General features: G+C 59.2%; 93 protein-coding genes and 2 pseudogenes (2 of these 95 cut by a window edge). 37 read left to right on the top strand and 58 right to left on the bottom strand.

Translation table 11 applies throughout. The features are described 5' to 3' along the window. On the bottom strand, positions 1-531 hold the 5' portion of the coding sequence (gene adk / locus ACZZ0G_RS17570) for an adenylate kinase (protein ID WP_463556970.1). It extends 120 nt beyond the left edge of the window; 531 of the gene's 651 nt are visible here — the first part of the coding sequence; it begins with the start codon at positions 529-531; its stop codon lies beyond the left edge, outside the window. 300 nt (positions 532-831) lie between these two features. Next, a complete protein-coding gene (gene ppc / locus ACZZ0G_RS17565; RefSeq protein ID WP_463556969.1) occupies positions 832-3462 on the bottom strand; it encodes a phosphoenolpyruvate carboxylase in 2631 nt (876 codons plus the stop codon). 213 nt (positions 3463-3675) lie between these two features. On the opposite strand from ppc, the gene ACZZ0G_RS17560 reads away from it, so the two are divergent. The 3 genes from ACZZ0G_RS17560 (at position 3676) to ACZZ0G_RS17550 (ending at position 5647) form a co-directional block, all read left to right on the top strand. Further along, positions 3676-4020, top strand: coding sequence for a hypothetical protein (locus ACZZ0G_RS17560; RefSeq protein ID WP_016983304.1), 345 nt, complete (start codon positions 3676-3678; stop codon positions 4018-4020). A gap of 378 nt (positions 4021-4398) precedes the next feature. Then, positions 4399-4803: a DUF4398 domain-containing protein gene (locus ACZZ0G_RS17555; protein WP_034154861.1), complete on the top strand. Its 405-nt coding sequence runs from the start codon at positions 4399-4401 to the stop codon at positions 4801-4803. Positions 4804-4858: 55 nt separating this feature from the next. Then, positions 4859-5647 carry a lipotoxin F family OmpA-related protein LptF gene (locus tag ACZZ0G_RS17550; RefSeq protein ID WP_038357819.1) on the top strand — a complete coding sequence of 263 codons (789 nt, stop codon included), beginning with the start codon at positions 4859-4861 and terminating at the stop codon, positions 5645-5647. A gap of 574 nt (positions 5648-6221) precedes the next feature. Here ACZZ0G_RS17550 and ACZZ0G_RS17545 read toward each other — a convergent pair. The 14 genes from ACZZ0G_RS17545 to ACZZ0G_RS17480 form a co-directional block, all read right to left on the bottom strand. Next, positions 6222-6551, bottom strand: a complete 330-nt coding sequence (locus ACZZ0G_RS17545) for a hypothetical protein (RefSeq protein WP_034154859.1) — start codon at positions 6549-6551, stop codon at positions 6222-6224. After that, entirely contained in the window at positions 6548-7453 is a 906-nt protein-coding gene (locus ACZZ0G_RS17540) for an alpha/beta hydrolase (RefSeq protein ID WP_463556968.1), read from the bottom strand. Before ACZZ0G_RS17540 ends, ACZZ0G_RS17545 begins: the two co-directional genes overlap by 4 nt. Before the next feature lie 147 nt (positions 7454-7600). Continuing rightward, on the bottom strand, positions 7601-8851 hold the full coding sequence (locus ACZZ0G_RS17535; RefSeq protein WP_463558866.1) for a flavohemoglobin expression-modulating QEGLA motif protein: 1251 nt from the start codon (positions 8849-8851) through the stop codon (positions 7601-7603). 60 nt (positions 8852-8911) lie between these two features. Beyond that, positions 8912-9466, bottom strand: coding sequence for a hypothetical protein (locus ACZZ0G_RS17530; protein ID WP_134174860.1), 555 nt, complete (start codon positions 9464-9466; stop codon positions 8912-8914). A 150-nt stretch (positions 9467-9616) separates the two neighbouring features. Beyond that, positions 9617-10330, bottom strand: a complete 714-nt coding sequence (locus tag ACZZ0G_RS17525; RefSeq protein WP_034154855.1) for a TetR/AcrR family transcriptional regulator — start codon at positions 10328-10330, stop codon at positions 9617-9619. 105 nt (positions 10331-10435) lie between these two features. Next, on the bottom strand, positions 10436-11938 hold the full coding sequence (lysS, locus tag ACZZ0G_RS17520) for a lysine--tRNA ligase (RefSeq protein ID WP_016983551.1): 1503 nt from the start codon (positions 11936-11938) through the stop codon (positions 10436-10438). 114 nt (positions 11939-12052) lie between these two features. Next, a protein-coding gene (prfB, locus tag ACZZ0G_RS17515; protein WP_099758102.1) for a peptide chain release factor 2 occupies positions 12053-13148 on the bottom strand; the annotation gives its coding sequence in 2 pieces (ribosomal slippage) (positions 12053-13075 and positions 13077-13148; 1095 coding nt in all). Between the two features lie 324 nt (positions 13149-13472). Next, positions 13473-14474 (bottom strand): diguanylate cyclase domain-containing protein, encoded by a 1002-nt coding sequence (locus ACZZ0G_RS17510; RefSeq protein ID WP_463556967.1) that lies wholly within the window; start codon positions 14472-14474, stop codon positions 13473-13475. 48 nt (positions 14475-14522) lie between these two features. Then, entirely contained in the window at positions 14523-15533 is a 1011-nt protein-coding gene (gene cheB, locus ACZZ0G_RS17505) for a chemotaxis-specific protein-glutamate methyltransferase CheB (RefSeq protein ID WP_463556966.1), read from the bottom strand. Then, positions 15530-17815, bottom strand: coding sequence for a response regulator (locus ACZZ0G_RS17500; protein WP_463556965.1), 2286 nt, complete (start codon positions 17813-17815; stop codon positions 15530-15532). Before ACZZ0G_RS17500 ends, cheB begins: the two co-directional genes overlap by 4 nt. Further along, the gene (locus ACZZ0G_RS17495; protein ID WP_463556964.1) at positions 17812-18495 is read right to left on the bottom strand and encodes a chemotaxis protein CheW; all 684 of its coding nucleotides are present in this window, start codon (positions 18493-18495) and stop codon (positions 17812-17814) included. Before ACZZ0G_RS17495 ends, ACZZ0G_RS17500 begins: the two co-directional genes overlap by 4 nt. Then, positions 18492-19763 (bottom strand): CheR family methyltransferase, encoded by a 1272-nt coding sequence (locus ACZZ0G_RS17490; protein ID WP_463556963.1) that lies wholly within the window; start codon positions 19761-19763, stop codon positions 18492-18494. The genes ACZZ0G_RS17495 and ACZZ0G_RS17490 overlap by 4 nt, the downstream gene beginning before the upstream one ends. Continuing rightward, the gene (locus tag ACZZ0G_RS17485; protein ID WP_463556962.1) at positions 19760-20296 is read right to left on the bottom strand and encodes a chemotaxis protein CheW; all 537 of its coding nucleotides are present in this window, start codon (positions 20294-20296) and stop codon (positions 19760-19762) included. Before ACZZ0G_RS17485 ends, ACZZ0G_RS17490 begins: the two co-directional genes overlap by 4 nt. Further along, entirely contained in the window at positions 20296-21918 is a 1623-nt protein-coding gene (locus ACZZ0G_RS17480) for a methyl-accepting chemotaxis protein (RefSeq protein WP_463556961.1), read from the bottom strand. Before ACZZ0G_RS17480 ends, ACZZ0G_RS17485 begins: the two co-directional genes overlap by 1 nt. 313 nt (positions 21919-22231) lie before the next feature. On the opposite strand from ACZZ0G_RS17480, the gene ACZZ0G_RS17475 reads away from it, so the two are divergent. Together ACZZ0G_RS17475 and ACZZ0G_RS17470 are read left to right on the top strand one after the other, a co-directional pair. Continuing rightward, the gene (locus ACZZ0G_RS17475; RefSeq protein ID WP_463556960.1) at positions 22232-27034 is read left to right on the top strand and encodes an RHS repeat-associated core domain-containing protein; all 4803 of its coding nucleotides are present in this window, start codon (positions 22232-22234) and stop codon (positions 27032-27034) included. Beyond that, the gene (locus ACZZ0G_RS17470; RefSeq protein WP_463556959.1) at positions 27031-27417 is read left to right on the top strand and encodes a hypothetical protein; all 387 of its coding nucleotides are present in this window, start codon (positions 27031-27033) and stop codon (positions 27415-27417) included. The genes ACZZ0G_RS17475 and ACZZ0G_RS17470 overlap by 4 nt, the downstream gene beginning before the upstream one ends. A 308-nt stretch (positions 27418-27725) precedes the next feature. On the opposite strand, the gene ACZZ0G_RS17465 is transcribed toward ACZZ0G_RS17470, so the two are convergent. Continuing rightward, the gene (locus tag ACZZ0G_RS17465; protein WP_463556958.1) at positions 27726-28448 is read right to left on the bottom strand and encodes a tellurite resistance TerB family protein; all 723 of its coding nucleotides are present in this window, start codon (positions 28446-28448) and stop codon (positions 27726-27728) included. Positions 28449-28625: 177 nt separating this feature from the next. Here ACZZ0G_RS17465 and ACZZ0G_RS17460 point away from each other — a divergent pair, with 177 nt between their 5' ends. The 8 genes from ACZZ0G_RS17460 (at position 28626) to ACZZ0G_RS17425 (ending at position 38744) form a co-directional block, all read left to right on the top strand. Further along, positions 28626-29540 carry a LysR family transcriptional regulator gene (locus ACZZ0G_RS17460; RefSeq protein WP_007949637.1) on the top strand — a complete coding sequence of 305 codons (915 nt, stop codon included), beginning with the start codon at positions 28626-28628 and terminating at the stop codon, positions 29538-29540. Positions 29541-29671: 131 nt separating this feature from the next. Beyond that, positions 29672-31129, top strand: a complete 1458-nt coding sequence (locus tag ACZZ0G_RS17455; protein WP_463556957.1) for a gamma-aminobutyraldehyde dehydrogenase — start codon at positions 29672-29674, stop codon at positions 31127-31129. A gap of 112 nt (positions 31130-31241) precedes the next feature. Next, on the top strand, positions 31242-32393 hold the full coding sequence (gene ydcS / locus ACZZ0G_RS17450) for a putative ABC transporter substrate-binding protein YdcS (RefSeq protein ID WP_008081593.1): 1152 nt from the start codon (positions 31242-31244) through the stop codon (positions 32391-32393). 278 nt (positions 32394-32671) lie between these two features. After that, entirely contained in the window at positions 32672-33709 is a 1038-nt protein-coding gene (locus ACZZ0G_RS17445) for an ABC transporter ATP-binding protein (protein ID WP_463556956.1), read from the top strand. A gap of 16 nt (positions 33710-33725) precedes the next feature. Further along, entirely contained in the window at positions 33726-34646 is a 921-nt protein-coding gene (locus tag ACZZ0G_RS17440) for an ABC transporter permease (RefSeq protein ID WP_400754107.1), read from the top strand. After that, complete coding sequence (locus ACZZ0G_RS17435) at positions 34636-35445, top strand: ABC transporter permease (RefSeq protein ID WP_158955870.1); 810 nt, start codon at positions 34636-34638, stop codon at positions 35443-35445. Before ACZZ0G_RS17440 ends, ACZZ0G_RS17435 begins: the two co-directional genes overlap by 11 nt. 168 nt (positions 35446-35613) lie before the next feature. Then, positions 35614-37038 (top strand): gamma-aminobutyraldehyde dehydrogenase, encoded by a 1425-nt coding sequence (locus tag ACZZ0G_RS17430; RefSeq protein WP_463556954.1) that lies wholly within the window; start codon positions 35614-35616, stop codon positions 37036-37038. Between the two features lie 221 nt (positions 37039-37259). Then, positions 37260-38744 carry an APC family permease gene (locus ACZZ0G_RS17425; protein ID WP_201227821.1) on the top strand — a complete coding sequence of 495 codons (1485 nt, stop codon included), beginning with the start codon at positions 37260-37262 and terminating at the stop codon, positions 38742-38744. Positions 38745-38802: 58 nt separating this feature from the next. Here ACZZ0G_RS17425 and ACZZ0G_RS17420 read toward each other — a convergent pair whose 3' ends face one another. From ACZZ0G_RS17420 to ACZZ0G_RS17410, 3 genes are all read right to left on the bottom strand, one after another. After that, positions 38803-39360 carry a hypothetical protein gene (locus ACZZ0G_RS17420; protein ID WP_463556953.1) on the bottom strand — a complete coding sequence of 186 codons (558 nt, stop codon included), beginning with the start codon at positions 39358-39360 and terminating at the stop codon, positions 38803-38805. Between the two features lie 423 nt (positions 39361-39783). Continuing rightward, positions 39784-40422, bottom strand: a complete 639-nt coding sequence (locus tag ACZZ0G_RS17415; protein ID WP_463556952.1) for an RloB family protein — start codon at positions 40420-40422, stop codon at positions 39784-39786. Then, positions 40419-41672, bottom strand: a complete 1254-nt coding sequence (locus ACZZ0G_RS17410; RefSeq protein ID WP_463558865.1) for an AAA family ATPase — start codon at positions 41670-41672, stop codon at positions 40419-40421. Before ACZZ0G_RS17410 ends, ACZZ0G_RS17415 begins: the two co-directional genes overlap by 4 nt. A gap of 442 nt (positions 41673-42114) precedes the next feature. On the opposite strand from ACZZ0G_RS17410, the gene ACZZ0G_RS17405 reads away from it, so the two are divergent. After that, on the top strand, positions 42115-42621 hold the full coding sequence (locus tag ACZZ0G_RS17405; RefSeq protein WP_463556951.1) for a BRO-N domain-containing protein: 507 nt from the start codon (positions 42115-42117) through the stop codon (positions 42619-42621). A 49-nt stretch (positions 42622-42670) separates the two neighbouring features. Here ACZZ0G_RS17405 and ACZZ0G_RS17400 read toward each other — a convergent pair whose 3' ends face one another. After that, positions 42671-42856, bottom strand: coding sequence for a hypothetical protein (locus ACZZ0G_RS17400; RefSeq protein WP_007908956.1), 186 nt, complete (start codon positions 42854-42856; stop codon positions 42671-42673). Positions 42857-43255: 399 nt separating this feature from the next. On the opposite strand from ACZZ0G_RS17400, the gene ACZZ0G_RS17395 reads away from it, so the two are divergent. Then, entirely contained in the window at positions 43256-44884 is a 1629-nt protein-coding gene (locus tag ACZZ0G_RS17395; RefSeq protein WP_034154835.1) for a glucan biosynthesis protein D, read from the top strand. Positions 44885-45085: 201 nt separating this feature from the next. Here the strand turns inward: ACZZ0G_RS17395 and ACZZ0G_RS17390 are convergent, their stop codons facing one another. The 3 genes from ACZZ0G_RS17390 to ACZZ0G_RS17380 all read right to left on the bottom strand — a co-directional run bounded on the left by ACZZ0G_RS17390 (position 45086) and on the right by ACZZ0G_RS17380 (position 48785). Next, positions 45086-46192: an NADH:flavin oxidoreductase/NADH oxidase gene (locus tag ACZZ0G_RS17390; protein WP_137219481.1), complete on the bottom strand. Its 1107-nt coding sequence runs from the start codon at positions 46190-46192 to the stop codon at positions 45086-45088. A 285-nt stretch (positions 46193-46477) separates the two neighbouring features. Next, on the bottom strand, positions 46478-48187 hold the full coding sequence (recJ, locus tag ACZZ0G_RS17385; protein WP_463556950.1) for a single-stranded-DNA-specific exonuclease RecJ: 1710 nt from the start codon (positions 48185-48187) through the stop codon (positions 46478-46480). A 55-nt stretch (positions 48188-48242) separates the two neighbouring features. Further along, on the bottom strand, positions 48243-48785 hold the full coding sequence (locus ACZZ0G_RS17380; protein WP_007908961.1) for a YaeQ family protein: 543 nt from the start codon (positions 48783-48785) through the stop codon (positions 48243-48245). 146 nt (positions 48786-48931) lie between these two features. Here ACZZ0G_RS17380 and ACZZ0G_RS17375 point away from each other — a divergent pair, with 146 nt between their 5' ends. Next, on the top strand, positions 48932-50131 hold the full coding sequence (locus tag ACZZ0G_RS17375) for a CaiB/BaiF CoA transferase family protein (RefSeq protein ID WP_463556949.1): 1200 nt from the start codon (positions 48932-48934) through the stop codon (positions 50129-50131). Next, on the top strand, positions 50088-51038 hold the full coding sequence (locus ACZZ0G_RS17370) for a TIGR02285 family protein (protein ID WP_463556948.1): 951 nt from the start codon (positions 50088-50090) through the stop codon (positions 51036-51038). Before ACZZ0G_RS17375 ends, ACZZ0G_RS17370 begins: the two co-directional genes overlap by 44 nt. A gap of 176 nt (positions 51039-51214) precedes the next feature. Here ACZZ0G_RS17370 and ACZZ0G_RS17365 read toward each other — a convergent pair whose 3' ends face one another. The 7 genes from ACZZ0G_RS17365 to xerD form a co-directional block, all read right to left on the bottom strand. Continuing rightward, the gene (locus ACZZ0G_RS17365) at positions 51215-51496 is read right to left on the bottom strand and encodes a DUF3509 domain-containing protein (protein WP_463556947.1); all 282 of its coding nucleotides are present in this window, start codon (positions 51494-51496) and stop codon (positions 51215-51217) included. 164 nt (positions 51497-51660) lie between these two features. Continuing rightward, entirely contained in the window at positions 51661-52068 is a 408-nt protein-coding gene (locus ACZZ0G_RS17360; RefSeq protein ID WP_463556946.1) for a response regulator, read from the bottom strand. A 116-nt stretch (positions 52069-52184) separates the two neighbouring features. Beyond that, complete coding sequence (locus tag ACZZ0G_RS17355; RefSeq protein ID WP_463556945.1) at positions 52185-53558, bottom strand: transporter substrate-binding domain-containing protein; 1374 nt, start codon at positions 53556-53558, stop codon at positions 52185-52187. 120 nt (positions 53559-53678) lie between these two features. Next, a complete protein-coding gene (thrC, locus tag ACZZ0G_RS17350) occupies positions 53679-55088 on the bottom strand; it encodes a threonine synthase (RefSeq protein ID WP_463556944.1) in 1410 nt (469 codons plus the stop codon). Positions 55089-55193: 105 nt separating this feature from the next. After that, positions 55194-56498, bottom strand: coding sequence for a homoserine dehydrogenase (locus ACZZ0G_RS17345; RefSeq protein ID WP_463397555.1), 1305 nt, complete (start codon positions 56496-56498; stop codon positions 55194-55196). 131 nt (positions 56499-56629) lie between these two features. Beyond that, on the bottom strand, positions 56630-57361 hold the full coding sequence (dsbC, locus tag ACZZ0G_RS17340; protein ID WP_053117452.1) for a bifunctional protein-disulfide isomerase/oxidoreductase DsbC: 732 nt from the start codon (positions 57359-57361) through the stop codon (positions 56630-56632). A 255-nt stretch (positions 57362-57616) separates the two neighbouring features. Continuing rightward, complete coding sequence (gene xerD / locus ACZZ0G_RS17335) at positions 57617-58513, bottom strand: site-specific tyrosine recombinase XerD (RefSeq protein ID WP_463556943.1); 897 nt, start codon at positions 58511-58513, stop codon at positions 57617-57619. A 107-nt stretch (positions 58514-58620) separates the two neighbouring features. Between xerD and ACZZ0G_RS17330 the strand changes: the two genes are divergently transcribed. Further along, positions 58621-60429, top strand: coding sequence for a cation:proton antiporter (locus ACZZ0G_RS17330; RefSeq protein ID WP_463556942.1), 1809 nt, complete (start codon positions 58621-58623; stop codon positions 60427-60429). A gap of 93 nt (positions 60430-60522) precedes the next feature. On the opposite strand, the gene ACZZ0G_RS17325 is transcribed toward ACZZ0G_RS17330, so the two are convergent. The 6 genes from ACZZ0G_RS17325 to ffh form a co-directional block, all read right to left on the bottom strand. Next, on the bottom strand, positions 60523-60936 hold the full coding sequence (locus ACZZ0G_RS17325) for an acyl-CoA thioesterase (protein ID WP_463556941.1): 414 nt from the start codon (positions 60934-60936) through the stop codon (positions 60523-60525). A 145-nt stretch (positions 60937-61081) separates the two neighbouring features. Beyond that, the gene (gene rplS, locus ACZZ0G_RS17320) at positions 61082-61432 is read right to left on the bottom strand and encodes a 50S ribosomal protein L19 (RefSeq protein ID WP_003175895.1); all 351 of its coding nucleotides are present in this window, start codon (positions 61430-61432) and stop codon (positions 61082-61084) included. A 45-nt stretch (positions 61433-61477) separates the two neighbouring features. After that, positions 61478-62230: a tRNA (guanosine(37)-N1)-methyltransferase TrmD gene (gene trmD, locus ACZZ0G_RS17315; RefSeq protein ID WP_008081628.1), complete on the bottom strand. Its 753-nt coding sequence runs from the start codon at positions 62228-62230 to the stop codon at positions 61478-61480. 2 nt (positions 62231-62232) lie between these two features. Then, positions 62233-62769: a ribosome maturation factor RimM gene (rimM, locus tag ACZZ0G_RS17310; protein ID WP_463556940.1), complete on the bottom strand. Its 537-nt coding sequence runs from the start codon at positions 62767-62769 to the stop codon at positions 62233-62235. Positions 62770-62774: 5 nt separating this feature from the next. Further along, positions 62775-63026: a 30S ribosomal protein S16 gene (gene rpsP / locus ACZZ0G_RS17305; RefSeq protein ID WP_003185073.1), complete on the bottom strand. Its 252-nt coding sequence runs from the start codon at positions 63024-63026 to the stop codon at positions 62775-62777. 311 nt (positions 63027-63337) lie between these two features. After that, positions 63338-64714 (bottom strand): signal recognition particle protein, encoded by a 1377-nt coding sequence (gene ffh / locus ACZZ0G_RS17300; protein WP_007908988.1) that lies wholly within the window; start codon positions 64712-64714, stop codon positions 63338-63340. Positions 64715-64924: 210 nt separating this feature from the next. On the opposite strand from ffh, the gene ACZZ0G_RS17295 reads away from it, so the two are divergent. The 3 genes from ACZZ0G_RS17295 to ACZZ0G_RS17285 all read left to right on the top strand — a co-directional run bounded on the left by ACZZ0G_RS17295 (position 64925) and on the right by ACZZ0G_RS17285 (position 68523). After that, the gene (locus tag ACZZ0G_RS17295; protein WP_034154823.1) at positions 64925-65737 is read left to right on the top strand and encodes a cytochrome C assembly family protein; all 813 of its coding nucleotides are present in this window, start codon (positions 64925-64927) and stop codon (positions 65735-65737) included. Positions 65738-65749: 12 nt separating this feature from the next. Further along, positions 65750-66991, top strand: a complete 1242-nt coding sequence (locus tag ACZZ0G_RS17290; RefSeq protein WP_463556939.1) for a transporter associated domain-containing protein — start codon at positions 65750-65752, stop codon at positions 66989-66991. 215 nt (positions 66992-67206) lie between these two features. Further along, entirely contained in the window at positions 67207-68523 is a 1317-nt protein-coding gene (locus ACZZ0G_RS17285) for an MFS transporter (RefSeq protein WP_103306392.1), read from the top strand. Positions 68524-68643: 120 nt separating this feature from the next. Here the strand turns inward: ACZZ0G_RS17285 and purT are convergent, their stop codons facing one another. The 5 genes from purT to ACZZ0G_RS17260 form a co-directional block, all read right to left on the bottom strand. Beyond that, entirely contained in the window at positions 68644-69825 is a 1182-nt protein-coding gene (purT, locus tag ACZZ0G_RS17280; protein WP_463556938.1) for a formate-dependent phosphoribosylglycinamide formyltransferase, read from the bottom strand. A gap of 100 nt (positions 69826-69925) precedes the next feature. Further along, the gene (locus ACZZ0G_RS17275) at positions 69926-70393 is read right to left on the bottom strand and encodes a preQ0 transporter (protein ID WP_463556937.1); all 468 of its coding nucleotides are present in this window, start codon (positions 70391-70393) and stop codon (positions 69926-69928) included. Between the two features lie 228 nt (positions 70394-70621). Next, positions 70622-70831, bottom strand: a complete 210-nt coding sequence (locus ACZZ0G_RS17270; RefSeq protein WP_463556936.1) for a DUF1289 domain-containing protein — start codon at positions 70829-70831, stop codon at positions 70622-70624. Next, positions 70828-71352 carry a gamma carbonic anhydrase family protein gene (locus ACZZ0G_RS17265; RefSeq protein ID WP_463556935.1) on the bottom strand — a complete coding sequence of 175 codons (525 nt, stop codon included), beginning with the start codon at positions 71350-71352 and terminating at the stop codon, positions 70828-70830. Before ACZZ0G_RS17265 ends, ACZZ0G_RS17270 begins: the two co-directional genes overlap by 4 nt. A gap of 47 nt (positions 71353-71399) precedes the next feature. Then, positions 71400-71999 (bottom strand): CoA pyrophosphatase, encoded by a 600-nt coding sequence (locus ACZZ0G_RS17260; RefSeq protein ID WP_463556934.1) that lies wholly within the window; start codon positions 71997-71999, stop codon positions 71400-71402. 147 nt (positions 72000-72146) lie between these two features. Here ACZZ0G_RS17260 and ACZZ0G_RS17255 point away from each other — a divergent pair, with 147 nt between their 5' ends. The 7 genes from ACZZ0G_RS17255 to nagE all read left to right on the top strand — a co-directional run bounded on the left by ACZZ0G_RS17255 (position 72147) and on the right by nagE (position 80698). Next, a complete protein-coding gene (locus tag ACZZ0G_RS17255; protein WP_463397561.1) occupies positions 72147-72698 on the top strand; it encodes an NUDIX hydrolase in 552 nt (183 codons plus the stop codon). 48 nt (positions 72699-72746) lie between these two features. Further along, the gene (locus tag ACZZ0G_RS17250) at positions 72747-73262 is read left to right on the top strand and encodes a L,D-transpeptidase family protein (RefSeq protein WP_463556933.1); all 516 of its coding nucleotides are present in this window, start codon (positions 72747-72749) and stop codon (positions 73260-73262) included. Between the two features lie 283 nt (positions 73263-73545). Continuing rightward, entirely contained in the window at positions 73546-74277 is a 732-nt protein-coding gene (locus tag ACZZ0G_RS17245; RefSeq protein ID WP_463556932.1) for a GntR family transcriptional regulator, read from the top strand. A gap of 24 nt (positions 74278-74301) precedes the next feature. After that, positions 74302-75408 carry an N-acetylglucosamine-6-phosphate deacetylase gene (nagA, locus tag ACZZ0G_RS17240; RefSeq protein ID WP_463556931.1) on the top strand — a complete coding sequence of 369 codons (1107 nt, stop codon included), beginning with the start codon at positions 74302-74304 and terminating at the stop codon, positions 75406-75408. After that, positions 75389-76411, top strand: coding sequence for an SIS domain-containing protein (locus tag ACZZ0G_RS17235; protein WP_463556930.1), 1023 nt, complete (start codon positions 75389-75391; stop codon positions 76409-76411). The genes nagA and ACZZ0G_RS17235 overlap by 20 nt, the downstream gene beginning before the upstream one ends. A gap of 34 nt (positions 76412-76445) precedes the next feature. Continuing rightward, positions 76446-78959 carry a phosphoenolpyruvate--protein phosphotransferase gene (gene ptsP, locus ACZZ0G_RS17230; protein ID WP_463556929.1) on the top strand — a complete coding sequence of 838 codons (2514 nt, stop codon included), beginning with the start codon at positions 76446-76448 and terminating at the stop codon, positions 78957-78959. Positions 78960-78982: 23 nt separating this feature from the next. Continuing rightward, positions 78983-80698 carry an N-acetylglucosamine-specific PTS transporter subunit IIBC gene (gene nagE / locus ACZZ0G_RS17225; RefSeq protein WP_463556928.1) on the top strand — a complete coding sequence of 572 codons (1716 nt, stop codon included), beginning with the start codon at positions 78983-78985 and terminating at the stop codon, positions 80696-80698. A 357-nt stretch (positions 80699-81055) separates the two neighbouring features. On the opposite strand, the gene ACZZ0G_RS17220 is transcribed toward nagE, so the two are convergent. Further along, a complete protein-coding gene (locus ACZZ0G_RS17220) occupies positions 81056-81418 on the bottom strand; it encodes a DUF6124 family protein (protein WP_463556927.1) in 363 nt (120 codons plus the stop codon). A gap of 1072 nt (positions 81419-82490) precedes the next feature. Between ACZZ0G_RS17220 and ACZZ0G_RS17215 the strand changes: the two genes are divergently transcribed. Continuing rightward, the gene (locus ACZZ0G_RS17215) at positions 82491-88229 is read left to right on the top strand and encodes a membrane-targeted effector domain-containing toxin (RefSeq protein ID WP_463556926.1); all 5739 of its coding nucleotides are present in this window, start codon (positions 82491-82493) and stop codon (positions 88227-88229) included. Between the two features lie 68 nt (positions 88230-88297). Here the strand turns inward: ACZZ0G_RS17215 and ACZZ0G_RS17210 are convergent, their stop codons facing one another. Both ACZZ0G_RS17210 and purL read right to left on the bottom strand, forming a co-directional pair. Further along, the gene (locus tag ACZZ0G_RS17210) at positions 88298-88609 is read right to left on the bottom strand and encodes a YqfO family protein (RefSeq protein ID WP_038357700.1); all 312 of its coding nucleotides are present in this window, start codon (positions 88607-88609) and stop codon (positions 88298-88300) included. 5 nt (positions 88610-88614) lie between these two features. Then, positions 88615-92511 carry a phosphoribosylformylglycinamidine synthase gene (purL, locus tag ACZZ0G_RS17205; protein WP_463556925.1) on the bottom strand — a complete coding sequence of 1299 codons (3897 nt, stop codon included), beginning with the start codon at positions 92509-92511 and terminating at the stop codon, positions 88615-88617. A gap of 285 nt (positions 92512-92796) precedes the next feature. Between purL and mltF the strand changes: the two genes are divergently transcribed. Continuing rightward, positions 92797-94257, top strand: coding sequence for a membrane-bound lytic murein transglycosylase MltF (gene mltF / locus ACZZ0G_RS17200; protein ID WP_463397570.1), 1461 nt, complete (start codon positions 92797-92799; stop codon positions 94255-94257). An 84-nt stretch (positions 94258-94341) separates the two neighbouring features. Here the strand turns inward: mltF and pdxJ are convergent, their stop codons facing one another. The 8 genes from pdxJ to lptF form a co-directional block, all read right to left on the bottom strand. Further along, a complete protein-coding gene (gene pdxJ, locus ACZZ0G_RS17195) occupies positions 94342-95088 on the bottom strand; it encodes a pyridoxine 5'-phosphate synthase (RefSeq protein WP_463556924.1) in 747 nt (248 codons plus the stop codon). A 39-nt stretch (positions 95089-95127) separates the two neighbouring features. Beyond that, complete coding sequence (recO, locus tag ACZZ0G_RS17190) at positions 95128-95817, bottom strand: DNA repair protein RecO (protein ID WP_463556923.1); 690 nt, start codon at positions 95815-95817, stop codon at positions 95128-95130. A 167-nt stretch (positions 95818-95984) separates the two neighbouring features. Then, positions 95985-96887 (bottom strand): GTPase Era, encoded by a 903-nt coding sequence (gene era / locus ACZZ0G_RS17185; protein ID WP_016771562.1) that lies wholly within the window; start codon positions 96885-96887, stop codon positions 95985-95987. Next, on the bottom strand, positions 96880-97569 hold the full coding sequence (gene rnc, locus ACZZ0G_RS17180) for a ribonuclease III (RefSeq protein ID WP_016986099.1): 690 nt from the start codon (positions 97567-97569) through the stop codon (positions 96880-96882). Before rnc ends, era begins: the two co-directional genes overlap by 8 nt. 169 nt (positions 97570-97738) lie before the next feature. After that, positions 97739-98593, bottom strand: a complete 855-nt coding sequence (lepB, locus tag ACZZ0G_RS17175) for a signal peptidase I (RefSeq protein WP_463556922.1) — start codon at positions 98591-98593, stop codon at positions 97739-97741. Between the two features lie 5 nt (positions 98594-98598). After that, on the bottom strand, positions 98599-100398 hold the full coding sequence (lepA, locus tag ACZZ0G_RS17170) for a translation elongation factor 4 (protein ID WP_463556921.1): 1800 nt from the start codon (positions 100396-100398) through the stop codon (positions 98599-98601). A gap of 172 nt (positions 100399-100570) precedes the next feature. Then, positions 100571-101632, bottom strand: a complete 1062-nt coding sequence (lptG, locus tag ACZZ0G_RS17165; protein WP_034154799.1) for an LPS export ABC transporter permease LptG — start codon at positions 101630-101632, stop codon at positions 100571-100573. Beyond that, the gene (gene lptF, locus ACZZ0G_RS17160) at positions 101625-102746 is read right to left on the bottom strand and encodes an LPS export ABC transporter permease LptF (RefSeq protein ID WP_463556920.1); all 1122 of its coding nucleotides are present in this window, start codon (positions 102744-102746) and stop codon (positions 101625-101627) included. The genes lptG and lptF overlap by 8 nt, the downstream gene beginning before the upstream one ends. A gap of 576 nt (positions 102747-103322) precedes the next feature. Between lptF and ACZZ0G_RS17155 the strand changes: the two genes are divergently transcribed. Genes ACZZ0G_RS17155 through ACZZ0G_RS17145 form a run of 3 tightly spaced genes read left to right on the top strand, consistent with a single transcriptional unit; the run spans position 103323 to position 105703 of the window. Next, the gene (locus tag ACZZ0G_RS17155; RefSeq protein ID WP_463556919.1) at positions 103323-104813 is read left to right on the top strand and encodes a leucyl aminopeptidase; all 1491 of its coding nucleotides are present in this window, start codon (positions 103323-103325) and stop codon (positions 104811-104813) included. 57 nt (positions 104814-104870) lie between these two features. Further along, positions 104871-105299, top strand: a complete 429-nt coding sequence (locus tag ACZZ0G_RS17150; RefSeq protein WP_007909049.1) for a DNA polymerase III subunit chi — start codon at positions 104871-104873, stop codon at positions 105297-105299. An 8-nt stretch (positions 105300-105307) separates the two neighbouring features. Then, positions 105308-105703 (top strand): DNA polymerase III subunit chi, encoded by a 396-nt coding sequence (locus ACZZ0G_RS17145; RefSeq protein WP_463556918.1) that lies wholly within the window; start codon positions 105308-105310, stop codon positions 105701-105703. A gap of 56 nt (positions 105704-105759) precedes the next feature. On the opposite strand, the gene ACZZ0G_RS17140 is transcribed toward ACZZ0G_RS17145, so the two are convergent. The 3 genes and pseudogenes from ACZZ0G_RS17140 to ACZZ0G_RS17130 all read right to left on the bottom strand — a co-directional run. Continuing rightward, positions 105760-106590, bottom strand: a complete 831-nt coding sequence (locus tag ACZZ0G_RS17140; protein WP_463558920.1) for a hypothetical protein — start codon at positions 106588-106590, stop codon at positions 105760-105762. 111 nt (positions 106591-106701) lie between these two features. Then, positions 106702-106755, bottom strand: a pseudogene (locus tag ACZZ0G_RS17135) (hypothetical protein); the annotation flags it as partial. Between the two features lie 548 nt (positions 106756-107303). Further along, a pseudogene (locus ACZZ0G_RS17130) lies at positions 107304-107564 on the bottom strand (hypothetical protein); the annotation flags it as partial. 1291 nt (positions 107565-108855) lie between these two features. Between ACZZ0G_RS17130 and ACZZ0G_RS17125 the strand changes: the two are divergent. Both ACZZ0G_RS17125 and rlmF read left to right on the top strand, forming a co-directional pair. Next, positions 108856-111702, top strand: a complete 2847-nt coding sequence (locus ACZZ0G_RS17125; RefSeq protein ID WP_463556917.1) for a valine--tRNA ligase — start codon at positions 108856-108858, stop codon at positions 111700-111702. Between the two features lie 233 nt (positions 111703-111935). Further along, positions 111936-112955 carry a 23S rRNA (adenine(1618)-N(6))-methyltransferase RlmF gene (rlmF, locus tag ACZZ0G_RS17120; RefSeq protein ID WP_463556915.1) on the top strand — a complete coding sequence of 340 codons (1020 nt, stop codon included), beginning with the start codon at positions 111936-111938 and terminating at the stop codon, positions 112953-112955. 210 nt (positions 112956-113165) lie between these two features. Here the strand turns inward: rlmF and ACZZ0G_RS17115 are convergent, their stop codons facing one another. Further along, entirely contained in the window at positions 113166-113447 is a 282-nt protein-coding gene (locus ACZZ0G_RS17115; protein WP_003221909.1) for an HU family DNA-binding protein, read from the bottom strand. Positions 113448-113842: 395 nt separating this feature from the next. On the opposite strand from ACZZ0G_RS17115, the gene yejK reads away from it, so the two are divergent. Then, positions 113843-114847, top strand: coding sequence for a nucleoid-associated protein YejK (gene yejK, locus ACZZ0G_RS17110; RefSeq protein WP_016984999.1), 1005 nt, complete (start codon positions 113843-113845; stop codon positions 114845-114847). Further along, entirely contained in the window at positions 114847-115197 is a 351-nt protein-coding gene (locus ACZZ0G_RS17105) for a glutaredoxin family protein (protein ID WP_463556914.1), read from the top strand. Before yejK ends, ACZZ0G_RS17105 begins: the two co-directional genes overlap by 1 nt. An 83-nt stretch (positions 115198-115280) precedes the next feature. Here ACZZ0G_RS17105 and ACZZ0G_RS17100 read toward each other — a convergent pair whose 3' ends face one another. Next, positions 115281-115343, bottom strand: the final stretch of a protein-coding gene (locus tag ACZZ0G_RS17100; protein WP_463556913.1) for a glutathione S-transferase family protein. The gene runs 873 nt beyond the window's last position; only the last 63 of its 936 coding nucleotides appear in the window; its start codon lies off the right edge, out of view — the gene reads right to left on this strand; the stop codon is at positions 115281-115283.

Genomic DNA, 115343 nt, shown 5'->3' with positions numbered 1-115343 from the left:
CGGCTTGGTCTGCGAGTGGTAGACCGACAGGCGATGACGCACGGTTTCTTCGGTGTCGTCCTTGCGCTGTACCAGCTCTTCGCCGGTGATGTCGTCTTTGCCAGCGATTTTCGGCGGGTTGTAGACGATGTGGTAAACGCGGCCGCTGGCTTCGTGAACACGACGACCGGCGATGCGTTGAACGATTTCTTCGTCTTCAACAGCGATTTCAACCACAGCGTCCAGCTCGACGCCGGCAGTGACCAAAGCTTCAGCCTGCGGAATGGTGCGCGGGAAGCCGTCGAACAGGAAACCGTTGGCGCAATCTGGCTGAGCGATACGGTCCTTGACCAGTGCGATGATCAGGTCATCCGACACCAGGCCGCCGGCATCCATGATGCTCTTGGCTTGAACGCCCAGTGGAGTACCGGCCTTGACCGCTGCACGCAGCATGTCGCCGGTGGAAATTTGTGGAATGCCGAATTTTTCGGTGATGAACTTAGCCTGAGTACCTTTACCGGCCCCGGGAGCTCCCAGCAGAATGACGCGCATTAGATGTGCTCCTCAATTTTTTTATAAAAAGCTTTTACAAAACAAAGGATTCGCCGCTTGGGACGAATCCTGAAAATACGGGTCGTGGCCGCACAAACGGCCAAAGGCTGATCAAGATACACAGCAGGCTGCGCCCACACAAGACGCCAAAAGTCGGAGAAACCGACGCCCCCCGCGACCTTGCGACGCGGTAACCCAAGTCGCAACCCCATCATTAACTGTCGCCTGGCGGCACTTTCGCCCGTCAGGCAAAGCGGCATCCGGCATATGCTCCGGGAGCCGCGTGCCCAGACAAAAACCTTAGCCGGTATTTCGCAAACCGGCGGCAATCCCCGCCACAGACACCAGCAACGCCTGTTCCACCGGGCTGCCCTGCTCGACATCCTGTTGCCGCGAGCGGGCCAGCAACTCGGCCTGCAATAGATGTAGCGGGTCGAGGTAGGTGTTGCGCAGACGGATGAATTCCAGGGTGTCCGGACTATGTGCCAGCAGCTGCGACTGCCCGGTCAAGCCGAGCACCACGGTGCACGCCTGCGACAATAGGTCGCGTAACTGCGCGCCCAACGGCAGCAGATCCGGCTCGACCAGACGTTGATCGTAGGACAGCGCGATATCCGCGTCAGCCTTGGCCAAGACCATTTCCAGCATATCGATACGGGTGCGGAAGAACGGCCACTGCTCGCGCATCTGCCCGAGCAGTTCGCCTTCGCCGCGTTCCAGCGCCTTGCTCAGCGCCGATTCCCAGCCGAGCCACGCCGGCAGCATCAGCCGCGTTTGCGTCCAGCCGAAGATCCACGGAATCGCCCGCAGGCTTTCGATGCCACCAGCACGGCGTTTGGCCGGACGACTGCCGAGCGGCAAACGTCCTAACTCCTGCTCCGGGGTGGACTGGCGGAAGTACTCGACAAACTGCGGATTTTCTCGCACCACCTGACGGTAAGCACTGACACCATCGGCCGCCAATTCGTCCATCAGATGGCGCCATTCAGGCGTCGGTGGCGGTGGTGGCAGCAACGTCGCTTCAAGCACCGCCGCCAGATACAGATTGAGGTTTTGCTCGGCGATGTCCGGCAGGCCGAATTTGAATCGAATCATTTCGCCCTGCTCAGTGGTACGGAAACGCCCCGCCACCGAACCCGGTGGCTGCGACAGAATCGCCGCATGCGCCGGACCGCCGCCACGACCCACGGTGCCGCCGCGACCATGGAAAAGGAGCAGTTCGACTTGCTGCTCGCGGCATATTTCCACCAAGCGTTCCTGCGCGCGATATTGCGCCCAGGCCGCTGCCGTGGTGCCGGCGTCCTTGGCCGAATCGGAATAGCCGATCATCACTTCCTGCGGGCCTTGCAGCCGCGCGCGGTAACCCGGTAGCAGCAACAAACGCTCCATCACTGGCCCGGCGTTGTCGAGGTCGGCGAGGGTTTCGAACAGCGGCACCACGCGCATCGGCCGCAGCACGCCGGACTCTTTGAGCAGCAGTTGCACGGCGAGCACATCGGAAGCCGCGCCGGCCATGGAAATCACATAGGAACCCAGCGAAGCGCCCGGTGCCGCAGCGATTTCCTTGCAGGTGTTGAGCACTTCGGCGGTGTCGGCCGACGGTTTGAAATGTGCCGGCAGCAGTGGCCGGCGATTGCTTAGTTCGCGGGTCAGGAAGGTAATGCGCTGTTCTTCGTCCCAGTCTTCGTAGCGACCGAGGCCAAGGTAATCGGTGATTTCGGTCATCGCCGAACTGTGGTGCGACGAGTCTTGGCGCACATCGAGGCGAACGAGGAACAGGCCAAAAGTCACCGCACGACGCAGACAATCAAGCAACGGTCCATCGGCGATCACACCCATGCCGCATTCGTGCAGCGAGTTGAAACACAGCTCCAGCGGATCGAGCAGATCGCGGTTGTTGTGCAACACATCGGCCGGCGCCGGGGTTGGCGCGGTCAGTGCGGCGTGCGCCCAATTGCGTGTGGCGCGCAGGCGTTCGCGCAATTGTTTGAGCACGGCCCGGTACGGCTCGGCGCTGTCGCCCGCCTTGGCTTTGAGCGCATCGCTGGCCTGCTGCATCGACAGTTCGGCCGCCAGGTGATCGACATCACGCAGGTACAGATCGGCAGCCATCCAGCGCGCCAGCAGCAAGACTTCGCGGGTCACCGCAGCGGTGACGTTGGGGTTGCCGTCACGGTCGCCGCCCATCCACGACGCGAAGCGAATCGGTGCCGCTTCCAGCGGCAAACGCAGGCCGGTCGCTTCATGCAACGCCTTGTCGGCCTTGCGCATATGGTTGGGGATCGCTTGCCACAGCGAATGCTCGATCACCGCGAAACCCCATTTGGCTTCGTCGACCGGCGTCGGTCGCGTGCGGCGGATTTCTTCGGTGTGCCAGGCTTCGGCGATCAGCCGTTGCAGGGTGTTTTGAATCTGTTCGCGTTCGGCACTGGTCAGGTCGCGATGGTCCTGCGCAGCGAGTTGCCCGGCGATCGCGTCGTACTTCTGGATCAGCGTGCGCCGCGCCACTTCGGTCGGGTGCGCAGTCAGTACCAGTTCGATTTCCAGCCGCGCCAATTGCCGGGCAAGCGATTCGGCGCTGTGGCCTTCGTTGCGCAAACGCGCGAGCAATTCCGGCAGCACACGGGACTCGAACGGCGCCGGCTGCGACTCTTCGCGCCGATGGATCAACTGATACTGCTCGGCGATGTTCGCCAGATTGAGAAACTGGTTGAACGCCCGCGCCACCGGGAGCAATTCATCTTCGCTCAATTGATTGAGGCTGGCGCTCAGTTCGGCGTCCATCGAGCCTCGGCGGTCGGCCTTGGCGCCTTTGCGAATCTGCTCGATCTTGTCGAGGAAAGCCTCGCCGTACTGGTCTCGAATCGTATTGCCCAACAGCTCTCCGAGCAGGTGAACGTCTTCGCGCAAGCGTGCATCAATATCGGTCATCAGCAATTCCCCAGCAGTAATCCGGACGGCTTAGAAACGAGTGCATGACCTAGAGAGTGCCGCTCTACGCCGCTTCTTACAAGCATCCGACCAAGGGACGTTAAACCTTGTGGGCGAAAGCTAGTCTCAACAGTAAGCCGTACAACGGCTTGCCGCCGGCGCTGCCGGACACTCACCCAGGCCTGCCATGAGCAGGCGCGAAATGAGGTCATCATGAAAATTCGTGAACTCGCCCAGCATTGGGAAGAAAACGCCAAGGGTCGCCTGACCGACACTGGCTACACGATTCACCTGGACGTTGAAGCCGCTGCGCGTCTGGCAGCGATTGCCGAGATGTACCCCAAACGGCATGCCGAAGAACTGCTCGGCGAACTGATTGGCGCAGCCCTTGAAGAGTTTGAAGCGAGCCTGCCGTATGTGAAGGGTTCGACGGTGGTGGCGACGGATGAGGAAGGTGATCCGTTGTATGAGGATGTCGGGCCTACGCCGCGTTTTCTGGCGCTGTCGCGGCGGCATTTGCATGACCTGTCTGCTGTTGAAGGCAAGCAAAAACACTGACACAACCTAGTCAAAAACTGTGGGAGCGAGCCTGCTCGCGAAAGCGGTATATCAGTCGACATTGATGGTGACTGGCACACCGCTTTCGCGAGCAGGCTCGCTCCCACATTGACTGTATTTTTGGCTAAAAAATCGAGGTGTTTCCGGTATTAGAAACACACGCGCGTACCGCTCCACCCCGTCAAAGTTCCCGCTCTAGAGCCTTGTCCATTCGGTCAAAAATTATTTTGGCGATAGGCCATCTTTTCTGAACTTTTGAAAAACGCCTCCGGTCGGAACCAGTAACCACGCCTGGAACGAGCGTTTCAAAAACGCCTTTCACACGACGCTTTCGGCTCCTCGACCAGGATGGATTCAGATGTATTCAGGAGATGCCTAATGGAGTTGAAGACCATGAAAAACCAAACCTCGTTTACCCACCTGCGCGGTCTGAAACTGGCGGCTCTGGCCATCGGCACCAGCTTCGTACTGGCCGGTTGCGCCGGTAACCCACCGACCGAGCAATACGCCGTGACCCAGTCGGCTGTGAACAGCGCAGTCAGCGCCGGCGGTACCGAGTTCGCTGCCGTTGAGATGAAGCAAGCGCAGGACAAACTGAAACAAGCCGAAATCGCCATGCACGACAAGAAGTATGACGAAGCGCGCACCCTGTCCGAGCAAGCCGAGTGGGACGCTCGCGTCGCCGAACGCAAGGCTCAGGCCGCTAAAGCCGAACAAGCCGTGAAGGATTCCCAGAAAGGTGTTCAGGAACTGCGTCAGGAAAGCCAGCGCACCGTGCAATAAGCGCGCATCCCGACCGCAAAGCTGAATCTCTTACCGATAGAAAGGACGACAAATTATGCGTAAGCAACTGATGATCCCCGCTCTCCTCGCCGCAAGCGTTGCTCTGGCTGCCTGCTCCACCCCGCCTAACCCGAACCTGGAACAGGCGCGCACCAACTACGCCGGCCTGCAAGCCAACCCGCAGGCAAGCAAAGTCGCCGCGCTGGAAACCAAAGACGCCAGCGATTACCTGGACAAGGCCGACAAGGCTTATCTGGACAAGCAGGACGCGGCCAAGGTTGACCAACTGGCCTACCTGACCAACCAGCGCGTGGAAGTGGCCAAGCAGACCATCGCCCTGCGCACCGCTGAAAACAATCTGAAGAACGCTGCAGCCCAACGTGCCCAGGCACGTCTGGATGCTCGCGATCAGCAGATCAAACAGCTGCAGGACAGCCTGAACGCCAAGCAGACCGATCGCGGTACGCTGGTGACCTTCGGTGATGTGCTGTTCGCCACTGACCGTGCTGACCTGAAGTCCAGCGGTCTGGTCAACATCAACAAACTGGCGCAGTTCCTCCAGGAAAACCCGGATCGCAAAGTGATCGTCGAGGGTTACACCGACAGCACTGGTACCGCCAGCCACAACCAGTCGCTGTCCGAGCGTCGCGCCAACTCCGTGCGCACTGCACTGGTGAAAATGGGCGTTGATCCAGCGCGCATCGTCACTCAAGGCTACGGCAAGGAATACCCGGTTGCCGAGAACGGCAGCGTATCTGGCCGTGCGATGAACCGTCGTGTGGAAGTGACCATTTCCAACGACAACCAGCCGGTGATGCCACGTTCGGCTGTTAGCTCGAACTAAGCGCACTGCTGTAACGCAAAAGCCCCGCCTGACTCAGTCAGGCGGGGCTTTTTGTGGGGGATGAAATCGCGGCCCCTCACCCCAGCCCTCTCCCGAGGGAGAGGGAGCCGATTTGTGGTGCTTTCAGAATTTGCGTTCGACACGATGGATCAGGCGGGGCTTTTTTGTGGGGGCTGAAATCGCGACCCCTCACCCCAGCCCTCTCCCGAGGGAGAGGGCGCCGATTTGTGGTGCTTTCAGAACTTGCGTTCGACACGATGGATCAGGCTGGGATTTTTTGTGGGGGCTGAAATCGCAGCCCCCTCACCCCAGCCCTCTCCCGAGGGAGAGGGAGCCGATTTGTGGTGCTTTCAGAATTTGTGTTCGACACGATGGATCAGGCTGGGATTTTTTGTGGGGGCTGAAATCGCAGCCCCCTCACCCCAGCCCTCTCCCGAGGGAGAGGGAGCCGATTTGTGGTGCTTTCAGAATTTGTGTTCGACACGATGGATCAGGTCGGCGTATAGCGAAAGACACCTCGGTCAGTCCCCTCTCCCTCTGGGAGAGGGTTAGGGTGAGGGCTGAACCTGCAGAATCACTGCTCCAGCTTCTGCGGAGTTTCTTCCCCCATGCAACGTACGGCTTTCTTCTGGGCGTTGATCAGCACACCGGTCAAACCTTTCTGCTCGGTATCAAACAACACCAACACCCCATCGATGCACTGCGCCACCTGCGGCGCCGGGTCCAACGAGACTTTGTAATCTTCGCCGGGAACGGTCTTGAGCATGGTGAACTCGTTGAGCAGCAACGCATCCTCGGGTTTGGCGAAGTGCAGGTAGCCGTAGTACCACAGCGCCCCGACGGTGCCGAGGATGCTGCAGATACCGGTGATGATCAGCGGGATGGCGTTGCGTTCTTCAGTCATTGCGGACTCTCATCTTCAGAATTCGGGGGTTGCGGGTAATTGGGGATTTCGCCGAGGCGGCGCAGTCCGTTGAAATGCTCGGGATCGTCGAGATAGCGCAGCATCACCTGACGCCACACCGGGTCGCCGAACGTCTGCACATGACCGCCCCGGGTCAGTTGCAGCACGCGCGGGGGCGGCGCAGCCTGATACAAACGGATGCCATTGGAAAGCGGCACCAGCGGATCGTCGAGGCTGTGGAAGATCAGCTTCGGCACGCCGTTGAGTTGCGGCATCGAATTGATCGCGCTGTCGCCGTCCGGCACCAACCACGACAGCGGCACCTGAAATGGCCAGGTCAGCCACGAGGTGCTCAGCGCATACTGGCCGACGCTGCGGTAACTGGCGGGTACACCGTCGAGCACCAAAGCCTTGAGCTGCTTTTGTCTTTCAGGATGTTGTACCAGCCAATGCACCGCCATCGAACCGCCGAGGCTTTGGCCGAGCAACACCAATGGCTTGCCTTTGACTTCCGGCGCCTTGTCGAGCCAGGCGAACGCGGCGTCGATGTCCTGATAGATCGCCGGCAAACTCGGCTCGCCCTCGGACAAGCCATAACCGCGATAGTCCACCAGCAGCACTTGATAGCCATTTTTCGGCAGCCACCAACTGCCACCGAGGTGCATCGGCAGATTGCCGCCGTTGCCGTGCAGGTGCAGGACGGTGCCCTTGACCTCTACGCCGGGTTTGGCCGGCAGCCACCAGGCGTTGAGCTTCAAGCCATCCGCCGTCACCAGCGTGACGGTGCGGTATTCGAGTTTGGCTTTTTCCGGGGTGAAGATCTGGCCCGGTTCGGGGTAGAACAACAGAGAGCTACAACCGCTGAGGGTCAGGAGCAGGCAGAAAATGCCGAGGATTCTCATCCGGTGAAACCTCGCAAAAATTCAGGTTCAGATCGTTCCCACGCTCTGCGTGGGAATACATCCCGTGACGCTCTGCGTCATAGTGGACGCGGAGCGTCCATGGCGGCATTCCCACGCGGAGCGTGGGAACGATCGGTCTGTAGTGGGTTAGAGGATGTTGGAGTAATCCGCCTCGATCCGGTCCAGGCTCAGGTGATTGAGGAAGTTGGAGAAGCACATCCACGCCGACAACGCATTCAAATCACGGAACTGGTCCGGCAGATACTTCGGCGGTACCACCAACCCTTCATCCACCAACTGACGCAGCGTTCGCATGTCTTCCAGCGTGGTCTTGCCACAAAACAACAGCGGAATCTGCTCAAGCTTGCCCTTACGCACGGCCAACTGAATGTAGTTGTAAACCATGATAAAGCCCTTGAGGTAGGACAAGTCTTTGGTGAATGGCAGACCGTTCGGTGTCGATCCACGGAAAACGCGACTGGCGTTGCCGTAGCTTTCCGCCATTTCGAATCCCTGCTCACGGAAGAACTCGAAGATCTGCAGGAAATCAGCGCCCTCCTCGACCATGTGAATCGCGCGGGTGCGATTGGTCAGCTTGCGCAGACGGCTTGGGTAGGAAGCGAAGGTGATGATCTCCATCAGGATCGCCAGGCCTTCCTGGGTCACCGTCGACGACGGCGGGCCCTTGGACAGGAAGGTGCAGATCGGCTGGTTCAAGCCGTTGAGCGTAGTGCCGACGTGTACCAGGCCTTCGTGAACTTCCAACGCACGCACGTCGCGATCGTTGAACATCGCGTCGGTGCGGATCTTGATGTAGTCGGCGCCTGCCGCTGCGTCGGCAACGATACCGTCGGACTCGAACACGCGGATGGTTTCCTCGGCCTCGCCGAACACTTTGTTCAGACGGGTCTGCAGCAAGTGCACCGCGTCTTTGGCGGTGAGAATTTTCGGCTCGTCCTTGAGGTCGCCACGGCCATCAATGTTGTTCAGGTAGTCGGACATCATCAGGCCGAGGTCGGCCAGCGTTGGGTCACCGGCGTGGAATGCATCGGAGGCGGCGCCGTACAGTTCCTGCGAAATCAGACCGAAATCCTCGGTGCCACGCGCTTCAAGCATGCGCACCACCATGCGGTATTCCTTGCACATACGGCGCATGATCTGCCCGACCGGGTTGAATTGGCCGAGCTGGCGGGTGATGTCACGCTCGATGTTCTGGAATTCCAGTTTGACCTTGCTCGAATCGAAACTCAGTGGCCGATTGAGGTAGTAGTCACGATCCACCGCCGGCATTTCCTTGCCTTTGGCCTTGAGGAAGCCCTTGCGAATGCTCTCGTCCCACTTGACCGCGTCGAGTACGCGGATCGGCGTCTGCGCCAGCACAATGCGGTCGGACAACATGCGTATCGTCTGCTGGTAATCGTCCACCCGAAACTCCTGTAGAAAACCTGACGTAATGAATTATTGGGCGCGGGCCTGACGCTGGTAGCGCACAGCTTCAACGAAGACATCGGAATTGGCCGGATCGTCGAGGTAAGCAAAGACCTTGTCGAGGTTGCTGTCGACGTGCACGCCGTCGCCATCGTCGGTCTGGAAGGCCTGACCGTCGAGGGCTTTTTGCTTGATCGCTTGATTGATCTGTTCGAGATCGAGGTTGTAGACCACCAGTTCGTGTTTGTCGGTGAGTTCGAAACCGGCGATGGTGAAATGGCCACCGTACTGCGCCGGGACTTTCGCCGACAGATACCAGCGGTTGCCATGGCGCGACACCGTGAACGGATAGGCTTCGCGTTCGCGGGGCTTGGCCTTGAAGTACGTGACAGCCTGATAGCGGTCGTTGCCCAGGCGCGTCAGCTCAAGGTTCATCGGTTCGCCCCAGGCATTGGTGCTCGACCATTTGCCGAGCAGGCCCTTGGGCGCCGGATCACTGGCGGTCAGCGGTTCCTTGAAGGTCACCAGACAACCACTGAGCAGCAGGAACGACAAGGCGATCAGCACGCCACGCCAGGCTTTCATTCAATACTCCCTATGAATCTGAAACACCTTCCACTGTAGGAGCTGCCGAAGGCTGCGATCTTTTGATCTTGATCTCTAAAAGCAAGATCAAAAGATCGCAGCCTTCGGCAGCTCCTACACTGGGATCGGCGTCACGCGGCAACGATTGCGTTACACCGACGCGAGCACCAGGTGCATGTAACGCGTCAGAATGCCGAGCATGTCCTCTTCGGCCAAAGGCTCGGCGTCGTTGAGCAGGCCTTGATATTCCATCCGTCCGATAATCGCCGTCAACACCTTGGCATCCTGTTGCGGTTCGCGCGAGCCCAACACCTGGAACAACTGGCAGGTGCCCTGCAGCAGAATCTGCTGGTGCGAGCGCACCAGAATCGCCAGACGCGGGTTGAGCAGCGCTTCCTGGCGGAACGCCTGCTCGGCCATCAAATGCTCGCGGCGGTTAACCAATTGCCGATGCACGTAGTCGGCCATCAAGCGCGCAATGTCGTCGGCAAGTTGCGAGCGCGATTCGGGACTGCCGTCGCCGCTGACCACCATCTCACGCAGCAAGCCTTCATTGTTGACCCACAACTTGGCCATGTACGCCGCGCTGCGCTCGACGTATTGGGCGAAGGTATCGGTCAGCAGGTCATCGATGTCCTTGAAGTAATAGGTGGTCGCCGACAGCGGCACACCAGCCTCGGCAGCCACTGCGCGGTGACGCACGGCGCGCACGCCATCACGCACGACAATACGCATCGCTGCGTCGAGAATGTCCTGTCGACGCTGCTCACTGCCCTGTCGGCTGGCCTTGCGACCCTGGTACTGAACGCTTTCAGCGACCGCAGTGGCGATACCCGCTGCACCTTCTTGAGCTATTGCACCCATCACGACAGAACTTCCTCTGCTATTGCAAAATTAACCAATTGATACATTTGTACCAGACAGGCAATAAAAAGCCGCCTGTTTTAGGCGGCTTTTTAACTGAAACGTTTACGCTTGCGGTCGCATGTGCGGGAACAGGATCACATCGCGGATCGACGGTGAATTGGTCAACAACATCACCAGACGATCGATGCCGATGCCTTCACCGGCCGTTGGCGGCATGCCGTACTCCAGCGCGCGAACGAAGTCGGCGTCGTAGTGCATGGCTTCGTCGTCGCCGGCGTCCTTGTCGGCCACCTGCGCCATGAAGCGCTCGGCCTGGTCTTCCGCGTCGTTCAACTCGGAGTAGGCGTTGGCGATTTCACGGCCACCGATGAACAGCTCGAAGCGGTCGGTGACGTTCGGGTTGTCGTCGTTGCGGCGGGCCAGCGGCGACACTTCGAACGGGTACTGAGTAATGAAGTGCGGCTGCTCCAGCTTGTGCTCGACCAGTTCTTCGAAAATCATCACCTGCAGCTTGCCCAGACCTTCGAAGCCCAGCACCTTGGCGCCGGCCTTCTTGGCGATGGCGCGAGCCTTGTCGATGTCATTCAGATCATCGGCGGTCAGCTCAGGGTTGTACTTGAGGATCGAGTCGAACACCGACAGACGCACGAACGGCTCGCCGAAATGGAACACCTTGTCGCCGTACGGCACGTCGGTGCTGCCCAGAACCAACTGCGCCAGTTCACGGAACAGTTCTTCGGTCAGGTCCATGTTGTCTTCGTAGTCGGCGTACGCCTGGTAGAACTCCAACATGGTGAATTCAGGGTTGTGACGCGTCGAAACGCCTTCGTTACGGAAGTTGCGGTTGATCTCGAAAACCTTTTCAAAGCCACCGACCACCAGACGCTTGAGGTACAGCTCCGGGGCGATACGCAGGAACATTTCCATGTCCAGCGCGTTGTGGTGGGTTTCGAACGGCTTGGCCGCAGCGCCGCCCGGAATGGTCTGCAGCATCGGCGTTTCGACTTCGAGGAAGTCGCGCTTCATCAGGAAGCTGCGGATGTGCGCGATCACTTGCGAACGTACGCGGAAGGTCTGACGCACTTCTTCGTTGACGATCAGGTCAACGTAGCGCTGGCGGTAGCGCTGTTCGGTGTCGGTCAGGCCGTGGTGCTTGTCCGGCAGCGGACGCAGCGATTTGGTCAGCAGACGCACGCTGGTCATTTCAACGTACAGGTCGCCCTTGCCGGAACGCGCCAGGGTGCCTTCAGCGGCAATGATGTCGCCCATGTCCCAGGTTTTCACCGCGGCCAGGGTGTCTTCCGACAGGGTCTTGCGGTTGACGTAGACCTGGATGCGACCGGTCATGTCCTGGATCACCATGAACGAGCCACGGTTGAGCATGATGCGACCGGCAACCTTGACCGGGATTGCAGCCTCTGCCAGCTCTTCCTTGGTCTTGTCCGCGTATTTCTTCTGCAGATCTTCGCAGTAGTTTTCGCGGCGGAAGTCGTTCGGGAAGGCGTTGCCCTTGGCGCGCTCGGCAGCCAGCTTTTCCTTGCGCAGGGCGATCAGGGAGTTTTCTTCCTGTTGCAGGGCTTGCGGGTCGAGTTGTTGGTCGCTCATGTCTTTAGATATTCCATCAGGTTCGTTGCCCCCGGACCTTGCGGCCCGGGGATCGCCAGCAGGGCTGGCTCCTACAGGGATCGTGCTGAATCAGCCGATGCTGTATTGCGTCTTTTACAGCCCGGATTTCAGGCTGGCTTCCAGGTATTCGTCGATATCACCGTCGAGTACCTTGTCGCAGTCGCTGCGTTCGATGTTGGTGCGCAGATCCTTGATCCGCGACGCATCGAGCACGTACGAGCGAATCTGGTGACCCCAGCCAATGTCGGACTTGGTGTCTTCCAGCGCTTGCGACGCGGCGTTGCGTTTCTGCATTTCCTGCTCGTACAACTTGGCCCGCAGCATTTTCATGGCGGTGTCCTTGTTGGCGTGCTGGGAACGTTCGTTCTGGCAGCTGACCACGGTGTTGGTCGGTACGTGGGTGATACGTACGGCCGAGTCGGTGGTGTTTACGTGCTGACCACCGGCACCGGAGGAACGATAGGTGTCGATCCGCAGGTCTGCCGGGTTGATTTCGATTTCGACCTTGTCGTCGATCTCTGGCGAGACGAAAACCGCGGAGAACGAGGTGTGGCGACGGTTACCGGAGTCGAACGGGCTCTTGCGCACCAGACGGTGTACGCCGATCTCGGTCCGCAGCCAGCCAAAGGCGTATTCGCCCTTGATGTGCACGGTCGCACCTTTGATACCGGCGACTTCACCGGCCGACAGTTCCATGATGGTCGCATCGAAACCGCGCTTGTCCGCCCAGCGCAGGTACATGCGCAACAGGATGTTGGCCCAGTCCTGGGCTTCGGTGCCGCCGGAACCGGCCTGGATGTCCAGGTAGGCGTTGTTCGGGTCCATTTCATGGCTGAACATGCGGCGGAATTCCAGCTTGGCCAGATTTTCCTCGAGACGGGCCAGCTCGGCGACGACATCGCCCACTGCGCCTTCGTCGTTTTCTTCGACGGCCATGTCCAGCAGGTCGCGGCAATCGGCCAGGCCGCCGTTCAGTTCGTCGAGAGTGTCGACGATCTGCGCCAGCGCAGCGCGCTCGCGGCCCAGTTCCTGGGCGTATTCAGGTTTGTTCCAGACGCTCGGATCTTCAAGCTCGCGATTGACTTCAGTCAGACGCTCATGCTTTTGATCGTAGTCAAAGATACCCCCGAATAGTTTCGGAGCGCTCGGACAGGTCCTTGATGGTGTTCAGGATCGGGTTGATTTCCATGACGGGCAGCACTCGTTGGCGAACTTTTGAAAGCCGGCGAGTATAACGTAATCAGGCTGTCACGGCAGCCCGTCTGGCGGGTGTGGGGATCATTAAAGCCTTTGCCCTCACCCTAACCCTCTCCCAGAGGTAGAGGGGACCGATTGGGGGATATTCGGGAGGTACGCCGACGTGAAGGGGCTTTGCTGAATCCGGAAGTGCCAAGCTTACAGATCCATAATCGCCGAGGTCTTTCAGGTCGATGTAGGACCAAAGACACCTCGGTCGGCCCCCTCTCCCTCCGGGAGAGGGCTGGGCGGGCGGCGTTCCGATGAGCGTAAGCGTTTACTCGATCCCGACCTGATTACGCCCATTGTTCTTGGCCAGATACAACCCACGATCCGCCGCCGAAATCAGCAACCGGCAATCGCTACCCGCCTGCGGCACCATCGTCGCCAGACCAATACTGATGGTCAGACTCGCGCCCTCCCCCGGGGTGTTGTGCGGAATCTTCAGCGAAGCCACGGTCTGGCGCAGTTTCTCCGCGACCAGCCGCGCGCCGCCCGGCGAGGTGTTCGGCAATACCAACGCAAACTCTTCACCGCCATAACGTGCCGGCAAGTCCGAAGGTCGTGCGCTGGCGTCGCGGATCGCCGTGGCGACCTTGCGCAGTGCCTCGTCGCCTTCAACGTGGCCGAAGCTGTCGTTGTACGGCTTGAAGTAATCAACGTCGATCATCAGCAACGACAACTGGCTCTGGTCACGCAGCGAGCGGCGCCACTCCAGTTCCAGGTATTCGTCAAAGTGCCGGCGATTGGACAGCCCCGTCAGACCATCGGAATTCATCAGGCGTTGCAGCACCAGGTTGGTGTCGAGCAATTGCTGTTGGCTGACCCGCAGCGCGCGGTACGCCGCATCCCGCTGCAGCAACGTCATGTACGAGCGCGAGTGATAGCGGATGCGCGCAACCAGTTCGATGGTGTCCGGCAGTTTCACCAGATAGTCGTTGGCTCCGGCCGAAAACGCCGCGCTCTTGATCAGCGGGTCTTCCTTGGTCGACAGGACGATGATCGGAATGTCTTTGGTCGCCGGGTGGTTGCGGTATTCGCGCACCAGACTGAGGCCATCGAGGCCGGGCATCACCAAGTCCTGCAGAATCACCGTCGGTTTGATCCGCACCGCTTGCGCAATGGCCTGATGCGGATCGGAGCAGAAGTGGAAGTCGATGTTCTCTTCGTTCGACAGCCCACGGCGCACGGCTTCGCCGATCATCGCCTGATCGTCCACCAACAACACCATGGCGGCGTTTTCGTCGGTTTTAATGTCGTCGATCTGTAAGTCATTCATGGGCGGTCACCTGAGTACTGCGGGGGTCAGGATTGCGGATAAACCTGTTCATGTGGGAAAAACCTCCAGCAATCGTGACGCTATCTTTTCCAGTGGACGGATTTCAACGGCGGCATCAATGGCCGCCGCGGCCTTGGGCATGCCGTACACCGCACTGCTTTGCTGATCCTGCGCGATGGTCAGATAACCCTGTTGGCGCATGAGCTTAAGCCCTTGCGCCCCATCGCGTCCCATCCCGGTCAATAAAACCCCGACCGCGTCGCCATTCCAATAACTGGCGACGCTCTCGAAAAACACATCGATGGAAGGCCGATAGATTTCGTTGACCGGCTCGGCGGTGTAGGCCAGCGTGCCGTTTTTCAATAAGCGAATATGGTGATTGGTGCCGGCCAGCAACACGGCGCCGGCCTGCGGCGGTTCGCCTTCGCGGGCCAGACGCACATCGAGGCCGCTGGCGCTGGCCAGCCATTCGGCCATGCCGGCAGCAAAGACCTGATCGACATGCTGCACCAGCACAATCGCCGCCGAAAAGTCCTTGGGCAGGCCTTTGAGCAAGACTTCCAGCGCCGCCGGCCCACCGGCGGATGAGCCGATCGCCACCAGCCGCTGACATGAAGCGGAGCTGCGCTGAGCCGTCGGCGCCGGGCGCGAGCGTTGCGGCTTATCACCGATCAGCCAGCCAATATTGAGGATCTTGCGCAACAAAGGCGCTGCCGCTTCCCGAGCATCACCGACGCCGAGGGCCGGGGTATCGACCACGTCCAGCGCGCCGTGCCCCATGGCTTCGAAGACTCGGTGCACGTTCTGTTGGCGGTCAACGGTCACGATAACGATGGCGCACGGGCTTTCGGCCATGATCCGGCGAGTGGCTTCGACACCGTCCATCACCGGCATGATCAGATCCATCAGGATCAGATCCGGCGTGTTTTCGGCGCACAGTTGCACCGCCTCGGCGCCGTTGCGGGCGACCCAGACCACCTGATGCGCCGGCTCGAAGGCCAGCGCACGGCGTAGCGCCTCCACCGCCATGGGCATGTCGTTGACGATTGCGATCTTCATGCCCGCGCTCCTCCGATGAGCTCGACCACTGCGTCGAGCAGGGCGTCGTCATGAAAACTGGCTTTGGCTAAATAGTAGTCCGCCCCGGCATCCAGGCCACGGCGACGATCCTCTTCCCGATCCTTGTACGACACGACCATCACCGGCAGCGATTGCAGGCGGTTGTCGCGGCGCAACAGCGTGACCAGTTCGATGCCATCCATGCGTGGCATGTCGATGTCGGTGATCAGCAAATCGAAATCCTCCGAACGCAGCGCATTCCAACCGTCCATGCCGTCCACCGCCACCGCGACGTCGTAACCGCGATTGAGCAGCAGCTTGCGTTGCAGCTCGCGCACGGTCAGCGAGTCATCGACCACCAGCACTCGCTTGCGCGCTGCCTCGGCGGCCTGATTGCCATGACGGGCGATACGCTCAAGGCGCCCGGTATTGAGCAGTTTGTCAACCGAACGCAGCATGTCTTCAACGTCGACGATCAACACCACCGAACCGTCGTCGAGCAATGCACCGGCGGAGATGTCCTGCACTTTGCCCAGCCGCTCGTCCAGTGGCAACACCACCAGCGTGCGCTCGCCAACGAAACGCTCCACGGCAACGCCATAAACCGCATCACGCTCGCGAATCACCACGACTTTAAGGGTTTCGCCACTGTTCTGACTGGCCGGGCGGTTAAGCAACTGGCTGGCCGCAACCAGCCCGACGTGCTGGCCTTCGTGCCAGAAATGCTGACGGCCCTCGACCTGCACAATGTCTTCCGGTGCCAGATCGCACATGCGCTCGATGTGCGCCAGCGGGAAGGCGTACGCCTCTTCACCGACCTCTACCACCAGACTGCGCACCACCGACAAGGTCAACGGCACTTCCAGATGAAAGCGACTGCCCTCGCCCGCCGTCTGCTCCAGCACCACCGCACCGCGCAACTGGCGCACCATGTGCTGAACGGCATCGAGGCCGACGCCCCGCCCGGACACTTCGGTGACCGTATCGCGCAGGCTGAAACCGGGAAGGAACAGGAACGTCAGCAGTTCTTCTTCACTCAATTGCGCAGCGGTTTCGGCTGGGGATAACTGCCGCTCGACGATGCTGCGGCGGACCTTCTCCAGGTCAACGCCATTGCCGTCATCGCTTAATTCCAGCACCAGCAGACCGGCCTGATGCGAGGCGCGCAGGCGGATCAAGCCTTCTTCCGGTTTACCCTTGAGCAGTCGTTGTTCCGGGGGTTCGATGCCGTGATCGACCGCGTTGCGCAGCAAATGCGTCAGCGGTGCTTCGAGTTTCTCCAGCACGTCGCGATCGACCTGGGTTTTCTCGCCTTCGATCTCCAGGCGCACCTGTTTGCCCAAGCTGCGGCCCAGATCGCGGACCATCCTCACTTGACCGGTCAACACATCAGCAAATGGCCGCATGCGACAGGCCAACGCGGTGTCGTAGAGCACTTGTGCGCGTTGGCTGGCCTGCCAGGCGAACTCGTCGAGTTCGGCGTTTTTCTCGCTCAGCAGTTGTTGGGACTCGGCCAGCAGACGCCGCGCATCCTCCAAGGCCTCCAGCGCCTCCAGACTCAGCGCGTGTTCCTTGAGGTGCACGTTAAGGTTTTCCAACGCGCGCAGACCGTTGTTCTGCATGCGTTTGAGACGCTGCATGGTCGCCAGATGCGGCTTGAGGCGCTGGGTTTCCACCAGCGATTTGCTCGACAGATCGAGCAGGCTGTTCAGGCGCTCGGCGGTAACGCGCAAGACGCGTTCGCCACCTTCGGTGGTGCGTTTGCTTTTGCGGGATGCCGGTTCTGGCGTCTCACTTGCAACGTCGATGATGGGCGCTGGCGGCGTCGGCTCGACTCGCGGAGCCTCCAGTTGCAATTCGGCCATGACTGGTGCTGCAACGGCAGGCGGGGACGCTGGATCGAGCAACTGCGCCATCAACGCCACATACGCTTCGATGTCAGTCGGTTGCGGAGCATTCGTCGGCGTCGCAATGCGCATCAGCAAATCGGTGCCCTGCAACAACGCATCGATGTGCTCGGGACGCAGCAGCAAGCGCCCTTCCTGCGCGCTGACCAGGCAATCTTCCATCACGTGAGCAACGCTGACGCCGCTGTCGATGCCGACGATTCGCGCCGCACCTTTGAGCGAGTGCGCCGCACGCATGCACGATTCCAGTTGATCGGCCTGAGTCGGGTTGCGCTCGAGCGCCAATAGCCCGGCACTGAGTACTTGGGTCTGCGCTTCGGCTTCAAGGCTGAACAGCTCCAGCAGCGAGGCGTCGCGCATTTGCTCGGGGGTCATGTAAGGCTCCGGGTCACGGCGGACAGCAGCTGTTCTTCATCCAGCCAACGAAGGCTGCGACCCCGATATTGCAGAACACCACGGGTGTATTTGGCACTGGCTTGCGCCCCGGACTGCGAGGCGGCGTCGAGAATGCGCTCGTCGATGGCATGAATGCCGTCAACCTCATCAACCGGCACCACCACCGGCCCGCCATGGGCAGCGATGATCAACATGCGCGGCATGATGCGCGCGCCGGTGGCTGGCGCCGAGTTGCCATCCAGATCGAGCAGTTCGACCAGCGACATGCACGCCACCAGTGCGCCGCGCACATTCGCCACGCCGAGCAAAGCCCGCGAGCGCTGGTGCGGCAACGAGTGAATCGCCTGCAACGGCGCGACTTCAACGAGGCTGCGCGTCGCCAGCCCCAGCCATTCTTCGCCGAGACGGAACATCAGCAGCGAGCGGGTTTTCACATCGCTTTCCACGGTGATCGCTACCGGATCGCGCTCGTCTTGCTGCAAGGCGTAACGGTCGAGCAGACGCGTGGCGGCCGCGGAGTACACCGAGCAATTGCGGCAATGAATGTGGTCTTCAAGCAGCGGACAGGACTTGTCGCCATGGATGCCGATGCGGTTCCAGCAATCGTCGATGGCCCGGGCGTCTTCGTGGGTGACGTTCAAGGTGTCGGACGGGATCATCGTTTACGCTCACTGTCGGCGGTGCGGCCGCTGCGGGCGGCGCGCTCCTGCAATCGTCTGGCACCCGCCGTGTCGCCCTGGGCCTGCAACAACGCGGCCAGGTGCATCAACGCTTCGGGATGTTGCGGTTCGAGGTACAAAGCCTTGCGATAGAAACCCTGAGCTTCAAGGGTCAGGCCGGCGACATCGCTGAGCAGGCCAAGCCAGTAAAACACCTGAGCCACCGGTTCGTGGCTGCGCAAATACTGTTCGCAGGCGGCGCGAGCTTCGGCACTTTTGCCTTCGTTGGCCAGTGCGGCGATGCTGGCCAGCAACGTCGCCGCGTCCGGGTTCGCGCTTTTGCTGGCGATCGGCAGTGACGTTACGGCGGCAAACGGTCGATTGCGCACCGGCGCTGGCGGCGTGCTGCGTGGCGGTTGGCTGACTGGCACCACGATCGGTTTCGGCGTCGGCAGCGGTTCGGGGTGCGGATCGCTGTGGCGGCTGAACGCAAAGGATTGCGGGATACCGATCGAGCGCATGCCCAAACGCCCGAGCAGACTGCCTTCTGCCGGGCCTATAAACAGAACGCCATCGAAGTGCGTCAGGCGCTTGAGCACCTCGAACACCAGTTTTTGCGTCGGCTGATCGAAATAGATCAACAGATTGCGGCAGAACACGAAGTCGAACGCCGGCTCACTGGCCAACAGCGTCGGATCAAGCACATTGCCGACCTGCAAACGCACTTGCTCACGCACATCGTCATTGACTCGTTGGCCTTCCTGCTCAGCCGTGAAATGCCGGTCACGAAAGTCCAGATCCTGGCCGCGAAACGAATTCTTGCCGTACAGCGCGCGCCGGGCCTTATCCACTGACAGCGGGCTGACGTCCATGCCATCGACCTTGAACTGATGCGGTTTAAGCCCGGCATCGAGCAAAGCCATGGCAATCGAATAGGGTTCTTCGCCGGTGGAACACGGCAGGCTGAGGATGCGCAGCGCGCGCATGTTATTCAGTTCGGCGAGGCGATTGCGCGCCAGTTTGCCGAGTGTGGCGAAGGATTCCGGATAACGGAAAAACCACGTTTCCGGGACAATCACCGCTTCGATCAATGCTTGTTGTTCATCTCGCGAACCTTGCAGCAACTGCCAATATTCATCGGCATGCGCCGCTTGCGAGAGTGTCGTGCGCTGGCGCACGGCGCGCTCGATGATCGCTGGCCCAACCGACGTCACATCGAGGCCGATGCGTTCCTTGAGAAAGTCGAAAAAGCGCTGATCGCTGCTCATGGCTGCGCCTCAAGCTGCGCCGGATTCAGCGGCGGATCGGGGAACAGCAAAGTGCGCACGGCGTCATCGAGCAAGTCATTGACCCGTACCCATTGCACCAAGCCCTGCGCATCTTCGCGCACCGGGCCGAGGTAAGGCGCCTCGCGGTTATCGAGGCCATAAGGCTGAAACTCTTGCGGATGGCAACGCAGGGTGTCGGTGGCCTGCTCAAGAATCAGTCCAAGCCATTGCACCGATTGCGATGCGTCGGGCTGGTAATTCACCAACACCAGCCGCGTGCTGGTGCGCGCCTCGGCGGGATGGCCGAAGGTCAATGCGCTGAGGTCGATCACCGGCACCACCGCGCCGCGATAGGCAAACACCCCGGCGACCCACTGCGGCGCCCGCGCGATCGGCTTCAACGGCAGGCGCGGCAGCACTTCCGCGACTTCGGTGGCACGCAAGGCGTAGCGTTCGCTGCCGATGCGAAACAGCAGGAACAACGCCGGCTTCGCCACTGGCGCCGCGCTGCGTTTGGCGATGATGTCGCTCATCAGACTTTGAATCGCGAAACGCCGCTGCGCAGCCCGACGGCCACCTGGCTCAGTTCGTCAATGGCAAAACTGGCCTGACGCAACGACTCGACGGTCTGACTGCTGGCATCGCCCAACTGCACCAGCGCGTGGTTGATCTGCTCGGCGCCGGTGGCCTGGGCCTGCATGCCCTCGTTGACCATCAACACCCGTGGCGCCAACGCTTGCACCTGATGGATGATCTGCGACAGCTGCTCGCCGACCTGCTGCACTTCGGACATGCCACGGCGCACCTCTTCGGAGAACTTGTCCATGCCCATGACACCGGCAGACACCGCCGACTGGATCTCGCGAACCATTTGTTCGATGTCGTAAGTGGCGACTGCGGTCTGATCCGCCAGACGCCGCACTTCAGTGGCGACCACAGCAAAACCGCGACCGTATTCACCGGCCTTCTCGGCTTCGATCGCCGCGTTGAGCGACAACAGGTTGGTCTGGTCGGCGACCTTGACGATGGTCACCACCACTTGGTTAATGTTGCCGGCCTTCTCGTTAAGGATCGCCAGTTTCGCGTTGACCAGATCGGCCGCGCCCATCACCGAGTGCATGGTGTCTTCCATGCGCGCCAGACCTTGCTGGCCAGAGCCGGCCAGCACCGAGGCCTGATCGGCGGCGGTGGACACTTCGGTCATGGTGCGCACCAAGTCGCGCGACGTGGCCGCAATCTCACGGGAGGTAGCGCCGATCTCGGTAGTGGTGGCCGCGGTTTCGGTGGCAGTGGCTTGCTGTTGTTTGGAGGTGGCGGCGATCTCGGTCACCGAGGTGGTCACCTGCACCGAGGAGCGCTGAGCCTGGGACACCAGCGAGGTGAGCTCGGTCATCATGTCGTTGAAGCCGGTTTCGACGGCGCCGAACTCATCCTTGCGCTCAAGGTTCAGACGCGAACTGAGGTCGCCGGTGCGCATGATTTCAAGGATTTCCACGATGCGGTTCATCGGCGCCATAATCGCGCGCATCAGCAACAGACCGCACAGGCCGGCGGCCAGCACGGCAACCAGCAGGGAGATGAACATGCTGACTTTGGCCGCTGCTACCGCGTCGTCAATATTGGCCATGGCCTGATCGGCGACTTTCTTGTTTTCGCCGATGATGTCGTTGAGCTTCATCCGCCCGGAATACCAGGCAGGCGTGAGCTTTTCGTGGAACATCTTCACCGCATCCGCTTCCAGACTGCGCTTGCGCAGGTCAAGCACGGCATCCTGAATCTGTATGTAGGCGTCGTGGTACTTCTCGAACGCGGCGAACTCGAGACGATCCTCGTCGGTGGCCATGGTTTTGCGGTAGTTGGCCATCTGCTCCTGCAACCGTGCCTCGAACGCTTTGTAGTCTGCCGCGTCCTCGCTGGAAATCCCCTCGCCTTCCTTGAGCCCGAGCAGTTCCTGAGTCTGCAGATAACTGTCGACCCACGCGCCACGAATCATCGAGCTGTAATAGACGCCGGGAATCGCGTCATCACGCACGCTGTTTTCACTGGCTTCAATTTTCAACAGTCGCGAATACGAGACGACGACCATCAGCAACATGATGGCGATAATCACCGCAAAGCTCGCCAAAATGCGTTGGCGCAACGTCCAGTTCTTCACAGTGATTCCTCGTGCCTAGGTCGAAATGCGGGGAGTATAGCCGAGGGCGGTGTTTCATTTATAAGACGCTTTATCAGGGTTCAACCCTATACAAATGCCATCGTAGAAGCTCTGAAACTTTTTGCTACAGGAAAAACGCAGATGGCATGAATAGCCACTGGAAAGTTCAGCAGCGTTTTGTCAGGTTACAGGCGTTCTCAAGCGGGTAACCAAAACGACAGGAACGTCGCTTGGTTAGCAGATAAGCACGCTTGATGAGCTTCGCCGGCTTCCCGGGATTGGGGCTGGCTCACTCAAGGAAAGAGGTGACCAGATGAATCCGTTCGTTACTGCAATTTTCGAAAAGCAGCCGGATCCCAAGATAATTATCGGTGAATTCAAAAACTGCCTGGCGGACTACAAGTCCGCAGTCAAAAAATTGCCAGCACTGGACGTTGAGCAAAAATTCAAAGTCGGTGACGAACTTCATCTTTCGACGCCACTTGACATCAAAGACCAGCCGAAGCACTTCGCCACTTGCCCCAAGAGCGGCAAACTCACCCTGATCCACAGCTTCGAATCCGCCCGATTCGTACCGATTGGCAACACACCTGTGCTGCTGGAACCGGTGGACGCTAACAACAAGATCATCGGCAAATCGACCCAAGTCCGGATTGGCCCGAGTGGTATCAAAGAAGTACCGAATCTCCTGCCCGCCCAACGCTACCGGATTACGTTTTTCCCCTCCACCGGCAAAGATGACACTGAGCGTCTGTTCCAGTCCTACGATGTCGTCATCAATGACGTGAGCCTCTGGCTGGAGAGCGAATGGAAAGAATTCAGATTTCTTTGGCAAGAGCACACCAACGCATCCTTGCCCGAGCGTGTGGCCAAACTGTTGCTGGCTGAGATTAGCGGGTTCTGGGGCTTCGTCATGAGCATCTGGGACGATCTCAAGGATCTCGTCGATCTGGTGAGCAATCCGCTCGAAAACTATGAGAAGCTGAAAAAATTCTTCACCGACGACAGCATCAAGCGCATTTATGACGCAGCGACTGAAGCGCACCGAATAGCCATACTGATTGCCTGCGACGAGCCGCTGCTCTGGATCTACATTTCTGCTATGTGGGCCTGGGCGTCCATGCTGCCTCCCAAAACCCGAACGGAAGTGCTGGCCAGATTAAAAACAGAAATTTTATACGTCGTCCTGAGCATCATTTTCTCCGCAGGTCTCGGTGTCGCATTACGGGCCAGCGCAAAGGCCGTTACCGTTACGCTGAAAGCAGACAAAGCACTCAAGCTGATTGAAAAGCTGACCGCGAACCTGGTGGCCATTAGTCGCAAGCACTTCGGAACCCATGCGCAGGCGTACACGCCGGTAGCTTTGAGTGGGACGACGCTCGCCAGTACCGGCACCAAGGCAACAAGCAACGTTACCGCCCACGTGCCGGCACAAATAGCCTCCCCCATGAAACCGCCAGCACCCGCCGCGGGGGGAGAAGTCATACCCGACTCGCAGATTCACGCACGGCGTAAAACCCGCAGCGATACGCGCGTGGAACAACAGGAAAAGATCGATAACGCACCTGAGCAATCCAGAAACGCGGCGGATCAGCCCACACAGCGCGTTGAAAAAACCTGCGCCAAAGATGACCCTGTCTCGATGGTCACCGGCGAAGAATTGCTCACCCTGACTGACGGCGAACTCGCAGGCTCGTTAGCCCTGGAGTGGACCCGCCTCTACCGTACCAGTGCGGTTGAAATCGACAGTCGTCTGGGCCATGGCTGGAGCCACTCGCTTTCACACCGGCTGGACATCGACGATAAAGGCGTCGTCTGGACTGACCATGAAAACCGTCAAACCCACTTCCCCATGCCGACTGAACAACGGCCGGCGATCAGCAATAGTCTGGCGCAAGCGGCCATTTTCCTGGGGGATGCGCCGGGCGAACTCATTCTGACCCAGGCCGGGTCGAACACACGCTTCTACCATTTCCGCGCAGGGCGACTGACAGCCCTCAGCGATGCCTATGAAAATCGCCTGCACCTCAGCTATGACTTTGTCGGTCGTATTCAGCGCATCGACAATGGCGCGGGGAGCTGCCTACTGCTGCGATATAACGATCGTCACATGGTGGCGGTCGACCGACAGCAACTACGTGCCGAGTACAACGATCGCGGTGAGCGTCAGGAACCTTGGCTAACCCTTCAGACGCTGGTCAACTACAGCTACAACGACCACAGTCAGCTAGTCTGCGCGACCAATGCGGCAGGTGAGGCCGAACATTATCGATACAACGAACAACACGTCATTGTGGAACGGCAATTAGCCGGCGGAGCCCGTTTTTTCTGGGAGTGGGAACTTGAAGGAAAACTGTCCCGCTGCGTTCGCCACTGGGCCAACTATTCGCAGCTGGAAGCGCGGTACGAATGGGATGACAAAGGCTCTGTCACCGCATACAACTCGGACGGCAGCACCCAGGTTTACCTGCATGACAAAAATGCACGCTTGCTTAGCGAGACAGCTCCGGATGGCGGCGAAACGCAGAACGCTTATGACGATCAAGGTCGCCTGGTCGCCATAAAAGATCCAATGGGCGGGATCACCGAGTATCAGTACAACAACGCCGGGCGCTTGATGGCGGTGTTCCCGCCAGAAGGAGAGCCGACTTATTACAACTACTTCAACGGCCAACTCACTCACGTGCGCAGAGGCATGGCTCGCTGGAAATACGAGCGCAACCGTCAGGGTGATATCACCCTGCAAATCGATCCCGACAACAACGAAACCCACTACAGCTACAACCCACAGGGTCGATTGCTGGAAATTCGTCATCCCGATGGCAGCCTTCATCAGTTGGGCTGGAACAATCTCGGCCAGTTGCTGGAAGAACGCCTGCCGGACGGAGGTCAACGCAAATATCGCTACGATGCACTCGGCCGGCAAATCACCCGACAGGACGAATTTGGCGCGATCACCCATTACCAATGGGACGCTGTCGATCGCCTGACCCAGATCACTCTGCCGGGCGGCGCCACCCGGGCCTTCAGTTACAACCCTTACGGTCGCGTCACCGCTGAACGGGATGAACTTGGGCGGATCACCCGTTACGAATACGCTGATAACCTGCATCTCGTCAGCCGCCGGATCAATCCTGACGGCAGCCAACTGCGTTATCGCTACGACAACGCGGGCCTGCTGCTCACCGAAATCGAAAACGAGCACGGCGAGCACTACCACCTCGATTACTTCGCCAATGGCTTGATCCAGCAGGAAACCGGTTTCGATGGCCGTCGGACCGCGTATGAATATGATCTCAATGGCCAACTGCTGAAGAAAACCGAATTCGGAGACGACGGCAGCGACCTGGTCACCGAGTATCAGCGCGACGCCGCCGGACGATTGTTGGTAAAAATCCTGCCCGACGGCGATGAAATCCACTACGGCTACGATGCCCTCGGGCGCTTGGTAAATGTCGATGACGGAAACTGGCCGCTCGCCTACGAATACGACGAGCAGGATCGTCTGATCACTGAGCACCAAGGCTGGGGCACCACGCGTTATGAGTACAACAGCGTCGGCCAACTGAGCCATTGCCGTCTCCCCGACGGCAGCAAGCTTGATTACCGCCATCTGCCCGGCGGGCGTCTGAGCAGCATTGACCTCAACGGTTCACGCCTGACAGCTCACCAATTCAGCGCCGGTCGAGAACAGCGACGCCAACAGGGTTTGCTGCTCAGCCAATACCAATACGACGAACAGGGCCGCCTGCAAGCACATAGCGTCAGCCAGCGGGATAAAAACCTGGTTCAACGTCGTTATAACTACGCGGCGAACGGTAACCTCGTGGGTGTCGACGACAGCCGCAAAGGCAACCGCAGTTATCATTACGATCCGCTCGATCGTCTCCTCAGCGTCCGTGGTGCGATGCCGGAAAGCTTCGCCCATGACCCGGCGGGCAATCTCCTCGGCCAGAACGATCTGCCCGTGGCCAACCTCGCCAATGTCAAAGGCAACCGCTTGCTCATGCAAGGCGACCGCCACTACGACTACGACGCTTACGGTAATTTGAGCCGTGAACGTCGCGGTGCTGGCCAGAAGCTGGTCACCGAATACCGTTACGACTGCCAACAACGGTTGATCAGCGTCAGCCTGCCGGACGGCAGAATCGCTAGCTACAAATACGACGCCTTTGGCCGCCGCATCGAAAAAACCGTCGACGGACAAATCACAGAATTTCTCTGGCAAGGCGAACGCCTCATCGCTGAAAGCGCCGACAATCGATACCGCAGCTACATCTATGAGCCCGGCAGCTTCCGCCCATTGGCGATGCTCGATGGTGAAGGCCCACTTAAGGCCACACCGTTTTACTACCAACTCGACCACCTCGGCACGCCACAGGAACTGACTGATTACAGCGGCGAGATCATGTGGTCGGCCAAATACCGCGCTTACGGCAACCTTGCCACACTGGACGTCGCCGAAATCGACAACCCACTCCGTTTCCAAGGTCAGTATTTCGATACCGAAACCGGACTGCATTACAACCGACACCGTTACTACAATCCGGGGACAGGACGGTTCTTGACGCCGGATCCGATCAAGCTTGCGGGCGGGTTGAACAACTACCGTTACGTGCCTAACCCTACGGGGTGGGTGGATCCGTTGGGGTTGAGTTGTTGCCCAGCAAATGGCGATGGCCCAGGAAACCCAAAAGCCCCCACAGAAAACTCAAGAGTCGATACCAAAGAACCGTCTGCACCGGATGTAGACTGGTCAAGTCCTAGTGTTAAAAGAGCCTCGGCTCAGCTAGATCAAGGTGCCAAGGATGTCACCGTAAACAGTCGAGCGGAAGCTGAAGAACTATTCAGAGGAAAGTATGTCGGCCAAGGATATAGAAACGCCGAGGAATTCAACTCGGTTACAGCCAAGGATTACTTTCAAACACCTCAAGGCAAAGAATCTTACTACCATTGGGACGACATCCCCGTATCGAACGTTGAAACCCGAAAAGTTCATATGGTAAACCACAGCCCTACCGACCCGCATGCAGCGATGCCGCATTTACAACTGCACCCAAAAGACGGAAAAGTAATCCGGATTTATTGGCCAAACCAATTTGAAGGTCAAAAATGACAGCACAGATTAAAATACCCCGTAGCGTGTGGTATGGACTCGATGGAGCGAGTTACGACAACATCGCTCAAGAGCTAATATCTGACGACCCATCACTTAGAAAATGGACTTCAATATATGCCATTTACAAGTATCAATTTTCAGACAGCCCGCACCAATACTACGACTTTATCCACAAATCAAAAAACTCCAGGTACGCACTCATAATATTCACCATACCTATTGAAAAAATTGAAACAAGTGACGGTGTAGATGATCGCGATATAACCTTATTAGAGATCACAACCATGGAATCTGAGGAGGAAATCAACAAACACCTTGAAAAATTGAAAATCAATCCGGAGTTATTTACACCACCGTGGCGGTGTGAATATCCGCTTTGAATGCCACGGGCGGATCCTAATCTGAAATCCGGGCTGTCGCTGGGTGCCCTTTATTCCCGCCAGTGACGGCCCGAAAGGCCCTGACATTGGCTACTAGACACTTGGCAAACGAGATTGGCGGAGGTGCTGCTCGCGGGCACATCATGCTGGACTTTGTGCCAGTCACGACCCAGGAAATAACGGCGACCAAGCGGCAGACCTGTATCTAAACTTGCAGAATAACCTTCGCTAGGGACGTTATTAAAAGTTGCCCCCGTAAATGTAAAAAACCGCAGCAAAATACTGCGGTTTCTTTCTAAAACGCAGCCTTAAACAGTAGCCAACCGCACCTGCTTCTCCAACTCCACCTTCAACCCCGGCTCCAGCTTCAACTGCCGCGCCAGTTCATCCAGATAGCTCTTCTCCATGAAGTTCTCCTCATCCACCAGCATCACACTGGCGATGTACATCTCGGCGGCCATCTCCGGAGTACTCGCGGCGCGGGCGACATCGGTCGGGTCGAGGGGTTTGTTGAGTTCGGCGTGAAGCCAGTGTTGCAGTTCCTGGTCGTTGTCGAGTTTGGTGAATTCGCCTTCGATCAGTTCGCGTTCGCGGTCATCAATATGACCGTCGGCCTTGGCGGCGGCGACCAGTGCCTTGAGAATCGCCTGGCTGTGTTGCTCGGCTTGCGCCGGTGGGAGGCGATCCAGAGTTTGCGGCTCGCTTTGTGGGGCGGTGCCTTTTTGCGCGTTGTAGTTGCCATACGCCTTGTAAGCCAGCACGCCCAGCGCCGCGAGGCCACCATAAATCGCGACTTTACCGCCGACCTTGCGCACTTTCTTGTTACCGAGCAACAAGCCCATCGCGCCAGCCGCCAGCGCTCCACCGCCCGCGCCTGACAGCAGACTGCCTAGACCGCCGGAGCCAGAAGCGCCGCCAAGCAAACCGCCCAAGCCGCCGGCAGCCGGTTTGTTCTGCGTGCCGCCAGCCTTGTTCTGCAACAGATCCTGGCCGGACTTGAGCAGTTGATCGAGCAATCCACGGGTGTTCATGTTCCGCCTCCAAAACAGGGGTTATCCGGATCTATAAGGCCTCCAGCCTAGTTCGAAAGTGCCCCTGCCCTGCTTGCGAGTGTGCTTCCAGATGTTGCTTGCCCCGCAGCGGCCCTTCGCGAAAATAGATATACACTCAGGCCAATCTATAAAAGCCGCCCACTGGGTACCCTCTTCATGATGACCCTGCGTCAGATTCGTCACTTCATCGCCGTGGCCGAGACCGGCTCGATCTCCGCCGCTGCGCAAACCGCATTCATTTCCCAATCGACCCTGACTCTGGCGATCCAGCAACTGGAAGAGGAAATCGGCGTCAGCCTGTTCAGCCGCCATGCCAAGGGCATGACCCTTACGCATCAGGGGCATCAATTTCTGCGCCAGGCGCATCTGATTCTCGCGACCGTGGACAACGCCAAACGCAGCCTGCAGCAGAGTACCGATCAGGTCGCCGGGCAGTTGATCGTCGGCGTTACCAGTCTGGTGGCCGGTTACTATCTGGCGGATTTGCTCACCCGATTCCAGCGCGCCTACCCCAACGTCGAGATCCGCGTGATGGAGGACGAACGCCCCTACATCGAACATTTGCTGGTCAGCGGCGAGATCGACGTCGGCGTATTGATCCTCTCCAACCTCGAAGATCGCCACGCCTTGCAGACTGAAGTACTGACCCACTCACCGCACCGTTTGTGGCTGCCAGCCCAGCATCCACTGCTGGAACACGACAGCATCAATCTCGCCGACGTCGCCCGCGAGCCGCTGATTCAACTCAACGTCGATGAAATGGATCGCAACGCCCAGCGTTTCTGGCGCGGTTCCGGGCTGCAACCGAAGATCACTCTGAGAACCGCGTCCACTGAGGCCGTGCGAAGCCTGGTCGCTGCCGGATTGGGCGTGTCGATCCAGCCGGACATGACCTATCGCCCATGGTCACTGGAGGGCGACATCATCGAAGCGCGCCCGATCGCCGACCTCAACCAGACCCTCGACGTCGGTCTGGCCTGGCGCCGAGGCACCGCGCGCCCGGCGCTGGTCGATCCATTTCTCACCGTCGCCCGCGAGCAACCCCACGGCGGGCGCAAGCCATCTATTTAATCGAACGCTGCCTTCAGTATTTAGAATTTGTCGACCTCGGAGCCGCGCACTAGTCTTGCTGCATCTATAAGACGGTCGGCTCCCGGTTTCAGGGAGCAACAATGGCCACACAAGAAAAGAGATCGCGGAAAATGGCTGGCGCGCAAACCCCGATGTGTACCGCGTTGTTGATCGATGGCGAATTGGTCGCCGGGGAAGGTTTTGTCGAGCCGATTCTCAACCCTGCGACCGGTGAAATCCTCACACACATCGCCGAGGCCAGCACCGAACAAGTCGAAGCCGCCATCCTCGCCGCCCACCGCGCCTTTGCCGGGTGGTCGCGCACCACGCCGCAGCAGCGTTCGAACCTGTTGCTGGATATCGCCAACGCCGTGGAAAAACACGCCGACCACCTCGCGCGCCTCGAATCGCTGAACTGCGGCAAGCCGTTGCACCTGGCGCGTCAGGACGATTTGACAGCGACCGTCGATGTATTCCGTTTCTTCGCCGGCGCGGTGCGTTGCCAGACTGGTCAGTTGAGCGGCGAATACCTGCCGGGCTACACCAGCATGGTCCGTCGCGATCCGATTGGCGTGGTCGCCTCGATTGCGCCGTGGAATTACCCGATCATGATGGCCGCGTGGAAAATCGCCCCGGCCCTCGCCGCCGGTAACACGCTGGTGTTCAAACCGTCCGAACACACACCACTGTCAATCCTCGCCCTGGCGCCAGCCCTCGCTGAAATCTTGCCGCGCGGGGTGATCAACATCATTTGCGGTGGCGGCGAAGGTGTCGGCAGCCATTTAGTTGGCCACGCCAAAGTGCGCATGGTTTCGCTGACTGGCGATATTGTCACCGGGCAGAAAATCCTCCAGGCCGCCGCGAAAACCCTGAAACGCACGCACCTCGAACTCGGCGGCAAAGCCCCGGTGATCGTCTGCAACGACGCCGACATCCAGTCCGTGGTCGAAGGCGTGCGCACCTACGGCTATTACAACGCCGGTCAGGATTGCACCGCCGCGTGCCGGATCTACGCGCAGGCCGGGATTCACGACAAATTGGTCGCCGAACTCGGCGCCGCCGTCAGCAGCCTGCGCTTCGCCGGCAAACGTGACGCTGACAACGAGATCGGCCCGCTGATCAGCACCCGCCAACGCGACCGCGTCGCCAGTTTCGTCGAGCGCGCCCTCGGTCAGCCGCACATCGAACGCGTGACCGGTGCGGCGGTGCATTCCGGCGCCGGTTTCTACTATCAACCGACGTTGCTCGCTGGTTGCAAACAGAGCGACGAAATCGTTCAGCGCGAAGTGTTCGGCCCGGTGGTCACCGTGACCCGTTTTGACGAACTCGCGCAAGCCGTCGACTGGGCCAACGATTCCGAATACGGTCTCGCCTCGTCGGTCTGGACACAGAACCTGGACAAGGCGATGCAAGTCGCCGCGCGCCTGCAGTACGGCTGCACTTGGATCAACAGCCATTTCATGCTGGTCAGCGAAATGCCCCACGGCGGGCTGAAACGCTCCGGTTACGGCAAAGACTTATCCAGTGATTCGCTGCAGGACTACAGCGTGGTGCGGCACATCATGGCCCGGCATAGCCGGGAGCTTTAAGCGGCGAGCTACAAGCCGCAAGTTAAAAGCAAATCCGCTGTGTCTTGCAGCTTGGGGCTTGCAGCTTGCGACTACTCTTAACAGAAATCTAAAAAACGAAGAGGTGTGTCTCATGTTCGTGCACAAGACCGCACTGCTCAGTGCAATCACCACGGCCCTGCTGGCCAGTGCCAGCCTGCAAGCGGCCGAGCCGTTAAAGGCTGTCGGTGCTGGCGAAGGTCAGCTGGATATCGTTGCGTGGCCGGGTTACATCGAACGTGGCGAGAGCGACAAAGCCTACGACTGGGTGACCGGTTTCGAGCAGGAAACCGGCTGCAAGGTCAATGTGAAGACCGCTGCGACCTCGGACGAAATGGTCAGCCTGATGGCCAAGGGCGGTTACGACCTGGTCACCGCGTCGGGCGATGCCTCGCTGCGGCTGATCGTCGGCAAGCGGGTGCAACCGATCAACACCGCGTTGATCCCGAACTGGAACACCCTCGACCCGCGCCTCAAAGATGCGCCGTGGTACGTGGTCAACCAGCAGACTTACGGCACCCCGTACCAGTGGGGCCCGAACGTGCTGATGTACAACACCAACGTATTTAAAACTGCGCCGACCAGTTGGAACGTGGTGTTCGCCGCGCAGGACCTGCCCGACGGCAAGCCGAACAAGGGCCGCGTGCAGGCCTATGACGGCCCGATCTACATCGCCGATGCGGCGCTGTATCTGAAGTCGACCAAGCCTGAACTGGGCATCAAGGATCCGTACCAACTCACCGAAGATCAGTACAAAGCCGTGCTCGATCTGTTGCGCGCGCAGCAGCCGCTGATCCACCGCTACTGGCACGACACCACGGTGCAGATGAGCGACTTCAAAAACGAAGGCGTGGTGGCGTCGAGTGCCTGGCCGTATCAGGTCAACGGTTTGATGAACGAGAAGCAGCCGATTGCTTCGACCATTCCGAAAGAAGGCGCTACGGGTTGGGCCGATACCACCATGTTGCACGCCGAGGCCAAGCACCCGAACTGCGCCTACAAGTGGATGGACTGGTCGCTGAAACCGAAAGTCCAAGGTGATGTGGCGGCGTGGTTTGGTTCGTTGCCGGCGGTGCCAGCGGCATGCAAAGAGAGCGAACTGCTTGGCGCGGAAGGCTGCAAGACCAACGGTTTCGACCAGTTCGACAAGATCGCCTTCTGGAAAACTCCACAGGCTGAGGGCGGCAAGTTTGTGCCGTATAGCCGCTGGACCCAGGACTACATCGCGATCATGGGCGGCCGCTAAGCCCGGGAGCAACTCGGTCGAGCTCCCTTTCCCCCTCGCCCCCCTGGGGGAGAGGGCTGGGGTGAGGGGGTAGCTTTTGACCTTGCTCTTGATCTCAGAGCAACGGCCAATAAAGCCACCCTCACCCCCCGCCCTCTCCCGGAGGGAGAGGGAGCTAAAAGCGGATCGCATCTCGTCCGCCGAATGTGTGAGCCAAGCAAACCGTAAAACGATTCAGATTTTTCAGAAGTCCAGGCAGGGCCGCTGCGACGGCCTTCGCCTTTTTGGAGCACCGCACCATGACGCTTGCAGTCCAGTTCACCAACGTTTCCCGGCAGTTCGGCGAAGTGAAGGCCGTTGACCGGGTTTCCATCGATATCGAGGACGGCGAGTTCTTTTCCATGCTCGGCCCATCCGGCTCGGGCAAAACCACCTGCCTGCGCCTGATCGCCGGGTTCGAACAACCGAGCGCCGGCTCGATCCGTATCCACGGCGCCGAAGCGGCCGGGTTGCCGCCGTATCAACGTGACGTCAACACGGTGTTTCAGGATTACGCACTGTTCCCGCACATGAACGTTCTCGACAACGTCGCCTACGGTTTAAAGGTCAAAGGCGTCGGCAAAACCGAGCGTCATAAACGCGCCGAAGAAGCCTTGGACATGGTCGCCCTCGGCGGTTATGGCGCGCGTAAACCTGTGCAATTGTCCGGCGGTCAGCGCCAGCGCGTGGCCCTCGCCCGCGCCTTGGTCAATCGCCCGCGCGTGCTGTTGCTGGATGAACCTCTGGGCGCGCTCGATTTGAAATTGCGCGAACAAATGCAAAGCGAATTGAAGAAGCTGCAACGCCAGCTCGGCATCACCTTCATCTTCGTCACTCACGATCAAACCGAAGCGCTGTCGATGTCCGACCGTGTCGCCGTGTTCAACAAGGGCCGCATCGAACAGGTCGACACGCCACGCAATTTGTACATGAAACCGACCACTACATTTGTCGCTGAATTCGTCGGCACCTCGAACGTGATTCGCGGCGATCTGGCCCGCCAAATCAGCGGCCATCCGCAGCCATTTTCGATCCGTCCGGAACACGTGCGTTTCGCCGAAGGCCCGCTGGCCAGTCACGAGATCGAAGTCAGCGGTCTGCTCCACGATATCCAGTATCAGGGCAGCGCCACGCGCTATGAATTGAAGCTGGAAAACGGCCAGACCCTGAGCATCAGCCACGCCAACAATCAGTGGATCGACAGCAGCGCACAGCATCAGACCGGCCAGCGCCTGAGCGCGCGTTGGGCGCGGGAAGCGATGATTGCGCTGCACGACACCGTGGCGAGCGGGGTGTGACATGAGCACGCTCGCGATGACAACATCGCCGCCATTGCGCAGGTTTTCCAACCTGCTCTACCGCAAGCCGAATCTATATCTTTCGATGCTGCTGGTACCGCCGCTGCTGTGGTTTGGCGCGATCTATCTCGGCTCGTTGCTGGTGCTGTTGTGGCAGGGTTTCTACACCTTCGACGACTTCACCATGGCGGTCACCCCTGACCTGACCCTGGCGAATTTTGCCGCGCTGTTTCAGCCATCGAACTTCGACATCATCCTGCGCACGTTGAGCATGGCCATCGTCGTGTCGATCGCCAGCGCTATCGTCGCGTTCCCGATCGCCTACTACATGGCGCGCTACACCACAGGCAAGACCAAGGCGTTTTTCTACATCGCGGTGATGATGCCGATGTGGGCCAGTTACATCGTCAAAGCGTATGCGTGGACATTGCTGTTGGCCAAGGGCGGCGTGGCGCAGTGGTTCGTGCAGCATTTGGGATTGGAGCCGGTGTTGCAGTTCATTCTGGGGATTCCCGGCGTCGGTGGCAGCACCTTGTCGACCTCGCATCTGGGGCGGTTCATGGTGTTCGTTTATATCTGGCTGCCGTTCATGATCTTGCCGATTCAGGCGTCGCTGGAGCGCTTGCCGCCGTCGCTGTTGCAGGCCTCCGCTGACCTTGGCGCCAAGCCGCGTCAGACCTTTATGCAGGTGATTTTGCCGCTGTCGATTCCTGGCATCGCCGCCGGTTCGATCTTCACGTTTTCGCTGACCCTGGGCGACTTCATCGTGCCGCAACTGGTCGGGCCGCCGGGCTACTTCGTCGGCAGCATGGTGTACGCACAGCAAGGTGCGATCGGCAACATGCCGATGGCAGCGGCGTTTACGTTGGTGCCGATTGTGTTGATCGCGGTTTACCTGTCCATCGTCAAACGACTGGGGGCCTTCGATGCGCTCTGAGAAAGCATCATTAGGCTTAAAGATCGCAGCCTGGGGCGGGTTGGTGTTTTTGCACTTCCCGATCCTGATCATCTTTCTTTACGCCTTCAACACCGAGGAAGCCGCGTTCAGTTTTCCGCCGAAGGGCTTCACGTTGCACTGGTTCAGTGTGGCGTTCTCGCGGCCGGATGTTTTGGAGTCGATCAAGCTCTCACTACAGATCGCAGCGATCGCCACGTTGATTGCGATGGTGCTCGGCACGCTCGCATCGGCAGCGTTGTATCGCCGTGATTTCTTCGGGAAACAGGGTATTTCGCTGATGCTGATTTTGCCGATTGCGTTGCCGGGGATCATCACAGGGATCGCGCTGCTGGCGACGTTCAAAACGCTGGGGATCGAGCCGGGGATGTTCACCATCATCGTCGGCCACGCGACCTTCTGCGTGGTGATCGTCTACAACAATGTTATCGCCCGCCTGCGCCGTACTTCGCACAGTCTGATCGAGGCCTCGATGGACCTCGGCGCCGATGGCTGGCAGACGTTTCGCTACATCATCCTGCCGAACCTCGGTTCGGCCTTGCTGGCGGGCGGCATGTTGGCGTTTGCGCTGTCGTTCGACGAAATCATCGTTACCACGTTCACCGCCGGGCATGAACGCACGTTGCCGTTGTGGCTGCTCAACCAACTGAGCCGGCCACGGGATGTGCCAGTGACCAACGTCGTCGCGATGCTGGTGATGATGGTGACCATGCTGCCGATTCTCGGCGCGTATTACCTGACACGTGGTGGCGAGAGCGTCGCTGGTAGCGGCGGTAAATGAATATCTAACCGATATCCACTTTCCCCTGTGGGAGCGAGCTTGCTCGCGAAGAGGCCGTCACATCCAACTTTGATGTCGACTGATACACCGCTTTCGCGAGCAGGCTCGCTCCCACAGTTTTTAATCCGGTTTCGGCAGAAAAATAATAGATTCGAAGAGGACTGAACGATGCAAACCAAACTCTTGATCAACGGCCAACTGGTCAACGGCGAAGGCCCGGCGCAACCGGTGCTCAATCCATCGCTTGGCGAAGTGCTGGTAGAGATCAATGAAGCCACTGAAGCGCAGGTCGATGCCGCCGTGCGCGCCGCCGATAACGCCTTCGCCGACTGGTCGCAAACCGCGCCGAAAGACCGCTCGCTGTTGCTGCTCAAACTCGCCGACGCCATCGAAGCCCACGGCGAAGAGCTGGCCAAACTCGAATCCGATAACTGCGGCAAACCCTACAGCGCCGCGCTCAACGACGAGATCCCGGCGATTGCCGACGTGTTCCGTTTCTTTGCCGGCGCCAGCCGTTGCATGAGCGGTTCGGCCGCTGGCGAATACCTGCCCGGCCACACCTCGATGATCCGTCGCGACCCGGTCGGCGTGATCGCTTCCATCGCGCCGTGGAACTACCCGCTGATGATGGTCGCCTGGAAAATCGCCCCGGCGCTGGCTGCCGGTAATACCGTGGTGCTCAAGCCGTCGGAACAAACCCCGCTGACCGCGTTGCGTCTGGCCGAACTGGCGTCGGAAATCTTCCCGGCCGGTGTACTCAATCTGGTGTTTGGCCGTGGGCCTAGCGTTGGCAGTCCGTTGGTTACGCATCCGAAAGTGCGCATGGTTTCGCTGACCGGCTCCATCGCCACGGGCGCCAACATCATTTCCAGCACCGCCGACAGCGTCAAACGCATGCACATGGAGCTGGGCGGCAAGGCGCCGGTAATCATTTTCGACGACGCCGATATCGATGCGGCGGTTGAAGGTATTCGTACCTTCGGTTTCTACAACGCCGGGCAGGATTGCACGGCGGCGTGCCGGATCTATGCGCAGCAAGGCATCTACGACAAGTTCGTCGAGAAGCTCGGCGCGGCGGTCAGCAGCATCAAGTACGGCTTGCAGGATGATCCGTCGACCGAGTTGGGGCCGTTGATCACTGCACAACATCGCGACCGTGTTGCCGGGTTTGTCGAGCGAGCCGTGGCTCAATCTCACATTCGTTTGATCACTGGCGGCAAGGCAGTCGACGGCAACGGGTTTTTCTTTGAACCAACCGTTCTAGCCGATGCGCAGCAGGACGACGAGATCGTCCGCCGCGAAGTGTTTGGGCCGGTGGTTTCGGTGACCAAGTTCACCGATGAAGCGCAGGCGCTGGAATGGGCCAACGATTCGGACTACGGCCTCGCCTCCTCCGTGTGGACGGCGGATGTAGGACGCGCGCACCGTATGTCGGCGCGCTTGCAGTACGGCTGCACGTGGGTGAATACGCACTTCATGCTCGTCAGCGAAATGCCCCATGGCGGTCAGAAATTGTCCGGTTACGGGAAGGATATGTCCATGTATGGACTGGAGGACTACACCACGGTTCGGCATGTGATGTTCAAGCACTAAGCCTTTAAAAGCTTCGCGAGCAAGCTCGCTCCCACAGGGAACTGCATTCCAAATGTGGGAGCGAGCCTGCTCGCGAAGGCGTCACCTCGGTTTCAGGAAAGAAACCGGCACTACGCACCACCTGGATCCCAAAACAATAACTACCGAACCGGGCGGCGCCTGCATGGCCCTGCCACGGCCTCGGCCATCCGAAATCTGCCGATTTCACGGAGCAAACACACATGAGTTCCTCACCCGATCTCGCCACAGCCGTTGCCGACAGCGATGCCGAACAACTGCGCCAACTGGGCTACACCTCGAACTTCAACCGCAGCATGAGCCTGTGGGAAAACTTCGCTTTGGGCTTCACTTATCTGTCACCGGTCGTAGGGGTTTATACCCTCTTCGGCCTGTGCCTCGCCGCCGGCGGCCCACCGATGTTCTGGGCTTATTTGCTGGTTGGTTGCGGCCAGTTGCTGGTGTGCCTGATCTTCGGCGAAGTGGTTTCGCAGTTCCCGATTTCCGGCGGTGTTTACCCTTGGGCACGCCGATTGGTCGGTAAAAAATGGGCGTGGATGGTCGGCTGGATCTACTCCATCGCCCTATGCGTGACCATCGCCGCCGTTGCGGTCGGCGCTGGCCCGTACCTGGCCGCCATGCTCGGTTTTGAGCCAAGCAACAACACCAACATCGTCATCGCCCTGGTGCTGACTTTGTTCGCCACGCTGGTCAACCTCAGCGGCACCAAAGTGCTGGCGCGCATCGCCATGTTCGGCTTCCTCTGCGAACTGGTTGGCGCGGTGATCGTTGGCGTTTACTTGTTGGTGTTCGAACGCCATCAACCGCTGAGCGTGCTGTTCAACACCTTCGACATCAGCGTCGACGGCTCTTACCTGCCGGCGTTCCTCACCGCATCGCTGGCGGGGATGTTCCTTTACTACGGCTTCGAGGCCTGCGGCGACGTCGCCGAAGAAACCCCGAACCCGAGCGCGAAAATCCCGGTGGCCATGCGCATGACCATCTACATCGGCGGCATCGCAGCGATGTTCGCCTGCCTGGCGCTGATCCTCGCCGTGCCGGACATGCAAGCGGTGATCAATGGCACCGACAAAGACCCGGTCACCACCATCCTCAACAACGCCTTCGGCCCGGTCGGTTCGAAAGTGGTGATGGGAGTGGTGATGATTTCCTTCATCTCCTGCGTCATCAGCCTACAAGCCGCGGCGAGCCGTCTGCTGTACTCCTACGCTCGCGATGAAATGGTCATCGGCAGCCGACTGCTGAAAAAGATTTCTCCTACCACCCAAGTACCGGTTGCCGCACTGTTCGTGTCCGGCGTCCTGCCGGCCCTGATCATCGCCCTCGGCTTCTTCCTGCAAGACGCCGTCGCCACCATCGTCAGCTTCGCCGCCATCGGCATCTACCTCGCATTCCAGATGATCGTGCTGGCCGCGCTGTACGCCCGCAGCAAAGGCTGGAAACCCAGCGGCAAATTCACCCTCGGCGCGTGGGGTTGGCCGGTGAACATCGGCGCGCTGGTGTACGGCGTCGGCGCAATCATCAACATGGCCTGGCCACGTACGCCGGATGCCGCGTGGTATGTGAACTACGCGATGGTGTTGAGTACTGCGATCGTGATTGGCTTGGGGCTGGTTTATATGTGGATTGGCAAGCCGTATGACCATGGCAAGGCGCCGGCTGGGGATGCGTGGAAGGTGAGTCGCTAAGAGCCTGCGATCCCGGCACCGACAAGGTGCCGGGGTTCAGGGAAACCGAGAAAAACCATCAAAAGGAAAGCTCTGCCTGATCGTGTTTCAGCAAGGAAATACGATCGAACAGTTTGATTTTTTCATTGGCTTTTTGCTTGGCATGATCGGACATGAAAGTAATCAATTCTTCGAGCTGAGTGACGTCTCCGACCACTTTGAATTCCTTTTCCTTGTTGACGAAAACAAGCGACTTTTTCTTTCTCGACAACAGTTCTATAACGTTGCTGAGCGTGCCGGTGCTCTTTGCATCCCAGATCATCAAACCGTAGTCAGCCGCTTCGGCCATGACAACGTCTTTTTCGGTGAAGAAGGCTCTCGACCCTTTGGAATGCTTGGAGTCGACTGTTCTGGCGGGCCACTGTCCAAGGTTATTCCTCGGAGCAGAACCGCTGCAGAACACCGTGGTTTTGGATCGTTCGAGACTCAGCAGGTGCTGCTGAATGGAGGTATCGGCGCCCCCAGCATCACCCACCACCACCTCAAAATCTGACGCTACGATATTATTGATGCGCTCTTTAACCTTCGGATCAAGGTTCTTGATGTTGATAGAGCCGGCAATAAATACAGTGGTCATTGAGTTCACTTCCAAGTTAGCGCTGCGACGTAAATTTCCCCTACCTTCGGGTGTTTACGCAAAACAGCGCAGGCCGCGTCCATGGACGCCCCGCTATCAAACAAATCATCTACAACCAAAACATTCCAGCGCCCATCGGTGGTGATTTCTCCGCTATTCATAACAATCCTTTGAGCCCGGAAACCAAGGGCCGAGCATTTGTAGCGATGCGCGAGATTCAAACAAATAACGGAAAAAATACTGGTTAGGGGTGGTTTCACTGACGCCAGTGCAAAAACAGGCATTTCCTACAGGCGTGACCTTCAAGGAAAAATCTTGTTTCCTACAGTGGATGGCGACTGAAAGGCCTTGGTTCAGCCAGCGCCTGCCAGCAACGTCTCCTCTCAGCTACTGAGCCAGGCCAATGGGGGGCTCGGAGAGGGTTTATGTGCCAATCGGCTGGGGCTTTGAGAGGGCTTCGAACTCATCCATCAATAGGTGAATTTCAGTGCTTGGGTTGTGTTCGCCACTGAGGGCGACATCCTCAAGGACTTTGGGGGCCAGCGCTCTTGCCTGCTGAAATGGCTTTCCGAGTAGCTGAGCGAAGTAGCTGACGTCTTTGCCTTTCTGGTAGTCAGCCATGCTGGGTTTTGCTCTGAGGCTCTTGGTCACCAAATCAGCCGGAGAGTTCTTCCCGGCTGTGCTGAACGGTTTTCGACTGTAGCCAAAGTGCAGTAGTAGCCAAAACTCGAAGCACGGATAAGATGCGATGACTTGGATTTTTGGATAAGACTTCGCCACATTCAACGCTCGCTCGAAGCACATGTGGGTGTCTCGATCCAAAACACAGAACACCTTATCGAAGCTTTTTTGCCTTACGACTGCTCGTTCAACAATGCCGCTTGGATGTGTAACACCGCAGTGGACGATCTCAACCTGGGCCTTGGCCCTAAAATAAAACGCGGCTTCCTCCAGATAACGTTTCCCTGACTTACTGTCTTCACACAACACCAGCACCTTAGGCTGCGGTTTGAAGCGGGAAGCCTTGCGATCAAACGATTTGAACGAACTCACGACCCTCACCCCCGCCTTATCAGCGGCAGCCCGCGATAACGCCCTTCGAAGTAACGCTTCTCGACATCCTCGCTTTCCCGGCCTCCAAAATCGTGTACGGAAAACAAGCTCGTGGCGCCATGAGCATCACGTTCTGTAATCCAGAACTGGTCACGCCGCAGAATCTTTTCATTCATCAGATGGGTATCGTGTGTCGTGAAAATCAGTTGGGTATCCAACCCACTGTCCAGATGCTTTGCGATCAAGTCAGCGACGATTTCGGGATGAAGACTGCTATTCAGTTCGTCGACGCAGAGGATTCCACTGCCACCGGCCTGATTCATCATAAACCAGGGTAACCAGAAGCCAATCAGGTTTTTGGTTCCGCAAGACTCCTCCGAGAAGTCGAACTGCGCATCGCCTGAAATGCTGGAATGCGTGAGGGTCAGTTTGTCCCTTTGAGCCGCCGCGAAGAACTCCTTCAAGGTCAGTTTTCTGTTGCTCAAGTCTGCAGAGGCGTCATCCGGGTCGAGCTGTATCGCAGACACAGGAATATCCAGCGCACTGAGAAAATCGCGCAGGTTGCTCGTATGATTTTTCACCATTTGCAGAAAGCGAATCGAGGCTGTGGATAAGCCAAGCATGTTGTTTTGTTCAATGACTAGCAGACCGGTTTGAAACCAACTGAATGGAGTGCGCAGTTGACTCAGCTCTTCGCTGCTATGAGTGACGGCTTGTGCAATAAACAGCATCGTCGGACTGGTCAATCGACGCCAGGCGCAATGCACTTCCTTGCCGCCCTCAAGGGTTTTACCAAACAAGTAATGCTCACCTTCAGCATCAAACCGGCGGTCATAAAGCAGTGTTTCCTTACCTTTCGGGTAAGCAGTCAGTTGTTCCTGAACAATCCTCTGCGCGGTCAGCCCGAGGACAAACCGATAGCGCAGTCCGCCCTGAATAAAGTCGTACTCAAAGACACTGGGCGCATCGCTCAGAGTGCAATCAAATCGGAAGGGTGAAACGGGTAGCGCTTCGTCATTTGAACCATGTGGTGTCGCTAGCAAGCGTCCGACGATGCCCATTGCGCGGATCAGTGAAGACTTTCCGGAGGCGTTCGGACCGTAAATAGCTGCAACCTTCAACAGCTCCGGAAGCCTTTCTGCGCTGGTGGAGGCTTTGAACGTATTGCGTGTTTTGCTCAGACGAGAGCTCGCCGCCATGGACAGGGTTTGCCTGTCCCGAAATGAGCGGTAATTGGATACCGAGAATTCGATCAACATGAAGAAAACCTGCAGTTCATTGCTTGGGTTTTCATGAATAAACGAAAAAACAGGCTTCAGATGCAGGCGGACTGCAGCGAGTGCAAAAACAGGCATTTCCTACAGACACAGCCTTCCTGAAAAAGCCCCGTTTCCTACGCTGTGCGTCGACAGAGTAGACTTGTCGCCGCAAGCGCCTGACCGATAGGCTTTATCCCGTCTCTGGTAATTCAGCGACCCGGGGTCGAAGCCGGAAACTGTCAACGCGGTGCTTGCATGCCCTCTATTGAATTGTGGCTGTTTCGCAGCTTCAGTTTTGCTTTATGGCGGGCCGTGTGGCGCGGGCCTTCCGGCTTTGCCGCGTTTGACGGGAAGTATCCCGACTTCGAACGCCACGCGGTTCGCCACCCAACTTGTCGAAGAGTTCGATGGCGACTTTCCTACTCAAACCGGAAGTCACTACATGTCTACGCAAATCCACAATCCACCGTCCACGCACTTCACCCCCACCATCTTCACCCGCCACAACCGCTTCCTCCACACCTTCATGCAAGACCACGAAGCCTGGTTCTGCGTGCAAGATCTCGGTCGCTTGATGGGTTACCCCCTGAACGAACGCCTCACCCTGAAACTCGATCCCGACCAGCGTCGCCATGTCCTCCTACGTCGGGACGGCGAAATCATCGATTGCGCGATGGTCAGCGAGTCCGGCCTGTTCGCCCTGCTCGTCCATCACTTCGTCCCGGAAAACCGTCACCTGCGCCAATGGCTGTGCCATGAAGTCATCCCGATGCTGCGCGAAACCCATTCAAGCGCAGTGGAAAACCACCCGAGCCTGAGTTCGATGCATTGGGCGGGCGTCACCGTGCCGTTGCTGCACTGGCAACAGCAGGCGTGGGTCAAATGGCGGGATGTGCCGGAATTGATGCACGGCCAGCGGCCGTATCCAGTATTGGGACCGTGTAGCTGATCCAATAAAAAAGGGGCGGACCTTTCAGTCCGCCCCTTTTTATTTCCACTCAAAACCGCGAAACACTCCGCATCGCATCTACCAGATACCGCATCGCAATCCGGTCATTCTCCGAAAGCTCCCGATATCGCTCAACCAGCTTCACTTCGTCAGAGCTGAGCCGACGCCTTTTGCGGCCGCTGCCGAGGCAGGGAAAGATGCCCAGCATGTCGGTGATCCCTTGTATTTTTGCCATGGACGATGTCCTTCAATACTTCAAAGAATTGCTAAACCACCACATCGCCCTGCCCCTTACAGCAGCGCCGTGTGCCCTGCCGGCTAAATGGTCGCGCCGGTCATGCCCATAGAATAGAAATTAAATCGGCGCTGAAAAGCGGTTTTTAGAGTAATTAGTCGAAAAAAGCAGATATGCCGTGTAAATCAGAAAGCCCCGTAAGATTTTTAACCGACATGTCTTGTTTCATTGACACACTGGCGCGGTGAATCAACGAATTTTGCATTGCGAGCGAACCGTTTAAGCTAGCGGGCATCTGTTAATAGTCCGTTGCGTTTGGCCGAAGGCTTGTCCGAACCGTTATTTCTGATCCAGCACGTGCCAGGAACGGCGCGGGATTGCACACGACAGGTTGTATTTATGCACCGCAGGAATTTGCTCAAAGCGTCCATGGCCATTGCGGCTTACACCGGTCTTTCGGCCACTGGCCTGCTGGCCAGCCGTGCGTGGGCGGCCAATGGCGGCGCCGCCGATGGCGAGGCGCAGGCCTTCGACTTCGAAGCGCTGAAGCGCCAGGCCAAGCAACTGGCTGGCAGCGCCTATCAGGACACCAAACAGGTGCTGCCGCCAACCCTGGCGACCATGACCCCGCAGAACTTCAACGCGATCCGCTACGACGGCGAGCATTCGCTGTGGAAGGAGAACAAGGGCCAACTGGACGTGCAGTTCTTCCACGTCGGCATGGGGTTCCGTCAGCCGGTGCGCATGTACAGCGTCGACGCCAAGACGCGCACTGCCCGCGAAGTGCATTTCCGCCCCGCACTGTTCAACTATGAAAACACTTCAGTCGACACCCAGCAGCTCAAGGGTGACCTCGGTTTTGCCGGCTTCAAGCTGTTCAAAGCGCCGGAGCTGGATCGTCACGATGTGTTGTCGTTCCTCGGCGCCAGCTATTTCCGTGCGGTAGACGCCACTGGCCAATATGGCCTCTCGGCGCGCGGCCTGGCGATCGACACGTACGCGAAAAAACGCGAAGAATTCCCTGACTTCACCAAGTTCTGGTTCGAGACACCGGACAAGAACGCCACCCGATTTGTGGTGTATGCCCTGCTCGACTCGCCGAGTGCCACTGGCGCTTACCGTTTCGACATCGATTGCCAGGCCGAGCGCGTGGTGATGGAAGTCGATGCGCACATCAATGCGCGCACGGCGATCGAGCAATTGGGCATCTCGCCGATGACCAGTATGTTCAGTTGCGGCACCCACGAGCGCCGCATGTGCGACACCATCCACCCGCAGATCCACGACTCGGATCGTCTGGCGATGTGGCGCGGCAACGGCGAGTGGATCTGCCGTCCGCTGAACAACCCGGCGACCCTGCAATTCAATGCGTTTGCCGACACCGATCCGAAAGGCTTCGGTCTGGTGCAGACCGACCATGAATTCGCCAACTATCAGGACACCGTCGACTGGTACAGCAAACGCCCGAGCCTGTGGGTAGAACCGACCACCGCGTGGGGCGAAGGCTCTATCGATCTGCTGGAAATTCCTACAACCGGCGAGACCCTCGATAACATCGTGGCGTTCTGGACACCGAAAAAACCGGTGGCTGCTGGCGACTCGCTGAACTATGGCTACAAGCTTTACTGGAGCGCTCTGCCGCCGGTGGGCACGCCGTTGGCCCGCGTACACGCGACCCGTTCCGGCATGGGCGGTTTCGTTGAGGGCTGGGCACCGGGCGAGCATTACCCGCCAGTGTGGGCGCGTCGATTTGCCGTGGACTTCACCGGTGGAGGTCTGGATCGGCTGCCGCAGGGTACCGGGATCGAGCCGGTGGTGACGTGCTCGAACGGCAAGGTGCAGGATTTCAGCGTGCTGGTGCTGGATGACATCAAGGGTTACCGGATTCTGTTTGACTGGTACCCGACCAATGACAGCGTGGAGCCGGTGGAGCTGCGGTTGTTTATCCGCACCAATGACCGCACGTTGAGCGAGACTTGGTTGTACCAGTATTTCCCGCCGGCGCCGGATAAGCGTAAATACCCTTGATGATTTGAGGCGCCTGCACAGGCCTCATCGCTGGCAAGCCAGCTCCCACAGTGAATGGTGTCGAGCACAAATTTTGCGTACGCCACCAAACCTGTGGGAGCTGGCTTGCCAGCGATGGCGCCAGCATGGCAACAAAGAACAACCAGACGAAAAAAGCCCCGGCCATCACTGACCGGGGCTTTTTGCTTTATCTCGACTGACTTAATCGCGCAAATCAGACTCATGAATCGGCTGATCCCGATGCGTCGCACGCTGATACTGCGCCGGCCACACCGCTTTGCGCCCACCCAGATCATCGTCGGCATGCAGCGGCCAGTACGGATCACGCAGCAGCTCGCGGGCGAGGAAGATGATGTCGGCCTGACAGGTGCGCAGAATGTGCTCGGCCTGCGCCGGCTCGGTAATCATTCCCACAGTGCCGGTGGCGATGCCTGACTCCTTGCGCACACGTTCGGCGAAGCGCGTCTGGTAGCCCGGCCCCACTGGAATCTCGGCATTCGCTGCGGTGCCACCCGAAGACACATCAATAAGATCCGCGCCAAGCGTGTGCAGCCGTCGTGCCAGTTCCACGGTTTCATCCGGGTTCCAGCCGTCTTCCACCCAGTCAGTGGCCGACACGCGAACAAACACCGGCAATTCCTCCGGCCAGACCGCCCTCACCGCCTCAGTCACTTGCAGCACCAGACGAATACGATTTTCAAACGAACCACCGTATTGATCGCGGCGCTGATTGCTAAGCGGCGAGAGAAACTGATGCAGCAGGTAACCATGCGCCGCGTGCACCTCAACCACACTGAAACCAGCCTTCAGCGCGCGTTTGGCGGCATCGACAAACGCCTGAATGACATCGGCGATTTGCCCCTCATCAAGCTGTTTCGGTTGCGTGTGTTGCGGATCGAAAGCAATCGGCGAAGGCCCGACCGGGGTCCAGCCGCCATCATCGGGTTTAACGCTGCCGTGCTTGCCGATCCACGGCCGATGGGTGCTGGCCTTGCGTCCGGCGTGGGCCAGTTGAATACCGGCAACAGCGCCTTGGGACGTGATGAATCGGGTAATGCGCTGCAACGGTTCGATCTGTTCGTCGTTCCACAGGCCCAGGTCTTCGGCGGTGATCCGCCCGTCGGCCGTGATTGCCGTGGCTTCAGTGAATACCAGGCCAGCGCCACCCACCGCGCGGCTGCCGAGATGCACCAGGTGCCAGTCGTTGGCCAGGCCGTCGACACTGGAGTACTGGCACATCGGTGACACGGCGATGCGGTTGGGCAAGGTCAGTTGGCGGAGGGTGAAGGGTTCAAGCAGCAGACTCATGGGGCACCTCTCAAATCAGTGGGCAGGCTCCAGGGTTCTGTTTGAATAGTCGACGAGTGACATGAAAAAGGTGCAGCACCCGCCCCCGCGGGCAAAAAATTCGACAAGACGTCACAAGGCCAATCAAGCAGTGCTTAGAGCCTAGTCGACAACCGCGGATGAGGGAGGGTTCAGAGTGATTCAGTGTGTGAAAGGACGCTTTCGCGAGCGGGTCGGATCGTCGCACCGTCGCTCCCACAGGGATATGCATTCCAGAATGTGGGAGCGAGCCTGCTCGCGAAGGCGTCAGCGCGGTTCGATATGGGCAATCATCAGTTGTACCGTCTCATTCCCGCGAAACTCATTCACGTCGAGCTTATAAGCCAGCTCAACCCACTGAATCGTCGGATTCGGCCAGATATCGCGGTCAATGCCAAAGGCGATGCCATCCAGCTTCACCGAGCCGCATTCGCTCTTCAGCACCACTTTCAGATGCCGCTCGCCAACCACGCGCTGCTCAACCAACTGAAACACACCATGAAACAGCGGCTCCGGGAAGTGCTGCCCCCAAGGCCCGGCATGACGCAGGGCGCGGGCCAGTTCGAGGTGAAATTCTTCCACCGCCAGCGTGCCGTCCGAGAGCATGCGCCCGGTCAGGTCTTCTTCGCGAAGTTGCCTACGCACTTCAGCGTCGAATGCCTCGGCGAACAGCGAAAAATTCTCCTGCGGTAAGGTCAGTCCGGCCGCCATTGCGTGGCCACCGTACTTGGCAATCAGGTTTGGATGCTGGGCCGCGACCACACTCAGGGCATCACGGATATGGAAGCCCTGAACAGAGCGGCCCGAGCCCTTGAGCAAGCCATCACCGGCATCGGCAAAGGCAATGGTCGGTCGGAAATAACGTTCTTTCATGCGCGATGCGAGGATACCGATCACGCCTTGGTGCCATTCCGGATCGAACAGGCACAAACCAAACGGCATCGACTCCACTGGCAGGTCCTTGAGCTGCGCCAGCGCTTCGCGCTGCATGCCCTGCTCAATGGATTTTCGATCCTGGTTCATGCCGTCCAGTTGCGCGGCCATTTCCCGGGCCAGATTGGCGTCGGCGGTGAGCAGGCATTCGATGCCCAGGCTCATGTCGTCCAGTCGACCGGCGGCGTTCAGGCGCGGGCCGACAATAAACCCCAGATCCGTGGAGGTGATGCGGGTGGCGTCACGCTTGGCCACTTCAAGGATCGCTTTGATCCCCGGCCGTGCGCGGCCGGCGCGAATTCGCTCAAGGCCTTGATGCACCAGAATCCGATTGTTGGCATCGAGCGGCACCACGTCGGCAACGCTGCCCAGCGCTACCAGATCAAGCAGTTCACCGATGTTCGGTTGCGGCTTGCTCTCGTACCAGCCGAGGCTACGCAAACGCGCGCGCAACGCCATCAACACGTAGAAAATCACCCCGACGCCGGCCAGCGCCTTGCTCGGGAACTCACAACCCGGCTGATTCGGGTTGACCAGCGCATCGGCCTGCGGCAGTTCATCGCCGGGCAAGTGGTGGTCGGTGATCAGCACTTTGAGCCCAGCCTTTTTCGCCGCCGCCACACCTTCGACGCTGGAGATGCCGTTGTCGACGGTGACCAGCAAATGCGGCTCGCGAGTCAAAGCGACTTCAACGATTTCCGGGGTCAGGCCATAGCCATATTCAAAGCGATTCGGCACCAGATAATCGACATGCGCCGCCCCCAACAAACGCAAGCCAAGCATGCCGACCGTACTGGCCGTCGCACCGTCCGCATCGAAGTCGCCGACGATGAGGATGCGCTGGCGTTGTTCCAGCGCCGTCACCAAAAGATCCACAGCCGCATCGATGCCCTTGAGCTGCTGGAACGGGATCAACCGCGCCAGACTCTTGTCCAGCTCCGCCTCGGACTGCACGCCCCGAGCCGCATACAAGCGGGTCAGCAGCGGTGGGATATCACCGAGAAAAGGCAGAGTTTCGGGCAGTTGACGAGGTTCGATACGCATGGGGTGACGGAGACTTCTCTTTAATACGTGGGATTAATCAGTTGAAGGCGCAGGATCAGCCGCGCTCACCTTGCAGCCATTGCAACTGGACTTCGTGCTGACCACGGTCGTCGGTGACGAAGATCGTCCCTTCGCTGATCATCACGTCCCACTTGATAACGCGGGGCATGTCCTTGGCCAGGGTTTCCAGCACTTCTTGCGGCACGGCGGCGATGTTGACGTTCTTCAGATTCTTGATCGCCGGGATCACTTTGGTTTCCCAGACACGCAGACTGCCATACGCCAGCAGGCTGGTGCGCTCGGTACGACGCGAGCACCAAGTCAGGCGATCGGCGTCAGGCTGGCCGACTTCAATCCAATGCAGAACACGGTCATCCAGGCTCTTTTCCCACAGCGCAGGTTCATCCACGTCTGACAGACCACGGCCGAACGACAACTGCTCGTTGTACCAGAGCGCGTAGGCCAGCAGTCGCACGGTCATGCGCTCTTCGGTTTCCGAAGGGTGACGGGCGATGGTCTGCTTGACGCTCTCGTAGACGCTGCGGTCGAGGTCGGTGAGGTTCAGTTCAAATTTGTAGGTAGTGGACGGCTGGGCCATGAACGGGCTTCTTGATACGAGGAAAGTCGGCAAGTCTAACCGATGCGGTAGGCAATCATCGAATTGATGGCGATCAAGCTGCGGCGTCTGACAGCCGGCTATGTTAAAACGCTGTATCCGCCCAGCCTCGTCCTACAGGATTTCGCATGCCGTTCACCAGCAAACCGCTCTCGGGTCTGAAAGTCATTGAATTGGGTACATTGATTGCCGGGCCGTTTGCCTCGCGTATTTGCGGCGAGTTCGGCGCCGAAGTGATCAAGATCGAATCGCCGGACGGCGGTGATCCTTTGCGTAAATGGCGAAAACTGTACGAAGGCACGTCCTTGTGGTGGTTCGTCCAGGCGCGCAACAAGAAATCGCTGACGCTGAACCTCAAACACCCTGACGGTCTGGCGATCCTGAAAAAACTGCTCAGTGAAGCCGACATCCTCATCGAGAACTTCCGCCCCGGCGTCCTGGAAAAGCTTGGCCTGAGCTGGGAAACCCTGCACGCCTTGAACCCGAAACTGGTGATGGTGCGCCTGTCCGGTTTTGGTCAGACCGGGCCGATGAAAGATCAGCCGGGCTTCGGCGCGGTGGGTGAGTCCATGGGCGGTCTGCGCTACATCACCGGTTTCGAGGATCGGCCACCGGTGCGCACCGGGATTTCCATCGGCGATTCGATTGCCGCGCTGTGGGGCGTGATTGGTGCGCTGATGGCGCTGCGTCATCGCGAAGTCAACGGCGGTACAGGTCAGGTTGTCGATGTGGCGTTGTACGAAGCTATTTTCGCGATGATGGAAAGCATGGTGCCGGAGTTCGACGTGTTCGGTTTTATCCGCGAGCGCACCGGCAACATCATGCCGGGCATCACGCCCTCTTCTATTCACACCAGCGCCGACGGCAAACACGTGCAGATCGGCGCCAATGGCGACGCGATCTTCAAACGCTTCATGCTGATCATCGGCCGCGAAGATCTGGCCAACGATCCGACGCTGGCCAGCAACGATGGGCGCGACAATCGCCGCGACGAGTTGTACGGCGTGATCGATCGCTGGGTCAATTCGTTGCCACTGCAAACCGTGCTCGACCTGCTCAATCAGGCCGAGGTGCCGGCCAGCCGGATCTTCAGCGCCGAGGACATGTTCAACGATCCGCAGTATCTGGCCAGAGAGATGTTCCTGCACGCCAAACTGCCTGACGGCAAAGACTTCAAGATGCCGGGCATCGTGCCGAAACTCTCTGAGACACCGGGCAGTTCAGAATGGGTCGGACCGCAACTGGGTGAACACAATGCGCAGGTACTTCACGACCTTGGCTACGATGAGAGACAGATCGCCAAGCTGCGCGAAGACGGAGCCATTTAATCTGAAACGCCGGCTACCATCGCACGCCAACCGCGCCCATCACTGGTGGACGTGGCGGCTGTTCGGCCTGTTGTTTTTGCTCGCTCTGTCGACGGGAGCGCAAGCGAAACCGACACTGATATGGCTGCTGCGCGACTTGCCGCCACTGACCATTTTCGAAGGCCCGAAAAAGGGCCAGGGTGTGATTGATCAACTGATGCCGTTGCTGATCGCCGGCATGCCGCAATATGAACACACACTAATGCGGGTCAATCGCGCCCGCGGTCTGCAAATGCTCCATGAAAACCCGTTTGCCTGTGACCCCGCACTGCTGTGGAACAAGGAACGCGCGCAGTGGGTCGCGTATTCGATTCCGGCGATCCGCGCCGTAAGCAATGGCTTGGTGGTTCGCCAGCAGGATCGCGCGGTGCTTGATCCGTATCTGGTGGACGGCGAAGTCGATCTGTCGGCATTGCTGACCGCCACCGACCGAAAAGTCGGCGTGGTCGCTGAGCGCAGTTATGGCGAATTTATCGACAATATCCTGCATCAGGCGCCCAGTGGCGCATTGACTCCCCATTACGGCAACGACGCGCTGACCAATCTGCTGTCGATGCAGCGTCTGGGCCGGTTGCAGGTGGTGCTGGGTTACTGGCCGGAAATCCGCTATCAGGCCAGGCAGGCGCAGATTGCCGAGGATGAACTGGAGTTTTATCCGATTCGCGGCACGGGAAAATATCTCTCAGGCTACGTGGCGTGCTCCGACACCACCCAGGGGCGCCAGGCCATCAGCGAAATCAACCAACTGCTGCGCACCCTGCCCCACGAACATCTCAATCAGCTCTATGCCGCATGGCTGGACCCGGAACGACAAGCGGATTATCTGCAAGAGGCTCGCGCGTTCTTCGAACATCAAGCCACGCAGTAAGTAAATCGCAGACAAAAGAAACCCCGAGAAGTGGGGAGACGACTCGGGGTTAAACGTGGCCTACATAAAGACCCGTAGCAGCAAGCGACAAGCACCGGAGCACAATGCTTGATCCTGCTGTTATGGGGTCTGACTGACAGGGATGCAGGAAGGTTCCCACAAAAAACATTTCATCTTTACAGCGGCGCACGCTTTTCCAGTGCAGCGTTGCGCAATGCCGCGATCACACAGGGTTCCAGCCGTCCTTCCGCAATCAGAACGTCGCGGTGCAAACCGTCAACGACATCGGTCAACTGGCGCTTGTCGGTCAGTTGCGCCTGATTGAATTCGCGCTCCACCACAATGGCGCCGTGACTGTTCTTCAAGGTCACCAGGCATTCGCCATGGGAACCGTTTGGAGACAACGAAACCTGATACGGGCTCAGAGCCTCACCGAGCAATAGACTGATACTTTCCATCTCGATCTCCACTCAATAGTCCGAAAACTGTGTGCCTGGGGCGTGTTCACAATAAATGACCACCGGCCCGAGAAGAAAGTTCTGCATACCGATCGCTCCGCTCCCGGAGTCACCGGTCTGTCAGAGCATGCACGGCGAAGATGACAGAAAAACAACCGTCCCCTTCAAACCTGGAGCGGGGGCGAAGCGGTGCTCAGGTAACTGTCGAGCAAACCGCGCATCAGTACCGCCGACACCGGGGTTTGCAGGCGCCCCAACAGCCGCACGCGGTGCTCGCACAGCAAGGGTTCAAGATCGTTCAGCAGACTTGGCGCGACCGCCCCCAGCAGGATCAGCGCACGCGCCTCATGCCGAGTCGCCAGATGATGAATCAGCGCCAGGCCATCGCCGCCCTTGAGTTGCGGATCGCAAATGGCGATGTCGACCGCGCCGCGATGGCCCAGCGAAGACAGCGCAGAAGCCAGCGACGGCGCCGTCAGCACGTCATAGATGCCAATGGCATTGAGCATTTGATGCAATGCCATCAGCTGGAACGGATTGGGTTCAAGTATCAGGACTTTAAGCGAGCGCATAAGCGACCTCTGAAGCGACAATCGCGGACTCTCACCGCAGTTGTTGTCACTCTAGGGCAGCCGTCCTAAGCCTCCCATCGGAAAAGTAGCCGCGTCGTATAGGACATTTCCCATCTTCATTGCAGACATCGGCACCCGCTCTCTGTGCGACGCTGAGTGATGTCGGTCCAGCCGCCCAAAAGACCACGCAATTTGCCGTCAGCACTGTAAAACGGCACCGTCCACTGATAGACCTCGCGGGTGCCGCTCTTGAACTGCAAGCGCCGTTTGCTGAAGCGCGATTTGCGCGTACGCAACTGCACCAGGAATTCGTCGTGCAGCATCAGCGCTGTAGCCTGCGGCAGCGCGTCAACCTCGATCAGCAACTTCCCCAGCACTTGGTCCAGTCGAATCGACAAGGCCTCCTCATAACTGCGATTGCACATGATCAGCCGTCCTTGCAGATCGCGGACAAACACCGGGTCGGGCATGGAGTCGATCAGCGCGTGCTGAAACGCCAGTTGATCGCCCAGATCCTTTTCCGCCGCGCGACGCAGTTTGATCACGGCCGTCAGTCGCCGATTCCATATCAGCGACAGCAGACCGAAAACACCAAGCCCGCCCATGCCCCAGAAACCCCATTCGAGCATCTGCTGCCAGACTGACGGCACGGGCGCCGGCGCAATACCTTCCAGCCATTTCAGACGGATCGCGCGCAATTCGGCCGCGGGAAATGCCTCCAGGGCCTTGTTGAGGATACTCAGCAGCACCGGCATACCTTTACGCACGGCGAGGTTATCGGCCTCCCATTTGCCTTCGACCAGACCGCCCACCTTGAGCAACCCCAAGGGGTACAGCTGTGCACCGATTTCGTTTTCGATGGTGGCGTAGGCTTCACCGCTCTCGACCAGTGCCCGCGCCTCGGCGTAAGTCTTGACCGAGCGAATCTCGATCGAGGGAAAGTCACGCCTGATCATGTCTTCCAGCGCATGCCGGGCCGGCAGCACCAGCACCCGTTTGCTCAATTGCTCGAAAGAGTCCAGCCGGGGCGCGTCAGCGCGGCCAACGAATACCCAGCCCGCGCCGCCAAATGCGTGGCTGTAATCCAGAAACGCCTTGCGCTCCTCGCTCATGGCCAGGGTCGTACTGATGTCCGCCGCGCCACTCTCGAGACGTTCGAGCATGTGATCGGTGGAAAACGACTCCTGATGTACGAACTGCAACCCGGTCATCGCCGTCACGCGCTTGAGTACATCGTTGTTCAGGCCACTCCATTGCCCGTGTTCGTCCTGAAACAGATACAACGGGTATTGCACCGACGTCACCGTCACCTTGGGGTTGTCGCGAATCCATTGACGCTCGTGTGCGGCCAGTTTGATGGGCTGGACTTTGGACATCACGGCATCGTCGTGCAGCGCCAGTTGCGCTGCCACACTGCAGCGCATCAGCCCCAGTAATCCGAACAAGAACACCCCAACCAGTGCCGGTTTCAAACCTCTATAAAACAGCATTGCCACTTCCTTCGTGATCGACTCACCCGTCCTTCGTGGGTGAAAACCCGAGCAGTGTGGCAGCAGAAACAAAAAAGCCCGTCAGGAGACGGGCTTCAAAATGTGACAGCTTTTACGGGCTTAAAGCGGCTTGCCGCGGTTGCCATGCTGGCTGACAAAGGCTTGCACGGCTTTCAGCTCGTTTGGCAGAACGGTGCAACGCTCGTTTCGCTCAAACAAATCAGAAAGATGTGCAGGTAGCTCGAGCGCTTTTCCTACACCGGCTTTCTCCACTGCATCCGGGAATTTCACCGGATGCGCGGTGCCGAGGATCACCATCGGGATGTCGAGGCTGCGTCGGCATTCGCGTGCAGCCTTGACGCCGATCGCGGTGTGCGGATCCAGCACTTCACCGGTCTGCTCGTAGACTTCGGCGATGGTTTCGCAAGTTTGCGCATCGTCTACGGCCAGCGAGTCGAACAGTTTGCGCGCTTCGGTCCAGCGCTCTTGCTCGACGCTGAAACCGCCGCCCTGCTTGAACGAATCCATCAAACCGGCAATCGCCGCGCCGTTGCGACCGTGCAGGTCGAACAGCAGGCGTTCGAAGTTCGACGAGACCATGATGTCCATCGATGGCGACAGCGTGGCGTGCAGGGTTTCCTTGACGTACTGATTGCCGCTCATAAAGCGGTGCAGGATGTCGTTGCGGTTGGTGGCGACGATCAACTGGTTGATCGGCAGGCCCATGTTGCGCGCCAGGTAACCGGCGAAGATGTCGCCGAAGTTGCCGGTCGGCACCGAGAACGACACCGAACGCGCCGGGCCGCCCAACTGCAGGGACGCATGGAAGTAGTAAACGATCTGGGCCATGATCCGCGCCCAGTTGATCGAGTTAACAGCCACCAGACGCGTGCCTTTGAGGAAGCTCTGGTCAGCGAAGCTGTTCTTGACCATTTCCTGGCAGTCATCGAAGTTGCCTTCGATGGCGATGTTGTGGATATTCTCGCCGAAAATCGTGGTCATCTGGCGACGCTGCACTTCGGACACACGTTTGTGCGGGTGCAGGATGAAGATGTCGACGTTTTCGCAATGCTTGCAGCCTTCAATGGCGGCCGAACCGGTATCACCGGAGGTGGCACCGACGATCACCACGCGCTCGCCGCGCTTTTCCAGCACGTAATCGAGCAAACGACCGAGCAGTTGCAGGGCGAAGTCCTTGAACGCCAGGGTCGGGCCGTGAAACAGCTCCAGCACCCATTCGTTGCCGTTCAGCTGACGCAGCGGCGCGACGGCGCTGTGGGCGAACACACCGTAGGTTTCTTCAAGAATCTTTTTGAAATCGGCATCCGGGATGCTGCCGGTGACGAACGGGCGCATCACCCGAAAGGCCAGTTCGTGATACGGCAGGCCGGCCCAGGAAGCGATTTCTTCCTGAGTGAAATGTGGCAGGTTTTCCGGAACGTACAGACCGCCGTCGGTCGCCAGACCAGCCAGCAGGACGTCTTCGAAATTCAGGGCCGGTGCCTGGCCGCGGGTACTGATATATCGCATAAGGGCAAACCTTCGGTTTGAGCTACAAGCTGTGAGCTGCAAGCTACAAGTGAAAAGCGACTCTGCTTTTACTTGCAGCTTGAAGCTGGAAACTTGCCGCTGCTGTTAATTCAAGTGCTCGACGCGGATCCGTACGACTGGACCATTGACGCCGGCCAGCGCTTCGAGGGCGGCGATGGCATCGTTGATGCGCTGTTCCACGACACGGTGGGTCAGCAGGATCATCGGTACCAGACCGTCGTGTTCCTCGACTTCCTTCTGCATGATCGACTCGATGTTGATGCCGCGCTCCGAGAGGATGCTCGCCACCTGAGCCAACACGCCCGGATGGTCCTTGGCCTGAATGCGCAGGTAGTACGCGCTTTCGCAGGCTTCGATCGGCAGGATCGGGTGGGCCGACAGCGAGTCTGGCTGGAAGGCCAGGTGCGGCACGCGGTTTTCCGGATCGGACGTCATGGCGCGAACCACGTCGACCAGGTCGGCGATCACCGACGATGCGGTTGGCTCCATGCCGGCGCCAGCACCGTAGAACAGCGTCGAACCAGCGGCGTCACCGTTGACCATCACCGCGTTCATCACGCCGTTGACGTTGGCGATCAGACGATCAGCCGGGATCAGCGTCGGGTGTACGCGCAACTCGATGCCGGCGTCTGTGCTGCGCGCCACACCGAGGTGCTTGATGCGATAGCCCAGCGCTTCGGCGTAATTCACGTCGGCGGTGGTCAGCTTGGTGATGCCTTCGGTGTAAGCCTTGTCGAATTGCAGCGGAATGCCGAACGCGATGGAGGCCAGAATCGTCAGCTTGTGCGCGGCGTCGATACCTTCAACGTCGAAGGTCGGATCGGCTTCGGCGTAACCCAGTGCCTGAGCTTCGGCCAGCACGTCTTCAAAGGTACGGCCCTTCTCGCGCATTTCGGTGAGGATGAAGTTACCGGTGCCGTTGATGATGCCGGCGACCCAGTTGATGCGGTTGGCGGACAGGCCTTCACGGATCGCCTTAATCACCGGAATGCCACCGGCCACAGCCGCTTCGAACGCCACGATCACGCCTTTCTCGCGTGCCTTAGCGAAGATTTCATTACCGTGAACGGCAATCAGAGCCTTGTTCGCGGTGACCACATGCTTGCCATTCTCGATGGCCTTGAGTACCAGCTCGCGGGCAACGGTGTAGCCGCCCATCAGCTCTATGACGATGTCGATCTCAGGGTTCGTGGCCACTTCGAAGACATCGTTGGTAATCGCAATACCGGTCGTCTGGAACTGAGGCTTTGGCGTGCGCATGGCAATTTGTGCCACTTCGATTCCACGCCCGGCACGACGAGCAATTTCCTCGGCGTTGCGCTGAAGTACGTTGAAGGTACCGCCACCGACGGTCCCTAACCCACAGATGCCTACTTTGACCGGATTCACTGTGAACTCCCCATAAAACGGCCGACGCTGGGTCGGCCGGAAAACAACCGCGTGCTCGCGGCTCTCTATTGATGGCCCGGCAATGTTGCTGCCGGACCATGATCGTCAGCGGCTGCCCGTGACGATGCGAATTACTTCGCGCCCAGCGCCAGTTTGGCGACTTGTGGCGCAGGCTGGTAGCCCGGAATGACTTGTCCGTCGGCCAAAACGATGGCCGGTGTACCGTTCACGCCAATCGACTGACCCAGAGCGAACTGCTTGGAAACCGGGTTCTCGCACTTGGCGGCCTTGATTTCCTTGCCATCGACCATTTTGTCCATGGCAGCTTTCTTGTCTTTCGAGCACCACACGGCTTGCAGTTGCTCGTCACCCGGCGAACCGAGGCCCTGACGCGGGAACGCAACATAGCGCACTTCGATGCCGCGCTTGTTCAGCTCAGGCACTTCGGCGTGCAGCTTGTGGCAGTACGGGCAGGTGGTGTCGGTGAACACGGTGATGTGCGATTTGGTTTCGCCGATGGCCGGGTAGACCACGGTTTCGGCAACCGGAATGGCGTTAACCAGTTTGGAGACGCCCAGGCGTTCGGTTTTCTCGGTCAGGTTGACCGGTTTGCCGTCCTTGAGCTGGAACAGGTAGCCCTGAACGATGTACTGGCCGTCGGCGCTGGCGTATAGAACGCGGCTGCCTTTGAGTTTGACTTCGTACATGCCTGGCAGCGGGCTGGCATTGATGCTTTCTACCGGAACCTCGAGTTCGAGCTTTTCCAGGCTTTGACGAATGGCTTTGTCGGCCGCGTCGTCGGCGACGGCAAAGGTACTGACCAACGCAATGGCTGCGGCGGCGAAAATCTGGGTCAGACGCATGAGAACTCCTGAAGGCGGACAAATGGAACGATCAGAACGCCCGTGCCGGAACACCGGGTCATAACCGTCCATCGTGCAAACCGGCAAAGCCTAACACATAAGGTCACGGTGGCCGAATGCGCCTGTCGCCACACTTTCAGGACTGCACAGATCCATGTGGGAGCGAGCCTGCTCGCGAAAGCGTTGTGTCAGCTAAATGTACGCTGACTGACACTCCGTCTTCGCGAGCAGGCTCGCTCCCACAGGAATTTTTGTTCAGCCGCGCGGGTGATGTTTGGCGTGCAGCTCTTGCAGACGCGCGCGGGCGACGTGGGTGTAGATCTGCGTAGTAGAGAGGTCGCTGTGACCGAGCAGCATCTGCACCACGCGCAAATCCGCGCCGTGGTTGAGCAAGTGCGTGGCAAACGCGTGACGCAGGGTGTGCGGCGACAGCGACTTGCCGATCCCGGCGACCTTGGCCTGATGCTTGATCCGGTGCCAGAACGTCTGACGAGTCATCTGTTCGCCTCGCTGGCTAGGGAACAGTACATCACTGGGCCGGCCACCCAGCAGCTCGCCGCGACCGTCACGCATATAACGCTCGACCCAGACAATCGCCTCCTCGCCCATCGGCACCAGCCGCTCCTTGCTACCCTTACCCATCACCCGCAATACGCCCTGGCGCAAATTGACCTGCTCTAGTGTCAGGCTGACCAGTTCAGTCACCCGCAGACCGCAGGCATACAACACTTCAAGCATGGCGCGGTCACGCTGGCCGATGGCTTCGCTCAGATCCGGAGCCTTGAGCAGCGCCTCGACGTCGGCTTCCGACAAGGACTTAGGCAACGGCCTACCGAGTTGCGGCATGTCGACGCGCAACGTCGGGTCGACACTGATCAGCTTTTCCCGCAGCAAATAGCGATAAAAGCCACGCACCCCGGAGAGGAATCTGGCAGTGGAGCGCGGTTTGTAGTTCTGCTCCAGCCGCCAGGCCAGATGATCGAGGATCAGTTCGCGACCGGCGTTGATCAGCTCAAGGTTTTTCTCCTGCAACCAGCCATTGAACAGCGCCAGATCGCTGCGATAGGCGCCGCGGGTGTTATCGGACAGGCCTTTCTCCAGCCATAAGGCGTCGAGGAATTGGTCAATCAGTGGATGGTCGATGGCAGGCATGGGCGCTCAAGACACGCGACCTTGAGGCCGACGCGCAAATGTAGAGTGAACTGTAGGAATGGGCGCTAGTCTTTCATAGCCCGCTATTTCAAGGAACAGGAGCATCAATGAACGAGCAGCAAATTCTATTGGCATTTGGCGGGATCGGCGCGGCGGCGCTGGGTTGCCAATGGCTGGCCTGGCGCCTGAAGCTGCCGGCGATTCTGTTTCTGTTGTTGACGGGGATTCTGGTCGGCCCGGTGCTGGGCTGGCTCGATCCACAGGAGATGTTTGGCCCACTGTTGATGCCGCTGGTGTCACTGGCGGTAGCGCTGATTCTGTTCGAGGGCAGCCTGACCTTGCACTTGTCGGAGTGGAAGGAAATCGGCAGCGTCGTTCATCGCCTGGTGACCATTGGCGCGCTCTCGACCTGGGTGGTTATCGCGGTCGCCACCCACTATCTGCTCGGTTTCGACTGGATGCTGGCCATCCTGTTCGGCAGCCTGACGCTGGTCACCGGCCCGACGGTGATCGTACCAATGCTGCGCGTGGTGCGACCGAAAGCCTCGATCGCCAACATTCTGCGCTGGGAAGGCATCGTCATCGACCCGATCGGCGCCCTCCTCGCTGTGGTGGTTTACAGCTTCATCATTGCCAGCGCCGAAGGGCATGGTCTCAAGCAGAGCTTGTTCACCTTTGGCGGCGTGATTCTCTGCGGCGCGGTGTTCGGCATTGTCGGTGGCTGGCTGCTCGGCACAGTGATCCGCCGACAATGGCTGCCGGAGTATCTGCATAACCTCGCCTCGCTGGCGGCGGTGCTGGGGATCTTCATAGCCGCCAACGAAGTGATGCATGAATCCGGCCTGCTGGCGGTGACGCTGATGGGCATGTGGCTGGCGAACATGAAGGGCGTGGATGTACGGCACATCCTGCACTTCAAGGAAAACCTCAGCGTGCTGCTGATTTCCGGGTTGTTCATCTTGTTGGCGGCGCGCCTGGATTTGTACGCGTTGATCGGACTGGGGCCGCTGGTGCTGATTCTGCTGCTGGTGATTCAATTGATCGCCCGGCCGCTGAACGTGCTGCTCAGTACGGCGGGCTCAAGCCTGAGCTGGCGGGAGCGTGCGTTGCTGTGCTGGATTGCGCCACGCGGGATCGTCGCAGCGGCGGTGTCGGCGATTTTCGCGATTCGCCTGCACGAAGCCGGACATGAAGGCGCGCTGCTGCTGGTGCCACTGACCTTTGCCGTGATCATCGGCACGGTGGTCCTGCAAAGTGCGACGGCACGGCCGTTGGCGCGACTGCTGAAAGTCGCGGAGCCTGCGCCGAGTGGCTTCCTGATCGTCGGCGCCAACGGCCCCGCGCGGGAGCTGGGCAAGTCGCTGCAACAACTGGGCAGTCGGGTGCTGCTGACCGATTCGAGTTGGGAGAATATTCGTGCGGCGCGTATGGAAGGTTTACCGACGTACTTTGGCAATCCGGCTTCGCAGCATGCTGATGCGCATCTGGATCTGGTCGGGCTGGGGCATTTGCTGGCGCTGTCGCCGTCGGGCGAACTCAATACCTTGGCGGCGATGCGTTTTCGCCACGACTTCGGCCATCAGCGTTTGTTTGGTCTGGCCAGTGGTCATGAAAGCCGACGCAGCGACAAGCACCGCGCGAGCCTGGAACATCGGGGCAATCAGTTGGGTAGCGAGGCGTTCACCTACGCGAAGCTGGCCAGCCAGATGGGCCAAGGGGCCGAGTTGTACAGCACAACGTTGACCGATGGCTTTGGTTGGGAGGATTACCAGGCGCTGCATGGAAATCGTGCGACGTTGTTGTTCATGCGCGATGACAGCGGTTGGGTGCATGTGGTGACGCCCGAGACTACGGTGAGGCCTGGGGCGGGGTGGACGCTGCTGGCGTTGATTCAGCCTGAGAGCATCAGCCCCTGATGTGACGCCTTCGCGAGCAGGCTCGCTCCCACAGGGGACCGCAATCCAATGTGGGAGCGAGCTTGCTCGCAAATGACGCGACCCGGTATTAGATCAGGCCACAAAACCCGGCAGCACCGGCACCGGCCGCTTGTCATCATCAATGGCGACGAAGCTGAACTGCCCATGAATCGCCTTCTCGCGTCCATCACAGCTCATGCTCTCGACAAACACCTCCACCTCGACCTTGAGGCTGGTGTTGCCGACCTTGATCACCTTCCCCACCAACTCAACGATCGAACCGGCCGGGATCGCGTGGTTGAAGTCGATGCGATCAGTAGACACGGTCACCAGCGGCAAGCGGCAGAATCGCGTAGCGGTGATGAACGACACTTCGTCCATCCATGCTAGCGCAGTGCCGCCGAACAGAGTGTTGTGGTGGTTGGTGGTCGGCGGGAAGACGGCTTTGGTTACGCGGGTCACCGAGAGTTCGGTACGGCGCAGGATTTCCTGGTCGCGGGTGGTCATGAAATAGACTCGATATCTGGCTTCCGAATACAAGCAAGATCAAAAGATCGCAGCCTTCGGCAGCTCCTACAGGGCGGGGGCAGTTTATTACCGGGCAACAAAAAAGCAGCCCGTAGGCTGCTTTTTTCTGCATCGGAAGCTGGACTTAAGCCAGTTTTTCCTTGATGCGAGCTGCTTTACCCGACAGGTCGCGCAGGTAGTACAGCTTGGCTTTACGTACGTCACCGCGACGTTTAACAGCCATGCTGTCGATCTGCGGGGAGTAGGTCTGGAAAGTACGTTCTACGCCAACACCGTTGGAGATTTTACGAACGGTGAACGCACTGTTCACGCCGCGGTTACGCTTGGCGATTACAACGCCTTCGAACGCTTGCAGACGGGAACGATCGCCTTCCTTCACTTTCACCTGAACGACAATAGTGTCGCCTGGGGCGAAGGTAGGGATTTCTTTGGTCATCTGCTCTGCTTCGAGTGCAAGGATGATTTTGTTGGTCATGCTGTGCTCCTAAGGTAAATCGTTCGATCTACCATCGATACGTTGTTAACTATCGTCCCGCTCGCGGATGTATTCCTCGAGCAGCTTCTTCTCTTCTCCAGAAAGCGAGCGGCTTTCCAGAAGATCGGCGCGTCGTTCAAAGGTCCTACCAAGGGACTGCTGTAAACGCCAACGCCGGATATGCGCGTGATTGCCACTCAGCAACACGTCGGGAACACGCTGATCCGCATACACCTCAGGTCGGGTGTAGTGCGGGCAATCCAGCAGACCATCCGTAAAGGAATCTTCCTCAGCGGAATCCGCATGCCCTAAAGCTCCAGGCAGCAGTCGTGTAACCGCATCGATCAGGACCATGGCCGGCAGCTCGCCGCCAGACAGTACATAGTCGCCAATCGACCACTCTTCATCGACATGAGCCTCAATAAAGCGCTCGTCAATGCCTTCATAGCGGCCGGCAATCAGGATCAATGCATCCGATTGTGCCAGCTCGCGTACCGCCGACTGAGTCAGTTGACGGCCTTGGGGGGACAGGTAAATCACCTTCGCCGCCTCCCCGGCTGCTGCCTTGGCCTGAACCAGAGCATCTTCCAGGGGCTTGATCTTCATCACCATGCCCGGACCACCGCCAAACGGGCGATCGTCGACAGTGTGATGCCGATCCGTCGTGTAATCTCGCGGATTCCAACAGGTCAGCTGCAAGAGCCCCTGTTTGACCGCACGACTGGTGATGCCGTAGTCGCCGATGGCGGAAAACATCTCGGGAAACAAACTGATCACTTCTACGCGCAAGTTAGCCACGCTTAGAAGTCCGCGTCCCAATCCACCTTCATCTCGCCCGCTTCCAGGTCGATGGCCAACACGCATTGCTCCGTGTAGGGCAACAGGCGTTCGCGATCATCCAGGCTGCCAGCGCAAGGCTTGACTACCATTACATCATTGGCGCCGGTTTCCAGAAGATGATCGATTTTCCCGAGCAATTGCCCCAGTTGATCAATAACCTTCAGACCTTCCAGCTGGTACCAGTAGTACTCACCGTCGGTCAATTCAGCGAACAGATTGCGCGGCACGCAGATCTCATAACCGGCCAGAAGACGAGCTTCTTCACGATCATCGAGACCCTTGAGCTTTGCGACCAGGAACTTGTCGCTCCCGCGTCCACTGACCAGCTCGACCTGTTTGACATTGCCTTCGCGCTTGAGCGTCCAGGTTTTGTACTGCAACAGGTTTTCAGTCGGATCAGTAAAGGAATAAACCTTCACTTCGCCGCGAACGCCATGAACAGAATAAATTTTGCCAATAACGATCAAATCATCGGCAACAGCAGGCGTCGCGTTCATATTGCTCAGGCCGCAGCCTTTGCAGATTCCTTCAGCAACTGAGCAACACGCTCAGAAGGCTGTGCACCAACGCTCAGCCAGTAGGCTACGCGCTCTTGGTTCACGGACAGACGGATTTCCTGACCACGGGCAACAGGGTTGAAGAAACCAACCTGTTCTTTGTGGGAGCCGTCACGCGGGTTACGCGAGTCGGTTACGGTCAGGTGGTAAAACGGGCGCTTTTTGGAGCCGCCAAGGGCAAGACGGATTGTTAGCATGTGAACATCGTTCCTGTAGTCGGTGCTGCAAATCTAAATGCACAGCGGGCATGGGTGCCCGAAAGGCCGCATATTCTAAGGAATATCCGGACTTTTGCAAATGACTTTTTCCGGCGCCTATGGCATGCCGTGCAGATCTGCATATAGAGCCGTCGATGAAAACGGCCAGTCAGCTCCCGCCGAGTGCGGGTTTGCTGTTGATCCTGCGTCCTTGCAGGGTCTGCGCCGGTGCGACGACCGGCGAAGTCTTGGTGTCCTGCCTCACCCATTTCGCTCACTTTTGGTGAGCAGAATGGGTGAGACGGGACACCTCACATCTTTGGCATGCCACCGCCGGGCAACATTCCGCCCATGCCGCGCATCATTTTCGCCATTCCGCCCTTGGCGGAGAATTTCTTCATCATCTTCTGCATCTGCTTGTGCTGCTTGATCAAGCGACCGATGTCCTGCACCTGCGTGCCGGAACCCATGGCGATCCGACGCTTGCGCGAACCGCTGATCAGCTCAGGGTCGCGGCGCTCGGCCGGGGTCATGGAGTTGATGATGGCCTCCATCTGTTTGAATTGCTTCTCTGCGGCGTTCTGGGCATTGCCCATTTGCGACAGGTTGACGCCGCCGATGCTCGGCAGTTTGTCCATGAGCCCGCCGAGGCCGCCCATGTTCTTCATCTGTTGCAGCTGATCGCGGAAGTCTTCGAGATCGAAGCCCTTACCCTTCTTCAGCTTCTTGGCCAGTTTATCGGCCTTGTCTTTATCGAGGGTCGCTTCGGCTTGTTCGATCAGGCTGAGCACGTCGCCCATGCCGAGAATCCGCGAAGCGATACGCTCAGGGTGGAACGGATCGAGCGCTTCGCTCTTCTCGCCCATACCGATGAACTTGATCGGCTTGCCGGTGATGGCGCGCACCGACAGAGCGGCACCGCCACGGGCATCGCCGTCGACCTTGGTCAGGATCACACCAGTCAACGGCAGCGCATCACCGAAGGCCTTGGCCGTGTTGGCCGCGTCCTGACCGGTCATGGCGTCAACCACGAACAGGGTTTCGACCGGGTTGATCGCGGCGTGCAGCGCCTTGATCTCACCCATCATCTCTTCGTCGATGTGCAGACGACCGGCGGTGTCGACGATGACCACGTCGATGAATTTCAGTTTGGCTTCTTTAATAGCGGCGGTGGCGATGTCCACCGGCTTCTGGCTCAGGTCGGACGGGAAGAACGTCACGCCGATGTCGTTGGCCAGAGTTTCCAGCTGTTTAATAGCCGCAGGACGGTAAACGTCCGCCGACACGACCATGACCGACTTCTTCTTGCGCTCTTTAAGGAAGCGCGCCAGTTTGCCGGCAGTGGTGGTTTTACCGGCGCCCTGCAGACCGGCCATCAGAATCACGGCAGGTGGCACGGCGCTCAGGTTCAAATCTTCGTTGGCCGCGCCCATCAGGCTTTCGAGTTCAGCCTGGACGATCTTCACGAACGCCTGGCCCGGCGTCAGGCTGCGCGACACCTCGGTGCCGACAGCGCGCTCCTTGACCGAATTGACGAAGTCCTTGACCACCGGCAGGGCGACGTCGGCTTCGAGCAACGCCATGCGCACTTCACGCAGGGTGTCTTTGATATTGTCCTCGGTCAGCTTCGCCTTGCCGGTGACATGGCGCAGCGTCTGCGAGAGACGGTCGGTTAAGTTTTCAAACATTGCGCGATCCTTTCAGGCCCTGTGTAGACCGGGATAATGGCGGCCCAGACCGGAATCAACATGTGCTCGGCGAGCCTGCGGCGTGGGCAGGTCGCGGATTATAGCGAAGACTGCGGCTGGCGGACACCTCGCTGTCAGCTTCCTGAGTCTTTCGTGCGATGGCGGTTCTATGCCAAACTCAGCCCCTTTCGGGCTTGCCTAACAGGATTTATGCTCCCCTTGTCACCCAGCTTATTGACCACCCTCGCCGCCGCCCTTCTATATGCCGCTGCGACCCTTTATCAGAGCACCCGCTTGGCCACCGGCGCCAAGGCGAACAAGCGCCTGCTGGTCAGCCTCGGCGCGCTCGCCGTAGTGGCCCACGCCGCCAGCCTGCTCACTCACTTGTTGACGCCGATCGGTCTGGGCCTTGATTTCTTCAGCGCCTCGAGCCTGATCGCTGCGGCGGTCATCGCGCTGACGCTGATCGCCTGCTCGCGCATTCCGGTGGAAAACCTGCTGGTGCTGCTGTTCCCGCTCGGCGCGATCACGGTGCTGCTGGCGCAGTTCGCGCCCACCGGCACGGTGCAGATCATCGACGAAGAGCCGGGCATCCTCGCGCACATTCTGTTGTCGATCCTCGCCTACGGCATGTTCACCATCGCGGTGTTCCAGGCCTTGCTGCTATTGGTGCAAGACCACCAGCTCAAGCACAAGCACCCGTCCGGGCTGATCAAGAATTTCCCGCCGCTGCAAACCATGGAAAGCCTGTTGTTCGGCTTCCTCTGGGCTGGCTGGACGCTGCTGTCGCTATCGCTGATCTCTGGCTGGCTGTTCGTCGAGAACCTGTTCGCCCAGCATCTGGTGCACAAAACCCTGCTGGCCTGCCTGGCGTGGATCGTCTTCAGCGTACTGCTCTGGGGCCGTAATCGTCTTGGCTGGCGCGGCCACAAGGCGATTCGCTGGACCCTCGCCGGTTTCTGCCTGCTGATGTTGGCGTATTTCGGCAGCAAACTGGTTCGTGAATACATCCTGCACATCTGACGGGCGGCATAAATGGACGGTTTGCCCATAGGGCCGATGCTCGCGGTATTTGTCCTGCTGATTTTATGGTCGGGGCTGTTTACCGCCGTCGAAATCGCGCAGCAGCACCTGCTCGCGCAACGCACCGCCTCGCGCGCCAGCGATAAACCGCTGGCGAAGCTGAGCTTCCCGCTCGACAGCCTGATCCTCTGCAATACGCTGTGCCGGGCACTCGCGGTGGTTATCGCGACGTTGCTGGCGATTTTCCTCTGCGAAGAAAACGGGCCTTGGGCAGCATGCCTAGGCGCTGGGGCAATCCTGCTGGTGTTTGCCGATTACTTCCCGCGCACCGTCGCCCAGCGTTATCCCGATGCCGTGCTGGCATTCGGCAATACCTTGCTGGCGGTGCCGCTGAAGATTGTTTACCCGTTTGCCTGGCTGTTCAGTCGTAGCAGCGGACTGCTGATGAGCCCGTTTGCACGCAAGGCTCAGGTTGTGCAGCAAAGCGAAGATGACGCGCCTGCCGACCGTTACGACGATCCAGAACACCCGGTCCGTGCACACCCGGTTTCAGGTATTCATGCGCTGGACAACATTACAGTCAACGACATTCTGGTACCGCGCAGTGACGTCGACGGCATCAACCTTGACGACTCGATCGAAGAAATCATCGAACAACTGCGCCACAACAAGCGCACACGCCTGCCGGTGTTTCATAGCGACATCAACCAGGTCGAAGCAGTACTCAACACCCGGCAGATCCGCCATCTGCTGAACAACGGTGATTTGACGCTCGAAGCCTTACTGGCAGCCAGTTACGAACCGTATTTCGTCCCGGAAAGCACGCCGCTGCAACTGCAACTGCTGAATTTCCACAAGCAACAACGGCGCTTGGGCATGGTGGTCGACGAGTACGGCGAAGTGCTCGGCATCGTCACCCTGGAAGACATTCTCGAAGAGATCGTTGGCGAATTCGAAAGCGAGCACAGCCTCGATAACCCGCACATTCATCCGCAGGCTGATGGCCGCATGGTGATTGACGGGGCAGCCTCGATCCGCGAACTGAACAAATGCCTGGGCTGGCATTTGCCGAGCGATGGCCCGAAGACACTCAATGGTTTGGTCACCGAGGCGCTGGAAACCATTCCGGAAAGTGCGGTTTGCCTGAAAATCGGGCGTTATCGGTTAGAGATTCTCGAAACCGAGGATAACCGGGTGAGCAAAGTGCTGATCTGGCACACCTCTGTCGTAGCCGCTCTGAAGCCTGCTCGATAGACAATCTTTTTGCGCTTGTTTGATTGTTAGCCCCCTTCCTATAATCGAGGCGCTTACCCAAGCGCCGCCGAACCGAGTGCTTACCCCGCACCGACAGGTTTCGGCCATTTCTGCATTACACCGGCGATTGTTCCTACCTGAAACAGCGACCGCGCCTCATCCCACATCCCTGGGTGCTCGACCATAATAATTTCATGACTGTCAGGGATCACCGCATGACGACCAGTACCGCATATAGCGACACCGCGCCTGCCCAGCCGACCAACTCAGCCACCCGCGTGGCCACGGCGAGTTTTATCGGCACCGCAATCGAGTTCTACGACTTCTATGTTTACGCCACGGCGGCTGCGCTGGTGATCGGTCCGGTGTTCTTTCCGCAGACCTCCGGCACCGCGCAGATGCTCTCGGCGTTTCTTACTTTCGGTATCGCCTTTCTGGCCCGGCCGCTGGGCTCGGCGCTGTTCGGCCACTTCGGTGACCGCATCGGGCGCAAATCGACGCTGGTTGCCTCGCTGCTATTGATGGGCGTGTGTACGACGCTGATCGGCGTGCTGCCGGGTTACGCAACCATTGGCGCTTGGGCACCGATTCTTCTGTGCGTGCTGCGTTTCGGCCAGGGCTTGGGACTTGGCGGTGAATGGGGCGGTGCCGCCCTGCTAGCCACGGAAAACGCACCGAAAGGCAAACGCGCCTGGTTCGGCATGTTCCCGCAGCTTGGGCCTTCGATTGGCTTTCTCGCGGCCAACGGATTGTTCCTGACCCTGGCCATGACCCTCGATGACGAGCAGTTCCGCAGCTGGGGATGGCGGATTCCTTTTCTGCTCAGTGCCGCGCTCGTGATGGTTGGCCTTTACGTGCGCCTGAAACTCCACGAGACCCCAGTGTTCGCCAACGCCATCGCCCGTCAGGAACGAGTAAAAGTGCCGCTGGTCGAGCTGTTCAGCCAGTACTGGGCACCGACACTGCTCGGCGCGGCGGCCATGGTGGTCTGCTATGCGCTGTTCTATATCTCGACGGTGTTTTCCCTGAGCTACGGGGTCTCCACCCTAGGTTATAGCCGCGAAACCTTCCTCGGACTGCTGTGCTTTGCCGTGCTGTTCATGGCTGCTGCCACACCGTTGTCCGCTTGGGCGAGCGACCGTTATGGACGCAAACCGGTGCTGATCATCGGTGGCGTGCTGGCAATTCTTTCCGGGTTCTTGATGGAGCCGTTGCTGACTCAGGGGTCGACCTGGGGCGTGGCGCTGTTTCTGTGCATCGAGCTGTTCTTGATGGGCGTGACGTTTGCACCGATGGGCGCGCTATTGCCTGAACTGTTCCCGACCCACGTGCGTTATACCGGCGCTTCGGCGGCATATAACCTCGGCGGCATTGTCGGGGCCTCGGCGGCGCCGTTCTTTGCGCAGAAGCTGGTGGCGATGGGTGGTTTGAGTTATGTCGGCGGGTATGTGTCGGCGGCAGCGGTGCTGAGTTTGATTGCGGTGCTGTGCCTGAAGGAAACCCGCAATAACGATCTGAATCAGGTGGCCTGACAGAAGGTCAAAAGCTTCGCGGGCAAGCTCGCTCCCACAGGGTTTTGGGGTTGGTCACAGATTCTGTGTTCACCCAATCCCATGTGGGAGCGAGCCTGCTCGCGATTGCCGCGACTCGGTTTAGAGTTCTACGACAACAGCTTGAGCAGCACGCGTCGCCTTGGCACGAGCAGCCTCGATCGACTCATCTCGCGCCAGCGCCACGCCCATGCGGCGCTGACCATTCACTTCTGGCTTGCCGAACAGACGCAACGCCGTGTCCGGCTCGCTCAACGCCGCGCCGAGGTTGGCGAAAGCGGTCTGATTCGACTGCCCTTCCACCAGAATCACCGCCGAAGCCGATGGCCCGAACTGGCGAATCAACGGTACTGGCAGGCCCAATATCGCGCGAGCGTGCAGCGCGAACTGCGACAGATCCTGGGAAATCAGCGTCACCAGACCGGTGTCATGCGGACGCGGCGAGACTTCGCTGAACCACACCTGATCACCCTTGATGAACAACTCAACGCCGAACAGACCACGACCGCCCAGCGCTTCGGTTACCGCTTTGGCAACGCGCTCGGACTCGGCCAGGGCTATCGGGCTCATGGCTTGTGGCTGCCAGGATTCCTGATAGTCGCCCTTCTCCTGACGGTGGCCGACTGGCGCGCAGAAGGTGGTACCGCCGATGTGGCGCACGGTCAGCAGGGTGATTTCGTAGTCGAAATCGATAAAGCCTTCGATGATCACCCGACCTTTGCCAGCGCGACCGCCCTCCTGCGCGTAATCCCAGGCTTTCTGCACGTCATCGGCGCTGCGCAGCAGGCTCTGGCCTTTACCCGACGAACTCATCACCGGTTTGACGACGCACGGAAAACCCAGATCCTCAACGGCTTTGCTGTAGTCCTCGAAGGTGTCGGCAAAGTGGTACGGCGAGGTCGGCAGGTCCAGCTCTTCAGCGGCCAGGCGACGGATGCCTTCGCGGTTCATGGTCAGTTGCGCGGCACGTGCGGTCGGGATCACGGTGAAGCCTTCGGCTTCCAGTTCAACCAGAGTGGCGGTGGCGATGGCTTCGATTTCCGGCACGATGAAGTGCGGCTTCTCGGCTTCGATCACGGCACGCAGGGCGGCGCCGTCGAGCATATTGATCACGTGGCTGCGATGGGCAACCTGCATGGCCGGCGCGTTGGCGTAGCGGTCAACGGCGATCACTTCAACGCCCAGGCGTTGCAGCTCGATCACCACTTCCTTGCCCAACTCACCACAGCCACACAGCAATACGCGGGTCGCGGTTGGCGACAATGGAGTTCCGATACGGGTCATCTCAGGTCCTCAAAGAAGCGGATCATCGAGGAAAGCAACGCCAGACGCGCTTTCCATGGGGAGAAAGCGCGGCATTTTACATGAACCTGAGGCTTTGGCTTCAGCCGGCGACAGCCTGTTTGCGCTCACGCCAGGCCATGATCAGCCAGACGGCAGTGACACCGGCGAATTTCGAGGCCAGGGCGGTGATGATCACCGGCGGCGTCAGCAGGTCGATCATGCCGAAGAAGATGAAGGTGTCGAGGGGAATGCTCAGTGCCGAGCTGATCCACAAGCGGTCGCGCAATGGCCGTTTGGTGACGCTGAACACCAGCCAGTCGATGATCTCGGACACCGCGAACGCCGTGGCGCTGGCCAAGGCAATGGATGGATCGGAGGTGACGTAAGACAGCACCAGCGCCGCCAGCATCGCCACGAGCGCGCCATGGCCGAAGCGGGCTTGCACCATGTCGCGCAACACGAACACCAGACCACCCCAGGCCGACCAGATGATGTCCAGATGTGGCGCAGTGGAGAAGGCGAAGTTGATCAGCACGACGCTGCTGATGTAGGCGATGAGGAAAATCATGGGGGCGACCTGACAGATTGGCGCACAGGTTACTTGACCGACAGATCAAGAGCCACCCCCTCACCCCAGCCCTCTCCCCGAGGGGGCGAGGGGGAAAGGGAGCAGATCGCGGGGCTTTTCAAAACTTGAGGTCGACTCAATCGTTCAGGTCGATGCAGCTCGACTATCAACTCGGTCAGTCCCCTCTCCCCCTGGGAGAGGGTTAGGGTGAGGGCAATCACATGCCGATCACGACTTCGAAGGGATCATCCACACCAACCCACTCGCCTTCGCCCGCTCATGACACAACCCCAGCACCACCCGGCGCTCGTCATTGGTCATACGGCCCCAGCGGGTAATTTCCTCGACCGTACGCTGACAGCCAGTACAAATGTCAGCCTCATCCAGCGCACAAATATTCACGCACGGCGAGGCGACGGGTCTTTCGGATGTGTTCATTCTTCCTCCTCAACCAGATCACGCGCATAACGCTGTGAGTTATGCACATAGTGCGCGGCGCTGGCTTCGAGCATCTTCTTCTGCGGCTCGGTCAGCTCACGAACAACCTTGCCCGGCGAGCCCATCACCAGCGAACCGTCAGGAATTTCCTTGCCTTCGCCGATCAGCGAGTTGGCGCCGATGATGCAGTTCTTGCCGATTTTCGCGCCATTGAGAATCACCGCGTTGATGCCGATCAGGCTGTAATCGCCGACGGTGCAGCCATGGAGCATGGCGTTGTGGCCAATGGTCACGCCGGTGCCGATGGTCAGCGGAAAACCCATATCGGTGTGCATCACCGTGCCGTCCTGCACATTGCTGTTCTTGCCGATCAGGATCAGTTCGTTGTCGCCACGCAGCACGGCGTTGAACCAGACGTTGGCGCCCTCTTCCAGTTTGACCTTGCCCACCAGCACGGCATTGGGGGCGACCCAGCTCTGTGGATGGGTCACGACACGGGCGTCGCCCAAGCGGTATTTCATCTTGTTTTCCTCAGGGCTCACGGTGAATGACCGTTCGAACGACGGCTTCAGGTATTGATAAAGCTTTTCGGCGGCTCATGCAGGCTGATTTTCGCGTCATAGAGCAGGTTGATCAACTCTACGATCATGATCGCCGTCAGCCCCCAGATCTTGTATTCACCAAATCGATAGCTCGGCACGTACCAACTGCGACCCTGATAGTCGATGCGGTGAGTGTGTTCACGAGGGTCTTTGCGGAAGAATTCCAGCGGTACGCTGAACACTGCTGCGATCTCGGCATCATTGGCCTGATACTCGACGAAGTCGGGAATCACGCCGACATACGGCGTTACCTTAATGCCATGCAGGGAAATCAGCGGACTGAGCGGGCCGATGACTTCGACCAGCCCCGGCGGCAGGCCGATTTCTTCTTCGGCTTCGCGCAGCGCGGTGAAGATCAGATCCGGATCCTCGGGATCGCGGCGACCACCGGGAAAAGCGACTTCGCCGCCGTGGGTCGAGAGCCCGCTGGCACGCAAGGTCAACACCAGTTCCGGTTCGTCACTGCGGGTGATCGGCACCAGAACGGCGGCCTCGGGGAAACGTGTGTCGGTCTCCAGCGTGCGCGGTGTGTGGTTGCTAACCCTATGCAGTAGCTCGTCCAGCATGAGTGTTCTCGATCGGTGCCTTACCCTGCATCATGCACCAATCATTGCGAGCGCCCAAGCCCCCGAAACCCGTCGTGTCGCGAAACGACAACTTGCCGACCGGCATCGCTGCACGCCAAGATAGGCGCAGCATTCAGGAAGCCCAGCATGAAATTTTGCAGCCACTGCGGTAACCCGGTCACCCAGCGCATTCCCGAAGGCGATTCGCGGCTGCGATTTGTCTGTGACAGCTGTCAGACCATTCACTATCAGAACCCCAACATTGTCGCCGGCTGCGTGCCGACCTGGGGCACCAAAGTGTTGCTCTGCCGGCGTGCCATCGAGCCGCGCCTCGGTTACTGGACGTTGCCCGCCGGCTTCATGGAGAACGGCGAGACCATCGAGCAGGCTGCCGTCCGTGAAACCGCCGAAGAAGCCTGCGCCCGGGTGCGCAACCTGAGCATCTACACGTTGATCGACGTGCCGCACATCAGTCAGGTGCATGTGTTCTTTCGCGCCGAACTGGTCGATCTGGACTTTGCCGCCGGCCCCGAGAGCCTTGAAGTGCAATTATTCGACGAAGCCGACATCCCCTGGGACGAGCTGGCTTTCCGCACCGTGGGGCGTACCTTAGAATGCTTCTTCGCTGATCGGCGTATCGAGACATATCCGGTTCGTTCGGAATCGATCCCACCGCTTGCTCAGCCTGCCATCACCTAAAATATCCATAACTAAAATATCTGCGTCACTCCCTGGGGAATCGTTTCAATGCGCTGGTTGCTTGCCCTGTTCTGCCTGTCGTTCGTTACCGTCTCCCAAGCGTCCTTCGTGACCACCGTGACGCCGTCGAATACGCCTCTTATCGAAAAAGTGCTGGTGCTCAAAGCGGCTCATCAGCTGCAGTTGATCGCCGACGGCAAGCCCCTCAAGACCTATCGCATTTCCTTGGGCAAAGGCGCGAAAAAAGGTCCAAAACTGATTGAAGGCGACAAGCGCACGCCGGAAGGTTTCTATTGGATCGACTGGCGCAAGACCAGCGACAAATTCAATCTGTCGATGCACATTTCCTACCCGAACATCAGCGATTCGGCCCGCGCCCGGCGTGAAGGCGTCGAGCCTGGCGGGATGATCATGATCCACGGCACGCCGGATTCGGAAGAAACCCCGGAAGACCTGTTCCACACCCTCGACTGGACGGACGGCTGCGTCGCCATGCGCAACGTTGATATGCGCGAAGTGTGGAGCCTGGTGCCGGACGGCACGATGGTCGAAATCCGCCCTTAACGATCAACCACTGGTCACCTGCAAAAAAATAATTCAAAAGATCGCAGCCTGCGACAGCGCCTACTGGGTTGATACCACTTCCCACGGTAGGCGCTGTCGCAGGCTGCGATCTTTTGCTTTTTACAGCCCACCTTTAATACCACTTAAAACCAGACCCGCTACAACCCGCCATTTCATTGGGCCACAGGCCTATTGCCTGCGTTGACATGGTATTCAAGTGGTATTAGTTTCCGCCCCACAAGCGAGCCACAACAATCCTATACTCGCGACGGAAATGCCCTACATGAACGACCTCCATACCCTACGCCCGGACGACTCCCAGCCGACGCCGCTGTACCTGCAACTGGCACGCAATCTGGAAGCGGCGATTCATGCCGGGCAGTGGAAGTCCGAGCAGGCGATGCCTTCGGAACGCAACCTCAGCGAGCAACTGGGCATCTCCCGAGTCACCGCGCGCAAGGCGCTGGAAGTCCTCCTCGATCAAGGCCTGATCCGTCGCCTACAAGGTTCCGGCACCTTTATCACGCCCCGCCTCGAACAACCGCTGTCGCGCCTCTCCGGTTTCAGCGAGATGCTGCGCCTCAAGGGCTTTGTGCCCAGCTCGCAATGGCTGGAGCGGGAAATCACCCTGCCGACCCACGAAGAACTGATCCGCCTCGGTCTGTCGCCCAACGACAAGGTCGCGCGCATGAAGCGTCTGCGCAAAGCCGATGACACCGTTATGGCCATCGAAATGAGCACCCTGCCCGCCTCGATCATGCCCAAGCCGCAACTGGTCGGCGATTCGCTCTACGAATACCTCGACGGCATCGGCAAACCGATCGTCCGCGCCTTGCAGCACATCCAGGCGATCAACGCCTCGGACGAGTTCGCCGCGCTGGTCGGCATCGCCCCCGGCACCGCGATGTTGCTGATGACCCGGGTCGGCTACCTCGAAGACAACACACCGATCGAAGTCACCGACACCTATTGCCGCAACGACTACTACGACTTTGTTGCAGAGCTGCGTCGATAAGCGCAGCCACAAGCGAGAATCAAAATGTCCGAAGACAACATCCTCACCGCCAGCGGCTGGATTCGCGGCCGGCTGATCCACGAACACGGCAAAGTCGTGTCGATCGAAGGCGTGCCCTGCGATCCGGCGAGTAATGACTTGCCGTATCTGCTGCCGGGTTTCATCGATCTGCACGTGCATGGCGGTGGCGGCAAAGACATCATGGAAGGCGCCAGCGCTTTCGAAACCATCACCAGAACCCACGTGCGTTTCGGCACCACCTCGCTGTTGGCCACCACCATGACCGCGCCGAGTGCCGAGATCTCCAGCGTCCTGAAGGAAGTAGGAGAGTTCTGCGAACAGCGTCCGAAAGGTGCCGCCCGCGTCCTCGGCGTACACCTCGAAGGCCCGTACATCAATCCGGGAAAACTCGGTGCGCAACCGAATTTCGCCCACACCGCGTTGATGGCCGAAGTCGAAGAATACCTGGCGCTGGCGCCGATCCGGGTGATCACCATCGCACCGGAAATCGCCGGTCATGACGGTTTGATCCGTGAGCTGAGCAGCCGTGGCGTGCGCATGCAGATCGGCCACACCCTCGGCAGTTACGAGGAAGGCGTTGCCGCAATGGAGGCTGGCGCGACCAGTTTCACTCACCTCTACAACGCCATGAGCCCGCTGCATCACCGTGAGCCGGGCATCGTCGGCGCGGCGCTGGCCCACGCTAAATTCGCCGAGCTGATTCCCGATTTGCTGCATGTGCATCCCGGTGCCATTCGTGTGGCCCTGCGTTCGATCCCGTGCCTGTATTGCGTCACCGATTCGACCGCTGCCGCCGGCATGCCTGACGGTGAATACAAGCTCGGCAGCCACACCGTGACCAAATGCCTGGGCGGCGTGCGCCTGCCCGACGGCACCTTGGCCGGCAGCACGCTGACCATGGATCAGGCCCTGCGCAATCTGGTGAAGATCGGTCTGCCGATCGCCGAAGCCTCGCAACGTCTGTCGCAATTCCCCGCCGACTACCTCGGCATCAACGAACGCGGGCGCCTGCAACCGGGTGCCTGGGCCGACTGCGTGCGGCTCGATCGCTCACTCACACTGACCGCCGTCATGGTCGAAGGAGAAGACATTGACTTCAAAAATGCTTGAGGAGGCGCTGTCCTCGTTCGAGGCCGTGCAAGCCCAACTGCAACAGCTCGACCCGCAGATGATCGAGATCGCCGGACGCCTGCGCCGTCAGCCACCGCAAGTGGCGATGACCGTTGCGCGCGGCAGCTCCGACCACGCGGCGAGCTACTTCGCCTACCTGACCATGCAGCAACTGGGTGTGCCGGTGGCGTCGTTGCCGATGTCGGTGGTGACCATGCAGCAAGCGCCGTTGAAGGTCAGTGGTCAGGTCGCGTTTGCCTTTTCGCAATCGGGTCAGAGCCCGGATCTGGTCAATAGCCTGCGTCTGCTGCGCAAACGCGGCGCGCTCAGTGTGTCGATGGTCAACGCCGCCGATTCGCCACTGGAAGCCGCGTGTGAATTCAGCGTGCCGCTGATGGCCGGGACTGAAAGCAGCGTCGCCGCGACCAAAAGTTTTATCGCCACCCTCAGCGCCAGCGCTCGTTTGATCGCGCATTGGAAAGAGGACAGCGAATTGCTCGAAGCCGGCAATGCCCTGCCCGAAGGCCTGCGCGAAGCGGCGAAACAGGACTGGAGCGTGGCTATCGAAGCACTGCGCGATTGCGAGCGTTTGATGGTTATTGGACGTGGCGCCGGTTTTGCCATCGCCCAGGAGGCCGCGCTGAAATTCAAGGAAACCTCGGCGATTCAAGCCGAAGCGTTCAGCAGCGCGGAAGTCCGTCACGGGCCGATGGCACTGATCGACGAACACTATCCGCTGCTGGTGTTCGCTCCGCGCGGCGCCGAACAGGCTGGCCTGCTGAGTCTGGCCGCAGAAATGCGTCACCGCGGCGCCCGTGTGTTGCTGGCCGCGCCGGATGACATCGCCGAGCGCGACCTGACCCTGACCCGCGCCGAACATCCAGCCCTCGATCCGATTCTGGCGATCCAGAGCTTCTACGTGATGGCCGCAGGTCTGGCCGTGGCCCGCGGCATGGACCCGGATCAGCCACGCCACCTGAGCAAAGTGACCCGCACGCACTAACTCCGAATGACTGCAGACCTGATGAGACCGAGCCATGCACAACAACAATAAAGAGCTGACCCTCAGCGCCCCGCTCAGCGGCCCGGTGCTCACGCTCGCCAAAGTCCCGGACGCGGTGTTCGCCAGCGGCGCGATGGGCGATGGCATTGCCATCGACCCGATCAACGACACACTGTACTCGCCGTGCGCAGGGGTGATCATCCACGTCGCGCGCACCGGCCACGCGCTCACCGTGCGGGCCGACAACGGCGCGGAAATCCTTCTGCATCTGGGCCTCGACACCGTCGAGTTGAACGGCGAAGGCTTCTCGATGCTGGTCAAGGATGGCACGCGGGTCAGCAAGGGCCAGCCGCTGTTGCGCTACGACCTCGACAAGGTCGGCCAGCAATGCAAAAGCCTCGTCAGCCTGTTGATCCTGACGAATAGCCAGGATTTTCAGGTACGCCCGATCACGCTGAAAGCGGTGAAGGTTGGCGAGCCGTTGTTGCACATTGTTGCGCGTAACAGCGTGGCGGTGAATGTTGCAGAGGTCGGCGGACCAGAGGCTCAGGGTCATGTATTGGTGGCGCATCGCGGTGGTTTGCATGCGCGCCCGGCGGCATTGATTCGTCAGACTGCGCAAGGGTTCAAAAGCCAGTCGCAACTGCACTTCGCTGGCAAATCGGCGCCGTGCAACAGCCTGATCGGTTTGATGGGGCTGGCGGTTAGCGAACAGGATGAAGTGCAGGTCAGTTGTCAGGGGCCGGATGCTGAAGCGGCGCTGCAAGCGTTGCTCACGGCGCTGGCTACGGCGTTGCCGGAAGATCATCACGCGGCGGCGCCGACTCACGTTGCCCCTCTTAAACGCCCGGCCGAGGCTGGCGTATTACACGGCGTTTGCGCTGCGCCGGGATTCGTCGATGGGCCGCTGTTTCGCTTGAGCGCGATCAGTTTGCCGGTGGACGCAGGCAATCACGATCCGCTGCAACAACAGCACGTGCTTGAAGCTGCGCTGATGCAGGTGCGCAACGAAATCGACGCCACCCTCGCCCAAGCGAAAAAGCACAAGAACGCCGAGGAAGAAGCGATCTTCGCCGCGCACTTGGCGCTGCTCGAAGATCCGGCACTGCTCGACGCAGCTCAACAAGCCATCGAACAAGGTACTGCGGCGACTCACGCCTGGAGCGAGTCGATCGATGTGCAGTGCGAAGTCTTGCAACACACCGGCAGCGCGCTGCTGGCTGAACGCGCCAACGATCTGCGCGACCTCAAACAACGTGTATTGCGTGCGTTGCTCGGCGAGGCGTGGAATTACGACGTGCCGGCGGGCGCCATCGTCGCGGCGCATGAACTGACGCCATCGGATTTGCTGCAACTCAGCGCGCAAGGTGTCGCCGGTTTGTGCATGGCCGAGGGTGGCGCGACTTCGCACGTAGCGATTCTGGCTCGCGGTAAAGGTCTGCCGTGCATGGTGGCGCTGGGTTCGGCGCTGCTTGATCAGCCGCAAGGTCAATCGGTGGTGCTCGATGCCGATGGCGGTCGTCTCGAACTGACGCCCAACGCTGAACGTCTGGCCGAAGTTCAGCAAGCGCAAATCGACCGGCAGCAGCGCCGCGACGCGCAACTAGCCAAAGCACATTTACCCGCCGAAACGCGAAATGGTGTGCACATCGAAGTCGTCGCTAACGTTGCCTCCAGCGGTGAAGCGGCGGACGCCTTTGCCAACGGTGCCGATGGTGTTGGCCTGCTACGAACCGAGTTTTTGTTCGTCGATCGCCAGACCGCTCCGGACGTCGAAGAACAGCGAATCGCTTACCAGGCAGTGATCGATGCGATGGGCGACAAGTCGGTGATCATCCGCACCATCGACGTCGGCGGTGACAAACAACTGGATTACCTGCCGCTGCCCATCGAAGCCAACCCGGTGCTCGGGCTGCGCGGCATTCGTCTGGCGCAGGCCCGTCCGGAAATCCTCGATCAGCAACTGCGCGCGCTGCTGCAAGTCAGCCCACTGCGCCGCTGCCGGATCCTGTTGCCGATGGTCACTGAAGTGGATGAACTGTTGCACACCCGCCAACGCGTCGATGCGTTGTGCCTGGAACTCGGCGTGAGCCAACGCCCGGAAATCGGCGTGATGATCGAAGTCCCCGCCGCCGCGCTGCAAGCCGAACAACTCGCCGAGCACGCCGACTTCCTCTCGATCGGCACTAACGATCTGTCGCAATACACCTTGGCCATGGATCGCGACCACGCAGGTCTGGCCGCCCGGGTCGACGCCCTGCACCCGGCGCTGTTGCGCCTGATCGCCATGACTTGCGAAGGCGCGGCGGTGCATAAGCGTTGGGTTGGAGTGTGCGGCGCCCTCGCCTCTGATCCGCTGGCCACTCCGGTGTTGATCGGTCTGGGCGTTACCGAACTGTCGGTCAGCCCGGTGCAGATCGGCGAAATCAAGGATCGCGTGCGCCAGGTGCACGAAGCCGAATGCCAGCGCCTCAGCCGCGACCTGCTCAAGCTGAGCAGCGCCGCCGCTGTGCGTCACGCCTGTCATCAACATTGGCCACTGCGCTAACAAAAACAACAAGGACAAACGCCATGTACCAACTCTTTATTGAAGGTCTGCAACGCCTCGGCCGCGCGTTGATGCTGCCCATCGCAATCCTGCCGATTGCCGGCCTGCTCCTGCGCCTGGGTGACACCGACCTGCTGAACATCGCGATCATTCACGATGCCGGCCAAGTGATCTTCGCCAACCTGGCAATGATCTTCGCCATCGGCATCGCCGTCGGTTTCGCCAAGGACAACAACGGCACCGCAGGCCTCGCCGGGGTGATCGGCTATCTGGTGATGATCTCCACGCTCAAGGTGCTCGATGCGAGCATCAACATGGGCATGCTCGCCGGGATCGTCAGCGGTCTGATGGCCGGCGCGCTGTACAACCGCTTCAAGGACATCAAGCTGCCGGAGTACCTCGCATTCTTCGGCGGCCGACGCTTTGTGCCGATTGTCACCGGGTTTGCGGCGGTCGGCCTCGGCGTGGTGTTCGGCTATATCTGGCCGCCGATCCAGCACGGCATCAACGCCTTCGGTGCGCTGATGATGGAAAGTGGCAGTATCGGCGCCTTCGTATTTGGCGTGTTCAATCGCCTGCTGATCGTCACTGGCCTGCACCACATCCTCAACAACATGGCGTGGTTCGTGTTCGGCAACTTCACCGATCCGACTACCGGTGCTCTGGTGACCGGCGACCTGTCGCGCTACTTCGCTGGCGATCCGAAGGGCGGCCAATTCATGACCGGCATGTTCCCGATGATGATCTTCGGTTTGCCGGCGGCGTGTCTGGCGATGTACCGCAATGCCTTGCCGGAACGCCGCAAGGTCATGGGCGGGATTTTTCTGTCGATGGCGCTGACCTCGTTCCTGACCGGGGTGACCGAGCCGATCGAATTCGCCTTCATGTTCTTGGCGCCGTTGTTGTATCTGCTGCATGCACTGCTGACCGGGTTGTCGATGGCGATTACCAATGCGCTGAACATTCACCTCGGCTTCACCTTCTCCGGCGGCTTCATCGACATGGTGCTGGGTTGGGGCCGCTCGACCAATGGCTGGTTGGTGATACCGGTCGGGCTGGCCTATGCCGTGGTGTATTACGCCGTGTTTGATTTCTGTATTCGTCGCTTCAATCTGAAGACCCCGGGTCGCGAAGATGTAGCGGTGAGTGAGAAAGCCGTGCTCAGCGAAAATGAACGTGCCAGCGCTTACATCAAAGCACTGGGCGGAGCGGAGAATTTACTCACTGTCGGCGCCTGCACAACGCGATTGCGCCTGGAGATGGTAGATCGCAACAAGGCGTCGGATGCGGAGCTGAAAGCGCTGGGTGCGATGGCGGTTGTGCGCCCGGGCAAGGGTGGGAGTTTGCAGGTTGTGGTCGGACCGATGGCGGACAGCATTGCCGATGAGATTCGTCTGGCGATGCCTTCTCTGGGACGTGCCGTTCTGCTTGAAACCGCTGTTGCTGCAGATGAGCCGAAAGCCGTTGTGGTTGCCGGTTCCGAGGCGCAGCAATGGCTGACCGCGTTGGGCGGAAGCGACAATGTGCTGCAACTGGATTGCATCGCCATGACGCGGATTCGCCTGCAATTGGCGGATGGCAAGGCGTTGTCCGAGGCGCAGTTGAAAGACCTGGGATGCCATGGCGTAAGCCAATTGGAGGGCGGGGTCTGGCATTTGCTAGTGGGGGATAAGGCGGCGAGTTTGAGTGGGGCGTTGGAAAGCCTGGTCAATCGTAGTGAGGTTAGTGCCAAGGTTTAATCGAAACAAAAAAACCGGCTTAGGCCGGTTTTTTATTGCCGATAAATCGGCTCAGGATGAATGCTGCTGCGCTTGATAATGGCGGGTCTGATATGGAGGGCTTCTGACGAGAGTGTCTAACGCGGATGAGAGGACGTGAGCGTCATTCACCTTCGGCATCTGCTTTCTCCAGATAGTCTTGCAGCTTAGATAGAAGAGCTTCGCGAGCAGGCTCGCTCCCACAGTTTTGACTATGTTGAGGCCTTAAGAAAATGGTTGCCTGTCAGGCCGCCATCGCTGGCAAGCCAGGCTCCCACAGGTTGCGCATTGTTCTCCTTGTGGGAACCAGCCTGCTGGCGATGAACGATGACGCGATCGTCAGGTTTGTGGATCGACTCGATCCAGCGCCCGGTTTACCGCGAGTTCGGCGAGCATGATGATTTGCTGGATACCTAGCGCGGTGCTGCGCTGCAGGCCGGATAGCTCATTGGCAAAGTTGCTGGTAGCAGCGCTTGCCGAGGCTAACGATTCGCTGGCGTGAGCGAGCAGACTTTCGGTGTCGACCTCTGGGCAGACCATGAACATGGTGCTCGGTCGGCGGGGCTTTGCGGGTTCGGGGCACAGGTAGAAGTCGAGGGCGCGTTTGATGGCTTCGCGATTGCGGGCCTGGTCTTCGGCGCGGAGGACTTCTTCGAGTGGGGTGATGGTTTCGGGGGGTGGGTCGGGAATTAGCTTGTCCAAAATTCAACTCCTGCTACTGCAAGTGAGGATGCCATCGTTCGCCGGATCTCACGCGGCGAAGAGGTGGCAGCTATGTGCAGGGTGAGATCCACCGGAGCAGGCAACCGGCCAGACCGAAGTCTGCCCGCACACAGCCGCCATAAAACAGGCAGCAGATTGAGCTGGCGCCAATTATCGTGGTGTTGGCGCTAGTTGCAAGCATTCCGGGGATCTCACGCCCGGTCGCTGAATTGGCAGCGACAGCCAAAGACTAGAGACCCGACGTCCGACGGACAACCTGAAAACCTTGTGGGAAGGTTCTGGCTATTCGACACATCATTAAACAGCCAAAAGCAAACCCTCACCCTAGCCCTCTCCCAGAGGGAGAGGGGACTGACCGAGGTGTTCGGGCGAGATACACCGACGTGATATACCGAGCCGGACTCAGGTTTTGAAAAGCCCATAAATCCGTCCTCTGCCTCCCCTAGCCGAACTCAGTTTCGCCCCCACAAATCGGCCCCCTCTCTCCGAACCAAACTCGGCTTGAATAGCACACAAATCGGCGCCCTCTCCCTCCGGAGAAGGCTGGGCGGGCGGCGTTCCGATGAGGGGCGAATCCAGCACAAAACCCAAGTCGATCACACACCACTCAAACAGGATGAGCGCCAGCTCGGCTGCGGCTTTTGATCTTGATCCACCGGCCCCGTCGGCAGGCTGAGTGGAGGGATTTATCCGGGGGTGGGAGCGCAGCGACCGTTTGGCGCAGCCAAATGCATCGAGAGGAGGTGCAGCGAAGCAAACCGTAGGCGATGCGCCCGGATGAATTCCGGAGCGAAGGAACCCCGAGCTTTAGCGAGCGGGCCGAACGTTGGGGCAAGCCATTTGGGTTACCTTTTCGGCGTTTGGAAAAGGTGACCCGCCGTAGGGGCGGAACCCTAAGCAGCCGTTACCACAGCAACGGATATGTACCCATGAATCCTGAGCGACACACAACACCAGGCGCGCTGGCGTTCTTCAATACATATGTACCACCATCACCACTGCCACCCTCGCCATGCTGAAGACTCTTCCAACCAGCATGGAGGCTGTGCCGATGAGCACTTCCACTCTCCCCACGTTCGAAGAGATCCGAAGCGATCTCAACCAGATCGGCCATGATCTTTTCAAGATCGAGACCCCGCTGCTTTCTGAACAGCCACCGACGGCCGAGCAGGTCTACCTGAAGCGCCTGAACGGGCAGTTGAAAAACTACCGCGAACATTTTCTGCAGCGCAGCCGCGTGCTTTATCAGGCGCTGGAAACCAGCGACCTGCACAGCGACGATGGAAAGAAGCTGATTGCGACGCTCAAGATCAGACTCAATACGCAATTGATCAACATGGATCTTCGCGATCTGATCGATGACAAACCGGCCAGAATCTTCTTGAAGGACGACGCCGGCGTCACTGCTATCGGCCACGAGGCGCGGCAGGCCGTCAAGGATCGCCTGCTGCCTCCTGAAGCCGGTGTGCTTGTGGAAAAAACCGCACTGGGACCGATGCTGCGTCCGGCCATGTACGCTTTGCAGTTCAGCTACCAGGGTGTCACCGTCGAGCTGGCCGGGGCTTTTGTCATCACTGAAAAGGACAGTCACCGGGTCAGCGACCTGCTGACAGACCAGCGCGTCGGCTATGTTGTGTTGTATACGCCAGCAAGAGGAGTCGAGTACTTCGACTCGCTGGCAGACCTCGATAGCCAATTGCTAGATGACTTCAAACACGCCACCGGCCATGACGGATTCAGGCGAATGCTGCCGACGCGTTATCACAACGTCGGCGCAGCCGGGATCTGGCCGCTGCAACTGTCGCCGATCGACAGCAAGCCCTTGTTTGAACATACCTACGAGACGTTGATCGACAAACGCACTCAGGATATCGAGCGCGCCTTGAGCTTCGACGATAACCCGCAACGAGACGCTTCCCGATTGCTCATGGCCCTGGACCGAGCCATTGCCGGAGCACTGCCTGATCTCACTCAGCGCCTGGAATTGAAAGCGCAAACCTTGTTCGAACGCCACCTGCGCAACAGTGCTCCGGACTGGTATCGCAGCGCCAGCGCAACGAAGCAGACCGAACTGGCACAGCTGGCTGGCAACTATCATCAGGCACGGCAAAAACTGCTCGATCTGATGGGGCCGGTGGTCAGCCTGATGGCGCTGGCCAGGCAGCAGTGGCTTGAGCGCCTCAGTGACGACCTGGAAATCGATGATCTGGAACCACAAAACCTGCAGATCAGCACGCAACGTCGGGTCGCCGGGTACGGTGTTTTCGAGCACCAGCGCAACCTGCTCGAGCTGTCCTTGCGCGGACCGCATACCGGGGATGAATTGTCCGGTTCGGAGTACCTCAGCTATACCACCCTCACTTACAACGACGCGCCCTTACCGGAGTCATACGCGGACGTGACACCGGCATGGCTGGTCAAGCAAGCGCTGAACCTGCAGCCTCGCGTCGACTTCAATCACTTGCAGAAAGAGATGCACGCACGGCCCGCCATCAGACCCGCCATCGAGCACATGCTGGATCAACGGATCCTCGCGCTGGCGTATTCGGCGATGCTGCAAGGCCATCTGCTCGAGAGTGATCTGCAACTGATCCGGGATTTGCGCAGCGGCAGCAACTCACGCTTGCGTGGCGCAACATTGTCCCTGCACGGCGCACAACTTCAGGATTTGTGGGTACTGCGTCAAAGCAACAGCGCGGGCGCCATCACCCGTGTATTGCTCTGCACGCCACAAGCACCGCGAGAGCGGCAGTTTCAGGCGTTCACCAGCGAACTCGAATGCCAGGCCCACATTTTGAGTTGGGCCAGCCACAGCGATGACGCCGACAGCATGGCCGGGTATCTGATCAGCCGGGCACCGATGCGTTTTCGCCAGAGCCTGCACAAAGTGCTCTCCGGCCTGAGCCTCAAGCCTGAGGACCACGAGCATAAAAAGGTCACCTTCGAAAACACCGGCAATCATGTCGTCTGCCTGCGGGCGATGGCGGATCACGTGTTGGCCACGCGGCTCGACGACTATGATTTCAGCACGCCAATGTGGTATCGCACGACCACAGTAGCCAACCGCAGAAAGCTCTCGACACTGACCGAAGAGGCCGAAGGTGCGTTGCAGGCATTCGATAAACACAAACTGGCGGATAGCCGCTTCCCGACGTTTGAAGCGTTCCTGCATGAGCAGGCAAAAAAAAGCCTGAACCAATTGCTCAAGCGCCCGGCAAACGATGTTGACCCGGATACGGTATGGGCCTACTCGCCGCTTTCCATTGTGCGCTCGTCGACACCAGCGCCCTTGAGTTATACCCGGTTGTACCGCGATGGATATGCCGACGGGGTCGGCTTTCTCGATGAAAAGTTTTCCCGCTCGGCGCGTTTCAAAGGCCCTGCGGGCATCGATATCAGCAACCTGACTGCGCAGAATGTTGCGCGATCAGTCACCGGGGTCTGGATCGGCGAACGGTACACCGCAAAGGTCAAAAAGGATCTGCAAAGCCCGGCCAGTGAGGGCTACGAATTCCGGCGCAACACCACGCTGGCCATTACCCAGCGTCAGATGAAAAGCGCCGCGCTGGAATGCCGTCTGCAAGGCCATATCGCCAGCAGCGATCTGACATGGCTTGAACAAAGCATCGACAGCATGGGTGACACATCGCAGCAGCGGCAAAAAAACTATCCGATCCACCGTCTGATGATCGACGGTGAATGGGTGCTCGACAACTGGCTGTTCAGCCATGAGAAAAATCCGCCGTTGCTCTACACCCCCGGTGCTCCCGATGGCGTCGGCTTTCGCGAAGCCAGACTGTTCAATTATCTACTGAAGCAGCAGGACGGCATGGTCGAGTACTTCACCCGGCGCGTGGGCGTGGCATCTCAGAGCAGAGTTCGAGACTTCCTCGAAGACGTCAAAAAAAACCTGCCCAAGGACCTCAACAGAACCACGCCCAGCCCTGCACGTTACGACTCGATCCACGCGGTGGAGCCCGTCAGCGACCTGCGTCAGGGTTTATACAACATGAAATTGCAGCGCAAGATCGACGACGTTCAGGCCACCACAACCAGCCGCCTCGAGATGATCTCCGGACTGGCGTGGATGTGTGTCGAATGGTTCACCGCCATCGCCACCGCGCCGTTTCCACTGCTGAGTCTGAGCACCGGCCTGTTGCTGGCATTCAAGGACGCCATGCTGGCCCTGCACGCCTATCGACAGGGTGAAAACACCGAAGCCTTCAAACATTTTCTCGGTTATCTGTTCAACAGTGCAGGCGCGGTACTGACCGACCTGCGTCCCGCCCTGCGGTCACTCAACCCCTTCAACCGCCCTCTACGCCTGACCGCCGGCCGCGCTGGCAACGAGCAAGCGCGTGTCATGGCCCTGGTCGATCAACTTGAGCCCGACCCGCTGTCGGCGGGCATGCGACCGGTGGTCTACAGAGGCCAGACCCTGTGGGCATCGAATCAGACCGATGCCATCGGTCGTTACTTGCTGTATCGCCGCGACCCGGAAACCGGCAGATTTCTATCGACCACCATTCTGGCCGTACCCGACTCCGACGGCGTGATGATGCGCAGTGGCGTTTCCGGCGGTGCGCCGAAATTCGAGCCCGTGCCAGAGACGCCCGGCCCGCACAAGGACTATGGCATGCCGCCCAAATACCGGGACCGAATCGAAACGGCGATGAATCCGCAAACGCGAGAGGAAATTCTTATGCGCGGCCAGGATTACATGGGCACCTCGCCGCAACTGACAATGATCGGAGTGATCGAAGGACTGGCCTCCACGCGCAAGGTCTACCTGGAAAGGGTCGAACAACTGACCCAGGATGCGAGGCTTCATTTTGTCGGCTGGCGTTCGGTCCCGCGCGCCGCCGTACCCGCTGTCGAACCCGGCACGACTTTTCCACAATTGATCGCGAGCGACGCGTTTGCCGGCAAAAATCTGGTTATCGGTGCCCTGCCGGGATCCATCGCCAGCAAACAGACATTGATCACCTTCATGGATGCGCTGGTCGACAGTGGTTTCAAGCGCATCTATGTGGAATATCTGCCGGGTGACGTCTTCCCTCTCAAACTGGAAAAATTCAACAAAGGCAAATCCTGGCGCCACATCAAACGCCATCTGAAAGCCGTCGACAAGGCCTTGGGCCACGGCCCCGACGCTCCTTTCTCTTACGTGGCCCTGGTGCGCACGGCTCGGGAAAAGGGTTTGAAAGTCAACGCACTGGACGCCTCTACCAGCTATCAAGTAGAGCATGCCTTGGTGATGGCCGACGTCTCGCCATTGACCCCACGCGGCAACGACATCAGAAATTTCTACTCGCACAAGACCCTCGCCGCCGATATGGCCGACGCGCCTGAAGAGCGTTGGATCGCCCTGACTGACCAGACGCGCATGACCACGTTTGACAATACGCCGGGGCTGGCCGACCTGCACGACGCCGTCGCTGTCCGCATCGAGGATCTCGCACCGAGTCAGCCAGCTCACATTGGCGTGGATTCACCCGGGCACATCGGCGGCGATGCCGCGGCCAAGGGCGATTATCACGTGGCACTGCCGACGTCATACAGGGCCCGTCAACCGCTACCTCAACTCGCGGCGACTGCCGAACCCAGCAGCGGGCACTTCAGCGACTTTGACATACCGACGTCGATGCGCGCCGACATTATTCACATGCGCGGCGCGCGCCACTCATTGGATCCCCGCTACCGTCCGCCAGGTCAAACGCAGGGGCAGGCCTACGATGCCTTCATTGCCAAACGCGCACGCCTGGAGAAGGCGGCGAGCGATACCTTCACCGACTTCACGCCACCCCCCGCCGTCACGTTGCCGCAGATTGTCGATGGCAGCGATTTCGATGTGTTTTTAAAACAAGTGGCCGACAGTCGTTTGAATCTGTTGATCGGAGAGGGGCATGCCCACGTATCAAGCAAGGCGGCGCTGAAAAAATACATGAAGGCGTTCAAGGAGGCCGGGTACGAAACGCTGTATATGGAGCACCTGATGACCGATCTGCACCAGTTCGAACTGGATGTTTTTTATCGCACCCAGCGTATGCCCGAGGGGCTCAACGCCTTCCTGCTAGAGCAGGACCGCGGCCACATGCCTCACTACTTCGGTAACGATACATATACGGAGGTGGTTCAGGCCGCTGCCAAATACAAAGTGCGTATCAGGGCACTCGATTGCACCGCCAGCTACCATCTAAAAGGGCTGAACGACCCGCGCCTGTCACGCAACGAGATGTTCAGCTATTTCGCCACTCGAGTGATCGAAGCCGATCAATTGGCACACGGGCCGCACAAATGGGTCGCCTTTATTGGCAGTGCGCACACCAATTACAACCTTGGCGTACCTGGCCTGGCCGAGACGCTCGGGGCCGTGAGTGTCCATGTACGTGATACCGCACCTGAACTGGCTAGCGGTATCCGTCGCGGGGCATGGGAAGTCACAGAGCCTGCCTCCATTCCTGCCTCCAATTCTGGTATCCAGGCGTTACGCGCCGATTTCCTGATGGAAGTCGCTGTTCCCGGAACGAGCAGGCCCCGGCCGATTGTATCTCCCGATCGGAGCAAGTTGACCCAGTCCGGACACTTCCTGATCGAACGTCCCGACACGACCGAAGCCCGACTGGTGCACAAGTCAAACAGTGGCGACATCGTTACCACGCCGATCCAGGTGGATGACAAAGGTCTGTTTTACATTGATCGATGGGAGAAGAAGGATCTGCGCTTCAAACATCTGGAGACGCTGATCGATATGCTCAAGGAGGAAAAGAATCTGACGGCCGTTGGATAAAAATTCCCGCAACAAAAAACCCGCTGAGATCACTCTCAGCGGGTTTCCTGTTTCAGCAGCGAGGAAGATCAGAAATCTTCCAGCCGCCACACCTCATAAGCCGGCGTCTCGTAGGGATGGCTCAACTTGAGCGCCGCCACCACAGCAACGATCAACTCATCCGCCACCACCAGCTCGACTTTCCATTCCTCAACCCGCTCAATCTGCCCCGCCTCGCCAATAAACGGCTGACTGCCGTCCAAAGGTCGAAACTGGCCCAGACCAAGCACCTGCCACGCACAGTGGTCATAGTCACCAATCCGCCCACCACCGGCAGCGAACACAGCCCCTTTGACCACTTCGACATGACTGTCGGGAACAAAAAAAGCGAGCTTGTACACAGGCCTTAGTTCACCCAGACGCGCGCGTTACGGAACATGCGCATCCACGGTGCATCTTCGTTCCAGTCTTCCGAACGCCACGAGTTCTGCACCGCGCGGAACACACGCTCCGGGTGCGGCATCATGATCGTCACGCGGCCATCACGGCTGGTGAGACCGGTAATCCCGCGCGGCGAACCGTTCGGGTTGGCCGGATAACGCTCGGTGACCTTGCCATGGTTGTCGACGAAACGCATCGCCACACAACCGGACAGATCGGCTTCCAGCAGTGCTTCTTCGCTGGAGAACTCGGCGTGACCTTCACCGTGCGCAATGGCGATCGGCATACGCGAACCGGCCATGCCCTGCAGGAAGATCGAGTTCGATTCCTGGATCTGCACCATCGCCACGCGCGCTTCGAACTGCTCGGAGCGGTTACGCACGAAGTGCGGCCAGAACTCGCTGCCCGGGATCAGCTCGTGCAGGTTGGACATCATCTGGCAACCGTTGCACACGCCGAGGGTGAAGCTGTCGTTACGCTCGAAGAAACCCTGGAACGCATCGCGGGCGCGGCTGTTGAACAGTGCTGACTTGGCCCAGCCTTCACCGGCGCCGAGAACGTCGCCGTAGGAGAAACCGCCGCACGCCACCAGACCTTTGAACTCGTTCAGGTCGACACGGCCAGCGAGAATGTCGCTCATGTGCACGTCGATCGCGTTGAAACCGGCGCGGTCGAACGCAGCCGCCATTTCCACCTGACCGTTGACGCCCTGCTCACGCAGCACGGCAACCTGTGGGCGGATGCCTTTCTTGATGTAAGGCGCGGCGATGTCCTGGTTGACGTCGTAGCTCAGCTTGACGCTCAGGCCCGGGTTGTCTTCTTCCAGCAGCACGTCGAATTCTTGCTCGGCGCAGTCGGCGTTATCGCGCAGACGCTGGATCTGGTAGCTGGTCTCGGCCCACTGACGTTGCAGCAGACGACGCTGGCCTTCGAACACGGTGTCACCGTTGAAGGTGATGTTGATCTGGCCATTGTTGATCGGCTGACCGATCACCGACACGCAGTCGCCCAGACCGGCGGCGCTGAACTGCGCGAGGATGTCTGGCGTGGCGTCCTGACGAACCTGAATCACCGCACCCAGCTCTTCGTTGAACAGAATCGCAGCGATTTCCGCCGAGGACTCGGCGACGCTGTCGAGGTTCAGGCTCAGACCGCAGTGGCCGGCGAAGGCCATTTCCACCACGGAGGTCAGCAGACCACCGTCGGAGCGGTCGTGGTAAGCCAGCAGGTGACCGTCGGCGTTAAGGCCCTGGATCACGGCGAAGAAGGCTTTCAGGTCTTCGGCGTCATCGACGTCCGGCGCGTGCTTGCCGAGTTTGCCGTGTGTCTGAGCAAGGATCGAAGCGCCCATGCGGTTCTGACCGCGACCGAGGTCGATCAGGATCAGGTCGGTGGTGCCCTTGTCCATGCGCAGTTCCGGGGTCAGGGTCTGACGGATGTCAGCCACTGGCGCGAAACCGGTCACGATCAGCGACATCGGCGAGGTCACGGTTTTTTCTTCGCCGTTATCGTTCCAGCGAGTGGCCATGGACATCGAGTCCTTGCCCACCGGAATGGTGATGCCCAGTTCAGGGCACAGTTCCATACCGACCGCTTTCACGGTGTCGTACAGACGCGCGTCTTCGCCCGGGTGACCGGCAGCGGACATCCAGTTCGCCGACAGTTTGATGTCGGAAATCTTGTTGATGCGCGAAGCAGCGATGTTGGTCAGCGTTTCGCCGATGGCCATGCGGCCCGACGCCGGAGCGTCCAGCAGAGCCAGCGGAGTACGCTCGCCCATCGCCATCGCTTCACCGGTGTAAACGTCGAAGCTGGTGGCGGTGACAGCAACGTCGGCCACCGGAACCTGCCACGGGCCGACCATTTGGTCACGGGCCACGAGGCCGGTGATGGTGCGGTCGCCGATGGTGATCAGGAAGCTTTTGCTCGCCACGGCCGGGTGATGCAGAACGCGTTCGATGGACTCGGTGATGTCGAGGTTCGACGGATCGAAGTCATCGCCCAGTTCCGCTTCGCGAACCACCGAACGGTGCATGCGCGGGGCTTTGCCCAGCAACACTTCCAGTGGCATGTCCACCGGGTTGTTGCCGAAGTGGCTATCGGTCACGGTCAGTTGCGGCTCAGCGGTAGCTTCACCGACGACGGCAAACGGGCAACGCTCACGTTCGCAGATTGCCTGGAAGCGCTCGAAGTCTTCCGGGCCGACCGCCAGAACGTAACGCTCCTGGGATTCGTTGGACCAGATTTCGTGCGGGGCCATGCCCGGCTCGTCGTTTGGAATGTTGCGCAGTTCGAAACGGCCACCGCGGTCGCCGTCGTTGACCAGTTCCGGGAAGGCGTTGGACAGACCGCCCGCGCCGACGTCGTGGATGAAGCTGATCGGGTTCTTGTCACCCAGTTGCCAGCAACGGTCGATGACTTCCTGGCAGCGACGCTCCATTTCAGGGTTTTCACGCTGTACGGAAGCGAAGTCAAGATCCGCCGAGCTGGTGCCGGTGGCCATCGAGGAAGCGGCGCCGCCACCCAGACCGATCAACATCGCCGGGCCGCCGAGAACGATCAGCTTGGAGCCAACCACGATCTCGCCTTTCTTGACGTGCTCTTCGCGGATGTTGCCCATGCCGCCAGCGAGCATGATCGGCTTGTGGTAACCGCGAACTTCGTCACCGTGCGGGGTGGTGATCGATTGTTCGAAGGTACGGAAGTAGCCAGTCAGGGCCGGACGACCGAATTCGTTGTTGAACGCGGCGCCGCCGAGCGGGCCTTCGATCATGATGTCCAGCGCGGTAACGATACGCTCAGGCTTGCCGTACGGCACTTCCCACGGCTGTTCAAAGCCCGGGATCTGCAGGTTCGACACGGTGAAACCGGTCAGGCCAGCCTTTGGCTTGGCGCCACGACCGGTTGCACCTTCGTCACGGATCTCGCCACCGGAACCGGTCGACGCGCCCGGGAACGGGGCGATCGCGGTCGGGTGGTTGTGAGTCTCAACCTTCATCAGGATGTGCACCGGCTCCTGCACCGCGCCGTACTGGCGGGTTTCAGGGTTCGGGAAGAAACGGCCGGCGACGTTGCCGACGATCACCGAGGCGTTGTCCTTATAAGCCGACAGAACGCCTTCGCTGTGCATCACGTAGGTGTTCTTGATCATGCCGAACAGGCTTTTTTCCTGGTTCTCACCATCAATATCCCAACTGGCGTTGAAGATCTTGTGGCGGCAGTGTTCGGAGTTGGCCTGGGCGAACATCATCAGTTCGATGTCGTGCGGATTGCGCTTCAAGCCGTTGAAGGCGTCGACCAGATAGTCGATTTCGTCTTCGGCCAGGGCCAGGCCCAGCTCGGTGTTGGCTTTTTCCAGCGCGGCGCGACCGCCACCGAGGATATCGATCGCGGTCAGCGGCTTCGGTTCGGCGTGGCTGAACAGACCGGCGGCCTGTTCGAGGTTGGCCAGCACGATCTGGGTCATGCGGTCATGCAGCACGTCGGCAATCTGCTGCGCTTCGGCTTCGCTGAACTGACCGGCCACGTAGAAGGCGATACCGCGCTCCAGACGCTGGATCTTGCTCAGGCCGCAGTTGCGGGCGATGTCGCTGGCCTTGCTCGACCATGGCGAGATGGTGCCGAAACGCGGCAACACCAGAAACAGACGACCGGTCGGCTCTTGTACCGGAACGCTTGGGCCGTACTTCAGAAGGCGCGCTAGCACCTGCTGTTCGTCGCCGGTCAGGACGCCGGTGACTTCGGCGAAGTGAGCGAATTCAGCATACAGGCCACTGACAGCTGGAACCTTCTGGCTCAGTTGCTCAAGGAGTTTGCTGTGGCGAAAGGCAGAAAGGGCAGGAGCGCCGCGCAGGATCAACATCTTCGGGACAGCCTCGGGAAGGGGTGTGCTTTGAGGCCGTGCATTCTAGCCTAAACCGCCCTCAACATCACCCGAAACGCTACGCACGGTTGCACTCGGGTATCAATCTGTGTTTCCGACTCCAGAGTCAGGTAAATCGACTGTGTAACGACGCCTAATTTTTACTGTAACAAAAAGCCGTAGACGCCCGTTTCTGCGGGGTTTCGCTCGATTTTGTGATCTCTAGCAGACTGGCCCTGTGCTGTCGAGATATGGCGCCCGTGGCCGTTTGCGTATACTGCGCAGATGTTTTTTCCAACGGCTTTGCGTCCGCGGTACGCCAAATGGCTGATCGCAACCGGACTCTTCCTGATGCTCGGTGGCTGTGTTGATAAACCCAACACACTCGAGCGCGTAAAGGAGGATGGTGTGCTGCGGGTGATTACCCGTAACAGCCCCGCCACCTACTTTCAGGATCGCAGCGGTGAAACCGGCTTCGAATACGAGCTGGTGAAGCGTTTCGCCGACGATTTGGGCGTGGAACTGAAGATAGAGACCGCCGACAACCTTGATGACCTGTTCAATCAGATCGGCAAACCGAACGGCCCGGTGCTCGCCGCCGCCGGTCTGGTCAGCAGCGAACAACGCAAGCAGCAGGTGCGTTTTTCGCACTCCTACCTTGAAGTCACCCCGCAGATCATCTATCGCAACGGCCAGTCGCGGCCGACCGATCCCGGTGACCTGGTCGGCAAGAAGATCATGGTGCTCAAGGGCAGCACCCACGCCGAGCAATTGGCCGAGCTGAAAAAGAAATTTCCCGGCATCGAATACGAAGAGTCCGACGCGGTTGAAGTGGTCGACCTGCTGCGCATGGTCGATGAAGGGCAGATTGATCTGACCCTGGTCGATTCAAACGAAGTGGCGATGAATCAGGTGTACTTCACCAATATCCGCGTGGCTTTCGATCTTGGCGATGCACGCAGCCAGAGTTGGGCGGTGGGTCCGGGCGAAGACAACAGTCTGCTCAACGAGATCAATGCGTATCTGGACAAGGTGCAGAAAAACGGCACCCTGCAACGCCTGAAGGATCGCTATTACGGCCACGTCGATGTCCTCGGCTACATGGGCGCCACGACCTTCGCCCAGCACTTGCAGCAGCGCCTGCCGAAGTACGAACAGCACTTCAAGAATTACGCGAAGAAAGAGAAAGTCGACTGGCGCCTGCTCGCGGCGATCGGCTATCAGGAATCGCTGTGGCAGCCGACTGTCACCTCGAAAACCGGCGTACGCGGGCTGATGATGCTCACGCAGAACACCGCGCAGGCCATGGGCGTGTCCAACCGCCTCGACCCGAAGCAGAGCATCATGGGCGGCGCCAAATACCTGGCTTATATGAAGGATCAGCTCGACGACTCGATCAAGGAGCCAGATCGCACCTGGTTCGCCCTGGCGGCGTACAACGTCGGCAGCGGCCACCTGGATGACGCACGCAAACTGACGGCCAAGGAAGGGTTGAACCCGGACAAATGGCTCGATGTGAAGAAGATTCTGCCGCGCCTGTCGCAGAAGCAGTGGTACAGCAAGACGCGATATGGCTACGCCCGGGGCGGCGAGCCGGTGCATTTTGTGGCGAACATCCGTCGTTACTACGACATTCTGACCTGGGTGACCCAGCCGCAGCTTGAAGGCGATCAGGTGGCTGAGGGTAACCTGCATGTGCCGGGTATCGACAAGTCAAAACCCGCGCAAGAACCTGCCCCGCTTTAAAAGCAAAAGATCGCAGCCTTCGGCAGCTCCTACAGGTGTACGCATAACCCTGCAGGAGCTGCCGAAGGCTGCGATCTTTTGATCTTAGCCCTTGAGAGCGGCCGCCAGAATCAGCGCCTTCATCTCGGACACAGCAGACTTGAATCCCACGAACAACGCATGCGCCACCAGCGCGTGGCCGATGTTCAGTTCGTTGATGCCCTTGATTGCCGCGACGGCTTCAACGTTGTGGTAATGCAAGCCGTGACCCGCGTTAACGATCAAACCCTGGGCCAAACCAAACGCCACGCCATCCGCCACACGCTTGAGTTCTTCAGCCACCTCAGTCGGCGTTTCGGCATCCGCATAACGACCTGTGTGCAACTCAATGGCCGGCGCGCCAACGCGTTTCGACGCAGCAATCTGGCGCTCGTCGGCATCGATGAACAGCGACACTTCGCAGCCGATCTTCGACAGACGTTCAACCGCTGCCTTGATGCGCTCTTCCTGCCCCGCGACATCGAGACCGCCTTCGGTAGTCAGTTCCTGACGGGTTTCCGGGACCAGACAGATGTGCGCCGGGCGGATGCGTTCGGCGAACGCCATCATTTCTTCGGTGACGCCCATTTCGAAGTTCATGCGGGTTTGCAGCACATCCTTGAGCAGCAGAACGTCGCGCTCCTGAATGTGCCGGCGGTCTTCACGCAGGTGCACAGTGATGCCATCGGCGCCCGCCTCTTCCGCGTCCAGCGCCGCTTTGACCGGATCCGGGTAGCGCGTGCCACGGGCCTGACGCAGGGTGGCGACGTGGTCGATGTTCACGCCAAGAAGAATGCGATTGCTGGTGGTCACGGATGCGCTCCTGAATTGAGAGATTCGGCGCACAGCATATCAGGGCTTGCGAAACAGCTCGCGACTGACAAGAGGACGACCGCCCAGGTGAACAGCCAATGCCTGACGCATCAGGCGTTTGGCGGCGGACAGTGCGCCGGGGGCTGACCAGTCGGCTTCGGCCATGGCCAGTAATTCGACGCCGTTGAACAGGCCCGGTTGCAGCAGGAAAACCCGCTCAAGCCCGGCATCCACTTGCAGGCGATAGAGACCATCCGGCGCGACGGGTTCGCCGTGAACGTCAGTGTTCAGTGAAAAACCGTAACCGAGATCATCCAGCAGTCGCCACTCGAAAGAGCGCAGCAACGGTTCCAGCGGCCGACCTTCGGCCAGTGCCAGCAGGGTTGCGGCGTAGTGATCGAACACAGCTGGATGCGGATCCTCGGCCGGCAGCAAGCGGATCAGTAGCTCATTCAAGTAGAGACCGCTGAACAGCGCCTCGCCATTGAGCCACGCCGAAGTGCCAGAACTCTCCATGCGCCCGACATTCTTCAACTCACCCTTGCCACGGAACTCGACTTCCAGCGACACGAACGGCCGCGCCAATGTCCCGGCTTTGCCCCGCGCACTGCGCAACACCGCCCGCAGACGCCCTTGCGGCGTGAGGAAATCCACCAGCGCACTGGTTTCGCGGTAGGCGCGGGAGTGCAGGACGTAAGCGGGTTGGGCGGGAGGCGGGTTTGAGGACATGGAACTCTCATGGATAAAACGCGGTTTTATATTCACCCCAAAACCACTGTGGGAGCGAGCTTGCTCGCGAATTCGGTGTGACAGTCAACATCAATGCTGAATGTTACATCCTCTTCGCGAGCAAGCTCGCTCCCACAGGTTTTTTCGGTGTTGCGACAACCGCGTATTTACAGGTCGCCGTAACCCAGCGAACGCAGCGCACGCTCGTCGTCGGACCAGCCGCCCTTCACCTTGACCCACAGGTTGAGCATGATCTTGGAGTCGAACAGCAACTCCATGTCCTTGCGCGCTTCGGTGCCGATACGTTTGATACGCTCGCCCTTGTCGCCAATGATGATCTTCTTCTGGCCGTCACGTTCAACGAGGATCAAGGCGTGGATGTGCAGGGTTTTGCCCTGCTGCTTGAACTCTTCGATTTCGACAGTGATCTGGTACGGTAGCTCGGCACCCATTTGGCGCATGATTTTCTCGCGCACCAGTTCGGCGGCGAGGAAACGGCTGCTGCGGTCGGTGATCTGGTCTTCCGGGAAGAAGTGATCGTTTTCCGGCAGGTGATCGGCGATGACCTTTTCCAGCGCTTCGAGGTTGTGCCCGTGCTGCGCGGAAATCGGAATGATCTGCGCGTTTGGCAGTTGTTCCTGCAACCAGCTGAGGTGCGGCATCAGCTCGGCTTTGTCTTCGATGCGGTCGGTCTTGTTCAGCGCGACGATCAGCGGACCGGTCACGTACTGCACGCGCTCGAGGACCATCTGGTCTTCGTCGGTCCATTTGGTGCGATCAACCACGAAGATCACCACGTCGACGTCTTTCAACGCCGCCGAAGCGGTTTTGTTCATATAACGGTTCAGGGCCTTTTCGCCACCCTTGTGCATGCCCGGGGTGTCGACGTAGATCGCTTGCACGTCACCCTCGGTTTTGATCCCGAGCATGTTGTGGCGAGTGGTCTGCGGCTTGCGCGAAGTGATCGCGAGCTTCTGGCCAAGGATGTGGTTCAGCAACGTGGACTTGCCAACGTTGGGACGGCCGACGATGGCAACATAGCCACAGCGAGTTGCGTTTGTATCAGTCATTGCCATTCTCCACGCCCAGGGCAATCAGTGCTGCAGCGGCCGCTACCTGTTCGGCAATACGACGGCTCACACCCTGACCTCGGCTTTTTTCATTCAGTAAGACAACTTCGCACTCGACGAAGAAGGTTCGGCAGTGCGGCTCGCCCTGGATATCCACTACTTCGTAGCGTGGCAGATCGCAACCGCGCGATTGCAGGTGTTCCTGCAAACGGGTTTTCGGATCCTTGTTGGTGTCGACCAGCGTCAGGCCTTCGAACTCGCCAGCCAGCCAGGCCAGTACGCGCTCGCGCGCCATGTCCATGCCGGCATCGAGGTAGATCGCGCCGATCAAAGCTTCGAGGGCGTCAGCGAGGATCGATTCGCGACGGAAACCGCCGCTCTTCAGCTCACCGGAACCCAGTCGCAGGTAATCGCCAAGGTCGAAACCACGAGCCAGGACAGCCAGCGTCTCACCTTTTACCAAGCGTGCGCGCAAACGCGACAACTGGCCTTCGCGGGCCAGCGGGAAGCGATCGAACAGCGCCTCGCCGGCAACGAAGTTGAGGATGGCATCACCGAGGAATTCCAGGCGTTCGTTGTTGCGCCCGGCAAAACTGCGGTGTGTAAGGGCCAGCAGCATCAGCTCCTGATCCTTGAAGGTGTAACCGAGCTGACGCTCGAGACGGCTTAGAGAAACGCTCACGGTTTACCCACGCTGAGTTCGTGGCTGGATTCCACTGCCATCGCCGGGGTGCGGCGCAGGCCTGGGACAATTAACGCTGTGTTCAAAAATTAAATCCTGGCGATTGCGAAGCCGATTGTGCCGGCTCCAGAAATGCATTCGGCGCTGTGGTCAACAGCGCCGTGTGTGATTACTTGATCAGGCCAACCCGCGAGAAATTCGGCAGGTGACTGAGTTTCGGCTCCGGCCAGCTCATCCAGACCGCGAAGGCCTTGCCGACGATATTCTGGTCGGGAACCATGCCCAGCAGATCCTTGGGAATGTTCGGATCATCCCAGTAGCGACTGTCGTTCGAGTTGTCGCGGTTGTCGCCCATCATGAAGTAGTGCCCGGCCGGCACTGTCCATGTGTGATCTGGCGGCGTGCGGTAGCGGCTCATTTCCTTGCGGATCAGATGCTCGGCGGCGCCCAGTTTCTCTTTGTACAGTTCGGCGCTGCCCAGCGTGCCCGGCTCGGCGCCGACCATCTGCTCGGCAATCGATTCGCCATTCACGAACAGACGCTTGTCAGCGGTATAGCGCACCGTGTCGCCCGGCAGGCCAACCACTCGTTTGATGTAGTTGACGTTCGGATCGCTCGGGTAGCGGAACACCATGACATCGCCACGCTGTGGGTCACCGACTTCGATGATTTTCTTGTCGATCACCGGCAGGCGGATCCCGTAAGAAAACTTGTTCACCAGAATGAAGTCGCCGACGTCCAGGGTCGGTTTCATCGAACCGGACGGGATCTGGAACGGTTCGACGAGGAACGAACGCAGCACCAGCACAATGAACAACACCGGAAAGAACGACTTGCCGTATTCAACCAGCAGCGGCTCTTTGTTGAGTTTCTCGACCACCACGACATCCGGCTGGCTGACACTGCCTTGATAAGAGGCAATGGCAGCACGCCGACGCGGTGCCAGGATCAACAGATCGAGCAACGCCAACAGGCCGCAGACGAACACGGCGATGACCAGCAACAGCGGGAAATTTAGTGACATAGGACCTAACTATCCAACCTGAGCACGGCAAGGAAGGCTTCTTGTGGAATTTCCACGTTGCCGACCTGCTTCATGCGTTTCTTACCGGCCTTTTGCTTCTCGAGCAGTTTCTTCTTACGGCTGACGTCACCACCGTAGCATTTGGCCAATACGTTCTTTCTGAGTGCCTTGACGGTTGTCCGGGCAACGATCTGACCACCAATGGCAGCTTGAATCGCCACGTCGAACATCTGACGAGGAATCAGTTCTTTCATCTTCTCGGTCAACTGGCGACCTTTGTAGTGCGAGTTGTCACGGTGCACGATCAATGCGAGGGCATCGACCTTGTCGCCGTTGATCAGCACATCCAGTTTCACCAGATTAGCCGATTGGTAACGGTCGAAATGGTAATCCAGCGAAGCATAGCCGCGGCTGGTGGATTTGAGACGGTCGAAGAAGTCGAGGACCACTTCGTTCATCGGCAGGTCATAAGTGACTTGCACCTGATTGCCGAGGAACAGCATGTCGACCTGGACGCCACGCTTCTCGATGCACAGGGTGATGACGTTGCCCAAATGCTCCTGCGGCACCAGGATATTGGCCCGCACGATTGGCTCGCGCATGTCTTCGATCGACGACACATCCGGAAGCTTGGATGGGTTGTCGACGTAAATCGTTTCACCGGTTTTCAGCACCAGTTCGAAAATTACCGTTGGCGCGGTGGTGATCAGGTCCAGGTCGTACTCGCGCTCGAGGCGCTCCTGGATGATTTCCATGTGCAGCATGCCGAGGAAGCCGCAACGGAAGCCGAAGCCCAGTGCGTCGGAGCTTTCCGGGGTGTACTGCAGCGACGAGTCGTTGAGGGTCAGCTTCTGCAGCGCTTCTCGGAAATCTTCGAAGTCGTCGGAGCTGACCGGGAACAGACCGGCGTAAACCTGTGGCTGGATGCGTTTGAAGCCGGGCAGCACTTCAACGTCCGGGGTCGAGCTCAGGGTCAGGGTGTCACCGACCGGTGCACCGTGAATGTCCTTGATGCTGGCGATGATGAAGCCCACTTCGCCGGCCTTGAGGTCAGTGGTGGCGGTGTGTTTGGGGTTGAATACACCAACGCTGTCGACCAGATGGATCTTGCCGGTGGACTTGACGAGGATCTTGTCGCCCTTCTTCACGCGGCCATGACGCACGCGCACCAGGGAAACAACGCCCAGGTAGTTGTCGAACCAGGAGTCGATGATCAACGCTTGCAGCGGATCTTCGATGTTGCCGGTCGGCGCAGGAATGGTGTGCACCAGACGCTCGAGCACTTCGTCGACACCCAAGCCGGTTTTGGCGCTGCAAGTAACGGCGTCGGTGGCGTCGATGCCGATGATCTTCTCGATCTCGTCCTTGACGCGATCAGGATCGGCCTGCGGCAGGTCGATCTTGTTCAGCACCGGCATGACCTCAAGGCCCTGCTCGATGGCGGTGTAGCAGTTGGCCACGGACTGGGCTTCAACACCTTGACCGGCGTCGACTACCAGCAAGGCACCTTCACACGCGGCCAGGGAACGGCTGACTTCGTAGGTGAAGTCGACGTGGCCCGGGGTGTCAATGAAGTTCAGCTGGTATTTGATGCCGTCTTTGGCAGTGTAATAGAGGGTAACGCTGTGGGCCTTGATGGTGATCCCGCGTTCACGCTCCAGCTCCATGGAATCCAGTACCTGGGCTTCCATTTCACGCTCGGCCAGGCCGCCGCACATCTGGATGAAACGGTCAGCCAGCGTCGACTTGCCATGGTCAATGTGGGCGATGATGGAGAAATTGCGGATATGACTCAAATCACTCACGGATCAACACTCAAAAAGGCTGCAGGCATGGCCCGCCGAAAAATAGCCGGGAATTGTACCTGATACACGGCGCAAGCGTCACGTTCGCCTGTCATCCGGATTGCATGCAAAAACGCCCCGATCTGTCGACCGGGGCGTTTTCAAGTTTAAAGCGCGGGCAAAAATGCGCGCATCAACCGGCTCTTCGCAGCAGCCAGACACCCGCCAGCGCACAGACTCCGGCCGGCACCAGCACCGCAAACAGCGGCGAGAAACCGAACACCAGGCTCGACGGGCCGAGCAAATCCTGGACGATACGGAAGGTGAACCCCACCAGCACGCCGGTAAACACCCGCTGACCGAGGGTCACCGAGCGCAGCGGGCCGAAGATGAACGAGATCGCCATCAGCACCAGTGCGGCGGTGACCAACGGCTGCAACACCTTGACCCAAAATGCCAGCCAGTAGCGGCCATTGCTCAAACCCTGCTCGGACAGATAGTGGATATAACCCCACAGACCGCTGATCGACAGAGATTCCGGGGCCATGACCACGGTACTGAGCAGTTGCGGGCTCAACGCCACGTCCCATTGCTCGCTCGGGGTATTGACGACTTCCGTACTGCGCTCATGGAACAGCGTGGTGGCAACATCGGTGAGCTGCCACTTGGTGCCGTCGAACTCGGCCTTTTTGGCGAAGCTTGAACTCAGCAGATGGCGCTCTTTATCGAAGTGATAGCGAGTCACGCCATACAACAGGCCATTCGGTTGCACGGCGTTGATGTGGATGAATTCCTCACCCTGACGGTGCCACATACCGTGCTTGGCGCTTTGTGCGTCGCCGCTGCCCTGCGCCAGCGAGCGATTGGCCTGCGCCATGCTTTCGGTCGCCGGAGCGACGTATTCGCCGATCAGCACACCGGCCAGCATCAGCACCAGCATTGGCTTCATGACGGCCCAGACGATTCGGCCGATAGACACGCCCGCGGCGCGCATGACCGTCAGCTCACTGCTGCTGGCCAGACTGCCGAGGCCGATCAGGCAGCCGATCAACGCCGCCATCGGCAGCATTTCGTAGAGTCGGCGTGGCGCGGTCAGCAGAACGAAGCTGAGGACATCGACCAGGGTGTAAGTGTCGCTGACGTCACCCATTTCATCGATGAAGGCAAACAAGGTCGCCAGACCGAGGATGATTGCCAGCACGGCGATGATCGCCATGAACACGCTGCTGCCGATGTAGCGGTCGAGTTTAACCACGGGCCACCTCCAGCGCTGCAGAGCGACGACTGGCCATTTTCAGGCGTAGCGGCTCCCAATAGAGCAGGCCGAGACCGATGACCAGGAAGATCGCGTGCACCCACCACAGGCCGAGGGCCGGCGGGATCTTGCCCTTCTCGAGGGCGCCGCGAGCGGCAATCAGGATGGTCAGGTAAGCCATATAAAGAAGAATCGCCGGCAGCAGCTTGAGGAAGCGCCCTTGGCGCGGATTCACGCGCGACAGCGGCACCGCCATCAGGGTCACGATAAATACCAGCAGCGGCAGGGACAAACGCCATTGCAGTTCGGTTTTGGAGCGGATGTCATCGCTGCCCAGCAGAGACGAAGTCGGCATCGCGTCACGGTCGGTGACTTCCTCGCTAACGTCCGGTTTAGGCAGCAGCACGCCGTAGTTTTCGTAATGAATGGCGCGGTAATCGGCCTGCCCCGGGCTGCCGTCGTAACGATAGCCGTTATCGAGGATCAGGTAGCGATTGCCATCGGGACGCACTTCCTGACGACCCTTTTCAGCCACCAGCACGGAAATCCCGCGATCCTTTTGATCGGCACCGAGGTTTTTCTGCGAAATGAAGACGCTGCCCAGATTGACGCGATCGTCGCTCAGGGTTTCGGTGTAGGTCACCCGAGTACCGTCACGCAAGGCCTGGAAACGCCCTGGTTCGAGGGTATCGAACTCGGTCAGTGCGTCCTGCTTGTTCAGCAGCAACTGAAACTGGTTGGCGCCTTGCGGGGCCAGGCCCAGGCTCAGCCACGCCACGACCAGAGCCACCAGCGTCGCCGGAAACAAGGTCATGCGAAACAGCTTCTGCTGGCTCATGCCGGTAGCCGAAAGCACCGTCATCTCGCTCTCCAGATACAAGCGACCGTACGCAAGCAGGATCCCGAGGAACAGGCCCAGCGGCAGGATCAGCTGCAGGAAACCCGGCAGACGAAAGCCCATGATCAGGAACAGCGAGCCCGGATCGAGCTGGCCGGCAGCGGCCTGAGCGAGGTATTTGATGAAGCGACCGCTCATGATGATGACCAGCAGCACAGCACTCACGGCGCTGAGGGTCAACAGGACTTCGCGGGACAGATAACGGAAGACGATCAAACCAGACACTCCAGGGTTGTCAGGCTAAGGCGGCCAAACAAGCAAACACATCGACCGGCCCGCAACGCAGAGCCGTCGAAAAAAGATGCGGCATTATCCTGTGATTGAGGGCGCCTGTCACTGCGCACACTCATCCATGTCTGTAATCCTTTGCAGATCGTACAACCTAGGGGGCGTTCTCAATTAGTTTTCACACCGCGCCGGGTCTGCTGTTGTGCAGGGCAAGGCGCGAGAAGCGTGGTTTGGTCATTCCAAATAAGCTTCGAGCAACGCAGCCCTGCACAACAGCAGGCCCGGCCCTTCGGGTTGTGCCTTAAAGCCGGCCAGTCTGCGTTGCAGGCCTTGGAAAGGGAACAACCATTCCCAGCGGCCCGCGCCTTGCCTGGCTGGCTTTAAGGCGACAACGCGGTGTGAAAACTAATTGAGAACGCCCCCTAGGGTTGTCAGGTGCGGGGAGCGAGGTTCAAACTGCGGCCCTTGTCGCAGGCTTTGGCCTGCGCCTCTTCTATCTATAAGCAGGCGACTGCGGACACCGTCGAACGCCTGCGTGTTGACCATTCATTCAGGGATCCGGACATGGAACTGGTTGTAAAAAGCGTTAGCCCAGAAACGTTGAAAACCGCCACCCTGGTGGTTGCTGTCGGCGAAGGCCGCAAACTCGGTGTCGCGGCCAAACAGGTCGACGAACTGAGCGGTGGCGCGATCAGCGCCGTCCTCAAGCGTGGCGATCTGGCCGGCAAAATCGGCCAGAGCCTGTTGCTGCACAGCCTGCCGAACCTGAAAGCCGAGCGCGTGCTGCTGGTCGGCGTGGGCAAGGATGAAGAACTGGGCGACCGTCCGTTCCGTAAAATCGTTGCCGGCATCCTCAACACCCTGAAGGGGCTGGGCGGCAGCGACGCCGTGCTGGCGCTGGATGAAGTCATTGTCAAAAACCGTGACAGCTACGGCAAAACCCGTCTGCTGGCGGAAACCCTGATCGATGGCCAATACACCTTCGACCAGTTCAAGAGCCAGAAAGCCGAACCACGCGCCCTGAAAAAAATCACCCTGCTGACCATCAAGGCTGCACAAGCTGAAGTGCAACGCGCGGTGAACCACGCCACCGCAATCGCTAACGGCATGGCGTTCACCCGCGACCTCGGCAACCTGCCGCCGAACATCTGCCACCCGACCTTCCTCGGCGAGCAAGCGAAGAATCTGGGCAAAGAGTTCAAGGATCTGAAAGTCGAAGTCCTCGACGAGAAGAAGATCAAATCCCTGGGCATGGGTTCGTTCTACGCCGTCGGTCAGGGCAGCGAGCAGCCGCCGCGCCTGATCGTCATGCAATACAACGGCGGCAAGAAATCCGAGAAGCCGTACGCACTGGTCGGTAAAGGCATCACCTTCGACACTGGCGGCATCAGCCTGAAACCGGGCGCCGGCATGGACGAAATGAAGTACGACATGGGCGGCGCTGCCTCCGTGTTCGGTACCCTGCGTGCCGTGCTTGAGTTGAAACTGCCGATCAACCTGGTGTGCATCCTCGCCTGCGCCGAGAATATGCCGAGCGGCAACGCCTCGCGCCCGGGCGACATCGTCACCACCATGAGCGGCCAGACCGTGGAAATCCTCAACACCGACGCCGAAGGCCGTCTGGTGCTGTGCGATGCACTGACCTACTCCGAGCGCTTCAAGCCACAAGCGGTGATCGACATCGCCACCCTGACCGGCGCTTGCGTCGTCGCTCTGGGTGCGCACACCTCGGGCCTGCTGGGCAACAACGACGAACTGATCGGCCAACTGCTCAGCGCCGGCAAAGCCGCTGACGACCGCGCCTGGCAACTGCCGCTGTTCGACGAGTACCAGGAGCAACTGGACAGCCCGTTCGCCGACATCGCCAACATCGGCGGGCCGAAAGCCGGCACCATCACCGCCGCGTGCTTCCTGTCGCGCTTCACCAAGAACCTCAACTGGGCGCACCTGGACATCGCGGGCACCGCGTGGACCAGCGGCGGCAAGGACAAGGGCGCCACTGGCCGTCCGGTACCTCTGCTGACCCAGTACCTGCTGGATCGCGCCAAGGCCTGAACCCGCTGACGGGCGGCGTCACTTTCGGGTGACGCCGCTTGCTGCTCTGGAACCGCAATGACCAAAGTCGACTTTTATATCCTGCCCAGCGCCGATCCCTCGGCTCGCCTGGACTTTGCCTGCAAGCTCACCGAGAAAGCCTGGCGCATGGGCCACCGCATCTACCTGCATTGCAGCGACGCGGCTCAGCGTGACGATCTCGATGCGCGCCTGTGGGCATTCAAGGGCGAAACCTTCGTGCCGCATGGCCCGGCCGACAGCGAGCCGGACGGTTTGATTGTGTTGGGATTGGGTGACGACTGCGGTCAGCATCAGGATTTGCTGGTCAATCTCGACCTGAAAGTCCCGGCCTTCGCCAGCAAATTCGCCAGGGTGGCGGAAGTGGTGGTGGAAGATCCGACGATTCGAGCGGCCGCGCGGGAGAGTTTCCGTTTCTACCGCGAACAGGGCTATCCTCTGCAAGATCACCGTTTACAGCGACTCTGAGCATTCCAATGGACACTCCGAAACCGCAGCAAAAGCCAACACACCTGCTGGACGATCTTGAATCGATCCGCCAGTTGCTCGGCGATGACAACCTGCAACCACCGCTGCTGACCGATACGGTCGATGACGGTGAACAGGAACAGATTCCGATGCTGTTCGATTCGGTCGGCAACGAACCGCCAGCCGTCGAACCGCCTCCCGCGCCAGCCCCGGCACCCGCAGCCCAACCGGCGGCACCTGTGAATAAAGGCCCGGACGCCCTGCTCCACCTCGACAGCGAACTGCGCGCCGCCGCGCAATTGATCATGCAAGACGTGATCGACGACTTCGCGCCGCACATCGAAACCGAAATCAAACGCCGTCTCGATGCGCGCATGGAACGGCTGCTGAGTCAGTACGAATAAACGGTGGTGACCTGCGACTCGACTGCACTTGATTGGCAGCCCGGTAACCTTGGTTACTAGATGGTATTACTGCGATGCCAATCCAGTGTTTTGGCATGCCGCGGGGTGGCAACCATTCCATTCCCTCGACTCACAAATTCTTGCGCCCAGTGTTCGGGAACATTGGAATTTACAGACCTGTAAAAATCAAACAGTTCGCTACTGCTTTCGATAATCGACCACTGCCCTTGATGCACCATTGCTATTGGAAATGGCCCCGGACGGGCCACCGCCTCCAGATATCCATTATCTTGTTTGACCTTATCAAACTCATGGCGCCACATATGCGAAACAAAGTTCACCTGCGGGCCATGGCGAATGATGTTCATCGAGATGTTACTGAATGGCCTCGCCGGGTCTAGCTCAGCAACACCATGATTTATCGAGTCAATTACTTGCGCTTCCTCGCTACTTCCCGAACCAGGCACGACACCCTTTCCTGCTCTGATATGAATGATATCGTGCATGTCGTAGTCCCCCGTGTAAGGCGTAACGACTTTAAATTTTACCCAGGCATTAACCAATTCGTTTTCCATGGGGTTTTGCAAGTTGATGCGATAAGAAACATCCTCTTCACTTATGCTGTTGCGTGCATAAAGACCGCGAACACCGCCCCTACCCCACTGCCCCACTCGCCCGACCACCCCAACATTTTCAGCCTGCTTGAGAACCGCCTCGGCTCTCTCACCATAGACCGCCCGCAAAGAAGCTGGCTTTATGGTCTTCTCGAGAATGTTATGCCCTTTGGCAGCCGCGCCTTCGCCCAACGCCTTGATTGTGTAACTTCCGGACTCCCTTACACTCACTGCAACATTGAGTTCTCTTGAAACCTTTTCAAAGGCTGGCATGTGCAAAGGATGGACGAAGGTCTCACCGACCAGCTCCCTCGCTTCTTGCCCTTCCTTGTACAATCCATTGGTATCAGAAAATGTGACCGGGTTATTCCCGACCATGGCGAATAAATTGATCCCGTCCGCTGCTCCAGCCGGATCAGCACCCAACCAGCGCCCCACCACGGCTGATAGTAACGCCAGCCATAGTAGTAAAGTCCGGTCGCATCGCGCTCCTTTGCGCAATACCTGACTGTTTTTAAATTCGCCTCTACTGCACTTCTCGCCACCCACACCGACGTGCCGCCGTATGGGTAATACTCTTCCTGGCTTACAACTTTGCCTTCGTCGTCCACTTCCAGCGCGCTGCAACCTATCAAGTTGTCGTAGCTGTAACGAAACTGGTCGTCAACAGGGTTCCGCGGTCTCGGTTTCTCCCAGTGAAGTATTCGGACCCTGGATTGACCGGGCACGCCCACGCTGATGACCTGCAGATTCTCCGTTATTGTGTCGCCGTCATTCTTTATCCTCAGTTCCAGTGACGGTAGATAAACGACCCGCAGCCCTTGCATGCGACCACTTACTCTCTGCTTGCTGAACTTCAGCAGCCGCTGACTGGCACTGTCATAACGGTAGGTCTCGCAGTCATCCACTGCGCCATCGCGCACTACTGGTGTCACCTTCAGGAGTTCGTTGCGCGAAGTCCACGCAAGCAGTTGTCCGGGCTGTAGCACTTTCTGTTGCCCACTCGCCGTGAACAAGGCCTCCACGTCATCGGGGTCTGTTGCGAGGGAGTGCAAAACACCGCGATTGCTGCGGTTGCTGATCGTAATCCGTGTGGTATGGCTATTGAGGGTGGTCGGCGCACAATGGCGTATCTGAACCAGATTACCTGCCGTATCGTAACTGTATGCACGCGTATAGTTTGTGTACGTGGCGTCGTCGAACCCGCAGGCCAGTAGGGTGCCGCCCTGCCCGTCAGCGTTTGCCATCTCCCGGCCAGTAGCCTTGACCAGTTGATAGATAGTGTCATAGGTATAAGTGTTTTCCGGCACCACCATCTGGTTGCGCCAGAAACGCGCGCGCTGCGAAACGTTACGCTCACCGATTACGTTGCCAACCTGATCATAGGCGAATCTTAAATCCTGCAGCACTTTCGCCCCGGATATGTGCCCGAGCGGTCTCGCAGTCTTGATTCCCGACAGACGCTGCGTTTCCTCCTCGTATGTCCAAACGGTCACTACCCCATTACCATTTTCTTCGCGCAGAATCTGACCAGTCGCCGAATACATCACTGTTTTCACGACAACCTGCTCCGCCCCGTCCTTGAGCGTCAACCAGTTGCCCGCGAGTGCGCCTCCCACGTTGTAAGCGAAGCGCTGCAGGTTACCCGCCGCATCCGCGGACGTAAGCAGCGCTCCCGTTGCATCAGCGACAGTGAGACAGGTGAACGTCTCGGCATCCAGCCATTCATTCCAGGCCATGGGGGCTTCACCTTGCCAATCGACTACTTCGTCCGGGTCATTCGCATCCTTGAAGAAACGACGAGTAATGGAAAGCGGCACGCCTGTCAGCGCTATGCTGTCTGATTGAAGCAGACCCGCCGTATCGTAGTGGCGCACACACTGGCCAGCCACATTCAGGGCCATTTCAGCCTGACTGTTTCCGGCGTACACCCTCCGCTCACTGATCAAAGGAGCGCCTTCGGCCACTTGCTCGGTGATGCTCAGCAGGCGCCCCGGAAGATTGTTTCCCTCGTATTGAAAGGTGCGGCTCACAACCTGACTTCCTCCTGCGCCTTCGCCAGCGTCGGGAATGTTGCTTACCACCATGAAAGGACGACCGGCGGCGTCAGCCAGTGTGACGCTACTGCCATTGTCGCCGCCCTGCTGACTCAAAATGCTGCCAGAGACACTGGTGACATAAGTAAAGTTGGCCAATTGGAGTCCGCTCAAGCGCGGATCAGCGCTCTGCGCCAGAAGGCCACGGGCATCGTATTGATGACGGGTAATCCGTTCACTTGTCACCGTGGGGGAGTCGGGATGACGGTGGTAGCGCAGATCCCGCACCTGAAGGTTACGGGCGTCGAATACTGTGATCGATGGCGTGTTGGCATGAAGTGACATTTTGGGTACGTGCATTCAGTCTGCCTCTCATCAGGAAAGTTGTAGCAGAGAACCCACGCGACTGCCCAAAGAACCCTGACCCCGCTCGCCCTCGGCCCCATGCCCCGCTATACTCGTCGGCTTTTCCTGAATTAATGCCAATAGGGTCCCGCCGCGCATGGATAAGACCTACCAGCCGCACGCCATTGAAACTTCCTGGTACAACACCTGGGAGTCCGAGAACTACTTCGCCCCGCAAGGCGCGGGCGACTCCTACACCATCATGATCCCGCCGCCGAACGTCACCGGCAGCCTGCACATGGGTCACGGTTTCAACAACGCGATCATGGACGCCCTGATCCGTTTCCGCCGCATGCAGGGTCGCAACACCCTGTGGCAGCCGGGCACCGACCACGCCGGTATCGCCACGCAGATGCTGGTGGAGCGTCAACTCGAAGCCCAGGGCCAGAATCGTCACGATCTGGGCCGCGAAAAATTCCTCGAGAAAGTCTGGGAGTGGAAGGATCAGTCCGGCGGCAACATCAGCCGGCAGATCCGTCGTCTCGGCTCGTCCGTTGACTGGAGCCGCGAGCGCTTCACCATGGACGACGGCCTCTCGGAAGCGGTTAAAGAAGCGTTTGTGCGCCTGCACGAAGACGGCCTGATCTACCGCGGCAAGCGTCTGGTCAACTGGGACACCAAGCTGCACACGGCGATTTCCGACCTCGAAGTGGAAAACCACGACGAGAAAGGTTTCCTGTGGAACCTCAAGTACCCGCTGGCCGACGGCGCGAAAACCGCTGATGGCAACGATTTCCTGATCGTCGCGACCACCCGTCCGGAAACCATGCTCGGCGACTCCGCCGTTGCGGTGAACCCGAACGATGAGCGCTACCAGGCCCTCATCGGCAAGTTTGTCGAGCTGCCACTGGTTGGCCGCCGCATTCCGATCATCGCCGACGATTACTGCGATCCTGAATTCGGCACCGGTTGCGTGAAAATCACCCCGGCCCACGATTTCAACGACTACGAAGTCGGCAAGCGCCACAACCTGCCGCTGCTGAACATCTTCGACAAGAACGCCAACGTGCTGCCTGCAGCGCAGGTGTTCAACCTCGACGGTACGCTGAACGACAGCATCGACGGCGCGATTCCGGCTGAGTACGCCGGCCTTGAGCGTTTCGAAGCGCGCAAGCAAATCGTGGCTGCGTTCGACGCCGCCGGCCTGCTGGTCAGCGTCAACGACCACGGCCTGAAAGTACCGAAAGGCGACCGTTCCGGCACCATCATCGAGCCGTGGCTGACCGACCAGTGGTACGTGTCGACCAAACCTTTGGCCGAGCCTGCGATCGCTGCCGTTGAAGACGGTCGCATCCAGTTCGTGCCGAAGCAGTACGAAAACATGTACTTCTCGTGGATGCGCGACATCCAGGACTGGTGCATCAGCCGTCAGCTGTGGTGGGGCCACCGGATTCCGGCCTGGTACGACGAGTCGGGCAAGGTCTACGTCGGTCGCGACGAAGCCGAAGTGCGTGCCAAGCACAACCTTGGCCCGGACGTTGCGCTGCAACAGGACAACGACGTACTCGACACCTGGTTCAGCTCGGGTCTGTGGACCTTCTCCACCCTCGGCTGGCCTGAGCAGACCGAATTCCTGAAAAAATTCCACTCCACCGACGTACTGGTGACGGGCTTCGACATCATTTTCTTCTGGGTTGCCCGGATGATCATGCTGACCATGCACCTGATCAAGAACGAGGATGGCACGCCGCAGGTTCCGTTCAAGACCGTTTACGTGCACGGTCTGGTGCGTGATGGCCAAGGCCAGAAAATGTCCAAGTCCAAGGGCAACGTCCTGGATCCGCTGGACATTATCGACGGTATCGAGCTGGAAGAGTTGGTGCAAAAACGCACCTCCGGCATGATGCAGCCGAAACTGGCGAAAAAAATCGAGAAGCAGACCCGCGACGAGTTCACCGACGGCATCGCCAGCTACGGTACCGACGCCCTGCGCTTCACCTTCTGCTCGCTGGCTTCGACCGGTCGCGACATCAAGTTCGACATGGGCCGCGTCGAAGGCTATCGCAACTTCTGCAACAAGATCTGGAACGCCGCGCGTTATGTTCTGGACAAGGGCGAAGATTGCGGCCAGAACGGCGAAGCCTACGAACTGTCGCTGGCGGATCGCTGGATCATCTCGCAGCTGCAACGCACCGAAGCCGAAGTGACCCGTCAACTCGACCAGTTCCGTTTCGATCTCGCCGCGCAAGCGCTGTACGAGTTCATCTGGAACCAGTACTGCGACTGGTACCTGGAACTGTCCAAGCCTGTGCTGTGGGACGAGAATGCGCCGGTTGAACGTCAGCGCGGCACTCGCCGTACGCTGGTTCGCGTACTGGAAGTGGCGCTGCGTCTGGCGCATCCGTTCATGCCGTTCATCACTGAAGAAATCTGGCAGCGCATCGCGCCGCTGGCCGGTATTCAGGGCAAGACGATCATGCTGCAACCGTGGCCAGTGGCCAACGAGGAGCGCATCGATCCGGCCGCCGAGAACGACATCGAATGGCTCAAGGAACTGATGCTCGGCACGCGCAACATCCGTGGCGAAATGAACATCGGCCCGGGCAAGCCACTGCCGATCTACCTGAAGAACGTCAGCGCTGAAGACCAGCGCCGTCTGACCGAGAACGAAGCGCTGCTGAAGAAGCTGGCGCGTCTGGAATCGATCACCGTTCTGGCGGCTGGCGAAGAAGCCCCGCTGTCCGCGACCGCTCTGGTTGGCGAGATGGAAGTGCTGGTGCCGATGGCCGGTCTGATCGACAAGGGCGCCGAGCTGGCACGTCTGGACAAGGAAATCCTGCGTCTGCAGGGCGAAGTCCAGCGTGTTGGCGGCAAGCTGTCCAACGCCGGTTTCGTCGACAAGGCCCCGGCCGAAGTCATCGAGAAGGAACGCGCCAAACTGGCCGAGGCTGAACAAGCCCTGGCCAAACTGGCCGAGCAGCACGCGCGGATTGCCAGCCTGTAACGGCAAATCGCAATGAAAAAGGGAGGCCCGGGTGGCCTCCTTTTTTTTATTTTCAATTCCCCAAAATCCCCTGTGGGAGCGAGCCTGCTCGCGAAAGCGGTGTGTCAGTCAACAAATCTGCCGGATGTAAAACCGCCTTCGCGAGCAGGCTCGCTCCCACAGTTTGAACGGTGTTGCCTTTAGATGTGGGACAATACCCGCCACTTTCAGCCATACCCGAATCGACCACGCCCATGAACGACCCCCGCACACCCAAACCTGCGCGCAAGAAGCCTGACTCCGCGACCCCGGCCAAAGCCGTCGAACCGCGTGAAAAGGCCAGCCTGCACCCGCGCAATCGCCATCAGGGTCGTTACGACTTCCCGGCGCTGATCAAGACCACGCCGGAACTGGCGAAGTTTGTGATCACCAACCCGTACGGCAAGGAAAGCATCGACTTCGCCAGCCCCGATGCGGTGCGCGTGTTCAACCGGGCGCTGCTCAAGTCGTTCTATGGCATCCAGCATTGGGACATCCCGGCGGATTACCTCTGCCCGCCGGTTCCGGGCCGCGCCGATTACGTACACTTCCTTGCGGATTTGCTGGCCAGCATGAACGACGGCAAGGTGCCACGCGGCGCGATCGTCAACGTGCTGGACATCGGCATGGGCGCCAACTGCGTATATCCGCTGATCGGCAACAGCGAATACCGCTGGCACTTCCTCGGTTCGGAAATCGACCCGACGGCCGTGGCTGCCGCCCGCGCCATCGTTCAGTCCAACGACCTGAACAAAGTCATCCAGCTGCGCCAGCAGGAAAACCGCAAGCACATCCTGATTGGCTTGCTGGAGCCGGGTGAGCGCTTCGACCTGACCATGTGTAACCCGCCGTTCCACGCCTCGATGGACGAAGCGACCAAGGGCAGCGAGCGCAAATGGCGTGCACTGGGCAAGGCTGATCCGAAACGCAAACTGCCAGTGCTGAACTTTGGTGGCCAGTCTGCGGAGCTGTGGTGTGAAGGTGGCGAGGCGCGTTTCGTGACGCAACTGATCGCCGAGAGCGCGAACTTCCAGCATAAGGTGCTGTGGTTCAGCACACTGGTGTCGAAAGCGTCGAACCTGCCGGCCATCGAAACTGCGCTGAAAAAGGCCGGTGTGCTGGAAAGCCAGGTGGTGGAGATGTCTCAGGGCCAGAAGCAGAGCCGCTTTGTGGCGTGGACGTTCCAGACCAAGTCCGAACAGCAGATCTGGCGCCGCGAGCGCTGGGTTCGCTAAACACTGCACAGACGGACACAGATCAATTGTGGGAGCGAGCTTGCTCGCGAATGCGGCGCATCAGTCAATTCAACTCTGACTGACACACAGCCTTCGCGAGCAAGCTCGCTCCCACAATGGTTTATGGTGGTCATGAGTCCGCCATCAAATCGCAGACACAAAAAAACCGTGCCCGGATCACTCCGGTGCACGGTTTTTTATTGCTGCGTCTTACTTGTTCACAGCGTCGGTCAGGCCTTTGGCCACAACCAGCTTGATCACTTTCTTCGCAGGGATTTCGATGGCAGCGCCGGTCGAAGGGTTACGGCCAGTGCGGGCAGGACGCTCGGTCACTTTCAGCTTGCCGATACCTGGCAAGGTGATTTCGCCGCCGTTTTCCAGCTGATCGGCAACGATTTGGCCCAGTTGGTCCAGAGCGTTACGCGCGGTGGTTTTCGGCGCGTCGATAGCTTCAGCGATGTCGGCGATCAGTTGGTCTTTAGTAAGAGCCATGTAGTGTTCCTTCCCTATCAAATTCATATGGATTGCAGAGTGCAGTGTCAGCCATCGAGCCCGATCTTCTGGATCTGGCACCCTCGGCGATAACCACGACGAGTCGGGTTATAGATACCGAAATCAGGGTTTGGTTCGACCTGACAAATGCTGAATGCACGCTTAACGCAGTGACTTCGCGTAAGACCGGGCAAAACTAGCACAGAGACGGGGAAATATCCGCCTCTAGCTACCCATTTGGTCAGCTTTATTGCTCTAAATCGGTAAATAACTGCATAAGGCCGGTCCCGCGCCCCGGTTTTGCCCTACAACCCGCGCCAAAACCAGTGGTTGCGGTACACTGGGCGCTTTTTCGGGGGAGCCTGCCCTCCTCCCTTCCAACAGCCGAGAAGCCCATGCCGATCCGTCATTGCATCGTCCACCTGATCGACAAAAAACCCGACGGCACGCCCGCAGTTCTGCACGCCCGCGACACGGAACTGGCCGAGTCTGCAGCCATCGAGAACATGCTCGCCGACCTCAACGAGAGCTATAACGCCAAACAGGGCAAAGCCTGGGGCCTGTTCCACCCGGAATCTGGCGCGTTCCCGTTCAGCGGCTGGCTGAAGGAATACATGGAAGGCGGCAAAGACTTCACCGCTTTCAGCAAAGTCGCGGTCGAGCATCTGCAGAAGCTGATGGAAGAGTCGAACCTGTCGGTCGGCGGCCACGTCCTGTTCGCCCACTATCAGCAAGGCATGACCGATTACCTGGCAATCGCCCTGCTGCACCACAGCGAAGGCGTGGCGGTGACCGATGAGCTGGACGTGACCCCGTCGCGCCACCTCGACCTCGGCCAATTGCATCTCGCGGCGCGAATCAACGTTTCCGAGTGGCAGAACAACAAGCAGTCCAAGCAGTACATCTCGTTCATCAAGGGCAAGAACGGCAAAAAGGTCTCGGAATACTTCCGCGACTTCATCGGCTGCCAGGAAGGCGTCGACGGCCCGGGCGAGACCCGCACGCTGCTCAAGGCGTTCAGTGATTTCGTCGAAAGCGAAGACCTGCCCGAAGATTCCGCTCGCGAGAAGACCAAGACCTTGGTCGATTACGCCAGCAGCCAGGCGAAACTTGGCGAGCCGATGGGCCTGGAAGAACTCTCCGAGCTGATCGACGAAGAACGCCCGAAAGCCTTCTACGATCACATCCGCAACAAGGATTACGGCCTGTCCCCGGAGATTCCGGCGGACAAACGCACCCTGAATCAATTCCGCCGCTTCACCGGCCGCGCCGAAGGCCTGTCGATCAGCTTTGAAGCGCACCTGCTGGGCTCGAAGATCGAATACGACGAAGAGGCTGGCACGCTGGTGATCAAAGGTTTGCCGACGTCGCTGACCGATCAGTTGAAGCGGCGTAACTGATGCTCGGCAATGTGCTGAAGAAGGTCGCGCTGGTTCTGCTGGTGGTCGTGGTTTATCAGAACTGGGGCAAGATCGAGCGGGTGTTCAATCCGTCGCAGATGGTTGCAGAGCAGACGCGCGCGCAAGCCAACGTCGTGCTCTACGCCACCGACTGGTGCGGCTACTGCAAGCAGACCAAACGCTTTCTCGACAGCAAGGGGATTCCTTTCAAGGAGTTCGATATCGAGAAGGATTCCGAGGCGCGCAAGGCATATGAGGCATTGGGCGGGCGCGGGATACCGTTGATCGATGTTAACGGCACGTTGATTCGCGGATTTGACCCGGACGAGATTCTCGCCGCCCTGAAGTAACAACAAGATCAAAAGATCGCAGCCTGCGGCAGCTCCTACATGAGATTTGTGTAGGAGCTGCCGCAGGCTGCGATCTTTTGCTTTTAGCTGGCTTCGATGCGGAAACCAAAGCGCGGGAAGTGCACATGCACCACGCCGCCACGCTG

The sequence above is a fragment of the Pseudomonas sp. AC169 genome, from assembly GCF_979258515.1.
Note: the sequence above shows the minus strand (reverse complement) of the source record. Positions and strands in the feature narration are given on the sequence as shown.

Coding starts and splice junctions, on each gene's coding strand:
- ACZZ0G_RS17560 (WP_016983304.1), top strand. CDS start 3,676: ATGAAAATTCGTGAACTCGCCCAGCATTGGGAAGAAAACGCCAAGGGT.
- ACZZ0G_RS17465 (WP_463556958.1), bottom strand. CDS start 28,448: ATGAACACCCGTGGATTGCTCGATCAACTGCTCAAGTCCGGCCAGGAT.
- ACZZ0G_RS17285 (WP_103306392.1), top strand. CDS start 67,207: ATGACGACCAGTACCGCATATAGCGACACCGCGCCTGCCCAGCCGACC.
- recJ (WP_463556950.1), bottom strand. CDS start 48,187: ATGCGTATCGAACCTCGTCAACTGCCCGAAACTCTGCCTTTTCTCGGT.
- ACZZ0G_RS17455 (WP_463556957.1), top strand. CDS start 29,672: ATGGCTGGCGCGCAAACCCCGATGTGTACCGCGTTGTTGATCGATGGC.
- ACZZ0G_RS17330 (WP_463556942.1), top strand. CDS start 58,621: ATGAACGAGCAGCAAATTCTATTGGCATTTGGCGGGATCGGCGCGGCG.
- ACZZ0G_RS17125 (WP_463556917.1), top strand. CDS start 108,856: ATGGATAAGACCTACCAGCCGCACGCCATTGAAACTTCCTGGTACAAC.
- purL (WP_463556925.1), bottom strand. CDS start 92,511: ATGTTGATCCTGCGCGGCGCTCCTGCCCTTTCTGCCTTTCGCCACAGC.
- ACZZ0G_RS17155 (WP_463556919.1), top strand. CDS start 103,323: ATGGAACTGGTTGTAAAAAGCGTTAGCCCAGAAACGTTGAAAACCGCC.
- ppc (WP_463556969.1), bottom strand. CDS start 3,462: ATGACCGATATTGATGCACGCTTGCGCGAAGACGTTCACCTGCTCGGA.
- ACZZ0G_RS17510 (WP_463556967.1), bottom strand. CDS start 14,474: ATGAATGACTTACAGATCGACGACATTAAAACCGACGAAAACGCCGCC.
- ACZZ0G_RS17265 (WP_463556935.1), bottom strand. CDS start 71,352: ATGAAATACCGCTTGGGCGACGCCCGTGTCGTGACCCATCCACAGAGC.
- ACZZ0G_RS17380 (WP_007908961.1), bottom strand. CDS start 48,785: ATGGCCCAGCCGTCCACTACCTACAAATTTGAACTGAACCTCACCGAC.
- xerD (WP_463556943.1), bottom strand. CDS start 58,513: ATGCCTGCCATCGACCATCCACTGATTGACCAATTCCTCGACGCCTTA.
- ACZZ0G_RS17250 (WP_463556933.1), top strand. CDS start 72,747: ATGCGCTGGTTGCTTGCCCTGTTCTGCCTGTCGTTCGTTACCGTCTCC.
- ffh (WP_007908988.1), bottom strand. CDS start 64,714: ATGTTTGAAAACTTAACCGACCGTCTCTCGCAGACGCTGCGCCATGTC.
- rpsP (WP_003185073.1), bottom strand. CDS start 63,026: ATGCTAACAATCCGTCTTGCCCTTGGCGGCTCCAAAAAGCGCCCGTTT.
- ACZZ0G_RS17545 (WP_034154859.1), bottom strand. CDS start 6,551: ATGACTGAAGAACGCAACGCCATCCCGCTGATCATCACCGGTATCTGC.
- ACZZ0G_RS17470 (WP_463556959.1), top strand. CDS start 27,031: ATGACAGCACAGATTAAAATACCCCGTAGCGTGTGGTATGGACTCGAT.
- ACZZ0G_RS17105 (WP_463556914.1), top strand. CDS start 114,847: ATGCTCGGCAATGTGCTGAAGAAGGTCGCGCTGGTTCTGCTGGTGGTC.
- ACZZ0G_RS17535 (WP_463558866.1), bottom strand. CDS start 8,851: ATGTTGTCCGACCGCATTGTGCTGGCGCAGACGCCGATCCGCGTACTC.
- ACZZ0G_RS17490 (WP_463556963.1), bottom strand. CDS start 19,763: ATGAGCAGCGATCAGCGCTTTTTCGACTTTCTCAAGGAACGCATCGGC.
- ACZZ0G_RS17245 (WP_463556932.1), top strand. CDS start 73,546: ATGAACGACCTCCATACCCTACGCCCGGACGACTCCCAGCCGACGCCG.
- ACZZ0G_RS17400 (WP_007908956.1), bottom strand. CDS start 42,856: ATGGCAAAAATACAAGGGATCACCGACATGCTGGGCATCTTTCCCTGC.
- rplS (WP_003175895.1), bottom strand. CDS start 61,432: ATGACCAACAAAATCATCCTTGCACTCGAAGCAGAGCAGATGACCAAA.
- ACZZ0G_RS17410 (WP_463558865.1), bottom strand. CDS start 41,672: ATGTTGATCGAATTCTCGGTATCCAATTACCGCTCATTTCGGGACAGG.
- ACZZ0G_RS17360 (WP_463556946.1), bottom strand. CDS start 52,068: ATGCGCTCGCTTAAAGTCCTGATACTTGAACCCAATCCGTTCCAGCTG.
- ACZZ0G_RS17270 (WP_463556936.1), bottom strand. CDS start 70,831: ATGAACACATCCGAAAGACCCGTCGCCTCGCCGTGCGTGAATATTTGT.
- ACZZ0G_RS17445 (WP_463556956.1), top strand. CDS start 32,672: ATGACGCTTGCAGTCCAGTTCACCAACGTTTCCCGGCAGTTCGGCGAA.
- ACZZ0G_RS17370 (WP_463556948.1), top strand. CDS start 50,088: ATGAGAGACAGATCGCCAAGCTGCGCGAAGACGGAGCCATTTAATCTG.
- ACZZ0G_RS17540 (WP_463556968.1), bottom strand. CDS start 7,453: ATGAGAATCCTCGGCATTTTCTGCCTGCTCCTGACCCTCAGCGGTTGT.
- lysS (WP_016983551.1), bottom strand. CDS start 11,938: ATGAGCGACCAACAACTCGACCCGCAAGCCCTGCAACAGGAAGAAAAC.
- ACZZ0G_RS17435 (WP_158955870.1), top strand. CDS start 34,636: ATGCGCTCTGAGAAAGCATCATTAGGCTTAAAGATCGCAGCCTGGGGC.
- nagA (WP_463556931.1), top strand. CDS start 74,302: ATGTCCGAAGACAACATCCTCACCGCCAGCGGCTGGATTCGCGGCCGG.
- ydcS (WP_008081593.1), top strand. CDS start 31,242: ATGTTCGTGCACAAGACCGCACTGCTCAGTGCAATCACCACGGCCCTG.
- ACZZ0G_RS17475 (WP_463556960.1), top strand. CDS start 22,232: ATGAATCCGTTCGTTACTGCAATTTTCGAAAAGCAGCCGGATCCCAAG.
- ACZZ0G_RS17440 (WP_400754107.1), top strand. CDS start 33,726: ATGACAACATCGCCGCCATTGCGCAGGTTTTCCAACCTGCTCTACCGC.
- dsbC (WP_053117452.1), bottom strand. CDS start 57,361: ATGCGTCTGACCCAGATTTTCGCCGCCGCAGCCATTGCGTTGGTCAGT.
- ACZZ0G_RS17295 (WP_034154823.1), top strand. CDS start 64,925: ATGCTCCCCTTGTCACCCAGCTTATTGACCACCCTCGCCGCCGCCCTT.
- lepB (WP_463556922.1), bottom strand. CDS start 98,593: ATGTCACTAAATTTCCCGCTGTTGCTGGTCATCGCCGTGTTCGTCTGC.
- ACZZ0G_RS17530 (WP_134174860.1), bottom strand. CDS start 9,466: ATGAAAGCCTGGCGTGGCGTGCTGATCGCCTTGTCGTTCCTGCTGCTC.
- ACZZ0G_RS17485 (WP_463556962.1), bottom strand. CDS start 20,296: ATGAGCGACATCATCGCCAAACGCAGCGCGGCGCCAGTGGCGAAGCCG.
- mltF (WP_463397570.1), top strand. CDS start 92,797: ATGTTTTTTCCAACGGCTTTGCGTCCGCGGTACGCCAAATGGCTGATC.
- ACZZ0G_RS17150 (WP_007909049.1), top strand. CDS start 104,871: ATGACCAAAGTCGACTTTTATATCCTGCCCAGCGCCGATCCCTCGGCT.
- ACZZ0G_RS17390 (WP_137219481.1), bottom strand. CDS start 46,192: ATGAGTCTGCTGCTTGAACCCTTCACCCTCCGCCAACTGACCTTGCCC.
- era (WP_016771562.1), bottom strand. CDS start 96,887: ATGACTGATACAAACGCAACTCGCTGTGGCTATGTTGCCATCGTCGGC.
- yejK (WP_016984999.1), top strand. CDS start 113,843: ATGCCGATCCGTCATTGCATCGTCCACCTGATCGACAAAAAACCCGAC.
- ACZZ0G_RS17550 (WP_038357819.1), top strand. CDS start 4,859: ATGCGTAAGCAACTGATGATCCCCGCTCTCCTCGCCGCAAGCGTTGCT.
- ACZZ0G_RS17145 (WP_463556918.1), top strand. CDS start 105,308: ATGGACACTCCGAAACCGCAGCAAAAGCCAACACACCTGCTGGACGAT.
- ACZZ0G_RS17375 (WP_463556949.1), top strand. CDS start 48,932: ATGCCGTTCACCAGCAAACCGCTCTCGGGTCTGAAAGTCATTGAATTG.
- ACZZ0G_RS17355 (WP_463556945.1), bottom strand. CDS start 53,558: ATGCTGTTTTATAGAGGTTTGAAACCGGCACTGGTTGGGGTGTTCTTG.
- ACZZ0G_RS17290 (WP_463556939.1), top strand. CDS start 65,750: ATGGACGGTTTGCCCATAGGGCCGATGCTCGCGGTATTTGTCCTGCTG.
- purT (WP_463556938.1), bottom strand. CDS start 69,825: ATGACCCGTATCGGAACTCCATTGTCGCCAACCGCGACCCGCGTATTG.
- ACZZ0G_RS17420 (WP_463556953.1), bottom strand. CDS start 39,360: ATGACCACTGTATTTATTGCCGGCTCTATCAACATCAAGAACCTTGAT.
- ACZZ0G_RS17525 (WP_034154855.1), bottom strand. CDS start 10,330: ATGGGTGCAATAGCTCAAGAAGGTGCAGCGGGTATCGCCACTGCGGTC.
- nagE (WP_463556928.1), top strand. CDS start 78,983: ATGTACCAACTCTTTATTGAAGGTCTGCAACGCCTCGGCCGCGCGTTG.
- ACZZ0G_RS17325 (WP_463556941.1), bottom strand. CDS start 60,936: ATGACCACCCGCGACCAGGAAATCCTGCGCCGTACCGAACTCTCGGTG.
- ACZZ0G_RS17115 (WP_003221909.1), bottom strand. CDS start 113,447: ATGGCTCTTACTAAAGACCAACTGATCGCCGACATCGCTGAAGCTATC.
- ACZZ0G_RS17275 (WP_463556937.1), bottom strand. CDS start 70,393: ATGATTTTCCTCATCGCCTACATCAGCAGCGTCGTGCTGATCAACTTC.
- rimM (WP_463556940.1), bottom strand. CDS start 62,769: ATGAACGCGACGCCTGCTGTTGCCGATGATTTGATCGTTATTGGCAAA.
- ACZZ0G_RS17460 (WP_007949637.1), top strand. CDS start 28,626: ATGATGACCCTGCGTCAGATTCGTCACTTCATCGCCGTGGCCGAGACC.
- ACZZ0G_RS17500 (WP_463556965.1), bottom strand. CDS start 17,815: ATGACCCCCGAGCAAATGCGCGACGCCTCGCTGCTGGAGCTGTTCAGC.
- ACZZ0G_RS17260 (WP_463556934.1), bottom strand. CDS start 71,999: ATGCTGGACGAGCTACTGCATAGGGTTAGCAACCACACACCGCGCACG.
- ptsP (WP_463556929.1), top strand. CDS start 76,446: ATGCACAACAACAATAAAGAGCTGACCCTCAGCGCCCCGCTCAGCGGC.
- ACZZ0G_RS17365 (WP_463556947.1), bottom strand. CDS start 51,496: ATGGAAAGTATCAGTCTATTGCTCGGTGAGGCTCTGAGCCCGTATCAG.
- ACZZ0G_RS17405 (WP_463556951.1), top strand. CDS start 42,115: ATGTCTACGCAAATCCACAATCCACCGTCCACGCACTTCACCCCCACC.
- recO (WP_463556923.1), bottom strand. CDS start 95,817: ATGTCCTCAAACCCGCCTCCCGCCCAACCCGCTTACGTCCTGCACTCC.
- ACZZ0G_RS17495 (WP_463556964.1), bottom strand. CDS start 18,495: ATGATCCCGTCCGACACCTTGAACGTCACCCACGAAGACGCCCGGGCC.
- ACZZ0G_RS17395 (WP_034154835.1), top strand. CDS start 43,256: ATGCACCGCAGGAATTTGCTCAAAGCGTCCATGGCCATTGCGGCTTAC.
- cheB (WP_463556966.1), bottom strand. CDS start 15,533: ATGAAGATCGCAATCGTCAACGACATGCCCATGGCGGTGGAGGCGCTA.
- ACZZ0G_RS17255 (WP_463397561.1), top strand. CDS start 72,147: ATGAAATTTTGCAGCCACTGCGGTAACCCGGTCACCCAGCGCATTCCC.
- ACZZ0G_RS17555 (WP_034154861.1), top strand. CDS start 4,399: ATGGAGTTGAAGACCATGAAAAACCAAACCTCGTTTACCCACCTGCGC.
- ACZZ0G_RS17425 (WP_201227821.1), top strand. CDS start 37,260: ATGAGTTCCTCACCCGATCTCGCCACAGCCGTTGCCGACAGCGATGCC.
- thrC (WP_463556944.1), bottom strand. CDS start 55,088: ATGCGATATATCAGTACCCGCGGCCAGGCACCGGCCCTGAATTTCGAA.
- ACZZ0G_RS17140 (WP_463558920.1), bottom strand. CDS start 106,590: ATGCCAGCCTTTGAAAAGGTTTCAAGAGAACTCAATGTTGCAGTGAGT.
- rlmF (WP_463556915.1), top strand. CDS start 111,936: ATGAACGACCCCCGCACACCCAAACCTGCGCGCAAGAAGCCTGACTCC.
- ACZZ0G_RS17215 (WP_463556926.1), top strand. CDS start 82,491: ATGAGCACTTCCACTCTCCCCACGTTCGAAGAGATCCGAAGCGATCTC.
- ACZZ0G_RS17430 (WP_463556954.1), top strand. CDS start 35,614: ATGCAAACCAAACTCTTGATCAACGGCCAACTGGTCAACGGCGAAGGC.